The organism is Amycolatopsis orientalis (assembly GCF_000943515.2).
GTDB classification, from domain to species: Bacteria; Actinomycetota; Actinomycetes; order Mycobacteriales; family Pseudonocardiaceae; genus Amycolatopsis; species Amycolatopsis orientalis.
This window is the reverse complement of record NZ_CP016174.1, coordinates 6,227,907-6,341,207: the sequence shown is the minus strand read 5'-3', so window position 1 is coordinate 6,341,207 and position 113,301 is coordinate 6,227,907. Positions and strand designations below refer to the sequence as shown.

Sequence of the window (113,301 nt, the reverse complement as noted above, 5' to 3'; positions counted from 1 at the left end):
GCTCAAGAACGACAACGGGTTCGATCTGGGGACCGTCTCGCTGAAGACGGCGTTCGCCGCGTCGTGCAACACGACCTTCGGGCGGCTCGCCGGGCAGCTGCCCGCGGACGGCCTCGCGAAGGCGGCGAGCCAGTTCGGCCTCAACGCCGACTTCGAGATCCCGGGACTCGCCACCGAGACGGGGAAGGTGGAGCCGTCGAGCAGCGGTGACGAACAGGTCGAGGCCGGGATCGGGCAGGGAAAGGTCCAGGTCAGTCCGCTGGGCGCGGCGCTCATGGCCGCCACCGTCGCCGCGGGTAAACCGGTCGTGCCGAAGCTGTGGCAGGGGCTGGAGACCAAGGTCAACACCGGCTACCAGGCCCCGTCCGCCGGGGTGCTGAACCAGATCCGGTCGATGATGCGCGAGGTCTGCACGACCGGGACCGCGAAGGCGTTGAAGGGCAGCGGCGCCGTGTTCGGGAAGACCGGGACGGCGCAGTTCGGCTCCGGCGCCGACGCCAACGGCTGGTTCGTCGGCTACCGCGGCGACGTCGCTTTCGCGATCATGCTGGAAGGTTCCAACGACTCCAAGCCCGCCGTCCAGCTGGCGGCGAAGTTCCTGGCCGGCTGACGGTTCGGTCCGCGCCGAACCGTCGGTCTTCTACGGTGGGCGCATGGAAACGATCGCCCTGGCCGAGGTCGCGGCCGTGCTCGCCGATCCGAGCCGCGCGTCGATGTGCCTCGCGCTGCTCGACGGGCGTGCCTGGACGGTGACCGAACTGGCCCGCACGGCCGAAGTGGCCGCGTCGACGGCCAGCGAGCACGTGACGAAGCTGGCCGAGGCCGGGTTCGTCGCGCGGGTCAAGCAGGGGAGGCACAGCTACGTCCGGATCGCCGATCCCCGGGTGGCCGAGCTGATCGAGCATCTGGCGCAGCACGCCGGGCACCGGCCGGTGAAGGGGTTGCGCTCGTCGGTCCGGGCACGGCGGCTCGAATTCGCCCGGACCTGCTACGACCACCTCGCCGGGAAGGTCGGGGTCGCGGTGCGGGACGGGATGCTCGCCACCGGCCTGATCGGCGAGGCCGACGGCCTGACGCTGACCGGCAAGGGTCGCGAGGTACTCGGCGCGCTCGGGGTGGAGGTCGCCGAGGGCAGGCGTCCACTGCTGCGCGACTGTCTGGATTGGACGGTACGGCGTGAACATCTGGCAGGCCGGGTTCCGGCGGCGTTACTGTCTCACGGGGTGAGTGCGGGCTGGTTGTCCCGGGAGGGCAACCGCGCGGTGAAGGTCCTGCCCGCCGCGGAGAAGCCGTTCGCCGAACTGGGTGTCGATCTGCCGGCCCTGCGGAGTCCCTAATGGACGGTCTGTAACACAGTCCCCTCGGCCCGCCGTCGAGCGGTACACGAAGGAGTGATGGCCACCGCCTCACTATTCTGAAGCCCTCACGGCGGCCGGACGGGAGGGGACATGGAGCAGCTCCCGCTCATCCTGGGTACCGGCGGTGCCGTCCTGCTCGTCGCCGTGATCGCGGTCCGGGTGTCGATCCGGGTGGGCCTTCCCTCGCTGCTGCTCTATCTGGGGATGGGGGTCCTGCTCGGCGAAGCCGGGTTCGGCATCCAGTACGACAATCCCGAGCTGACCCAGTCGCTCGGCCTCGCCGCGCTGGTGATGATCCTTTCCGAAGGTGGCCTCACCACCCGCTGGACGGCCGTCAAACCCTCGCTGGGCATCGGAATCGCACTGTCCACTGTGGCCGTCGCGGTGAGCATCGCGGTCACCGGCGCCGCGCTGCACTGGCTGCTGGGCCTCGATTGGCGGATGGCGTTGCTGTGGGGCGCGGTACTCGCGTCGACCGACGCCGCCGCGGTCTTCTCGGTGCTGAGATCGGCGGGGATCGGGAAACGGCTCGTCGGTGCGCTGGAGATCGAGTCGGGGATCAACGACGCCCCGGCCTACATCGCCGTCGTCGTCCTGGCCGAGGGCGCGACCGTGGACTGGTCGCTGCCGCTGCTGGTGGTCTACGAACTCGCCGCCGGTCTGGTGATCGGACTGGCCTTCGGCTGGGGCGGCGCGCAGGCGCTGCGGCGGGCCGCGCTCCCGGCCACCGGCCTGTATCCGCTGGCCACGGTCGCGGTCTGCGTCGTGGCGTACTCGAGCGGGCAGCTCGCCCACGCGTCGGGCCTGCTCGCCACCTACGTCGCGGCGCTGGTGCTGGGCAACTCGAAGCTGCCGCACCGCTCGGACACGCTGTCCTTCGCCGAAGGGCTCGGCTGGCTCGCCCAGATCGGGCTGTTCGTGCTGCTGGGCCTGTTCGCCTCGCCGAGCAGGATCTTCGAGAGCCTGGTCCAGGGGCTGGTGGCGGGCGCCGTGGTGCTGCTGCTCGCCCGACCGTTGTCGGTGGTGCTGTCCGCGCTGCCGTTCAAGATCCCCTGGCGAGAACAGGTGTTCCTGTCCTGGGCCGGTTTGCGCGGGGCGGTGCCGATCGTGCTCGCGCTGATCCCGCTGTCGTCCGGGGTGCCCGGCGCGCAGGAACTGGTCGACGCGGTGTTCGTGCTGGTCATCGTGCTGACCCTGCTCCAAGGGGCGACGTTGACCCCGCTGGCCAGGGTGCTCGGGCTTGCCCAGCACGCCGAAGCGCACGAGATCGACGTCGACTCCGCGCCGCTCGACGAGATGGGCGCGGAGCTGCTGCAGGTCCGCATCAACGCCGGATCCAAGATGCACGGCGTCTACCTGGCCGAGCTGCGGCTCCCGGTGGGGGCGACGATCAGCCTGCTCGTCCGCGACGGCACCGGGTTCACGCCGAACAAGAACACCCGGCTCCAGGAACGCGACCAGTTACTAGTCGTGACCACCTCCGAAGTGCGTGACGCGGCCGAACGACGACTCCGCGCCGTCGACCGCGCCGGCCGCCTCGCCAGGTGGAAGGGCGAATCCGGCCAGTAGGTCACGGACCCGCACCAGCTGTTCGTCGATTGATCTCAGAAAATTCTTCCCCTTTGTACTCCTTTTGCATTACTTTCCCGGCAATCGACTCCATCGAATGGGTGAGTGTCACGGGTTAAGGAGTACGTAGGGTGACGAAACTGCTGGCGCGGTTCACTGGCCTGGGGGTCACCGCCGTTCTCGTCGGAGTGGTTCTGTCGGCGCCCGCGGCGGCCGCGGGCGCGTTTCCGGCGTTCGGCTTGCCGTTCGACACCGGCCAGTCGGTCTACTCGGCGGGGATCCACTCGGACAACGGGAACTCCGGTGTGAAGAACGCCATCGACTTCAGCCCGGCGGACAAGACCGTCCGCGCCCCGCTGGCCGGCACGGTCCGGATCCAGCACTGCGACGGCGGCGACTGGGTGACCATCGACCACGACGGCGGCTGGCGGACCGGGTACTACCACCTGGAGGGCATTTCGGTCACCGACGGCCAGCAGGTCGTCCCGGGCGACACCCTCGGCCGGACCGGCAACGCGCTGCCCTGTGGCGGCAGCAGCACCGGCGCCCACGTGCACTTCACCCTGTGGACCCTGCCCGCGGCCGCCGCGCAGGGTGGCGACTCGCGCGACTTCGGCGTCGGCGCGGGCAACTGGAACGGGATGTCCTACGACGAGGTCTCGACGAAGGTCGCCGAGGCGTACGGCGAGGCGGTCGACGGCAAGACCTTCGGGGGCTGGCAGTTCACCGCGGGCACCGAGCAGTACTCGGGGGCCGCGACCGAGATCTCCTCCCGCTCCGTCGTCCCCCTGCCCGGCCGCTTCCGCGCCTGACTCCGACCCCGCGTTCAGTCCTCTGGATGCGGTACTTGCGCGCGCAAGTACCGCATCCAGAGGACTGAACGCGGGGTTCTTCTCGCTTGCGGAGTACGTGAGCGGCGTCTCAACATGCGGACAAGGGGTGGCTTGATCGCCCGGGCATCCGCTAACTTCGTCCCTAGGTCACGAGTGTCAGCGTCAAGCCCCGGCTAGCTGACCGGCAACCCTCCTTCCGCGGTGGGGTGCCCCGGGTGAGGACCTGGCTCGTCGCGTGGTGCGACGGGCAAGCGCGGGATCCTCGTCGGGTCCCCTGGCCCGGAGGATGACGATGACCCTCGCTCTCGATCGTACGACCGCCGACACCGCCGCTGTCGCGGAAACCGTTGTGACGCAAGAAATCCCGACGGTGGCGTGCGCCGATCTGCGGGTTCCGCTCGTCACCGGCGGCGACATCGGGTACGCCAACCTCGACCACGCGGCGAGCGCTCCCTGTCTGGACAAGGTGCGCGACGCCGTCGACGAGTTCCTGCCCTGGTACGCCAGCGTGCACCGCGGCGCCGGATTCGCCTCGCAGGTCTCCACCAGGCTTTACGAGCGCACGCGCGGAATCCTGCGGAACTTCGTCGACGCGCGCTCGACCGACACCGTCGTGTTCACCCGCAACACCACCGATTCCTTCAACCTCCTCGCGCGCAGCCTGCCGAAGCACACGTCGGTCGTCGTGTTCGACACCGAGCACCACGCCGCACTGCTGCCGTGGAAGGGGCCGAACGTCCGGCGGCTCCGTACGCCTCGCACCCGTCTCGCCGCGGTGTCCGCTGTGGACGAAGCGCTCGCGGACTGCCCGCAGGGCCCCCGGCTGGTCGTCATCACCGGCGCCTCCAACGTGACCGGGGAACTGTTGCCGGTCAAGGAGATCGCCGCGGTCGCGCGACGGCACGGCGCCCGCATCGCCCTCGACGCCGCCCAGCTCGCCCCGCACCGCAAGATCTCCGTGCGCAAGCTGGACGTCGACTACATCGCGCTCTCGGGCCACAAGCTGTACGCGCCTTTCGGTGCCGGTGCGCTGATCGGCCGCGCCGACTGGCTGCGCGCCGCCCAGCCGTACCTCGCCGGTGGCGGCGCGACGAAGCTCGTCACCCGCGACTCCGAAGACCTCGGCGTCGTGTGGAACGCCGGTGCCGAGCGGCACGAAGCCGGTTCCCCCAACACCGTCGGCGTCTACGCCCTCGGTGTCGCCTGCGAAACGCTGGCCGGGCACTGGGACGCGATCGAGGCCCACGAAGACGAACTGCTGGCCCGGCTGCGGCGCGGTCTCGCCGGTGTCCCCGGGTTCGCCGAGTTGCGGTTGTTCGACGCGCCGGTCGACCGGGTCGGCACGCTGAGCTTCATCGTCGACGGCTTCGAGCCCGGCTGGCTCGCCGCCGTCCTCTCCGCGGAGTACGGCATCGGGGTGCGGGACGGCGCGTTCTGCGCGCACGTCGCGACCAAGCGGCTGATCTCCGCCGCCGGTTCGGCCGGCCAGCAGGCCGTCCGGGTCAGCCTCGGCCTCGGCAGCACCGCCGAGCACGTGGACCGGCTCGTGCTGGCACTGCGCCAGATCGTCGCCCGCGGCGCCCGCTGGCAGTACGAGAAGCCGGAAGGCCGCTGGGTGCCGGAGAACGATCCCCGGGAGCTTCCCCCGTTCTGCGCCTGACCCGCTACCCTCACCCCGCATGGGGAACGAGCGGCCGCGTTACTGGTTTCCGTTGGCATTGCTGGGGTTCGCCCAGCTGATCGTGGTGGCGCTGTCGTTCGGCCCGCCGTGGTCGGAGGGCTGGTTCGCCTACGCGCCCGCCACGGGCGGGCAGCAGTTCCTGACGCAGAACCTGTACGGCGTGTAAATGAGCCGTGGAAACGCGATCGCGTTGGACGCGTCGTTCTCCGGCGTCGGCCGCAACGACGGCTGGCTGTTCGCCGTACTCGCGGTCTACCTCGGCACTGTGCTCTTCTACGCGGTCAAGGCCAGGCGGGCGGGGGACGGCCCGCGGTGGTGGAAGGTCTTCGCGCTCGCCGTCGGCGGACTGGTCGGCATTCTGCTGGCGGATCTGGTCGGCTACTGGGAGTTCGACATGGACGGCGACGTGCGGAGCGCGGTGCTGCTGACGGCGGGCCTGCTCCTGCTCGCCTGGCTGGACCGAAGTGTGCTGCTGCTGGTCATGGCCGCGGCGTTCGTGCTCTGCGCGGTCGTGCTCGCCCAAGGACAGCTCGCGCTCCTGCTGTCGTCACTGGTCGTGCTCGCCGGGGCGTTCGCGGCGCTGCTGAGCAGGCCGAAGGCGGCCGCCGAGGGGGACTGAGCACGCTCCGTGGACAATGGGGGAGTGAGTACAGAGCCCGAGACCGCGCCACCGTCGCCGCCGTTGCCCAAGAAGCGCGTCGCCGTGGTGTTCGTCGTCGCCGCCGTGCTGTGGGGGATCGATCTCCTCACCAAGCAGATCGCCGTGTCCACGCTGGAGGGCAAGCAGCCGGTCGAGTTCCTCGGCGGGCTCGTGTACTTCCAGCTGGTGCGCAACCCCGGCGCCGCGTTCTCGATGGCGACCGGGCTGACCTGGGTGCTCGCGCTGGTCGCGGCCGCGGTCGTGGTCGCCATCATCTGGCTGTCGCGGCGGCTTCGCTCGACAGGCTGGGCGATCGGCCTCGGCCTGGTGCTGGCGGGCGCGCTCGGCAACCTGACCGACCGGATCTTCCGCGCGCCGGGCCCGCTGCAGGGGCACGTCGTCGACATGATCTCCGCGTTCGCGCCGAACGGGCAGGGCTGGGCGATCTTCAACGTCGCCGACTCCGCGATCTGCGTCGGCGGCGTACTCATCGTCATCCTTTCCCTGCTGGGCAAGGACTATGACGGAACATCCACAAAGGACAAGAAGAAGGCGGCCACGGAATGAGCGCGCGTATGCTGCCCGTCCCCGACGGGCTCGACGGAATGCGCGTCGACGCGGGGCTGGCGAAACTGCTGGGACTTTCCCGCACCGTCGTGGCGGAACTGGCCGAATCGGGCGAGATCCTGCTTGACGGCAGGCCGGCCGGGAAGTCGGACCGGCTCGCCGCAGGCGGGCTCCTCGAAGTGACGCTGCCCGATCCGGCGTCGCCGATCGAGGTCGTCGCGGAACCCGTCGACGGGATGAAGATCCTGCACGACGACGATGACATCGTGGTGATCTCGAAGCCGGTCGGCGTCGCCGTGCACCCGAGCCCCGGCTGGACCGGGCCGACCGTGGTCGGCGGGCTCGCCGCCGCCGGGCTGCGGATCGCGACCTCCGGCGCGGCCGAACGTCAGGGCGTCGTGCACCGGCTGGACGCCGGCACCACCGGCGTGATGGTCGTGGCCAAGAGTGAGCACGCGTACACCGTGCTGAAGCGGGCCTTCAAGGAACGCACCGTCGACAAGGGCTACCACGCCATCGTCCAGGGCCACCCGGATCCGACGCGCGGCACCATCGACGCGCCGATCGACCGGCACCCCCGGCACGACTACAAGTTCGCCGTCGTCCAGGGCGGGCGGCCCAGCGTCACGCACTACGAGGTCGTCGAGGCCTTCCGTGCCGCTTCGCTGGCCGAGATCAAGCTGGAGACCGGCCGCACGCACCAGATCCGCGTGCACTTCTCGGCGCTCAAGCATCCGTGCGTCGGTGACCTGACCTACGGCGCCGACCCGGTGCTGGCGCGCAAGCTCGGGCTGTCCCGGCAGTGGCTGCACGCGAAGACGCTCGGCTTCGCTCACCCGTCCGACGGGCGCTGGGTCTCGTTCGAGTCGGAGTACCCGGACGACCTCGCCAACGCGCTGCGCATCCTCCAGGACGAGAACTAGCCCGACTCGCGTTCAGCCCGCTAAACGCGCTAGTCGTCGATCGACCAGGTGAGGGTGCGCTCGTCCGGTTCCGGCCGGGGCGACCAGCGCACGGCGACCACGCGGGTGGCGTCCGGCAGCACGTAGACGGTGTGGCCGCCGAGGGTCTCGCCCGGCCGGACGCCGATCCTGTGCGGCGGACGCGAGGTCAGGGAGACCGGCGCCTTCGCGATCGGCTTGCCGTCCGCGGTGAGCAGTTCGAGGTAGTTGTCCGGCAGCGAGACGAACGGCGTGTTCCCGCGGTTGGTGATCTCGGTGTGCACCACGACCGACCGTTCACCGGCCTCCAGCGAGTAGCCCGCCGCGCTGAACAGGTAGTCCGCCGGATCCTGGACCTCGAGCAACTGGACGGCGAGTTGCTCGCCCTCCAGCCCCTGGGTCTCCATGACGTCGCCGGTCCGGCCCTTCTTCCCCTCCGGGACCTGCTGCGGCATGGCCTGCTGGTCGTCGCCGCGGGCCCACGACGACGTCTGCGGGACGCCCCAGGTGCTCATCACCGGGTCGGCGGGCGCCATCGGCGGCGCGAACTGCTGCTGCGGCGGGGCGAGCGGACGCTGGTGTGGCTGCTGAGGCGGGGCCATCGGCTGGCGCACCGGGGCCGACGGCGGGCCCGGGTAGCGGCCCGACAGCGTGCCGTGCACGTTGTACGCCCCCGACGGCGTGCCCTGGACGTTGTACGGACCGGAAGGCGTGCCTTGCACGTTGTACGGACCGGAAGGCGTGCCCTGCACGTTGTGCGGACCGGACCCCTGTGGCGGCGGACCGGGCGGACGCTGCTGCTGTTGCGGCGGGGCCTGCTGCGCCCACGACGGCGGCGAGCCGGCGATGGCGGCCCGGAGCCCGTTCGGATCGCTTTCCACGCCCACGAGCAGCGGCAACCCGCTGCCGGAGAGCGCGACCAGGCGGTAGGCGACCTCGCGCGGGTCCATGCCGACCTTGGCCGCCAGTTCGTGTACGGCCGCCTTGCCCATCTCCGCGAGGGCGGCGAGCAGGCGGGGATCCACGGGATCGGTCACGGCCACGTCCGGGAACGCTACCGCCTCGCCTCCGCCGCCGTGCGAAGGCCGTCCGTGTGCCGCGAAACCCGGCTTCGGTAGGACGTGCTCTCCATTAGGGTCGGGGACACCGCCTCCATCGACCCCTGGGGAAGAAACATGAGCGAAGTCTCCGCCCTCGCCGACGAGTTCGTCGAAGCCCTCTTCGACGCCGAGCCGGTCATGCCCGCTTTGCAGGGCTTCCGCCCGGAATCGACCGGGCTCACCGACCTGAGCGAAGCGGCGGGAGACGCCTTCCGCGCGAAGCTGGCCGATCTCGCCGGGCGGGCCGAGGCCCTCAGTACCGATGGCCTGAGCGCGGAGGAGAAGACCACCCGGGACGTCCTGATCGCGATGGCGCGGGCGAGGATCGCGCTGCTGGATTCGCGGTTCGTCGAGTTCACCGTCAGTGACCTGTTCATCTCACCCGCCGCCGAGGTGCTCACCGTGCTGCCGATGATGTCGGTCGGCACCGGCGCGCAGGCGGAGGCGCATCTCGGCCGGATCGCCGCGATCCCGGAGTACCTGCGGCAGGCCGCGCAGCGCCATCGCGACGGCGTGGCCCGCGGGCTGGTCCCGGTCGCCTACCTCGTCGACGCCACCGTCGCGTACCTCGACCGTCATCTCGCCGAGCCGTCGGCCGATCCGCTGCTGCGCCAGCCCGCCCCCGACGACGACTTCGAGACCCGCCGCGCCGAGCTGCTGCGCGACGTCGTCCGGCCCGCGATCGCCGAGTACCGCGAGGTGCTCGCCACCGAGATCGCGCCGCACGGCCGCCCCGAGGACAAGCCCGGCGTCTGCTGGCTGCCCGACGGCGAGCGCATCTACTCCCTGCTCGCCGAAATGCACACCACCACCGTCCGCACCCCGCGTGAGCTGCACCAGACCGGGCTCGACGTGATCGCGAACCTCGCCACCGAGTACCGCGAGTACGGCTCCCGCGTCTTCGGCACCACCGACCTCGCCGAGATCTTCACCAGGCTCCGCACCGACCCGGCACTGCGCTGGTCCAGCGCCGACGAGCTGCTCGACTCCGCCCGCGCGGCCATCACCAGGGCCGAAGCCGAGGCGCCGAAGTGGTTCGGCCGGATCCCGCCGCAGCCGTGGACGGTCGAGCCGGTGCCGGCCGAATCCGCGCCCGGCGCGCCCGCCGCGTACTACATGTGGCCCGCGGTGGACGGCTCCCGGCCCGGGATCTACTTCGCCAACACCCACAAGGCGGAGGAGCGGTTCCGGCACGCGGCCGAGGCGACGGCGTTCCACGAGGCCATTCCCGGTCACCACTTCCAGCTGAGCCTCGCGCAGGGACTGACCGAACTCCCGCTGCTGCGCCGTATCGGCGACTTCACCGCCTACGCCGAGGGCTGGGGCCTCTACACCGAGCGCCTGGCCGACGAGATGGGGCTGTATTCCGACGACGTCGCGAAACTCGGCATGCTGACCATGGATTCGATGCGTGCCGGACGGCTCGTGGTCGACACCGGCTTGCACGCGCTGGGCTGGAGCCGCCGCCAGGCCATCGACTTCCTCGCCGAGAACACGCCGATGGCGCAGGTCGAGATCGAGTCCGAAGTGGACCGTTACATCGCCTTCCCCGGCCAGGCGCTGTCGTACATGGTGGGGCGGCTGGAGATTCAGCGCATCCGCGAGGAGGCCGAGCTCACGCTGGGCAGCCGGTTCGACATCAAGGCCTTCCACGACGTCGTGCTCGGCGGCGGATCACTGCCGCTCTCGGTGCTGGACGGCGTCGTCCGCGACTGGGTCGCCGGCCACGGGGACACGCCCAACGGTCTCGCCGAAGAGCTGATGGAGCTCAAGTTCGAAGAGTTCCCGCTGTGGCGGTCCCTGCTCGGCCTTCCTTGCGACCACGGCGTCCTGCCCGATCCGAGCGCGGCGGCCGCGGCCGCGCAGCGCGCGTCGGCGGCCGACATCGCCGAGCGGGCCGAAGCCCTTGACCTGGCAGGGCTTTCCGAAGCCGAGTTGGTCACCCGCGAGGTCGTGATCCAGCAGGCGAAGGCGATGATCGACGTGGTCGACGCCCGCGCCGCCGAGTTCTCGGTCAGCGACGGGCTGGCCTCGCCCGCGTTGTTCATGCTCAACGAACTCGCGGTGCTGACGCTGAACGACGAGGAGCGGGTCCGGGGCTACCTGAAGCGGCTGGAGGGGCTGGGGTCCTACCTGGACGCCCTGATCGCGCGCCAGCGCGCGGCGGCGGCCGACGGCCTGGTCCCGCCCGATTTCCTCGTCGAAAGCGGGATCGCTTACGTGGAGCGGTATCTCGGTGACGAGGCGGGCGATCCGCTGGCGCTCACCGCGTCCGTCTCCGTGGAGGGCTACGAAACCGAACGGGACCGCTTGCTGGCCGAGGTGGTCCGCCCCGCCTACACCCGGTACCGCGACTTCCTCGCCACCGAGCTGCGTCCCGTGGCGAAGACCGCGGAAGAGCCGGGGTTGTGCGCGCTCCCCGGCGGGCAGGAGAAGTACGCCGCGCTGATCCGCGCCCACACCTCCACCGAGCGCACCGCGCAGGAGCTGCACGACACCGGGCTCGACATGATCGCGAAACTGGCCGACCAGTACCGCGAGCTGGGCGAGAAGATCTTCGGTACCAAGGATCTCGAGGAGATCTTCGAACGGCTCCGCACCGATCCGGCGCTGCGCTGGCGCGACGGCGACGAGCTGCTCGAAGCCGCCCGTGCCGCCATCGCCCGCGCCGAAGTCGTCGCCCCCCAATGGTTCTCGACCATCCCCGAGGAGCGCTGCCAGGTCGAGCCGGTCCCGCCCGCGGAGGCGCCCGGCGGAACGCTGGCGTACTACATCGAGGCGGCGCTCGACGGCTCGCGGCCGGGGACCTACTACGCGAACACCCACGAGGCCGAGCAGCGCCCCAAGCACACGAGCGAGGCGATCGCCTTCCACGAAGCCGTTCCGGGGCACCATTTCCAGATCTGCATCGCGCACAAGCTCAAGGGCCTGCCGATGCTGCGCGGGCACGCCGACGTCAACGCCTACGTCGAAGGCTGGGGGCTCTATTCGGAGCGCCTTGCCGACGAGATGGGCCTGTACTCCAGCGACCTGACCAGGTTCGGCATGCTCACCCAGGATTCGATGCGCGCCGGGCGCCTGGTCGTCGACACCGGGATGCACGCGCTCGGCTGGAGCCGTCAGCGGGCCGTCGACTTCCTGGCCGAGAACACGCCGATGGCCCGGGTCGAGATCGAGGCCGAGATCGACCGCTACGCCGCCGTCCCCGGGCAGGCGCTGTCGTACATGGTGGGCCGCCTGGAGATCGAGCGGATCCGCGCGGAGGCCGAGGCCGCGCTCGGCGACCGGTTCGACATCAAGGGCTTCCACGAGGTCGTGCTCGGCAACGGGATTTTGCCGCTGCGCGTACTGGACAACGTCGTGAAGGCGTGGGTGGCCGCACAGTGAGCCGGGACACAGGCGAAAGGCGGCGCCCCGGCGCATACTGTCGCTAAGCGAGCGCTCAGCAACTTACGAGGGAGATGCCGGATGAGGATCGGGACCGCGATCAACTACGCGGGTGGCTTCGCCGAGAGCGTGGCGGACATCGTCGAGCTGGAGAAGGCCGGACTGGACATCGTCTTCGTCCCCGAGGCCTACTCGTTCGACGCGGTCAGCCAGCTCGGCTACGTCGCCGCGAAGACCGAGCGGGTCCAGATCGCCTCCGGCATCTTCCAGATCTACACGCGCACGCCGACGCTGACCGCGATGACCGCCGCCGGGCTCGACTTCGTCTCCGACGGCCGGTTCACTCTGGGCATCGGCGCGTCGGGCCCGCAGGTCATCGAGGGTTTCCACGGGGTGAAGTACGACGCGCCGCTCGGCCGCACCCGCGAGATCATCGACATCTGCCGTCAGGTGTGGCGGCGGGAGAAGGTCGTCCATTCGGGCACGCACTACACGATCCCGCTGCCGCCCGAGCAGGGCACGGGCCTCGGCAAGCCGCTGAAGCTGATCAATCACCCGGTGCGTGAGCGGATCCCGATCCTGCTCGCCTCGATCGGCCCGAAGAACGTCGCGCTCACCGCCGAACTCGCCGAGGGCTGGGAGCCGATCTTCTTCCATCCCGAGAAGGCCGCCGAGGTCTGGGGCGAGTCGCTGGCCGAAGGCAAGGCGAAGCGCGACCCGTCGCTGGGGGAGCTGGACACCTTCGTCGGGACGGCGCTGGCGATCGGCGACGACGTCGACGGGCTGCTGGACCACCTGCGCGGCATGCTGGCGCTCTACATCGGCGGGATGGGTGCCCGCGGCAAGAACTTCTACAACAGCCTCGCGCAGCGCTACGGCTACGAGGCCGAAGCCAAGCTCATCCAGGACCTGTACCTGGACGGAAAGAAGGACGAGGCCGCCGCGGCGGTGCCGAAGGAGCTGATCAGGGCGATCTCGCTGGTCGGCCCCGAGGGTTACGTCAAGGAGCGGCTGGCCGCGTTCCGGGAGGCGGGCGCGACCACGCTGGTGGTCAATCCGCTGCTCCCCGGCCGCGACGCCCGGGTCGCCCAGGTGTCGAAGTTGCGCGAACTCGTCGGCTAGTCCGTTCGAAGTTTTCCGACGCACTGAGGGAGTCGAACCTCTCACCTGTATCGATGCGGTAGTGTCTACCTGCGTCTACGCGCTCCCGGCGTGGTCAAAAAGTGGCCTCGCGGTGGGAAGAGAACGTAAAGCGCGCCTGAACGGCCGGGAAATCGGCCATTATCAGGAGTGAAACCGGAAGCTCGGGGGAATACGTTCGCGACGAAGGTGAGGTGTCCTCGCGTGCGCGGAAAGAACGGGGAACCGACAGCCGCCGTCCTGGACGTCGGGTCGTTCAGTGCTCGGCTGGTGGTGCTCGCCAGGGGTGGGACGCCGCTCGAGCCGGTGCTGAGCCATCAAACTCGGCTGCGGCTCGACAGGGAACTGGACGACGACGGGAAACTGACCCGGCGGGGTATCGACGCGGTCGCGTCCGCCGTCGAGGCCGGGATGACGACGGCGGCCAAGCACGGCGTCGAGAACGTGTACCCGCTTGCGACATCCTCGATCCGCGATGCGGCCAACGTGAAGCAGGTCGTCGGTGACGTCGCCAAGGCCACCGGCGTCAAACTGCAGTTCCTCACCGGCCGCCGCGAGGCGGAACTGGCCTACGTCGGCGCGCGCCGATGGTACGGCGCTTCCGCCGGCGGGTTGCTGGTGCTCGACATCGGCGGCGGGACCGTCGAACTCGCCGCGGGAAAGGCGGAAGAGGCCGGGTTCGCGCATTCGCTGCCGCTCGGTGCGCGCTCGCTGACGCGCGACTGGATGTCCACCGAATGCCCGTCGCCCAAGGTCGTGCGGGCCATGCGGGAACACGTCCTCGACGAGGTCCGCGACGCGATGCAGGAGGTGCTTCCGGAGATCCGGGATCACCGCGCCGTCGGGTGCTCCAAGGTGTTGCGGCAACTCGCGCGGCTCGCCGGCGACCGGCCGTCCCGCTCCCGCGAACTGCACCTCGACGACCTCCGCGCGTGGATCCCGCGGCTCGCGAAGCTGCCCGCGAAACGCCGCGCCGAACTGCCGGGCATCTCGCGGCAACGCTCCCACCAGGCGCTGGCCGGCGCGATCGTCGCCGAGGCGCTGCTGACCCTTGCCGGTGGCCAGGTCGCCATCTGTCCCTGGTCGACCAGGGACGGCCTGCTGCTGAGCATGCTCGACGGCCTGGTCGGTCTTGACGGCAAACCGGCGAAAGCCGCCTGAAAACTGGCGTATCCGGGCGCGAGCGGGTACCCCGGACACATGAGGGAAAGCAAGAAGAACTTCGGGCAAGACGAAGAAGAAGACCTCGACGAGCTTCGCAAGACCCAGCCGAAGACCGACGTGCCGAGCGCGCCCAACCGTGACATCGGGCCCCACGGGACCGAGGACGTCGACGGGGTCCCTGGCAGCGGTGAGGCGCCGGTCGAACCGCCGGACTGAGCGCCCCGGCGTGTTATGAACGGGACTTTCATTGCAAAATTTGTAATGAAAGTCCCGTTCATAACACGGCCGGGTCGATCTCGCGGCGTCAAGTGTCCTTAGGTTGCCGCCGCGCCGGAGCGCGGCCCGCGGGCTGCACCGGCACCGGACCCGGATCGATCGCCGGGATCGGCAGCCGCACCGGCTCGGTCGTGACCGTGAACGTCTCGCCGTGGTGCGCCAGTTCCAGCGGCTCCCCGGTGATCACGTGATACGTCGCGCTCTCGTGGCCGATCTCGACCTGGAACCGGGTGCCCCGGAAGGTCAGCCGGAACGCGATCCGCCGGAGCTGTGGCGGCAGCCGCGGCGCGAAGGTCAGCCGCCCGCCGTGGTCGCGTAGCCCGCCGAACCCGGCGACGGTGCCCTGCCACGCACCCGCCAGCGAAGCCAGGTGCAGGCCGTTGCGGACGTTGTTGTGCACGTCGTGCAGGTCGGTGAGCGCCGCTTCGGCGAGGTAGTCGTAGGCGAGTTCCAGATGCCCGACTTCCGCCGCGATCACGGCCTGCGTGCCCGCCGACAGCGAGGAATCCCGTACCGTCCGTGCCTCGTAGTAGGCGAAATCGCGCGCCTTCTCCTCCGGGGTGAAGGAATCCCCGCACAGATGCAGCGCCAGCACCAGGTCCGCCTGCTTGACCACCTGCTTGCGGTACAGGTCGAAGTACGGGAAGTTCAGCAGCAGCGGGTAGAAATCCTGGTCGGTGGCCGCGAAATCCCAGTCCTCGTGCTCCAGGAACCCTTCGGACTGCGGATGGACGCCGAGTTCTTCGTCGTAGGGGATCAGCATCGACTCGGCCGCCTTGCGCCACGACGCGACCTCGTCCTCGCCGACCTCGAAGGTTTCGGCCACGTCCGCGTGCTGGCCGCAGATTTCGGCGGCGTAGAACAGGTTCCGCTGTGCCATGAGGTTCGTGTAGACGTTGTTGTCCGCCACCGCGGAGTACTCGTCCGGTCCGGTGACACCGTCGATCCGGAACCGGCCCCGCCGGTCGAAATGTCCCAGCGACAACCACATTCGTGCCGTTTCGAGGAGCAGTTCCGCGCCGCAGGTCCGCATGAACTCGTCGTCGCCGGTGGCGTTGAGGTAGCGCACGACGGCGTCGGAGATGTCCGCGCTGACGTGGAACGCCGCCGTGCCCGCCGGCCAGTACGCCGAACATTCCGCGCCGTTGATGGACCGCTAGGGGAACGCCGCGCCGCGCAATCCCAGCTGCGTCGCCCTTTCCCTCGCTTTGTCCAAAGTGGAGTGACGCCAGCGCAGGGCGTCGCGGGCGGCGTCCGGGATGCTGTAGGTGAGCACGGGCAGCACGAAGGTCTCGGTGTCCCAGAACGCGTGCCCGTCGTAACCGGGGCCGGTCAAACCCTTGCCCGCCAAGGCCCTCGTCTCACCGCGGGCTCCGGCCTGCAGGAGATGGAAGAGCGCGAACCGCACCGCCTGCTGCAGTTCCGGATCGCCCTCGACCTCGATGTCCGAGGTCTCCCAGAAGTCGTCGAGGAACTCCTTCTGCTCGGCGAGCAAGCCCTTCCAGCCGGTCTGCCGCGCGCCGGCGAGCGCGGCCTCGACCTGTGCGCGCACGGCGGGCAGCGAACGCTGCGCGGACCAGCCGTAGGCGAGGTACTTGGTGATCCGCAGCCGTCCGCCCTGCGGCACGTCGACGGCGATGGTGAGCCGCGCCAGGTCCTCTTCGGCCTGGATGTGCGTGCGGACGCCGTCGGAGACGTCGATCTTGTGGTCCATCGCCGCCGCCATCCGCAGCCCGGACCGGCGGGTCTGGTGCACGAGCACCGCGTGGTAGGCCTCCGCGTGCTGGAACTCCGCGACCAGCGGGGACTCCAGCGCCGCCGCGACGCGGGGATCGCGAGTGTCGGATTCGATCGGCTCGTTGGCCAGCAGATCCGACTGCACCACCAGCTGGAGTTCGTCGTCGAGCGGTTCGACCTCGTACCGGATCGCGGCGACGGCGCGCTGGGTGAAGGAAACCAGGCGTTCGGTCTTCACCCGCACCCGGCGCCCGGTCGGCGAGGACCACACGGTGTCACGGGCGAGTGTGCCCTTGCGGAAGTCGAGGACGCGGTCGTGGTCGGTCGCCTGGCCGTACCGCATGTCGAGCGGTTCGTCCTCGACCAGCAGCCGGATGATCTTGCCGTCGGTCACGTTGACGACGGTCTGGCCTTCTTCCGGGTAACCGTAACCGGTTTCCGCGTAGGGAAGGCCGTGCTCCTCGTAGAAGCCGTTCAGGTAGGTGCCCGGCAGGCCGCGGGGTTCGGCCTCCTCCAGGGTGCCGCGCAGGCCGAGGTGCCCGTTGGACAACGCGAACGCCGATTCCGTTCGCTGCAGGGCATCGACGTCCATCCCGCGCCAGCGCAGCTCCCATGGCGCGACCTCGTAGCCGCGGAAAAGCGGGTCGGTCACTTGTCCTCCAGCAGTTCGGCGAGGTCATCCACCACGACGTCGGCACCGTGCGCGAGCAGTTCGCCCGCCTGATGCGCGCGGTTCACCCCGACCACGTAACCGAATCGGCCTTCCTTCCCGGCCTGCACACCCGCGAGCGCGTCCTCGAACACGGCCGCGTGCTCCGGGGGGACGCCGAAGGCCTCGGCACCGGCGAGGAACGAATCAGGGGCGGGCTTGCCGCGTAGGCCCTTTTCGACGATCACGATCCCGTCGATCCGCGCTTCGACGAACCTGGTCAGGTCGGCGGCGTCGAGCACTTTCGCGCCGTTCGCCGACGAGGTGACCACGCCGATGCGCAGGCCAGCCGCCTTCGCCGCCTCCAGATAACGCACGGATCCTGGGTACGGCGTGACGCCTTCTTCGTCGATGATCTTCAAGACCAGCTGGTTCTTGCGGTTCCCGACGCCGTTGACGGTGGCGGCGTCGATGTCGTCGTCCGGACGGCCCTCGGGGAGTTCGATCCCGCGCGAGGTGAGGAAGGTGCGGACGCCGTCGGCCCTCGGCCTTCCGTCGACATAGGCCGCGTAGTCGGCGTCGGTGAACGGAGAGAACGCGTCACCGTCGCGAGCGCGCAGGAACTCGTCGAACGTGCGTTTCCACGCTTCGCGGTGCTGGGCGGCGGTTCCGGTCAGCACGCCGTCGAGGTCGAAGAGGCAGGCCGTGATGGTGTCGGGCAGACCGATCATGTCTGGCCACGCTACCCGCGCTCGCCGGTGCCCGCTCGGCTTTCGGGGTGCGGCCGCACCAGGTGGATCAGTTCGTGGACGGTCGCGTCGGCCAGGCTGTAGCGGACGATCCGCCCTTCGCGCCGCGCCGTCACCAGGCCGTGGGCGCGCAGGAGCCGCAACGCCTGGGAGACCGCGGTGTCGGTCATACCCGTCGCCGCGGCGAGATCGGTGACGCTGATCTCGCGTGCGTAGTGGATCGAGACGAGCAGCGCGAGCCGCGACGGATCCGCGACGAGCGAGAACCGTTGCGCCCATTCGGTGATCGCGTCGCGGTCGCCCATCCCGGCGACGGCGGCGTCCACCCGGTCCGGCTCGATGCTCACCCGCCGATGTTAGGCCGCGCGGACCACGAGTGCGACGTGCCGCGCGGCGCGGTCGAGCGGATCGGGCGATCGGCGGACCCGGCTGACCAGCAAGGCGCCTTCGAGATTCGTCATGATGGCGATGGCGACGTCTTCGGTGTCCTCGACACCGTGGCCGCCGAGCAGCTCCACCAGCAGCGCGTGCCAGGTGGCGAACGCTTCCTGGCACGCCTTGGTGATCGCGGGGGAGGCGTGCGCCATCTCCAGGGTGATCGTGGCGAGCGGGCAGCCGCCGCGGTAGTCGTCGGCGGCCAGTGCCTCGCCCGCCTTGCGATACCACCAGCTCACCGCGTCCTCGACGGTCTCGTTGCGCTCGAAAGCGCGTCTGACCGTCTTCGCCACGACGGCGGTGCCGAGTTCGATCGCGGCGACCGCGAGCTGCTCCTTGCCGCCGGGGAAATGGTGGTACGCCGAGCCCCACGGCGTCCCTGCCTCCTCCACCAGCCGCCGCCACGAGGTCGCCTGGTAGCCCTCGCGACGGAAGAGCCGCATCGCCGTCGAGATCATGCGCTCGCGCGTGGTGGCATCGGACACGTCCTCGAGCATAGCCCTTGACTAAGACGATCGTCCTGGACAAGTCTAGGACGATCGTCTTAGGAGGCAGCATGACCGTCGACGTCACCGGCCAGACCCGGCAGAAGACCGTGACCTGGCAGGATCCGCTGCCCACCGCCCGGCTCGGCCGGGAGCTGTCCGGGCGGGAGTACCTGACCGGGATCGCGGAAGGGCGGATCCCGCCGCCGCCGATCTCGGCACATTTCGGGATGCGCTGGGTCAGCGTGGCCGATGGTGACGTCGTACTCGCCGCGACGCCGGACGAGTCGCTCTACAACCCCATCGGCACGGTGCACGGCGGCGTCGCGGCGACCCTGCTGGACTCGGCGGTGGCGTGCGCGGTGCATTCGACCCTGCCCGCGGGGGTCGGCTACACCTCGGTCGAGCTGAAGGTGAACTTCCTGCGGGCCATTTCCGGCTCGGTGGGGGAGATTCGCGCCCACGGCTGGGTGGTCAAGGCCGGTTCGCGTGTGGCGTTCGCCGAGGGCGACATCCGCGACGCGGACGGCAAGGTGCTCGCGACCGCGTCGAGCACCTGCCTGATCATCGCGCCCTGACTCTCAGAACATCCCCTTCGGCACCTCCGCGGCGGGCGGCACCGGCTGCTTGACGTCCCAATGCTCCACGATGAGCCCGTTTTCGACGCGGACGATGTCGACGACGGCCACGCCGCGTTCGTCGCCCGCCGGGACCACGTGCAGGTGCACGACGGCGTGGTCGTCGTCGGCGATCACCCGTTTGATCGAGACGTCCGCGCCGATCATCGGCGAATTCTTCATCGCTTCCACGAAGGCGTCACGGCCGGAGGGGAAACCCGGGCTGTGGGTGACGAAATCCGGGTGCACGTTCGTTCCCGCGGCGGCGAAGTCCTTGTGCACGAACAAGTTCTCGAAGCAGTCGAGGACGATCTTCTTGGTCGTTGTCATGGGGCCATCGTTTCCCCCGGCCACCTCGCCGTCGATTACCTCGGAGGTAACGCGTCATACCGGCGGTCGGATCCGGCGGCCGCGGATCGCCTCTGTGTCGCCATAGCGGCCGATGATCCCGGCCAGCAACGCTTTCGCGTCCGCGACGCGTTCCGCGCCGAATTCCGTGATGAGTTCCTTTTCCAGCGCCGCTCGGTGCTTTCGTGCCGCCTCGACGGCCCGTTCGGCCGTTTCGGTCAGGTGCAGCAGCCGGGTCCGCGCGTCGGCGGGGTCCGGCTCGCGCCGCAGCAGTCCCCGGCGTTCCAGATCGGCGACCGCCTTCGACGCCGCCTGCTGGGTCACGCCCATCCGTTCGGCCAGCGTGGAGATCGACAGTGGTCCGGCGAGCACATGCTGGAACACGACGCCGTCGTTGAACCGGGTTCCGCCGAGTCCGTCGGCGGTCAGGCGCCGCTGGATCTCCCCGCTCATCGCCCAGCCGGCGAACAGCGAGACCAATGACAGGTCCAGACTCGACGGCGTAGGATGCACAACCATGGTTGTGGAATCTAGCACGCCGCCGCCGGAATTACTGGAGGAGTTCGTCCGCGTCGCGCATCGCGTCGTCTGGTGCACGCTCGCGACGGTCGACAGGCGAGAGCGGCCGAGGTCGAGAGTGGTGCACCCGATCTGGGAACAGCGGGACGGCGAACTCGTCGGGCACCTGTTCACCCGGCCGACGCCGCTGAAGAAGGCGCATCTCGCGCGGACGCCGTTCGTCTCGTGTTCGTACTGGGACCCGGCGCACGAGGTCGCCGTCGCGGAATGCGGTGCCGGTTACGCCGACGACGAGGAATCGCGGCGGCATCTGTGGCGGTTGGCCGAGGGAACACCGGAGCCGCTGGGCTTCGACCCGAGGATCATGGGCGGCGAAGATCCACTGGATCCGGACATCACCGTGCTGCGGCTGACGCCGTGGCGGATCAGTGCCGGCGGCAAGGCCTGGCGGCGGCCTGACCGCTAGGCCGCACCGACCTTCCGTTCGAAGACCAGACCCTCGGCGGCGCGCAGCCCGACGCTGATCGCGCCGGTCAGCACCCCGTCGTCGCCCAGTTCGCCCTGGGCGACGGAGGGGACGAGCGGGGTGAACGAACGCAGTGCGCGGTCGATCGGGTCGAGCAGGAGATCGGCCGCGGTGCCGATACCGCCGCCGAGCACGATCAGTTCGGGGTCGATCACCGCGGCCACCGACGCCACGGTGTAGGCCAGCCTGTCCGCTTCGGCTTCGACGGCGCGCAGGGCGAGTTCGTCGCCATCGCGGGCGAGACGGAACACCTCACGGGCAGATTTCGCCGTGCCCAGGCCGAGTTCACGGGCGCCGCGGACCACGGACTGCGCCGCCGTCGCTTCTTCGAGATGGCCGCGGACCGGAGGCGGGTCCTCGCCGTCGCCTCCCGCGTGCGACTGGCCGTACGGGAGGTAGCCGATTTCGCCCGCCGCGCCCGTCGCGCCGCGGAAGACCTCGCCGTTGACCATCACGCCCATGCCGACACCGGTGCCGATGGTGATGCAGCCGAACACGGACGCGCCGCGTGCGGCACCGCGTTCCCATTCGCCGACGGCGGTGAGGTTCGCGTCGTTCTCCACCATGAGGTCCGGGCCGAGGACGCCTTCGAGTTCATCGAGCAGGCCCGCCTTGCCCCAGCCGGGCAGGTTCGGCGCGTGCCGGAAGCAGCGTTTGGCCGGGTCGGCGACGCCGGGCGAGCCGAGGACGCGCACGACGATGTCCGCCTGGCTCAGTCCCGCTTCGCGGACCGTCGCGGCGGCGAGCGCGCCCACGGCGCTGACGAGCGCGGTGCCCGAACGCGAGGTGTTCCGTTCGTCACGGCGGGCGACGACGGTGTGGCCGAGGTCCGAAACGGCGACGCGGAGGTGCTCGCGTCCGATGTCGACACCGAGGACGTAGCCGGCCGTGGGATCCGCTTCGTAGAGGACGGCGGACCGGCCGGTGCCGGTCGAGGTGTGCCCGGTCGCCCTGGCGAGACCGGCCGCTTCGAGGGCCAGTAACGCTTGGCTCACCGTGGGTTTCGAAAGACCGGTGTCCTTGGCGACCTGCGGCCGGGTGGCGGGGCCGCTGCGGCGCAGGAGGTCCAGCACGGCGCGCTGATTGATCTTCCGCATCCCGGCGGGGGTGCCGACGGGCGGACTTTCTGCGCCAACCACGAGCTTCGCCTCCTGTCGAACCAAGGTGTTCCCACCAAAGTTATCCGGGTCCGGCCCGAAATGGGCAAGAAGGTTTACATTCGGTGGGTCCCGGTGACGATAAACGTGCCCGGGCCGCGAATCGCGCACGCCGCGCGCGAAAACCCGGTGATTCACCCGGTGTCCGGACGGAAGCTCCCAGTGACCGGGAGTGGTCTAGACCAAGTGGCTCCCCTGTGGATCAGGCGGCGTGGCGGCTCGCCGGTCGCCGGAATCCCCTGTGCTGGCGGGGGCGTTCGGGGGTTTCGCCGGTTTCGTGGTCCGTTTCCGTGCCGGCGAAGTCCGAAGTGTCGGCCGTCGTCGCCGGGCTGGGGCGGTTGCGCAGGCGGTGCTGGCGGTTGACCACGAACAGCAGGACCAGGCCCGCCACGACCAGGCCGTGGGTGAGCACCCGCCCGGCGGTGACCTGCCCCGCGACGAGGTCGCCCGCGGACAACGCCAGGAGCAGTGCGACGAACCCGGTCAGCGCCGGGAGCTGCCCCGCGGCCGCCTTGGTGCGCACGGCCGCCCAGCCGAGTCCGACGCCGACGGCGAGATTCCACGCGCTGCTCTCGTGCGAAAGGTGCCCGACCAGGGATTCCGCGCTGTGGCCCGCGGCGTGGTCCTCGACGCCCAGCAGCTGGGCGAAGGCGAGGGCGAGCTGGGCGATCGCGACCATCGCGAGCGCGATCCGGGCCGGCCAGCCGTCGCGGGGCGGGGCCGGGGTGCGTTCCAGGATGACGGCGGTGAGGTCCGGGACCGGCGGGGCGGGCCGCAGGAGGATCGTCCGGTGCAGCCGTTCGGCGCGGGCGAGCCAGGAACGGCAGGCGGGGCAGCCGGTCACATGCCGGTCGACCGCCTCGGGCGGGGCGGGTTCGGTTTCGCCGTCGAGCCGGGCCGACAGGGCCTCGCGGCAGGTCTCGCACTTCACGTCTCATTTGTCGGGCGCGGGCCTGCCCCGGTTCCCGGGGCGCTGCTACGTTTCTCGTATGGCCGGGCCGCGCAACCACGACGACGAGCGGGTGACCGCGCTCGCACTCGACGCCGCCCGCGGTGACCGGCGGGCGCTCGAGGACTGGGTGCGGGCCACCCAGGCCGACGTCTGGCGCTTCGTCGCGCACCTCGCCGACGTCGGCGCCGCCGACGATCTCACCCAGGAGACGTACCTGCGCGCGTTCGGCAGCCTGCGCCGGTTCGCCGGCCGGTCGTCGTCGCGGACCTGGCTGCTGTCCATCGCCCGGCGCGTGGTCGTCGACCGCATCCGGGCGGCTTCGGCGCGCCCGAAACTCGCCGACGTCGACTGGGAAGCCACCGCCGAACGTCGCGGTGCCCGTCAGGCGGAGGGTGTCGCGGGGTTCGAGGACCTGGTGGAGCTGCGGATGCTGCTCGACGGGCTCGACCCGGAACGCCGTGAGGTCCTCGTCCTCACCCAGGTGCTGGGGCTTTCGTACGCCGAGGCCGCCGAGATCTGCGGCTGCCCGGTCGGCACCGTGCGCTCGCGGATCGCCCGCGCCCGCGAAGACCTGCTCGAAGCCGGCCGGGAACGCGACTCCATCTAGCCTCCGGTGTGGCGCGGCACACAAAAGAGGTCTCTCGCTGTCACCTCGTCACACAGATGCGCCGACACGACTACTCCGCGTTGACTAGGCCGAATGCCACTGCCTAGCGTGTCGCCATCCAACCCCAGGCCGCGCGAGGGTCCCCGCCTTCTCCGCGCGCTCTCGAAGGGATCTTCCCGATGGCAAGTCCCACCACTGGAACCGCAGGCGAGGCTCCGGATTCCGGCGGCCTCGGCCGTCGCCGGTTCCTGAGCTTCCTCGTCGCCGCGCCCACCCTCACGATCGCGACGAAGCTCGGTATCGACGGCTTCGCCCCCGAAGAGGCCGAAGCCGTCATCCCGACCCTGCCCGGTCCGGCCGAGATCCTCGACCTCGGTGACGTCCTGATCCTCTCGAACGCCCCCACTGCCAACCTGCTCGTGCTCGAAGTCCGCGAAGACGGCCGCGTACGGCTGGAACTTCCGCGGACCGAGGTCGGCCAGGGCATCACGACGGCGAACGCGATGCTGGTCGCCGAGGAGCTGGACCTGCCGCTCGACCGCGTCGACGTCGTGCTCTCCGACGCCCGCTCCGAACTGCTGTTCAACCAGCTGACCGGCGGCTCCAACACGATGCGCTCGCTCTACACGCCGGTGCGGACCGCGGCCGCCGCCGCTCGTACCCGCCTGGTCGCGACGGCCGCGCGCGAATGGGGCGTCAACGCCGAACGTCTGTCCACAAGGGATGGTTCGGTGCTCGCGCCGGATGGACGGCGGATGAGCTACGGCGCGCTGTCCAAGCCCGCCGCCCGCGCCGATCTGGGCAAGCTCACGGTGACCCCGAAGGCGGAGTCCGAGCACAAGCTGGTCGGTACGCCGCAGTCGCGCAAGGACGCCCGCGCGATGGTCACCGGGCAGCTCAAGTACACCCTCGACCTGGACATCCCCGGTGCGAAACCGGTGATGGTCCGCCGTCCGCCGACCATCAACGGCACGGTCAAGAAGGTCAACAACGAGGCCGCCGTGCGCGCGATGCCCGGCATCATCGACATCGCCGTGATCCAGACCGGGGTCGCGGTGATGGCGGAGACCTTCGGTCAGGCGCTCGACGGCAAGAACGCGCTCGACGTCACCTGGAACGCCGGCACCGTCGACGGTGAGAACAACGCGACGATCAAAAAGAAGCTGCAGGCCGCCGCGCTGCCGTTCGCCGTACCGCCGCTGCTGACCCAGTACGTCGACGGCGAATTCGACTTCGCCTTCGCCAGCCACGCACCGCTGGAGACCAACTCCGCGGTCGCCGACGTCCGGGAGGACAGCGCGACCATCTGGTCCGGGATGAAGGTGCCGATCCTCGCGAAGCAGACCATCGCGCGGGAACTCGGCCTGCCGGAGAACAAGGTCACCGTGCACGTCCAGCAGGCGGGCGGTTCGTTCGGGCGCAGGCTCTTCTCCGACGGCGCGATCGAGGCCGCGCGTATCTCGAAGGCGATGAAGCGGCCGGTGCGGCTGATGTGGAGCCGGATCGACGACATGCGCCACGGCCGCGCCCGCGCCGCGAGCCACCACAAGATCCGCGCCACCTTCGCGCTCGGCCAGGTCCTCACCTTCGAGCACCGCGTCGCCAGCGTGGAGACCGACTGGGGCCACGGGCTCGGCGAGGTCCTCACCGCCTTCGCCGCGGAGCTGCCGGTCGGCGGCAACCTGAGCTTCGCGCAGACGGTGTTCCTCCTGACCGTGAAGTCGCCGTACAACTTCGGCGTCACCACTCAGCTGCTCAACGAGGTCCCGGTGGACTTCCACACCGGCGCCTGGCGGTCGGTGTACTCGTCGAGCACGCGCGGCGCGGAAGAGATCATGGTCGACGAGATCGCCGCGAAGCTCGGAAAGGATCCGGTGGCGTTCCGGCGCGAGTTCATCAAGAACGAGCGGCAGCGCGCCGTGCTGGACAAGGTCGCCGAACTCGGTGAGTGGGGCAAGAAGATGCCCAAAGGCTTCGCGCAGGGCGTCGCCGTGCACGGCGAGTACAAGTCCTACACGGCCTGCCTCGTCGAAATGGACGCCCGCGACCCGAAGAAACCGCGCGTCACCAAGGCGACCATCGCGGTGGACGTCGGCAAGCCGATCAACCCGCGCGGGATCGAGGCGCAGATGCTCGGCGGTCTGACCGACGGCATCTCCACGACGCTGACCGCCGGGCTGCACATCGACAAGGGGCTGCCGCTGGAGGGCAGCTACTCGCAGTTCCACTACGCGCGGCAGAAGAACTCGCCGATGGACGTCAAGGTGTTCGTGATGCCGGAGACGGGCGAGATCGGCGGGGCCGGCGAACTCGGCGTACCGGCGCCGGTCGGCGCGATCGCGAACGCCTATGCCCGGGCAACCGGGATCAAGCCGCGTAGCTTCCCGATCAACTTCCCCGTCGACTTCGAGCCCTTCCCTCGCTGACTTTCCTTCCCCGCCAAGGAGTTCCGATGCCCAACTACACCTTCACGGTGAACGGGAAGACCGTCACCGTCGACGCGCCCGCGGATCTGCCCATGCTGTGGGCGCTGCGGGACAAACTCGGCGTCCGCGGCCCGAAATACGGCTGCGGGATCAACGTCTGCAAGGCCTGCACCAGTCACCTCGACGGCGAGGCGTTCAACCCGTGCGTGACGCCGGTGTCCGACTGTGCGGGCAAGGAGGTCACGACGATCGAAGGCCTCGCCGACGGCGAGGATCTGCATCCGGTGCAGGAGGCCTGGCTGGAGCAGGACGTCGCGCAGTGCGGCTACTGTCAGCCCGGGCAGATCATGGCCGCGGTGGCGTTGCTGAAGAAGACGAAGAACCCGACGGATGCCGAGATCGACGCGATCCAGAACGTCTGCCGGTGCGGTACCTATTTCCGGATCCGCGAGGCCATCAAGAGCGCGGCGGCGAAGATGTGAAAACCCGCCGGTGCGGCGAAAAATCCGGGTTTTCGCCGCACCGGCGGCGCCTCGCGACTTCGACAGGCCACGTCCGGGGAAGTCGTGTTAGATGACGTCCCCAGGGACTCGACGAGGAGTCCCTGCCCCGGAGGACGTCCATGCACTATCGAACTGTGCTCCGCGAAGGCTCGCCCGCCGTCGTCGCCGAACTGGCCGTCGAGGTCGAGAAGCAGCTTCCCGGGCTCATCGACAGCACTGTCGAGCAGATCCGTGCCGAGATGCCGGTGTACCGCGACGCGCAGTTCGTCTCGCTCGCCGAACTGCGGACGTCGGTGCGGGACAACCTCGGGTACGTCATGCGGACCCTGCGCGGTACGGAGGAGCCCGACCTCGCGCAGGCGCGGGCGACCGGGCGGGCGCGGGCCCTGCAGGGCGCCCCGCTGCCGGAACTGTTGCGGGCGTACCGGATCGGGCTCACCGAGGTGTGGAACCGGTTCGTCGAACTGACCGCTTCGGAGGAGCATCAGGATCTTCGCGGGCTCGTCGCCGCGACGGCGGCGATCTGGGCGCTGATCGACGATTACGCCGAGGCGCTGACGACGAGCTATCGCGACACCACCGCCGAAGTCATGCTGGCGCACCAAAGCAGACGGTCCGCGTTGGTCGAAGCGCTGTTCGCCGGTGGCGCGGCCACCGAGGGGACGTTGTGGGACATCGCGCGGGTGCTCGAACTCGCGCTCGACGGGACGTATGTGGTGGTCGCCGCGGAAACCCCGCGCGTCGGGCACGAACCTTTGCCACAGATCGAAAACCGGCTCCGCGACCGGCATCACGCGTCCGCCTGGCGGCTCACCCCGGATCTGCAGGTCGGCGTCGTGTCGATGCGGGATCCGTCGGCTTCGCAGGTGATCATCGAGTTGCTGCGGGAGAATTCGAGTGGCCGCATCGGGGTCAGCCCGGTGTTCACCGGACTCGGGAACACCTCCCGCGCGCTGCACCTGGCGCGGGTCGCGCTCTCCAGCATGCTGCCGGGGACGACGGGAATGGTGCAGTTCAACGAATCCCCGCTCGCCGGTCTGGTCGCCAGCGCGCCGGAGGCGTCGGTGCAGCTCGCGCATCACGTGCTGCGGCCGATCCTGGACCTGCCCGGCGACGACCGCAACGTGCTGCTGCTGACGTTGCGGGCGTGGTTCGAATGCCAGGGCTCCACGAAACTGACGTCGGAGCGGATGTTCTGCCACCCCAACACGATCCGGCACCGCCTGAAGCGGATCACCGAGGAACTCGGCCGTTCGCTGACCGATCCGGCCGACATCGCCGAACTCGGCGCCGCCCTGCGCGCGCTCCACATGTTCCCGGACACTTCCCATCTGCCTTCGCCACGGGATCCGCTGCGCTAGGTTTCCTCCATGAACGAATTCGCCATCGGCGGAGACCTGACCGTGCACCGTCTCGGCTTCGGCGCCATGCACCTGCCGACCGAAAGCGGTCCCGCGCGCGAGAACGCGATCGCCGTCGCACGGCGCGCGGTCGAACTCGGCGTCACGCTGATCGACACCGCGCACCTGTACGGCGGTGGCGCCAACGAGGAACTGCTCGCCGAAGCGCTTCATCCATACCCGGAAGATCTGGTGGTCACCACCAAGGTCGGTGTCGTGCGGACCGGGGACGACTGGAAGTACGACGCCCGGCCGGAATCGCTGCGGGTGCAGGTCGACGACGGGCTGCGGCGGCTGCGTGTCGAGCGGATCGAGCTGCTGCAACTGCACCGCATCGACCCGGAGACCCCGCTGGCCGACCAACTCGGAGCGCTACGGGATTTGCGTGACGAGGGCAAGATCGGCCGGATCGGGCTGTCCGAAGTCACCGTGGACGAACTCGCGCGGGCGCGGGAGATCGTGGACATCGCGAGTGTGCAGAACCGGTACAGTCTCTTGGACCGCTCGTACGAAGCGGTGTTGGACGCGTGCGAGGCGGCCGGGATCGCTTTCCTGCCTTGGCGTCCCGTGCTCGGCGCCGCGTCAAAGGCCACCGCCGGGATCGCCGTGGTCGCCGCGGAGCTGGGGGTGACCACGGCGCAGGTCGGGCTCGCGTGGCTGCTCGCGCGGTCGCCGGTGATCCTGCCGATCCCGGGTACGACGAAGATCGCGCACCTGGAGGAGAACTTCGCCGCCGCGGAGATCAAGCTGACGGACGAGCATCTGCGGCGGCTGGGGACCTGAGCCGCGCCATGGCGACCACGCCCAGCAGCGGCCCGATCGCCAGGATCGGCGCCGCCGCCCGCCAGCCGACGATGTCGGCGAGTACCGGCAGGCCCTGGATGGTCAGCGCGCTGACCAGGAACCCGATCGCCGTCTGAGCGGTGAGCGCGGTGCCGACGTAGCGGGGATCCGCGGCTTCGCTCAACGCGGCGGAGAACTGGCCGGAGTCGGCGATCGCGGCGACACCCCAGACGAACAGCAAGGTGCCCAGCACCGCCGGATGAGCGTCGAAGGCGAACACCGAGAGCAGGCAGCACGCCCCGCTGACGGCCAGTGCCACGAGCGCGACGTCGATCCTCCCGAACCGGTCCGAGAGCGTGCCGCCGAGCAGACAGCCGATCGCTCCGCCGACACCGATGACGGTGAACGCGAGCAGGCTCACCGAGCCTTGAGACGCGGCCGCCGCGTAGGCGGGGATCCAGGTCCAGAACGCGTAAAGCTCCCACATGTGTCCGAAGTAGCCGAGCGCGATCAGCCGTTGCCGCCGGTCGCGCGCCATCGTGACGAGGTACGCCGGTTCCCAGGGCGGTGAGCGCCGGACGGCGGGGCCGACGCGGACGAAGAACGCGGCCAGCACCGCCGCGCCGAGGGCGAGAAGAGCGGCGACGACGAGCACCGTCCGCCAGTCCGGCAGGTTCCCGGCCAGCAGATGAGGTGACGCCGAGCCGAGCGCGAGCGCGGCCAGCAGCACGCCGAGTGCGAGACCGCGGCTGCCGGGGAACCACGAGACGACGATCTTCATCCCGACCGGGTAGACCCCGGCCAGCGCCATCCCGGTGCCGAACCGCAGCAGCACCGCGAGCCAGAACTGGTTACCGCACAACGGAAACATCAGTGTCAGCAGCGCACCAGTCGCGGCGCTCGCGGCGAGTAGCCGTTCAGGCCGCAGCCGGTCCGCGAGGTTGGCGACGGCCGAGACCAGCGCCCCCGCCGCGAAACCGACCTGCACCGAAGCGGTGAGGAGCACGGTGCCCTGCGTGGAGAGCGCCCATTCCGCACGCAGGGCGGGGACGACGCTCGACGCGGAGAACCACAGTCCCATGGCGAGGATCTGCGCGGCGGAGGTGAGCGCCAGCTGGCGCGGTGCGGAGCTGGGCACGACCGCAGGTATCGCACCTACGGGCGGACCGGCTCAAGACAGGACGACGGCGATCACCCGAAGGTGTGGTCGGACTTGACGGCCTCCACGAGCACTCGCCGCGAAGCACTTCAGGTGGTCGGCCAGGTGAGCGTGGTGGTCGACGTGGGTATCTTGCTCGGGTCGGAGCCGGCCAGCAGGATGTGGACGTCGGATTCGGCGGAGCCCGCCGGCTGCCGATAGCAGGCGTAGAGCACGGTGTGGACGGTCGCGCCGGAGGGTGCGTTCTCGCGCGCCCAGCGCAGTGCGTCATGGACATCGCATTCGGTGAGTTCGTATTCGACGGCGTCCCACGTGTCATGCCCGGTGCCGTCGGCGATGGCGCGCCAGAATTCGACCAGGTAGCTGGGCGCCTCGATGCTGACGACATTCCCGGATCCCGTGTATCCATCGGTCACCTTCATGGCGAGAGGATGTCATACCCCGCACGGAAGAGTTGCCGTCGGGCTGTCCACGACCGCGGCTTGGGGGATACCGCGTCAAACCGCGTTCACTGAAGCCCTGCCGAACCAGACCGTGTTCCCGGTGCCGTCGCAGTTGTCGTCCCGCCGATCACGGCGTACATCTGGCCGGTCAGGGAGATGGTGTCCATGATCTCGTCGCAGGTTATCTTCGGCTTGAAGTCAACGACTTTCTTGGCTCCTGAAGTGCGTAGGTAGGTGTTTCCGGTTTTGAGTTCGCAGTGTGGCGCGGGGATCGTGTTGCTGATGAGGCCCGTGAAGGTGACAGCGTGAGTGACTTCTGTAGTGGCAGTGGAACTCCCGGTGTGAGAAGGAGCGGGGCCAGAGCAAAAGCCGCGAGACTCATCGAGTGCGGTCGAATGATCACGCGAACCGACGTTACCGGGTGGATGGAGCCTGGCGAAGACATTCCGCTATAGATCGCGCGATGGCGTGACAACGATTTAACGACTTGCGAGATGTGTTCCGCGATATGGGAAATCGCCACATCGAGCCGATGATCACCCGAACGTGCGGCCGGCCTTGACGGCCTCCACGAGCACTCGCCGCGAATGCGCGACGAACTTCCCGTCGGTTTCGATGATCCGGTGGAGTTCCGCGAGTTTGTCGCGATGACCGTCCACAGTGAAGCCGGGGACGATCCAGATCACCTTCCGCAGGAAGTGCACGACAGCGGCGAGGTCGAAGAACTCCATCCGCAGTTTCGCCGGTTCGAGACGCCCGACCGTCAGCCCGACGGCTTCCGCCTCGACCCGCAGCACGTCGGGCGTCCAGTCGCCGTAGTCCTGTGGGCCGAGGAAGAACTCCTTCAGTTCCCGGACGGTCCCGGCACCGATCTGTTGCGAGAGAAAGGTTCCGCCCGGCCTCAGGACGCGCGCGATCTCCCGCCAGGGGTTCTCGATCGGATGACGGCTGCTCACCACGTCGAAGGATTCGTCGGGAAACGGCAATGGCGCGTCGTACGCCGCCTCGACCACCTCGCCGCCGAGGGGTGCGAGGGTCTTCCGGGCGACCTCGACGTTCGGCGGCCAGCCTTCGGTCGCGGCGAGGACCGGCGGCGGTTTCGGGATGCCGGCCAGCCCCTCGCCGCCGCCGGTCTGCAGGTCGAGACCGGCTTCCGCAGTCGCCATCCGCTCGCCGAGCAGGCGTGAATAGCCCCACGGCGGCCGTTCCTCCGTGGCCCGGCCTTCGAACCAGGAGAAGTCCCAGCCTTCGACCGGGACGGCCTCCCCTTCGGCGAGCAGCTCTTCGAACGTCATGTCCGCAGTCTCGGCGCTCCGGCCGGGTGGGGCAACGCGATTTCGGGTGGTAAGGCAAATATGGCGTGCCCCGGCGCGGGTCCGGACTGGCTGACGGAAGCCGGCCGCGACTCCAGGTGTCCACAAGAGACACCTTTCGGATACAGGTGTCCAACTTGAGCCGTTTGCGTGTCTTCGGGATGTGGTCGTGAGTGATAAGTAGCGTTCTAACGCTCTTTATCACTCACGACCCCCTTCAGGGCCTGCCATCAAGGTGACCTTCACAGCAGTGAGCCGATCACGCGTCCGTGGACCGCTTCCACAGGTTGATGTCGGCTTCGGTGGCGTAGCGGTCGATCTCGGCCAGTTCTTCGTTGGTGAAATGCAGGTTCTTCAGCGCGCCGACGTTGTCCTCCAGCTGCGCCACACTGCTCGCGCCGATCAGCACCGACGTCATCCGCGGATCGCGCAGGCCCCACGCGAGCGCGAGCTGCGCCAGCGTCTGCCCGCGCCGCCCGGCGATCTCGTTCAGCGCCCGGATCTTGCCGAGGGTGCTCTCGGTGATCGTGTCCGGGTTCAGCGATTTGCCTTGCGCGGCACGGGAATCCTTCGGGATCCCGTCGAGGTAGCGGCTGGTCAGCATGCCCTGCGCCAGCGGCGAGAACGCGATGCAGCCCGCACCCTCGGCTTCGAGAGTGTCGAGCAGCTTGTCGCCTTCGAGCCACCGGTTGAACATCGAGTACGACGGCTGGTGGATCAACAGCGGCGTACCCAGTTCCCGCAGGAGCCGCGCGGCTTCGGCGGTCTTCTCCGACGAGTACGACGAGATGCCGACGTACAGCGCGCGACCGGAGCGGACGGCGGTGTCCAAGGCGCCGACGGTCTCTTCGAGCGGTGTGTCCGGGTCGAAGCGGTGTGAGTAGAAGATGTCGACGTAGTCCAGGCCCATCCGGCCGAGCGATTGGTCCAAAGAGGACAGCAGGTACTTGCGTGAGCCCCATTCGCCGTACGGGCCGGGCCACATGTCGTAGCCCGCCTTGGTCGAGATGACGAGTTCGTCGCGGTACGGCTTGAAATCCGACGCCAGCAGCCTGCCGAAGTTCTCCTCGGCCGAGCCGTAGGGCGGGCCGTAGTTGTTGGCGAGGTCGAAATGGGTGATGCCCAGGTCGAACGCACGCCGCGCGATGGCCCGTTGCGTGCCCAGCGGTTTGTCGTGCCCGAAGTTGTGCCACAGGCCCAGCGAGATCGCGGGCAGCTTCAGGCCGCTGCGCCCGGTGCGGCGGTAGGGGATGCTCTCGTATCGGCCCTCGGCCGCGACATAGGTGCTCACGCGCCCGATGCTAGCTGTCCGGACGCGTGCGCGAAGAGCGCGGCGACCGAGCCGAGGTGATCTTTGAAGGCCGACGGCCGCTCGACCTCGAAGGGCGCGCCGATGGCGGCGAGGATCAGCACGGGCCAGTCGAAGGTGTCGACGTTCATCGTCAGACGGCAGCTCCGCTCGTCGATCGCTTCCAGCGCGCCGCCGAGGTACCGCACCGCCGCCTCGACCTGCGCTTTCGGCGCGTCGACCCGGACGACCAGGGTGTGCGTGGTCGGCCTGGCCTTGATCTGCGCTTCGACGAACTTGACCGCGTCCCCGCCCGGGATCTCCCTCGGCCGGTAGCGGGCTCCGGTGGTGCGCGGATCGCTGAGCCTGTCGACGCGGAAGGTGCGCCAGTCGACCCTGTCGAGGTCCCACGCCACCAGGTACCACCGGCGGCCGAGCGAGACGAGCCGGTGCGGTTCGACCAGCCGCGCGGACTCCTCGCCACCGCGTGCCGCGTAGTCGAACTTCAGCCGCTCGTCGTCCCGGCAGGCCTGCGCGATCACCGTCAGGCTGGCCGCGTTGACCCGCGGGCCCGTGACGGCCGCCGGTGTCGTGTACGCCTGGAGCGCGTCGACGCGTCTGCGCAGCCGTGGCGGCATCACCTGGACGACCTTCGTCAGCGCCCGGACCGACGTCTCCTCGATACCCTCGACCGAGCCGCTCGCCGCCGTCCGCAGGCCGACCGCGATCGCCACGGCCTCCTCGTCGTCCAGCAGCAGCGGCGGCATGACCGTGCCCGACCGCAGCTGGTAGCCGCCCGCGACGCCGCGGCTCGCGTTGACCGGATAGCCCAGTTCGCGGAGCCGTTCGACGTCGCGTCTCAGCGTCCGCTCGCTCACCTCGAGTTTGTCGCTCAGTTCGGTTCCCGACCAGAAGCGGTGTGTCTGCAGCAGGGACAGCAACCGCAGCATCCGCGCACTCGTATTCGCCATGAATCCAGATTCGCTCCGATTCCGGTCAGAAAGTGGCCGGAATTGACTTTAGCGTTGCTCCCATGACGATGACAGTGGACACCCCGAGCGTCGTGACCTCGGAAAACACCCTCGCGGAAACGCCGTACCGCTGGCGCTGGCCCGCCCTGTTCGTGATCCTGACCGGTTCGGTCATGGAGCTGCTCGACATGACGGTCACGAGCATCGCCGGGCCGGTCATGCGTGCCTCGCTCGGCGGTGGGACGGCGATGATCCAGTGGCTCGGCGTGGCCTACACCCTCGCGATGGTGTCCGGTCTGCTCACCGGCGGACGGCTCGGCGACATCTTCGGCCGCAAGCGCATGTTCCTGATCGGCGCGATCGGCTTCGTCGTCGGTTCGCTGTTCTGCGCGATCGCCGTGAGCCCCGAGATGATCATCACCGCACGGGTGGTGCAGGGCCTGTTCGGCGCCGCGATGGTCCCGCAGGGCCTCGGGATGATGAAGGAGATGTTCACCGGCAAGGAACTGCAGTCCGCGTTCGGCATGTTCGGCCCGGTCATGGGGCTGGCCGCGATCGGTGGCCCGATCCTCGCCGGCTGGCTGGTCGACGCCGACCTCTTCGGAACCGGCTGGCGGATGATCTTCCTGATCAACCTCCCGATCGGCGCGCTGGCCGTGCTCGCCGCGCTGAAGTTCCTGCCCGCGTCCCGGCCTGGCGGTTCGCTCACCCTCGACATCCCCGGCGCGCTGCTCGCCACGACCGGTGCGCTGCTGATCGTCTTCCCGCTGGTGCAGGGTCGCGAATACGGCTGGCCGCTGTGGACGTTCGCGATGATGGCCGCCTCGGTCGCGGTCTTCGCGGTCTTCGCCTGGTTCGAGAAGCGCAAGAGCCGTCGCGGCGGTGCCCCGCTGGTCGAACCGAGCCTGTTCCGCAAGCGCAGCTTCCTCGCCGGGATGGCGACCGGGACGATCTACTTCGCGGCGTTCTCCGGTTTCGGTCTCGTGTTCACCCTGTACCTGCAGCTCGGGCTCGGGTTCTCGCCGCTCAAGGCCGGTCTGACCGGCGTACCGATGTCGCTGGGGATGATCGCCGGGATGGGCCTGGTGCAGGTGGTGCGCCGGCACGGCCGCAAGGTGCTGCACACCGGCGCGCTGATCATGGCCGCGGGCGTGGCCGCCCTGCTGCTGCTCCTCGGCCCGGACACCGGTCCGTGGCTGATCGCCCCCGCGCTGCTGGTGGTCGGGCTCGGCTCCGGGCTGATCATGGGCCCGTACTTCGAGATCGCGCTGTCCGCGGTGGAACCGTCGGAGGCCGGATCGGCGTCGGGCGCGCTGACCTCGCTCCAGCAGGTCGGCGGCGCGCTGGGGATGGCGTTGCTCGGCACGGTGTTCTTCGACGCGGGCACCGCCGACCCGACGGACGCGGCCCAGCGGACGTTCTGGGTGGTCGTGGTGATGGTGATGCTCACCTTCGCGGTCGGGTTCCTGCTGCCGAAGCGGATCCGCGACGTAGAGTCGGCCGGGTAGGCGATCGAACTGGGAGGCCGCGTGGCTGGGACCGGGTACTTCACATCGGTGGAAGACGTGACGGCGAAGCTCGCCGAAACCGGGTACCTGGCTTCGGCCGCCGTCGCCACCACGGTGTTCCTCGCGGACGCCCTCGGCAAGCCGTTGCTGATCGAGGGCCCCGCGGGGGTCGGCAAGACCGAACTTGCCAAGGCGGTCGCGGAGGCGAGCGCCTCCCGGCTCGTGCGGCTGCAGTGCTACGAAGGCGTCGACGAGTCCCGCGCGCTGTACGAGTGGAACCACGCGAAGCAGCTTCTCCGGATCACCGCGGGCAAGGACGAGACATGGGACGAAGCCCGCAACGACATCTTCGGTGAGGAATTCCTGCTGGCCCGGCCGCTCCTGACGGCCATCAAAGGCGACGAGCCGACGGTCCTGCTCATCGACGAGACCGACAAGGCCGACGTCGAGATCGAGGGCCTGCTGCTGGAGGTCCTCGGCGACTTCCAGATCACCGTCCCGGAACTCGGCACGATCACCGCCGGGCGCAAGCCGTTCGTGGTGCTGACCTCGAACGCGACGCGGGAGCTTTCCGAGGCGCTGCGGCGGCGCTGCCTGTTCCTGCACATCGATTTCCCCGACGCGGCACTGGAACAGCGCATCGTGCGGCTCAAGGTGCCGGGTATCGACGACGCGCTCGCGGCGTCGGTGATCAAGGTGATCACCGCGCTGCGGGCGATGGAACTGCGGAAGGCGCCGTCGGTCGCGGAGACCATCGACTGGGCCAGGACCCTGCTGGCCCTCGGCGCCGACACGCTCGGCGAGGACGTCGTCCGCGCGAGCCTCGGCGTCATCCTCAAACATCAGGACGACGTCGTGAAGGCGGACGCGCGGCTGGAACTCGGCAAGGTCCTCGACTCGTGAGCGGCGTGCCGGGCAGGCTCGTCGAATTCGTGGAAGCGTTGCGGGAACACGGGATCCCGGCGGGTCCCAGTGAGACGGTCGACGCCGCAGCGGCACTCGAAGTGCTGGGCCTCGCCTCCCGTGAGCAGATGCGGGAGGGACTCGCGGCGGCGCTGGTCCGGCGCGGCGGGCAGCGCGCGGTGTTCGACGCGACCTTCGACATCTTCTTCCCGCTCGGCGTCGGCGCGCCGTCGCAGGACCCCGTCGACGACCTGGCCGCGTTGCGCGATCGCCTCGCCACCGCGCTGGCCGACAACGACCAAGCGGAACTGACGCAACTGGCCGGGCTCGCCGTCGACATGCTGGGGGAGTACGGCAGCGGCACGGCGGGGACCGGCGGCTGGTCGGCACACCAGACGCTGGAACGGCTCCAGCCGCAAACGCTCGTCGTCCGGGTGCTCGAAGCGATCCGAGCGGGAGCTTCGGACGAGTTCACCGACAGATTGGACCGTGACGACGTCCGCCGCCGGGTCGAAGGGTTCCGCGGCCTCGTCCGGACCGAGGCACGCCGCCGGGTGGCGGAAGTCCGTGGCCGGGAACGGGTTTCACGGCACGCCGTCCCGCCCGCCGCCGACCGCGTCGACTTCCTGCTCGCCAGCCGCGCGCAGCTCGCCGAACTCCGCCGCGTCGTGCAGCCCTTGTCGCGCAAGCTCGCCACCCGGCTGGCCGCCCGGCGCCGCCGTCACGCGCGCGGGCAGATCGACCTGCGCCGGACGCTGCGGCGTTCGCTGTCCACCGGCGGTGTCCCGATGCGGCCGTCGTACCGGCGGCACCGGCCGGGGAGGCCGGAAATCGTGCTGCTGTGCGACATGTCGGGTTCGGTGGCCGGCTTCGCCAACTTCACCATGCTGCTCGTGCAGGCGCTGCGCGATCAGTTCAGCAAGGTGCGGGTGTTCGCGTTCATCGACGCGTGCGACGAGATCACCCACCTCGTCGACACCGGCGCCGCGGATCCGGAGGATCTGGGCGCGCGCATCCTCGCCGACGCCGAGCTGACCAGGTGGGACGGGCACAGCGATTACGGGCACGCGCTGGGGGAATTCGCCGAGCGCTACGCGGATGCCGTGGGCCCCAAGACATCCATGCTCATCCTCGGCGACGCCAGGACCAACGGCGGCGACCCGAACCTCGACGCCGTGCGCGGAATCGCCGCCGCGGCGAGGCATACGTACTGGCTCAATCCCGAGCGGACCGCGCTGTGGTCCACCGGGGACTCCGAGGCGCACGCCTACGCGGAGGTCGTCGAAATGCACGAATGCCGGAACGTGCACCAGCTGACCCGGCTGGTGACCAGGTTGTTGCCTGCTTAGGGCTTGAGTGCAGCCTTCCCGTAGGCGTCGGCGTTGCTGAACACTTCCTGCCCGTACTGGGTGGAGTTGTTGTAGGTCAGCACCGCGCTCCACCAGCCGGCGGGCTTGCCGAGGTCGCCGCCCCGCGCGCACATGTACCGCGCCGTCGTCAGCGCGGCGTCGTCGATGTTCTGCGGATCCGGCGCGGCGCCGTCACCGTTCGCGCGGACGCCGTACCGCTTCCAGGTGGCGGGCAGGAACTGCATCGGCCCGACCGCGCGATCCCACTTCGGGTCGCCGTCGAGGGCGCCCTTGTCGGTGTCGACCACCGCGAGCACCCCGGGGGAGCCGTCGAGCGGGATGCCGATGATCGGCGGCGTCACGACGCCGTCCTCGCCGGCGCGGGAACCGTCGTGCCGGGCGTGCTGGGACTCCGTCCGGCCGATCCCGGCGATGGTCGCCCAGGTGATCTCGCAACGCGGAGTCGTCTTCGCGGTCTTCTCGGCGGCGTTCACGTAGGCACGAAGCGCGCGTGAAGGGATGTCCGTGTTCTCCGACACCTTCGCGATCCAGGCGTCCTTCGCGGCCTCCGCGGGCAGCGGTCCGGCGTCACCGGGGATCGCGGAACGCGGCGCGGGCTGAAGGGCGGGGACGACGAACTCCGGTTTGACCGGCACCGGCTCGCGGTCGCCGAGGCTGACCGCCACCCACACGACTCCGGCCATCAAGGCGCCCACCACCAGCAACGTGAGCATCACGCAGCCACGCGGGCCACGTTTCCGGGGCGGCGGTTGCCACTGGCCCACGAGGTCCAGGGTCGAAGGGGACGAAGCGGTCACCGGTTCCACGGTACGTGACGCTTGTGGAGAAGTTGTGAAGCCCGCCGCCCTCTCCGCGTTTCGTCCTCTGGATGCGGTAGTTGCACGCGCAACTACCGCATCCAGAGGACGAAACGCGGGGCTCGATGCCCGGAGCGCCCAGTTCACGCCGTTCACCCGGTTGACAGCGGTTCGGCCGGATGGTGACACTAGTCCGCGTTAGGAAGGTTTCTTAACGAGGGCTCGCCGCGCCCGGCTCCACGGAATGCATCGCAGCATCTGAAGGAGGCACAAAGTGGTACGCCCAAGATGGCGCGCGGCCCTGGTCACGGTCCTCGCGGCCGCCTCGCTCCCGCTCTCCGCCCAGTCCGCTCCCGCGGCTCCCGTCCAGTACGAAGCCGAGAACGCGCTGATCTCGCAAGGCGTGGTCGAAGCGAACCACGCGGGATTCACCGGCAGCGGTTTCGTCAACTACGACAACGTCACCGGCAGCTACGTCGAATACACCGTCACCGCCGCGCAGGCGGGCCAGCACACGCTGACCTTCCGCTACGCGAACGGGACCACGGCCAACCGTCCGCTCGACGTCACCGTCAACGGCACACTGGCCGTCGACGACCTCGCGTTCGCGGGCACCGGCGCGTGGACGACCTGGCGCACCGTCACCGCGACGGTGAATCTCGCCGCGGGCGCGAACAAGATCCGTACCACCGCCGTCACGGCGAACGGCGGGCCCAACGCCGACTCGCTGTCCGTCGACGGCGGCGGTGGCGGCCCGATCGCCGGGACCCCGGTGGAGATCAACGGAAAGCTCCACGTCTGCGGCGTCAAACTGTGCAATCAGTACGGCAGGCCCATCCAGCTGCGCGGGATGAGCACGCACGGGATCCAGTGGTACAGCCAATGCGTCAAGACCGCTTCGCTGGACGCGCTGGCCACCGACTGGAAGGCCGACATCCTGCGGGTCGCCATGTACATCCAGGAAGGCGGCTACGAGAGCAATCCGCGCAAGTACACCGACATGATGCACAACTACATCGAGGAAGCCACGAAACGCGGGATGTACGTCCTCGTCGACTGGCATCAGCTCGATCCGGGCGACCCCAACGCGAACCTGAGTCTCGCCAAGACGTTCTTCACCGAGATCGCCCAGCGGCACAAGGACAAGGTCAACATCATCTACGACGTCGCCAACGAGCCGAACAACGTCACGTGGGCACGGGTGAAGAGCTACGCCGAGCAGATCATCCCGGTGATCCGCGCGCAGGACCCGGACAGCGTCGTCTTCCTCGGCACCCACGGCTGGTCGACGTTCGGCATCTCCGACGGGCGCGACGAGACCGATATCCTGAACAACCCGGTCAACGCCACCAACATCATGTACACGTTCCACTTCTACGCGGCGTCGCATCAGGACGAGCACTACGACGCGCTGGCGCGGACCGCCGACCGGATCCCGGTGTTCATCACGGAATTCGGCACCCAGACCTACACGGGTGACGGCGGGAACGACTTCACCTACTCGCAGAAGTACCTCGACCTGCTGGCCGCCAAGAAGATCGGCTGGACCAACTGGAACTTCTCCGACGACTTCCGTTCCGGCGCGGTGTTCAAGACCGGGACCTGTGCCGGGAGTTCCTTCACCGGCACGTCGATGCTGAAGCCCGCCGGCGTCTGGGTGCGGGACCGCATCCGCACGCCGGACGACTTCCCGACCGGCTGATCCCCCTTGCGTTTCGTCCTCTGCTTGCGATCCTTGCGCGTGCAACTACCGCAAGCAGAGGACGAAACGCGTCAGGCGAGCCAGGCGTCGATGCCGGCGTGGATCGAACGCTTGAGGTCCGGGGGCGCGAAGGACGCGTCGACGGACGCCCTGGCGAGGCCGGCGAGCGCGAGATCGTCGTAGGCGAACGCCTCCCGGGTGCGCAGGAACTCGTCGGTCAGCGTGGTCCCGGTGACCGACGGGACGTCGGTGCTGAGGGTGACCACGAGTCCGGCGTCGACCAGCCGGGGGAGCGGGTGCTCCTCGAACGACGGCACGAGCCCGAGCGTCACGTTCGACGACGGGCAGACCTCCAGCGCGATACCGCGTTCCCGCACTTCGGCGACCAGGGCGACGTCCTCCAGGATCCGGATGCCGTGGCCGATCCGTTCGCTGTGCCCGAGGTCGAGAGCCTCGCGGATGCTGTCCGGGCCCGCGTCCTCCCCGGCGTGATGGATCAGGTGCAGCCCGGCCTCGTCGGCCTCGTCGCAGATCTGTGCGAAAGGCGCGAGCGGGTATTTCTCCTCGCCCGCCAGGCCGATGGCGATCACCCCGTCCGGGGCGTACCGGCGCGCGAGGTCGAGGGTGAGCCGGGCGCGGTCGACCGAGCGGCGGCGCGAGTGGTCCAGGATCACCCGGGTGACGAGCCCGTACTCGGCGGCGCCCGCCGAAAGTCCTTTGAGGACGGACGCGAGCGGCATGTCCGGCTCGCCGAGCCGTTCGCCGTGTGCCGCCGCCGTGAAGGTGACCTCGGCGTAGCGGACGCCGTCCGCGACCTGGTCCTCGCAGAACTCGCGCGCCACCCGTTCGAAGTCCTCCGGACGCCGCAGACAGGAGCGGAGCAGTCCGTTGTAGTCACCGAACGCGCGGAACCCGTCGAAAACGGGTTGTTCGGCCGGGACGGCGACGCCGTTGGCCTCGCCGAGGTCACGGAGCGTGTCCGGCCGGATGGTGCTTTCGAGATGGACGTGCAGATGGGCCTTGGGCAGCAGCGAAAGATCCCGCATGAGCCCGAACCTAGCGCCACCGGCCCCCTGGCGCGCCCCGTTTTCCGGGGCCTGACCGGCGTCGCCACCCGAAATGAGTGATTTGGCGCGCTACGGGGAACCCGATGACCACCACCGGTCGTTGAGCAGGACACCAGACGACCCCGAGGAAAGGGACCACAGTGCCTCTACTGCGGAAGTTGACCGCCCTGGCCGGCACCGCCGGGGCCGTGCGCGCCTACGTGCGGAAGAACCCTGAGAAGGTTTCCAAGGTCGTGAACAAGGCCGCGACCTTCGTCGACCACAAGACGAAGGGCAAGTACCACAGCCAGATCGACGGCGCGGTGCGCAAGGTCGACGGGATGACCGGACGGCCGCCCCGTCGCCCCTACGAGCACTGAGCCGCTCTGAACCAGCTTCTGAACTAGCTCTGAGCTGAAAGCGTCTCGAGGATCTGCTCGCCGTACTTGGCGAGCTTGTTCTCACCGACGCCGCTGACCGTACCCAGCTCCTGCAGCGTGGCGGGCCGTTTGGTGGCGATCTGGCGCAGGGTCGCGTCGTGGAAGATCACGTACGCGGGCACTCCCTGCTCCTTCGCCGCCGCGGCCCGCCACGAACGCAGCAGTTCGAACACCGGCGCCGCTTCGGCCGGCATGTCGGCGGCCGCGGCCTTCTTCGCGCTGGAGCGTGCCGCCGCCTTGGCCGCCCGCTCCGGCTCACGCCGCAGCTGGACCTTCCGCTGTCCGTTCAGGACCTCGGCGCTGCCCTCCGTGAGCACGAGCGAGCCGTAATCGCCCTCGACGGCGGCGAGGCCCTGCGCGAGCAGCTGCCGGACCACGGCCCGCCACTCCTGCTCCTTCAGTTCCGTGCCGATCCCGAAGACCTTCAGGGAATCGTGGCGGTGCTGGGTCACCTTCGGCGTCGACTTGCCGAGCAGGATGTCGATGATCTGCCCCGCGCCGAACTTCTGCCGCCGCTCGTTCTGCAGCCGGACGATGGTGGAGAGCAGCTTCTGCGCCGGGATCGTGCCGTCCCAGGTCTCCGGCGGTGCCAGGCAGGTGTCGCAGTTCCCGCACGGCTCGCTTCGCTGCCCGAAGTAGCTCAGCACCTGCACCCGGCGGCATTCGACCGTCTCGCACAGCGCGAGCATCGCGTTGAGGTGGGCACTCTGCTGCCGCTTGTGCGCCTCGGAGCCCTCCGACATGTCGATCATCTTGCGCTGCTGCACGACGTCCTGGAGGCCGTACGCCAGCCACGCCGTCGACGGCAGCCCGTCCCGGCCCGCGCGGCCTGTCTCCTGGTAGTAGCCCTCGACTGACTTCGGCAGGTCCAGATGCGCGACGAAACGCACGTCCGGCTTGTCGATGCCCATACCGAAGGCGATCGTCGCGACGACGATCAACCCGTCCTCGCGCAGGAACCGCGACTGATGCTTCGCCCTCGTCCGCGCGTCCAGGCCCGCGTGATAGGGCACCGCCGGGATCCCGTTCTCCACCAGGAAGTCCGCGGTCTTCTCCACCGAGTTCCGCGACAGGCAGTAGACGATCCCCGCGTCCCCCTTGTGCTCGGTGCGCAGCAGTTCCAGCAGCTGGCGCTGCGGCGAGTTCTTGCCGACGATCCGGTACTGGATGTTCGGCCGGTCGAAGCTCGCGACGAAGTGCCGCGCGTCCTCGAGGTTGAGCCGGGACGCGATCTCGGCGTGCGTCGTCTTCGTGGCGGTGGCGGTGAGCGCGATCCTCGGCACGTCCGGCCAGCGTTCGTGCACCGCGGACAGCATCAGGTAGTCGGGCCGGAAGTCGTGGCCCCACTGGGAGACGCAGTGCGCCTCGTCGATCGCGAACAGCGAGATCTTGCCGCGGTCGAGCAGCCGCACCGTCGATTCGACCGACAGCCGTTCCGGCGCCAGGTACAGCAGATCGAGATCACCGGAGAGGAACGCGGCTTCGACCCGGTTGCGCTCGGTGTAGTCCTGCGTCGAGTTGAGGAAACCCGCGCGCACGCCGAGGTTGCGCAGCGCGTCGACCTGGTCCTGCATCAACGCGATCAGCGGCGAGATCACCACCCCGACACCCGGCCGGACCAGCGCCGGGATCTGGTAGCACAGCGATTTCCCGCCGCCGGTGGGCATGAGGACGAGCGCGTCACCGCCTGCGATGACGTGTTCGACGATGGCCTGCTGGTCACCGCGGAAGCTGTCGTAGCCGAAGACGCGGTTCAGCGTTTCGACGGCTTCCGAGGTACCGATGTCGGGGGCTGCCACCCGGGGGATTCTAGGGGCGGGGTCCGACACGTTTTCCGGCGACATCGCGGCGGCCGCGCGCGATCTCGGTGGCGAGCGCCTCGAGCGGCCCCGTCCAGAACCGGCGGTACTGGTCGAGCCAGCCGTCGATCTCCTTGAGCGGGGCGGGATCCACCGAGTACAGCCGGCGCGCGCCTTCGGCCCGGACGGTGGTGAAACCGTTCTCGCGCAGGACACGCAGATGCTGCGAGACCGCGGGCTGCGAGATCCCGAACTCGGCGCGGACCACCGCGGTCACGTCGCCGGAACTCTGTTCCCCGTCCACCAGCAGTTCCAGGATCCGGCGGCGCACCGGATCCCCCAGGACGTCGAACGCGTGCATCCGGCAACTATCACGGTCCGGACTTATATAAGTCAAGGTTGTCAGGCTGTCCTCACCTCGTGGTGGCATCGTTTCCGGTGGACGGCGTGCGGGTAGTCCGCACCGGGAAACGTCGGAAGGGGAAGCGATGAAACTCGCCGAGGTGCTGGCCGACGGGTTCGGCCGGGTCCAGGAGGTCGTGCACGAAGCCGTCGAGGGTTTGAGCGCTGAGCAGCTGGCCGAGAGCCCGGGGCCGGGTGCGAACACGATCGCCTGGCTGGTCTGGCATCTGACCCGGGTCCAGGACGATCACGTCGCCGACCTCATGGACACTGAGCAGATCTGGACCTCGGCGGGCTGGCTGGACCGGTTCGAACTGCCGTTCCCGGCGGCCGACACCGGGTACGGGCACCGGCCCGAGGACGTCGACGCGGTGCGAGTCGACTCCGCCGATCTGCTGACCGGCTACTACGACGCGGTGCACGAGGCGACGACGGCTTGGGTCGCGGGTCTGGACGAAGCCGCTCTCGACCGTATCGTCGACGACGCGTGGGATCCGCCCGTCACCCTCGGGGTACGGCTGGTCAGCGTGCTTTCCGACGATCTCCAGCACGCCGGGCAGGCCGCGTTCGCCCGGGGACTCGTACTCCGCGCTACGTAGGGCAGGTGCCGCTCCACGACGGACGACGGGGGCCCGGCGCGCGGAAACACTGGTCGCATGAGTACTCCCACAGTGCGGCGACGGCCGAAGACGCTTACCCCGCGGTGGCGGAAACTCGCCCTCGTCGTGCACGTCGTCTCGTCCCTCGGCTGGCTCGGGATCACGCTGGTGAACGCGGTCCTGACCTTCACCTCCGTGTTCACCGACGATCCCCGGCGCCAGCACGCGGCCATCCTGATGATGGATCAGATCGGCGGTTCCCTGCTGCTGCCGGTGAGCCTGGTCGCCCTGGTCAGCGGGATCGTGCTCAGCGTCGGCACGAAATGGGGGCTGATCCGGTACCACTGGGTCGCGATCAAACTGGTGCTGACCCTGATCGCGACGGGGCTGACCCTGTTCTCGCTGCTGCCGGGTCTGCGGGAGCTTGCCGCGCTCACCGTGTCCACTGTGGACGGAGTATTCGTCGAGGCCGGACGGCGGCCGGACGGGTTCTACCCGATCATCGTGTCCACGACGATGTACCTGACCATGACCGTGCTGTCGGTGTACAAGCCGGGCGGGAAGACCCCGTACGGCCGGCGGGTGACCGCCGCGCGGGTCCGTGACCAGGTCGCGTCCTAGAACTCTTCGAGGGCCTCGTCGATCCGCTTCGCTTCGGAGCGCAGATCGTCCAGGGTGGCTTGGGCGGCGGTGGTCTCGCCATTCGCCGCCTCTTCTTCGAGTTCGGCGTCGGCGAGCCGCCGCCGGAGTTCGTTCGCCTTCTCCGTGCTCTTCTCGGCGCGGCGTTCGGCACGAGCGAGGTCCATTTCGGCCTGCTTGCAGGCTTTCGCGAGGTCGGCCGCCTCGCGCCGGAGCCGGTTGAACTCAGCCACTCGCTTGTGTTCGCGCTCGGCTTCCTCGCGGGCCTTCGCGATCCGCTCCTGCTCGGCCTTCGACGCGGCGGCGTCGGCGGCTTCCCGTTTCGCCTTCCGGCGATCGTCCAAATGCGACACGGTGGCGGGTTTTTCTCGCTCCGGTGCGGATTCCCGCTTCGGTCGCGGGAGGAATCCGCTCGTCAGCCACTGGTCGCCCGCACTGTCAGCGCTGGTGCTCAGGCGTCCGGCCAGTGCCAGCGCCGCCACCTCGGGATCGGCCACGATGGCTTCGAGGGTAGCCTCGACCTCGCGGGCCACCGGTTCGCTCAGGGAGCGTTCGGCCTGCAGGACCTGGTTCACCAGCTCCTGACGTCGCCGGGTGAGCTTGCGCAGGTCCGCACCGGCCAGCGCCGAATGCGCCTTCCGCAGGTCTTCGCCCAGCCGGGCCAGCTCCGCCAGCTCGGGGGAACCGGCCCGGCGGTTGAGGATCGTGGCCGCGAGCGTGGGTTTCCGGAGCGCGCGGATACGTTCGGCCAAGGCGGCGTTACCCGCAGCCTTGGCCTCTTTCGCCCGCTGGTTGCGCACCGCGACGAACTCCGCCGGATCACCGGCGTAGAGCTCGTCCGCGACCTCGTCGAAGTCCATCGTCCTCCGCGGATCCGGTGCTCAGCTGTCGGTCAGGCTCGGGATCAGGTGGCCGTGCTCGCGTTTGGCCTCCAGGTACGCGCGAGCCGCGTCACTGACCGGTACGATCGACGGCTCGCGTTTGACGATGATCCCACGGGATTCCAGTGCCTTCACCTTTTCGGGATTGTTGGTCAGCAGCTTGACCCTGCTCAGGCCCAGGCTTTCCAGCAGATCGGCGGCGGCGGCGTAGTCGCGGGAGTCGTCGGGGAGGTGCAGCGCACGGTAACTGGTGAAGGTGTCCGCCTGGTTCAGCTGGCTGTACACATACCCGCGTGCCTTGGCGAGCAGTCCGGAGCCGCGACCCTCCTGGTCGAGATAGATGATCACGCCGGAGCCTTCGGCGGTGATCAGTTCCTTCGCCTGCTGTACCTGGTCGTGGCAGTCGCAGTCGACCGAGCCGAGGATCTCGGAGTAGACGCAGCGCGAATGGATCCGCACCAGACAGTCGTCCACCGGTTCGCCGTAGATCGCGGCCACCGGGGGATTGCCGGTGGCCAGCGCGTCGTCGAGGACGCGGACACGGAAGGCGCCCTCGTTCCGGCGAAGCGAATGTTCGACGAAAAGCTGTTCAGTCATGGTCTTGCTCCGGGGCGACCTTGAGAACGCGGTCGACCTGCTGGGCGACCGGCATGGAGTCGGCGACGCCGCCGAAGGATTGCGCTGCGGTCATCGCGGCGGTCGCCCATTCGAGGTCGGACCGGTCGATCTTCCTGTCCTTCATCAGAAGACGGTGGATCAGGGCGGCACTGAACGCTTCGCGCGCGCCCGGGGTGTCCCGCAAGGCCGTCGGGAAGCGGGCGATGTCCGCCCGCGTGTGCTCGGACCGCACCATGCAGCCGAACTCCTCGGTGATGCAGACCCCGTGCACGCCGAGCATGAGCAGGCTCGACGCCAGTGATTCCATGGTGATCTCGTCGGTCGCCCCCGACAGCAGCTCACGGAGCTCCCACTGGGTACCGACCAGGTAGTCGATGTCGGCGAAGTGCTCGTACAGGAACTGAGGGCTGGCGATCGGCGGCGAGGGCCGGACCACGATCAGCGGTTTCTTCTCCAGCGTGCCCACCACGCGCAGCACCTCGCGGGTGGCCGCCATGGGCTGCTCGAAGGTGATCACGACGGCGTCCGACGATTCGAGCACGCCGCGCAGGGAATGGGTGTGGAAGTCGGCCGGGTCGAGCCGGATCTCGCCTTCGTTCATCCACGGCAGCAGGACCGCGCCGCCGTTGCGGGTCATGAACACCCCGACCACCGGGGTCTTGGCGTTCGGCACCACCTTGACCAGGTTCAGCCGGAGCCCCTCGGAAGCCATGTAGTCCAGCAACATCTGCCCGGGCTGGTCGTCGCCGACCGCGGTGACCATGTGCACGTCCATGCCGAGACGCGCGTTCGCCACCGCGTGGTTGAGGCCCTTCCCGCCGGGATGGGTCTCGTAGGAGATCAGCGGGGTCGACGATCCGGGGGAGGGGATGTGGTCGACGACGTAGATGTGGTCGACCACGGCCGAGCCGATCACGCTCACGGTCGCGGCGCGGGTCGCCGGGTCCGTCGTGGTGCTGGGTTCGGGGAGGGCGACGTCGAGAACGGAACTGCTGACACAGAGTTCGGCCAGCTTGGCGATGGCGGAGCTTTCCAAAGTGGATCGGAGCGCGCGCACGGTCAAATGCCGCTCCGGAAGACTCACGCCGAGTAGCCGGTGAATCGGTTCCCACAGCTCCACGAGACGTTCACGGCGCTCGCCGACATCGGCCGCGTACAGGGTCTCGATCTCGGGCTCGTCGGGGAACCGTTGCGCGAGCAGACCGAGGGAAAGTGCCATGTCGACGATCACGAGGTCTTCGGTCGGGAGCTGACCGGCGATCCGCCGCACCGCTTCCAGTGCGGCCTCGGGGGCGGTCTTGTCCGTGGTGTTCACGATCTGCCGGACCACCGGGAGATCCAGGATCGGCCGGACCCCGACCTCGGTGGAGCGCAACCTTTCGGCGCTCAATCCGGTGCGCGTGCGCAGCCTCACCAGAGCACTGCGGACACCGTCCACGCCGGGCACCGGACCACTCATCGGAATAGATTACTCCGTTCGCATCGGCAGTTGCCATCGCGCTGGGCCTGTTCCGTGGCTATTGCCGCCACGTTACTCCTTGTAGCTACTGCGCGGGGAGCATACCGCCGCGCCCTGGTGGACCGGTCGCGACTCCCTGCGCGGGTCATTCACTCATTCGAACCAGTGTGACCTGGGGATGGGCTGGGTATCTCTCAAGTTCGTATCTGCCAACTGCCTATATCGATTGGCAATTGACGCTTGTTACCGGCAACTGCCACACTGGGCTTGCCTTCAAAGTCGGGGAGGTCGTCATGAAGCGTTCGCAAGCCGCACCACCGATCTTGTTGATCCTCGCCGCGCTGGTGACGTCGCTGGTCAGCGCTTGCGGACACCGGGCGGGAGCGGCCGGGGGCGACGGCGATCGGATCGTCATCCTCGCCTCGGCGACCTCGAACGAACCTCGCCCGTCGCTGCCCTCGGCGATCGAACGCCTGCTCGCGGAGGCCGCGAACAGCCGGGACGCCACGGACGGGAAGAACGGCAAGGGCGCCCTCGCCATCGTGACCACGGCCGACGGCGACACCGCGCGGACGTGGCCGCTGACCCCGCGCCGGGCCAACGGCGCCGTCGAGCACGGGTTGCAGCGCGAAAACCTGATCGAGGGCAACGTCCGGCGGGTCACCGAGGCCGTCGCCGGGCTGGCCGCCACCGAGCCCGGCCTCGATCTCCTGGCGGGTATCGACAACGCCGTCCGCGGTACCGGCCCCGGCACGCTGGTCGTGCTCAGCAGCGGGTTGTCGACCGCGGGCGGTTTCGACCTGCGGCGCACCGGATGGCAGCTCGAACCGGGCGCGCTGGCCGCCGAACTGAAGTCACGCGGTCTCCTGCCGCGACTCGACGGCCGCCGGTTCGTGATGACCGGGATCGGTGCCACCGCGGGCCTTCAGGCGCCGCTCTCCTTGCCGACCAGGGAACGGCTTGTCGCGTATTGGCGCGAGATCTGCCGTGCGGCGGGCGCCGCCGAATGTGTCATCGACGACGCGAGGCCCGACCACCGGCCGCCGAACGGGAACGTGCCCACTCCGGAGGTCCCGGTACCCGGGATCGTCTCGGTCAGCGGGCCGGACGGGACGACGAAGACGACGTTGTCCAACGACGTCCTCGGTTTCGCCGGGGACTCGGCCGCTCTTTCCCCTGCGGCACAAGGGGTTCTGACGGAGTTGGCGTCGCGGATCGGTGCGAAACGGGACGGCCGGACCGCGGCGAAGGTGGTCGTCCGCGGGTTCACGGCGGATCCGCCGGGCTCGACCGAACAGGGCAGGGCCGAACTGTCCGCCGCGCGGGCGAACGCGGTGGCCGGCGCGCTGCGGGCGGCCGGGGTGGACGGTCCGATCGAAGCGAGTGGAGGGGGGACCGCGCCAGGGATGACGGCGATGTCCGGTGGCGTCTTCGACGAGGGTGCCGCCGTGAAGATGCGCCGGGTCGACATCACGTACTGAGAAAAGAGGGAGGCACCGTCATGGACGGCTTGGACCGGATCACGCCCCATCTGCCCCTGCCACGGGCGGCGGCGGAGGAGTACCACGACGACTACCAGCGGGCGGCCGCCGGGACCCGGGGAAGGCTGGGCGCGCGGATCACGGAGCTGAAGCTCGCCGCCGACCGTGTCCTGCGCACCCCGGTGATCGGGCCCCGCGGACAGTTCATGACCGTGCACGAGGCCAAGCACCGCGCGGAGATGCTGACCGAGCAGATCGACACCGACGAGCTGCGCGGCAGCCTGCGGCACTACCGGGTGTCGCGGTCGGCGAAGGTGCTCACCCTCTTCGGCCTGGTGGTCGTCGACTTCCCGGTGATGCTCTGGCTGGCGAGTTCGGTGTTCAACGTCGACTGGACGAATCCGCTCGGCCTGCAGCTGGTGATCAGCTTCGTGATCTCGGTGCTGGCCACCGGCGGCGCGGCGACGGCGCTGTATCACCTCGGCCACAACCAGCGGGAGAACAAGGACGACCGGCGACGGCTCACCTGGCGCACGCTGTCCCGCGGCTCGAAGCTGAGCATGCTGGCCGCGGTGACGCTCGTGGGGCTGATCGCGGCGGTGATGTTCGTCCGGGTCTACACCGAAGGCGAGCTGAGCGGGCTCGACAGTCTCGCCTTCCTGCTGGCGGTCCTCGTCGCCTTCGTGATGCTCATTTCGGCCGCGCTGGTGTTCTGGACGGCGTTCCGCGACGGTTCACTCGAACAGGATGATCTCCGGTGCTACAGCGCGATGATCATGCGCTGCGAATCGTTGCGCCGCGAGTACGAGGTCCGCATCGGCGAACTGACGGCGCAGCTGCAGCGGCTCGAAGGCGAGTATCCGTTCCGCGCCACGGTCGACACGACCTAGCGCCACGCGGGGCCGCCGTAGCGGATCGGGCCGCGCGGTGGCACCCGCCGGACCGGTGAATTCGGATTACCCGGAGCCGGTCGGACCAAACGAAGATCGGCACTTTGGAGGTGGCGCGCCCCCGGCCGCGGAACGACGATGAGCACGAGGGATCCCGGATCCCGGGGGAAGTCATCTGCCGCTGGAGGTCCGAATGTCCGTCACCGAACGCGTTCCCGTTACCCCGCAAGAGAATTTCCTCGGTTCCGGGCCCTATCCGGAGCATCGGTGGCGGGTGGTCCTCTGGTCCGTCCTCGCCGGTTTCGCGCTGACGGTGATCTGGTCCGCGCCCTTTGTGGACAGTGTGATCGGCGACAGCGTGGCCAACACCCTCCTGGGGCACAACGCCAAGGAGACTCCCATCGGCGGTGTGCTCGCCGGGACGTTCTTCGCGTTCGTTTCGGGACTCGCCGGAACCTTCACCGCGTGCAACATCGCCGCCTTCGGCGCCGTCGCCCCGCTCGTCGGAGGCGAAACCGCCGGACGGCCGAAGTTCGTCAACACGCTGAAGCCGCTCGGCTGGATCGCGGCGGGCATGCTGACCGTTTCCGTGGTGTACGGCGTCATCGTCGCGCTCGTCGGCACGCGGATGCCCCAGTTCTCGACCGCGTCCTCACCGGGCGGGCTCACCCCGCGCAACATCCAGTCGATGATCGTCTACGGCGTGATCGGGATCGTGTTCATCGTGCTGGGCCTCGCTTCCGTCGGCATCGTGCGCAATCCGATCGCCGGTCTCGCGCGCCGTTTCCCGCCCGCCCCGCTCGTCCTGATGGGCGCGCTCATCGGCGGGTTCCTCATCGGCCGTCCGTTCCCCCTGTTCCGGATCATGTTCCGCAGTGCGGCCGAAAGCCACAATGTCTTCTACGGCGCCGCCGCGTTCGCCCTGCAGTCGGTCGGCAACATCCTGGTGATGGCGCTGTTGTTCCTCTTGCTCACGCATGGCACGGGCGGGCGGCTGCAGCGGTGGATGCTCGCGAAGCCGGCCAGGATCGCCGTGGTGACCGGCGCCGCGCTGCTCGTCGCCGGCACCTTCACGTTGCTGTACTGGGATCTCCGGGTGCTGGGCCGCACCGGCGTCATCTGGTATCCGACCATCAAGTGGTGAAGATCCGCTCCAGTACCTGCTCGACCGAATGCCGTAGACACCTCGCCGCGTCTTCCCGGCCGGCGAGGTGTTTCAGCAGGCCTTGCTGGAACAGGCCGTCGAAGAGCGCGTACACCGTCGACGGAGCGAGATCCAGCGGACGGCCCCGCAGTTCCGCGTACCGGGAGACGATCCGCCAGATCATCCGTTCGAGTGTCTCGTCGATGGCGAGCACGTCGGCTCGGAACACCTTTTCGAACAGGCTCTGGTTACGGAGGTCATACCAGAGCCGGTGCAGCGGGGCGTCTTCGCACAACGTGGCGGCCATCGCGGCACCGAAGGCCAGCTTCAGTTCGTCCGCCGTTTTCGCGGTTTCGGCTATCCGGTCGTACCGGGTGACGCATTCGGTCTTGTACTGCTTGACGCAATAGGTGATCAGCTCGACCTTGTCACGGAAGTAATAGTGCAGTACCCCATGGGAGAACTCGGAGTTCTGCGCGATCTCCCGCAGACTCGTCCTGGCATAGCCCAGTTCCGACAACGTGACCAGCGCGGACCTCGCCAGCTGGGCCCGTCGTTGGTCGAACCTGTCCACCTGTCGGGTTTGGTCACCGCTGCGGTCCGCCACGTCGGTCACAGTTCCCGGGTCCCGTCGCCTCGAGTGCCCGCCCGCCGCCGGCACGTCGTGGGATTCTAGCCCCGGAAAGGTTTTTCTTGCGTACGACAGAATTTATTCGAGCCACTCGGTGATGAAATGGTCGCTTTCGTGGATGTGGACGGCTTCGTAGACTTCCGGTCCGATCACGGCGAACTTGTGCGGGGTGTCCGCGGGCACGACCAGGACGTCGCCCGCCGAACCTTCGCGTTCGGCGGCTCCGATGGTGAACCTGGCCCTGCCGTGGATGATGACGAACGTTTCGCCGTACGGATGCTTGTGCAGCCTCGGTCCGGAACCGTCGACGTCGGTCCGCTCGCGGATGATCGAGATCCCGGAGCCGATGTCGCGGCCTTCGACGTTTTCCAGGGTTTCGGTACTCATCCGGCCACCTTAACCCCGGCGCCGGGGTCAGAAGGGCGGTTCCGGGCTCCCGGCCGCCACCGGTGTTCGCTCCCACGCGCCGTCCGACGGGGTGCCGCCCGAGCTCCGGCCCGCCTTGTTCACCTTCGCCGTGGCATAGCGCAGTGACGGGCCGATCTCGTCGACGTCGAGTTCCACCACCGTCCGTTTCTCGCCTTCCTTCGTTTCGAACGAGCGCTGCTTCAGCCTGCCCTGCACGATCACCCTGGTGCCCCGGGTGAGTGATTCGGTCAGGTTCTCCGCGGCCTGTTTCCACAGCGTGCAGCGCAGGAACAGCGGATCGCCGTCACGCCATTCCCCGCTCTCGCGATCCAGCACGCGCGGTGTCGACGCGACGGTGAAGTTCGCGACCGCCGCACCGGACGGGGTGAACCTCAACTCAGGGTCGGTCGTCAGGTTGCCGATCACCGTGAGCACCGTTTCTCCGGCCATGGGACTTCCTCCTCGCTTCCGCGCGCGGGCCCCGGACGGGCCCGCTGTCGCCTGGGAAGAGGAGACCACCGGGGTACGACAGTTTCGGACACCCCGCGGCGCTCGGAGGTCATGAAAGGGAGGTTCAAGCCGCAAAGTGCCGTGAAGTTCCCTCTCACGACTCCTGTGCGCCCGAGACGCTCTCGCCGAGCCGGGAGAGCCCTTCGTCCAGCCGATCGGGGCCGACCAGCCCGTAACCGATCACCAGCCCGCCTCGCGTTCCTCCATACGTGGCCAGGCTTTCGACGGCCACCCCGGCACGAGCCGCCGCCGCGATCGCACCGTCCACAGTGACCGTCGCGTGTGGAGCGACCGGCGCGCACAGATGAAGTCCGGCACTGGAAGGAACGATTTCCAGCACATCACGCAGCTCGTCGCGGACGAAGGCCAGGATCCGGTCGCGCCGCACCGCGTACTCCCGGGTGGCCTTGCGCACGTGGCGGGCCAACAGGCCTTCGTCGATGAAACTCGCCATCGCCGACTGGGTCACGAGGTCACCGTGCCAGTCCATCAGTTGTTTCGCCTGCCGCAAGGCCGGTCGCAGCGAAGCGGGAGCGACCAGGAAACCGAGACGCAGCAAGGGGAGCAGAGTCTTCGAGAACGAGCCGACGTAGAGCACCCGGCCGTGGTGGTCCAGGCTTTGGAGTGGCTCGAGCGGGCGATCCGAGAACCGGTACTCGCTGTCGTAATCGTCCTCGACGATCACCGCGTCGTTCCGCTCAGCCCACGCCAGCAACGCCGTCCTCCTGGCGAGGGACATCGCCGTGCCGAGCGGGAACTGGTGCGACGGTGTCGTATAGATCAGACGGATACCCCTGGGGAGCGCGGTGACGTCGAGTCCCTCGGCATCCACGGGCACCTTCACGACCCGGGCGCCGAGCGAGGCGAACAGTCGCGCGGCGGGCGGATAGCCGGGGTCTTCGACGGCGACAGATGTACCGGGTTCGATCAGGACCCGGCCGATCAGGTCGAGGGCCTGCTGCGCCCCTTGCGTGACCAGGACGTCCTCGCCGCTCGCCCGCACCGACCGCGCGGCGCCGATGTGCCGGGCGATCGCCACCCGCAGCGTTTCGAGCCCGGCCGGATCGGCGTAGCCCGACCGCGGCGGCAGCGAGGGCCGCAGCGCCTGGCTCACCAGCCGTCGCCAGGTCCGCAGCGGGAACAGGGCCGGATCCGGGACGCCGACGCGGAAGTCGAAGGCGGGCACGGACCGGTCGGCGCCGAGTGGGGGCGGGAGCGAACGCCAGCGCGCGGCGGGCCGGACCCCGGCACCCGCGGGGGCGGCACGATCCGCCCTCGCCACGGGATCGGCGCTGACGAACGTCCCCCGCCCGACGTGCCCGTTGAGGAAGCCCTCCGCGGTGAGTCGCTCGTACGCGACCGCGACGGTGTTGCGCGAGACGTCGAGTTCGCGGGCCAGTTCCCTGGTCGGCGGCAGGCGTTCCCCGGCGCGCAGGCGCCCGTCGAGGATGCCGTCACGGAGCTGCCGGTAGATCCGCGCCGCCAGGTCGGTGTGCCCGTCGAGGCTGATGTGGAACGGCACGCCGCGAGCCTACATTGGCCCAATCGAACTGTCGCGGAATGGAGCTGGGATGTGGCCAATGCGCTGCCTAACTTGAGACCATGGAGTCCACGAAACGACTGGCACTGGCCCAGCTGATCAGCTCCGTCGGCGACGGCGCCTACTACGTCAGCTCAGCCCTGTACTTCACGCTGATCGTCGGGTTGTCGCCCGCGCAGGTCGGCCTCGGGCTCACCGTGGGCTGGGCGATCGGCTCGGTGGCCGGGGTGGCGCTGGGGCATTTGGCCGACCGGCGCGGGCCGAGGGGGACCGCCGTACTGCTGGGACTGGGGACGGCGGCGTCGGTCACCGCGTTCCTCTTCGTCGGTTCGGCCGTCGCCTTCGTGATCGCGGCCTGTGTCTACGCCTGTTTCCAGAGCGGACTCGGCGCGGCGCGGCAGGCGCTGCTCGCCGGGCTGGTCGACCCGGCCGGGCGCACGACGTTCCGCGCCCGGCTGCAGGCGATGTCCAACGCGGGGATCGCGACCGGCGCGGCCCTCGGCGGGATCGCGCTGGCCATCGGTACGCGCGAGGCCTTCCTGACCGTCTTCGTCATCGACGCGCTCAGTTTCGTCGCGGCGGCACTCATCCTCCGCGGGGTGCCTTCGGTAGCGCCGGCGCCCGTGCGGACCGGCGAGCCGTCCGTGGCGGTGCTCCGCGATCGTCCGTACGCGCTACTGGCCCTGCTCAACATGATCATGTTGCTGTACATGCCGCTGTTCAGTCTCGTCCTGCCGCTGTGGATCTCGACCCGCACGGCGGCCCCGAGCTGGCTGGTCTCGGCGATGCTGGTGCTGAACACCGCCAGCGTCGTGGTGTTCCAGGTCCGGGTGGCACGGGGGGTGACCGGTCTGCGCAGCGCCTCCCGCTACGCCCGGTACGCCGGAGCGCTGCTTTTCGTCTCCTGTCTCGTCTTCTCGCTCTCCGCCATGAGCAGTTCGGCATGGACGGCGGCGCTGGTCCTGCTCGCGGGGGCCGCGTTGCAGGTGGTGGGGGAGATGGCCCAGGCGGCGGGCTCATGGGAGATCGGCTTCGGTCTCGCCCCCGAGGGCAGGCAGGGCCAGTACCAAGGACTTTTCGGGGCCGGGACGGCCATCGCCCGGATGCTCGGCCCGGTGCTGCTGACCAGCCTGATCCTGGTCGGCGGGGCACTGGGCTGGGTCGTGCTGGGCGGGCTGTTCCTGCTGGCAGGCGCGCTCATCGGCCCCGTCGTCCGCTGGGCCGAACGGACCAGGCCCGGTCAGTCCTCCAGTGACTGCCGGAAATGGGAGGCGAGGTCGAGTACCGCGGCCTCTTCCGGGGTGTACCAGGCGAAGGCGTCGTGTTCGTCGGGATTGAGCACGACGTCGCCCGGTTCGTCCTCGGCGAGCGCGTAGACCGTGGCGTGGATCCGCATCGGCCTGCCTTCGACGTCGTCCCAGCTGTGGGCACCGCGTTCGCCGGTGATCCGCACGGTCAGTCCGGTCTCCTCAGCGAACTCGCGGACCGCGGTGGCCGGTGGCGGCTCGCCCGGCTCGACGGTCCCTCCCGGCAGTTCCCAGTGGCCCCCGAGGAAGGAGCCCGGCCGTCGCCGGAGGAACAGGATCTTCCCGCCGCGGATGAGCCTGCCGTAGGCCAAGTACTTGTCCGTCACCAGCGCATCTTCCCGTATCCGGAGGACTTTTCCGATCGAGGACCGAACCTGTCCGCAATGGCTCGTAGCGTAAGCGTCATGAACAACACGGAGATCCGCCCCTTCCGCCTCGACATCCCCCAGGAGCAGCTGGACGAACTGCACGCGAAGCTGGACAGCGTGCGCTGGCCCGCCCCGCTCCCCGGCGACGGCTGGGACACCGGGGTGCCGGTGGCCTGGCTGCGCGGACTCGCCGAATACTGGCGCGACGGCTACGACTGGCGCGCCGCCGAACGCGAGATCAACGGTTTTCCGCAGTACACCACGGAAATCGACGGCCAGAAGATCCATTTCCTGCACGTCCGCTCACCCGAAGCCGACGCGACACCGCTGATCCTCACGCACGGCTGGCCGGGTTCGGTGGTGGAATTCCTCGATGTCATCGGCCCGCTCACGGACCCGAAGGCGCACGGCGGAGATCCCCAGGACGCGTTCCATCTGGTGATCCCGTCGCTGCCGGGGTTCGGTTTCTCGGGTCCCGTCTCGGATTCCGGCTGGACGATGCCGAGGATCGGCCGTGCCTGGGCGGAGCTGATGCGCCGGCTCGGTTACGAACGCTACGGCGTGCAGGGCGGCGACCTCGGTGCTTCCGTGTCGCCGGAGGTCGGCCGCGCCGAGCCGGACAAGGTGATCGGGGTGCACGTCAACGGCGGCCTGACGCCGATGCCGCCGATGTCGTTGTCCGATGATGAACTCGCGTCGCTCACCGACATCGAGCGTGATCGCATCCAGCGGATCGCGGCCTTCATGCGGGAAGAGTTCGGGTACATCGCGATCCAGTCGACGCGGCCGCAGACCCTCGGCTACGGGCTCGTGGACTCGCCGGTGGCCCAGCTGGCCTGGATCATGGACAAGTTCCGCGAGTGGACGCATCCGCGCCCGACGCTGCCGGAAGAGATCATCGACCGCGACCGGTTGCTGACCAACGTCATGTTCACTTGGCTCACCGGCACGGCGGCTTCGTCCGCGTACGTCGGTTACGCGCAGGCGGAAACGTGGGGAGCCGTCGAGAAGAACTCAGGGGTGCCCACGGCAGCGCTGATCTTCGCGCACGACGTCGGGATCCGGCGGTATTCGGAGGCCGCGCACACGATCGTGCGGTGGACCGACGTCGACCGTGGCGGGCACTTCGCGGCATTGGAAGAGCCCGAGATCCTGGTCGCCGACGTGCGGGAGTTCTTCCGGTCCCTCAAATGACGAGGACGGCCGCTTCCCCGAGGAAGCGGCCATAATCGTCCACTTCGGACTCGAGTCCGGCGATGGCGGACCGCGAAAGCGCGGCGAAGGGTTCCACGACGACCTTCGTCCGCTTCGCGGTTCGCTTGACGTGCCAGGTCCCGGCGATCCGGTCGTCCACCAGTACGGTGGGCGCGATCATCCCGCCGCCGGAGTTGACGCGTTTCGCGTGTGCCGGGTCGAGAAACAGATCGCGGTCGGCGTAGCCCAGCAGGTACGGGTCGAAAGCGCCGAGCAGGCGAGGGGGACAGCGGGGAGCGGAGAGATCGGTCTCCCGGAGTGCGAAGCCGATACCGGCGGGCACGAGATCCAGTACTTCGAAGGCCTTGCGGCAGAGACCGAGCGGGAGCCCGGACCAGGTGGCGAAGTCCTCGGCCGTCGCGATGCCATACGCGGTCAGATAGCGGTGGGCCAGTTCCGCGTGCGGGTCGGGCGGATCGTTTTCCTCGGTGGTCCACTCGTCGAGGAGAACGTACGTCGGCTCCGCCCCGTTGTCCTCGCCTCGGCAGATCAAACCGCGATTGGCCGCGTACGCCAGCAGATGAGGCGGCGCCTGTGACGTCGTGTCGAGCACGATCCCGGCGGCCGCCAAGCCTTTCAGGATCTCTTGCCGGGTGAGTGCCCTGCCGGGCAAGAGATCCTGGAGGTGGTTCAGCGCGCGTTCGCAGAGTTCGTCGGTCAGGTCCAGTTGTCTGCGCCGTCCCTGGCCCGCCTGGGCGTTGCGTGGGCCGAACAGCCGGTTCAACCAGCGGAGATCCGCTGTCGGCACCAGATGGAGCGTCTTGCGCATCAGCCAGGTGCGGGCCACCTCACGGGAAGTGTCGACGTCCTGCGAGGTCAAGCCCCGGCCGCGAGCACGGACCGCGAGCCTCGCCGCGGGGCTCGACTGCGCCTGGATCGCGGCGACCGCCCTGGTCACGGAGAGCACGTCCGGGGCGGGGGCGGAGAGCAGCTGGGCGCGGGCGCGGATCGCCCGGATGTCGTCGTCGGACAGCGTCACCCGTTGACGATCTCATGGGCGTTCACCGGTTCCGTGTGCACGACCGCTTCCGCGAGCCGCGGCAGGACCTGGCGCAGCCGCTGTTCGACTTCGTGGGCCAGGTGGTGCGCCTCCGTGACGGTCAGCCCCGGCTCGACCGAAACCGCCAGCTCCGCGCGCTGGCTGTGCCCGATCCAGCGCATCCGCAGATCCCGAGTGCCGAGTACGCCGGGGACTTCGGCCGCCGCGCGTTCGGCACGATCGACGTCGGCCGGGTCGACGGCGTCCATCAGGCGGCGGAAGACCTCCTTGGCGGCGTCGCGCAGGACGAACAGGATCGCGACCGTGATGGCGAGGCCGATGATCGGGTCGGCCTGCGGGAACCCGAACGCGACGCCGGCGGCCCCGAGCACCACCGCGAGCGAAGTGAACCCGTCCGTCCGCGCGTGCAGCCCGTCGGCGACCAGCGCGGCGGACCCGATCTCACGGCCGACCGTGATCCGGTACCTGGCCACGAGTTCGTTACCCGCGAAGCCGATGACCCCCGCCGCGGCGACCACCCACAGATGCTGGACCGGCCGCGGGTCCAGCAGCCGCTCGATCGACTCGTACCCGGCGAGGAAGGCCGACGCCGCGATCAGCAGGACGACGAGCACCCCGGCGAGGTCTTCGGCGCGCCCGAGTCCGTAGGTGTAGCGGCGGGTGGCGGCTCGACGGCCGAGCATGAAGGCGATCCCGAGCGGGACCGCGGTCAGCGCGTCGGCGAAGTTGTGGATCGTGTCGCCGAGCAACGCCACCGAACCGGTGACCAGCACCAGCGCCAGCTGCGCGACGGCGGTGACGAACAGGGCGGCGAACGACCAGATCAGCGTGCGGACGCCGCGTTTGCTGGTCTCCAGCGCGGTGTCGACGCGGTCGGCGCTGTCGTGGCTGTGCGGGGTCAGGAGATGGCGGAGACGGCTTTTTCCCTGCCGGTGGCCGTGACTGTGTCCATGGCCGTGCCCATGCCCATGTCCGGTCATCGCCCACCTCCCTGTCATGCTACCTGCGCAGTCATGCAGGTACGCAGGCAGAAGGATAACCGGTACCCTGCGGGTATGCACGAGTCGGTCCCGGATTTCGAGATGCCCACCGAGGAACAGGTCCACCTGGCCGCGGAGACCTTCCGGCTGCTCGCCGACCCGACGCGGATCAAGGTGCTCTGGGCGCTCCTGCAGGGCGAGTCCTCGGTCGCCTGTCTCGCGGACCTGGCGGGTGCGGCGCCGACCGCGGTCAGCCAGCATCTCGCGAAACTGCGGCTCGCCGGGCTGGTCAAGGGGCGCCGCGAGGGAACATTCGTCTATTACTCCGCGGCCAACGACCACGTCCGCGGGCTGCTCGCGCAGGCGTTGTTCCACGCCGATCACATCGATCGCGACATCCCCGCGCTGCACACCGCGGCGAAACCCCACCGTCCGGTGGCCCGCTGAATCCGGCTACGGTGGAGCCGTGACCCAGTCCTCGTACCCGGCCGCCCTCCGGTGGCTGTTGTTGTGCGTGGTGGCACTGGGTCTGGTCGGGATGCATCACGTCACCGCCGAGTCCGGCCACGGCGCCGGGCACGGGACCGCCGCGGTCGCGATGGCGGATCCCTGCTGTCAGGACGTTCCCGCGCACCACGACAACGGTGACCACAGTGGACTGCACCTGTGTCTCGCGGTACTCGCCGCGGCCGTGCTCCTGATCGTCACCTGGCTGCTCGTCCGAAATGGACGGACCGGGACGACCCGGCTGTCGTGGGAGACCGGCGGTTCGGCCCCGGGCCGTGATCCTCCGCGCTGGAGACCGGTTCCGGAACGGCTGGCCTTTCTCTGCGTGTCTCGGGTGTGACAGGCGGGTACGTCCCGCCCAACCCTGAATCCGACCTGAGGAAGAACCATGACCAGCAAGAAACTGGTCGGGGCGGCTCTCGCTGCCCTGGCCTCCTTCAGTGTGCTCGCCGGATGCGCGAGTTCCGACACCGCTTCCAGCGGGCACACCCTGTCCTCGATGAACGCCCCCGCTCCGCGGCAGGGTGACCACAACCAGGCCGACATCACCTTCGCGCAAGGGATGATCCCGCACCACGAACAGGCGATCGCGATGGCGAAACTAGTCGACGGGCGCACGCGCGACGCGAAGGTCGCCGATCTCGCCGCGCGGATCCAAAAGGCGCAGGACCCGGAGATCCGGCAGCTGACCGCTCTGCTGAAGGGCTGGGGAGTGGCGCCGTCCGGTGATCACTCCGAGCACGGCTCGATGCCCGAGGAAGACCTCGCGAAACTCGGGCAGGCCAAGGACGCCGCCTTCGACCGGCAGTGGCTGGAGATGATGGTCAAGCATCACGAGGGTGCGCTCGCGATGGCGAAGACCGTGCTGCAACAGGGAAGCAATGCCGAGGTGAAAGCCTTGGCGCAGAAGGTGATCGACGGCCAGCAGGCCGAGATCACGGAGATGCGGGCGTTGCTCGGCTGAGTCCGGGGATCGCGCGGGCCGAGGTCGTCCGGCTCGCGCGATCTTCCGGGGCCGAATTGGTGGTGGGCGGAGCGTTTTGGCGCCATCCGAGCGTTGCCGGAAAACGGCGATGGCCTTTCTTGCATGGTCAAAGGTGGCGTGACCGAGTCCTGCGTCGCGAGGGCGCATCCGGGTGACTCAGCAGCGCCACCATGTACTTCGAGGGTCCGGGCCGGGGCGTGGCTCGCTGCGGTTGGTGAGGGACCCCTCGCTGAGGCAGGCGCATCCTAGAACTGTCCACGAGGGACACCTGTTCATGACTTGATGCCTGAGTGTGCGGTTTCGAGTGGGGTCGTGAGTGACAAGTAGCGTTCTAATTGAGTGGTAAGGCAAACATGTCGTGTCTCAGGACAGGCCCGGACTGGCCGACGGAAGCAGGGGCATGACCAGGGATGTCCACAAAGGACATTGTTCCGGTCATGATGTCTGACTTGAGCGGTTTGCGCGGTCTCGCGAGGTGGTCGTGAGTGGCAAATAGCGTTCTAACCCTCATTGCCACTCACGACCCCCTTCGAGACCGTACATATAGGCATCAATCGGACATCGATTCACTGAGGACTGTCCCTTATGGACAGTCACGGGATGCGCCCAGCCTCCTGGGGAAGCCCTTGCCTGTCGCCAGGCGATGAAGGCATCCTTCGCTACTGTGAGGGTAGTAAGGGGTCTTCACGGCAGTGAGCCGATCACGTCATATTTGCCTTACCCCTCAATAACCCTCATTGCCACTCACGACCCCGCGCGAAACTGTGCATATAGGCATCAATCGGACATCGGACCGTGTCAAGCTATCCCTTGTGGACAGTCGCCGGGCTGGTGGGATGGGACCATTCGCGACCGCTGTCGACAAAGCGAGGCCGGTGCGGAGCCGTTGCCGAAAAACGGAGACGCCCAAGCCCGCAACCCAGAGCAGCGACCGAAGCCCCTTAAGCCCGAGTGCCCACCACCGACATCCCCAGCACCAGTTCGCTCGCGGGGTCACAGCCGAGCAGATCCTCCACCAGCTCGTCGCGAAGCGCCGCGGTGAACGTGACGTTCAACCCGAGCGCGGTCGCCAGCAGGTAGACGGTCTGGCTGAGGTGCCCGACGTCCATCAGCAGGACCCGGTACGTCCGGCTCACCGGGTACTTCCACTGGTTCCGTTCGATCACGCTGGTGTAGATCAGCAGCGCGCCGGCGTTCCTGGTCCACTCCTGGTCGCCGGCGAGCGCGACGAGTTCGTCGTCGTCGATTTTGCCGTCCAGGGGGATGAGCCCGTGCCGGAAGCCGTCGTAGTGGTAGATCCCGCGATCCAGGTCCTCGACGTTCCGCGCGTAGACGTACACCTCGGTCGGATGCCGCGCGCCGCCCGATGGGCTCGTCTTGAAGACGTTGCCGGTGGCCGGGATGTCGGCATGCGTTTCCGGTCTGGTCGGCCGGGCCGCGGTGAGGAGTGCGCTCAGGTCGCGCAGCGGTACGGGGTCTTCGCCGAACTCGCGTGTACTCCTGCGCTTGCTCAGCGCCTCGCCGAGCCCGATCGCGTTCAGTGGCTCCGGTGAAGGTTCGGGCAGTGGTATCGCGCCGGACTCGCCCGAAGGCCTCACCGGAGAAGGCGGAGGGCTGGCCTTCGCCTTCTCCAGCAAGGTTTTCGCGGTTGTTTCGCTGGTCGTGAACTCGGTGTCACGCAAGGATCGCGTGCCGAAGTGGAACGCCCGCGCGGACGTTCCCCAAGGCCCCCAATCCCGAAGGATCTCTTCTTCCCTCCGCTGGCGGGAAGACCCTTTGATCACCAGCACGTCGTACCGGATCATCGCTCGCGCGATACGGACGAGTCTTTCCCCCGTCTCGGGATTTTCGTCCGCGCCACGCACCGATTCCGGTTCTCGCCAAGAACTGAACCATCGCAGTACTCGTTCGGTTCCTTCGGCGAGTTTGAGCTGGCGATGGCCGAGGTGATCGTCCCAGATCACGTCACCGTCGGACCAATAGAGCGTCCCGCAAGTGGAAACCCTTACCAGCATCGAATGTCTTGCGCCCCAGTCCCCAGTTAAGTGAATACGTTACGAATACGCCCGGTCATTCAGTGTCGCGAGCGGAAAGGAGGCCCGCCGTGCGGCGGCGGCTCGAACCCGCCCCAAGTGCTCTGCGCCTTGTACTCCGCTTCGAGTTCCAGCAAGAACTCGTCTTCTTCGTCGTCGTGCATGCCGCCGATCCTCTCCGTGAGCGGTTGGTCCGGTCAAGTGAATTTACCGACACCAACAGAGTACCGGAGCAGTACGACAAATTACGCCGAGTGATCACTCAGGCGCTGTTTGAGTTCGCGTACATCGGCGGAGTCCGAAATGCCGAGATCCGTGTACAGCCGCAAAGCGAAGCGGCGATGACGGTCCGCTTTCGATCGCTCACCGAGAAGATCGAACGCGGTCGCCATCTCCTTGTGGGCGATGGGCAGCATGCTGCGATTCCCGGTCGAGTCGAGCACTTCCATCGCGGTGGTGAACTGGGTGACCGCGAGGGCGGCGTCGCCGAGTTCGCGCGAATTGATACCGAGGGCCAGAAAGCATTCGGCCTCGAGATCGGGTGATTCGTTCTCGTGAGCCAGTCGCAGTGCCTGGTCGAGTTCCTCGGCGGCCTCGGGATAGCGCCTGTTCTCGGTGTGGATCAGCCCGATCCGGTGCCTCGCGCGGGCTTCGATGAGCACGCTGCCATGGGCATGGGCGGTTTGGCGGACCCAGCCGAGGTGCTCGATCGCCTCGTCCGACTCGCCCTTCAGCCAGTGGGTGACGCCCGAATTGCCCCTGGCCCGGCATTGCATCCGCACGTCGCCGGTGGTCGACGCCAGTTCGAACACCTCGTTGAACAGCCGGTTCGCCTCGGTGAATTCGTTGAGCCGCCACAGGGTGAGCGCGTACATGTGCAAAGCCTGGTACTCGAGGACCACGCTCCCGGTGACCCGGGCGGCGGAGAGGGCGAGGGTCTCGAGTTCTCTGGCCTGGCGGTAATAGCCGCGGTTGTCGAAGTAGCGCCAGACCGACGAGCAGAAGGGCACGAGGTCCGAATAGTGCTGGTGGTTGTTCATCGCCACGGCCACCGGTAGGACGTTCTGCCATTGGGCGTCCATCCAGTGCGCTGCCTGGTCGTAGTCGACGAAGGTCTGCGTGAACTCGCTCTTCGGCACTTCGAGGCCGCCACCCGATTCCTCTTCGGAATCCGGGTCGATGAATTCCATCGCGGCTGCGACGGTGGAGCGGTAGTAGTCGAACAGCCGTCGCATCATCGCTTCGCGCTGGTGTTCCGGCTCCTCCGCGAGCAGCAGTTCGCGGCCGTAACTACGGAGAAGGTCGTGCATCTCGTACCGGTCCATCGAGGGTTGGCGCAAAAGATTCACGTCGACCAGGCGCTCGGCCAGACGGCGGGCTTCACCGAGGTCCACTTCCGCCAAGGCCGCCGTCGAATGGAGATCGAACGCGGCGCCGGGATGATGGCTCAAACGTCGGAAGACCCGACGTTCGGTTTCGGACAGGTTCAGATAGGACACCCGGAACGCGCCCGCGACGTCGCGTTCCCCGGCGGTGAGTTCGCTGAACCTGTTCCGTTCGTCGCGCAATTGCCTGGCGACGAAGTCGAGCGTCCAGGACGCCCTCGCCCGCAGCCTGCTCGCCGTCACGGCGAGCGCGAGCGGGAGGTCGCCGCACAGGCTCGCGACCTGGTCGACCGCGTCGGGCGATTCCCGCCTGAGCCGGGAGGGCCCGACGATCCGGCCGAGCAGGTCCACCGCGTCCGCGCGGCTGAACGGTTCCAGGGAGAGCAGTTCGGCGCCGTCGAGATCGGCGAGCCGGGTCCGGCTGGTGATCAGCACACAACAGCTGGCCGCGCCGGGCAGCAGCGGGCTGACCTGTGTCGCGCTGATGGCGTTGTCCAGCACCAGGAGGACGCGCTTGCCTGCCAGGCAACTGCGGAACAGGGCCGCGCGCTGGCCGGTCCCGGCGGGGATGTCCGAACCCTGGATGCCGAGTGAGCGCAGCAGCGCTTCGAGCGCCACGGCCGGGTCGACCGGATCGCCCGCCGGCGAGAATCCTTCGAGGTTCACGAAGAGCTGCCCGTCGGGGAACAGCGGCGCGAGCCGGTGCGCGGCGTGGACGGCCAGCGCGGTCTTGCCGACCCCGGGCATCCCGTCGATCGCGATCAGTCTCGGCCCCGTCAGTGTGTCGTCCCGGCCGATTTCGAGGACCGTCTGCAGCTCCTCGGCGCGACCGCCGAACGCGGGGAGATCCGCGGGAAGCTGCGCGGGCCGGGGGAAGAGCGCCTTCTGTGCGTCCGCGTCCTCGCGCCGCCCACCGGTGTCCGCCCCGGCCCGGAGCCCGCCGACGCCGTACCGGACGAGGGCGCTGTCCTCCATCAGCTCCGGGTCGGTGCGCAGGATCTGCTGGTGGAGCGTGCTCAGTTCGGTACCCGGGTCGACGCCGAGTTCCTCGGCCAGCGCGATCCTGCTCCGGTCGAACGCGCGGAGCGCGTCCGCGCCGCGGCCCGCCCGGTAGAGCGCCAGCATGGTCAAGCGCTGCAGGGTCTCGCGGGTGGGATGCCAGGCGGCGAGGTCGAAGGCCTGGCGGGCCGCCGCGTCGGTCTCGCCGAGCCGGAGCCTGGCGCCGATCAGGAGTTCGCCCGCGGCGAGCCGTTCTTCGTCGAGCCGGCGCGCCGTCTGCTCGATGGCTTCGCCTTCGAGACCGTCGAAGGCCGGGCCGCGCCAGAGCGCGAGCGCGTCCGCGAGCTTGGCCGCCGCCTGGGAGAGCAGCCCGGCGGCCAGGAGTTCGGCGCCCTCGCGATAGCCCGCTTCGAAGCGGACCGAGTCGAGCGAGGCGCTGCTGATGACGATGCGGTAGGCGGAGCCGGTGGTGACCACGGCGGACCGCGCCACGCCGAGATCGTGCCGCAGCCGCGCGATCGCGTTGCTGACCTGGCGGATCGCGGTCTTCGGCGGATTGTCCGGCCACATCGTGCCGATCAGGTACGACGCCGGGACGAGCCTGCCCGCGTTGATCAGCAGGCAGGCGAGCAGGCGTTGTTCACGGCGTCCGCCGAGCCGGACGGGGACGCCGTCGACCTCGGCTTCGAGCGGGCCGAGGACGGAGAAACTGAGCTGAGCTGCAGGACCGGTATGCGTCGGATCGCCGCCGTTGGAGGGCGATCCCGCCGATTCAGGTAACGGACCGGCGGTCATATGCCACTATGTCGTCCGAGACCGTGAGCGTGCTCACGCACTACCTCCCAGTCCGCTCGCCCGGTGACCGGCACCCTAGCCCACCGCGGCGGCCTCAGCCAGGTCGGCGCGGGGTCGCCATCCGGCATTCGGCCTAACGGGCGGGCGTGTGCCTGCCTTGGAACCGGTCCTGATTCTACTCCCGGTGATCCCTGAACTGCGCGGATGCCCGCCGGTGGAGAGCCGATGTAATTCCGATGCAGGGCCTTGGAAAGCTGAAGACATCAGCTGACGGGTTCGGCGCGACGGGGCAGCGTGCCGAATCGAATGCAGGGGCTCCGCGGCGGTTGGCCTTTCTACTGGGGGTGGCCAACCGCCCTGGGAGCCCTTTTCCGTCACAGGTCCTCTCGCGTTCAACCTCTGACCAGGTGTGATCGGCCGCCGTCGCGGGTACCCAGGCGAGGGAGGAGAGGAGTACGCCCATGCGCCCGGTCTGGAGCGGTTCGCTTTCACTCGGCCTGGTGACGGTGCCGGTCCGGTTGTACAGCGCTGTCGAAGACCACACGGTGCACTTCCGCCAGTTCCAGCGCGGGACCGAGGACCGCATCCGGTACCGGCGGGTGAACGAACGCACCGGCAAGGAAGTCGACTACGACGACATCGTCAAGGGCTACGAGCTCGACAGCGGTGAGTACGTGGTCGTCGAACCCGAGGAACTCGACGAGATCGCCCCCGGCCGGTCGAAGTCGCTCGACATCGAGAGCTTCGTCGAGCTGGACGCCATCGATCCGATGTTCTTCGACAAGACGTACTGGCTAGCGCCGGCCAAAGCGGAGTTCGAACGGCCGTACGCGTTGCTGCTCGAAGCGATGCGCTCGTCGGGCCGGGCCGGGATCGCGAAGTTCGTCATGCGCGGCCGCGAGTACCTCGCCCTGGTCCGCTCGGGGGACGGCGTCATGGTGCTCAACACCCTCCATTTCGCCGCCGACCTGCGCGATCCCGCCGAGCAGCTGCCGGACCTGCCGGGCAAGGCGCAGGCGCGCGGCAAGGAACTCGACATGGCCCTCAACCTCATCGACGCGATGAGCGACGACTGGCGGCCCGACGAGTACCACGACACCTACACCGATCGCGTGCGGAAGCTGATCGCGGCCAAGAAGAAGGGCGAGACCATCACGCCCGCGACCGAGCCCGGTGAGCCGACCAAGGTCGTCGACCTGTTCGAGGCGCTTTCGAAGAGCGTCGAGAGCGGGAAGGCCAAGAAGCGCTCCGGCTCCGGCGCCAAGGCGGGCACGGCCAAGAAGTCCCCGGCCAAGAAGTCCCCGGCTGCGAAAGACCTGTCCTCGCTGTCGAAGGCGGATCTGGAGAAGCTGGCGCGGGAGCGGGACATCAAGGGACGGTCGAAGATGACGCGCGCCGGGCTGGAGAAGGCGCTCAAGGCCTCGTGACCTGGACGCCCGCCGCGGCCAGTTCGCCCGCGATGGCCTCGATCAGCAGCCGGACGTCCTCGGCCGCGGTCGCGTGCAGTCCCTCCGAAACGATCAGGACGTCGGACGTCGTGGCGGAGACCGCGGAGTGCCCGCTCTGCCGGTTCGTCCAGCGCCGCGCGTGGGCTTGGCCGTCCTCGTCGGCGAAGATCACCTCACCCGGGTTCGGGTGCTCGACGGTGCCCGCGAAGGTCACGTACTTCTCGTCGCCCCGGGCGTGGCGGACCACGAGCGAGCCGCTGATCTTCGCGACGTCGAGTACCGCGACCGGGATGGCGTACGCGACCGAGACCGCGTTGCAGAGGTCGATCACCGGATGGATGCGGGGAAGCGTGCCCTCCTTCCGCAGCCTGCGCAGCAGGGATTCCGACGCACACCGGTACTGGGTCGGTTTCAGGCCCATCTTGGCGAACGCCCGGCGCCAGGCCTGGATCTCGGGGAACTCCGATTCCGGGCCGTCCGCGAGCCGTCGCGTCGCCCGGGCGAGGAACTTCTCGAGGTCGACCGGCATCGCGGGGGTGATTCCGGTGGCCGAGAGGGTGCCGACGGCCAGGCCGGGGTGCTCGGCGCGGACCGCGGGATCGTGCTGGAGTCGCATACGAGACCTGTCTACTGGGTGGTGAACGCGAGTTTGGCGCCGAGCGCGGCGAAGGAACCGGCGAAGATCCGCCGCATCCAGGCGAGCACGCGCGGCCGGGAGATGACGTGGTGTCGCACGCCGGCGGCGAGGACGCCGTAGACGCTGAACACCACGAACGTCGCCAGCATGAACACCCCGCTCAGCAGCAGCATCCGGGGGATCGAACCGGGCTCGCCCGCCGGGACGAACTGGGGCAGGAACGCGAAGAAGAACAGCGTCAGCTTCGGATTCAGGACGTTGATCAGCACGCCCGAGGTGATCGTCCGCAGCGCCGACCTGGGTTCGGGATCGCCCTCCACGACGATCGCCTCCCGGTCCCTCAGCGTCGCCCACGCCATGTAGAGAAGGTAGGCCACGCCGAGGTATTTGATGATTTCGAACGCCACCGCGCTCGCGTGCAGCAGGGCCGCGAGGCCGGTGATCGCGGCGACCATATGGGGGACGATGCCGAGGGTGCAGGCTGTCGCGGCGAGGACGCTCGCGCGTCTCCCCCGGGCCAGTCCGGCGGACAGGGTGTAGACCACGCCGGTGCCGGGCGTGGCGACCACGACCAGCGTGGTGATCAGGAAGGCGATGCTCACGCCGATCACTGTGCGCGGTCTTTGGTCTGATGAACAGAGCCAAAGACGCCTGACCACACTGGACCAAAATCGCCACGGGAGCGGGCGCCGAGGCGGTGTGAGCCCGTCACCGGATGGAGTGGCATGATGCACGCTCGCACGTCGACGAGGAAGGCCAAGGTTTGAGCGCGCGCACCTCGCAGATGGACGACCTCCGGCTGGTGGCACAACCGAACGCCCTGTTGTGCTCCGAGCTCTTCGTCCGTCTCATCCTCTCGGATTGGTCCTTGCGGCCGTTGCTCGATCAGGCGAAGACCGCCGCCGCCCGCTTGGTGGGCGCGCTCGTCGACGCGGCCGATCCGAAGGAACCGCCGTTCTTCACGCTGAGACTGCGGCTGCGGTCGGACGTCCTGGCCATCGAGGTCGACCACGAACTGGACGGTCTTCCCACGCCGACACCGGCGCCGGGGGAGCGGACCGGGGTGGCGCCGAGCGAGACCGGCGGAGTCACCACCTGGTGCGAGCTGCCGCTGCCCGGCGGCCTGTCCGCGGGGCAGGTGCGGCTGCCGCGCCGCGGCGACCGCCGGACGCTGGTGGACGAGCCCGTCTCCGGTGAGCCCGTCGGCGCCGATCCCGAGGTTCTCGAACGACTTTTGTCCCGGCTGAGCGGCTGGTCCGGCTGATCCTCGTGAAAGGATCCGAGGATGGGCTCGAAGCGCGTCACCACACCGATTCTGGAGATCGAGTACGAACACACCGGTGACGCGCACGCGTCGCCGGTGATCTTGCTTCACGGGTTCCCTTACGACGTGCGGGCCTACGACGAGGTCGCGCCGGTCCTCGCGGCGGGCGGCGCCTCGGTGTACGTCCCCTTTCTCCGCGGGTTCGGTGGGACGCGGTTCCTCGACGACGCGACGCCCCGCTCCGGGCAGCAGGCCGCGCTCGCACAGGACCTGCTCGACTTCATGGACGCGCTGGGGCTCGAAAACGCCGTCGTCGCCGGATACGACTGGGGCGGCCGCGCGGCGTGCATCGCGGCCGCGCTGTGGCCGGAACGCGTGCGCGGGCTGGTCTCGGTGGACGGCTACAACGTCCAGAATCTCGCCTATGCCGGGGAACCGGCGCCGCCAGAGTGGGAACGCACCTACTGGTACCAGTATTACTTTCATTCCGAGCGAGGCCGCCGCGGGCTCGCGGAGAACCGCGACGAGCTGTGCGCCCTGCTGTGGCGCACCTGGTCGCCGACCTGGGCAGAAGCCGACGCGGCCTTCCCGGCCAGCGCCCCCAGCCTGCACAATCCGGACTTCGTCGACGTCGTCATCCACTCCTATCGCCACCGGTTCGGTCTGGCGGAAGGGGATCCCCGGTATCAGGCGCTCGAAGACCTGATCGCAAAGGAACCGGTCATCACGGTCCCGACGGTCGTGCTGGAAAGCGGGGACGACGGCGTCGGCGGGCCCAGCGCGGAGGGCGACCGCGAGTACTTCACGGGCGCGTACGAGCACCGTGTCCTGCCGGGTGTCGGCCACAACGTTCCTCAGGAGGCCCCGGAGGCGTTCGCCGCCGCCGTCGCCTCTCTGCTCTAGGGCAAGACGGCTGCCGACGTCGTGAGAGTGATCACCCGTCCGTGTGCGTGACGAATCTTGATCAAGGGTTGTCCTTCCCGTGTACGGCGCACGATCCGGGCGCCACGGACGGAGGAGGACCCGATGTCGTTGGGCGACAAGATCAGCAACAAGGCGGAAGAGTTCGGCGGTAAGGCCAAGGAGGCCGCCGGCGACGCCACCGGCAACGAGGAACTGCGCGCGGAGGGCCAGGCCGATCAGGCGAAGGCCGGTCTCAAGGGCGCTGTCGAGAACGTGAAGGACGCCGTCGGTGACGCGGCGGACAAGATCCGCGACACCTTCAAGAAGTAGTCGTCGTTTCCGGGCCGGGGCAGCGGATTTCCGCGCCCCGGCCCGTTCTTTCAGCCGTGCAGGAGTACCGGCAGGCCGGTGAGCCGGGTGCCCTGGATGCCGCCGAGGAACGTCTGCCGGAGTTCGGCATGGGGGACGGCCAGCCGGGCTCGGGGGAATTCCGCGCGCAGGACCGTCGCCACCGCCCGCAGTTCGAGGTGCGCGAGCTGGGCGCCGACGCAGAAATGCGGGCCCGCGCCGAAGGTCAGATCCGGCCCGGGGTCGCGGCCGGGATCGGTGTTGATGCCCTGGATGTCGACGAGCACGGGGGATCGAGCAGGCAGCGGGATCCCGGCGAGGTCGACCTCGGTGGAGGTGAACCGCCAGAGCGTGAACGGTGCGGGCGGATGGTCTCGCAGGGTTTCGCGGACGAGGTCGTCCTCGGCCGCGGTGTCAGCGTCGAGCAGCCGCGCGACCAGGAAGCCGATCGACGCGTCGGTGGTCAGTTGTCCGGCGAAGATCAACGCGAACAGGTGATACCTCAGGTCGTCTTCGGTCGTCTCGGGCGGGACCCGGTCGCGTAGTTCCGTCGCGAGCCCGTGCCGATCCGGCGTCAGCCCGGCCGCCGCGAGGTTCGCGATCGCGGCGATGGCCTTGCCCTGCGCACCCGGGTCCGGACTGGACATCCGGCGGCAGGCGTCGACGGCGGCGTCGAGCAGGTCGAGCGGGATGTCGAGCAGATCGAGCAGCACGGTGAGCGGGAACCGGGTGGAGAAGCCGTCCATCAGGTCGACGGTTCCCTCGCCGAGATCCGTCAGCAGCTCTCGCGCGATTTCGTGGATCCGGCCGGATCGTGCCTGGATCCGCTTGGCACTCAGGAGCGGGGCGTGCGCCCGTCGCAGCCGGGCGTGGTCCGGCCCGTCCAAGGTGGTGAGGGACGGCTGTGCGGCGGCCGTCTGCTCGAGTCCGGCGCGAACGGGATCCCAGGTTTCCGGTGCCATAGCGGGGTCTTTGACGATGCCGGGATGGGAGAGGACTTCACGGGCCAGCTTCTCCTCGGTCACGATCCACGCGCTTCCGCCCGCCGGCGTGGCCACTTCGACGAGGGGCCCGGCGGCGCGCAGCGCCGGGCGAACGGGATCAGGCTCGGAGATACCGCGGGTCGTCGCGGCGAACGGGTCGGGGACCAAGAGAACTCCTTCATGAGAAAGTAGCTTCACAGTGAAGGTATATTTGCGGCCGGTAGGTTGTCAAAGCACGTCGAAGAGCCGAGGAGGACACCGCCGATGGAGGATGAGGTCGCGGCACGGAGCGCGTCGCTGCTGGACGACCTCCGGAACTTCGGGGCGAACTACACCGAGTTCACCCGGCGTTTCGCGGACTGGCTCGGCCTGCACGCCACTGACGCCGCCGCGCTGGTGGAGATCCTCTACGCCGAAGACACCGGCTCGCCGCTCTCCCCGGCCAGGCTCGGGCAACGCATTTCGCTGACCTCCGGCGCGACCACGAACCTGGTGAACCGGCTGGAGGGTCTCGGCTATGTGGTGCGGACCCGGGAGAGCGCCGACCGGCGGATAGTGACCCTGCGCAGCGGCCCCGACATCCAGGAGCCCGCGCGACAGTTCTTCGGCCCGTTCAGCGCGGGACTCGCGGCGCTGGTGGCGAAGTACCCGGCGGAGGAGATCGAACGCTTCCAGGCCTTTCTGCGACACCTGCGATCCACAATGGACGAGGTCCTGACGCGCCCGCATCCAGAGGACTGAACGCGTTCTGAAGACGACCAGTCCGCGGCCGTCCCGGCACCGAATCCCTTCCAGACGTCCAGGCACCGCGTAGCCGGGCGTCGGGTGAGGTGGAGGCGGCTTGATGGTCGAGGGTGTGCGGACGAGTCTGCGCGAAACCGGTGGCACCGGAGCGGTGCCTGCCGAAACGAGCCTGATGCAACGGGTCGCGGCCGGTGACGAACAAGCGTTCGCCGACCTGTACGACGTCGTGGCGGGGCCGGTCTGGGGAGTGGTGAACAGGGTTGTCCGCAACGGCACGTTCGCCGAGGAGGTGACCCAGGAGGTCCTGGTGGAGGTGTGGCGGACGGCGGCCCGGTTCAAACCGGGCAAGGGGAGCACGCTGGCCTGGGTGCTCACCATCGCGCACCGGCGGGCCGTGGACCGGGTGCGCTCGCATCAGGCGGCGCTCGACCGCGACGACCGCGCGGGCAGACTCGATTTCCGGCGCCCGTTCGACGAGGTCGCCGAGTCGACGATCAGCAAGCTGGAACAGCAGCGGGTGCGCCAGTGCCTGTCCGCGCTCACCGAGCTGCAACGGGAATCGGTCGTGCTGGCTTATTACAACGGATACACCTATCCGGAGGTCGCGGAAGTGCTCAAAACCGCGCCGGGCACGGTGAAGACCCGCATTCGCGACGGTCTGATCCGGCTTCGCGACTGTCTGGGGGTGGGGCAATGACGCTGGAACCGCATACGCTGACCGGCGCTTACGCCGTGGACGCCGTCACGGAGGAGGAGGCCGCGGCGTTCAAGCGGCACCTGCGCGGCTGTCCCGCTTGCGGCCAAGAGGTCCGGGAACTGCGGGAGACCGCGGCACGCCTGGGCGCGGCCCTCGCCGCCGCGCCGCCGCCGGGGCTGCGGGAAGCGACGCTGACGGAGGCCGCCCGGACCCGCCAATGGCCGCCGCTGGTCGCGGTCGTCCGGCGCGCCCGGTCGTCGAAGCAGCCGCCCGTGCGGATCGCCCTGTGGGGCGCTGCGGCGGCCGCCGTCGGGGCGCTGGTGTTCGGCCTGGTCACCACGAACACCGGGCCGGAGTCCGATCCGGCTCAGCAGCAGCTCGCCTCGGTGAACTCGGTGCTGACCGCTCCCGACGCGTCGACGGTGAAGGCCGCCGCGCCCGGTACGACCACGGTGGTGACCTCGCGGAGCAGACAGAAGGTCGTCGTCCTCGCGGGTGATCTGCCGCCTCTGGCAGCCGGTAAGGCGTACCAGGTCTGGCTCATCGGGGCGAGCGGCGTGCATTCCGCCGGGCTGCTCGTCTCGGACGGTCCACATCGGACCCGGCCGATCCTCGCGGACCTGCCGGGAGCGATCGACCGGGTCGGGATCACCGCCGAACCCGCCGGAGGTTCGCGGACCCCGTCCACCCCGGCGGTAGCGATGATCCCCCTGGCTTAGGCCGTGCCCGGTAAGTCTCGTTCGCGGTCTTCGCGCCCAGGCGGCCCCTGACGGCACGGGCGGACGCGGCCGAGTACGACCCGGTACGAGGCCGATCCGCCCGCACCGCCAGGAACCACCTGGATCACGAAGCCCTTCGAACAGACTTACCGGACACGGCCTAAAGACCGGTGAGCCGCCCGCAGGACTGCCACAGTTCCCGGCGCTGCGCGGCGGTTTCCCGGGTCTTGCCGAGGTAGTGCGTCGGGCGCGGGACGCGGTCGTGCCAGAACATCCCGTTGTACCGTCCCGGTTCTTCGGCGGCCGCGAGCCAGATGAAGGTGTCGGCCCCCTGCTCGGCGTCGCGCAGGATCGGCCGGGTCAGCTTGCGGAAGGTCGGCAGCGAGGTGGCGACGCCGGGGGTGTCGGCCCAGCCCGGATGGGCGCTGTGCACGACGACGCCGGAGCCGTCGAGTTCGTCGGCCCAGAGTTCGGCGAGCACCACCTGCATACGTTTGGTGCGCGCGTACCCGGCCGCCGGTTTGTAGTCGTCCCGCTGGTATTGGAGATCGTCGGTGCGCAGCGGCTGGCCGTACATGCCACCGGAGCTGACCCAGATCACCCGTGCGCCGTCGGCGAACTTCGGGCGCAAGGACGCGGTCAGCAGATGCGGGCCGAGTACGTGCGTGGCCAGCATGACTTCGTTGCCCTCGGCCGTTTCCGTCCGCTCGGCGGGCATCACGCCCGCGTTGTGCACGAGGATGTCGACCTCGCCGTCGAGGTCTTTCGCGTAGTCGCGCACGGAGGAGAGCAGACTGACGTCGCAGTGGTCGACGAGGATCCGCGCGCCGGGCGCGGCACGTTCGATCTCGGCGCGGGCGGCGTCGGCGTCGCCGCGGACCGCGATCCGGACGGTCGCGCCCAGTCTCGCCAGCCCGATGGCGGTCGCCTTGCCCAGACCGGCCTTCGCGCCGGTCACCACGGCGACCTTGCCCGCGAGCGCGTCCGGCGCCGGGTCCCCGGGCCACCATCGCCGTCGCAAGAAGTGCCCGACACTGCTGTAGCCGAGCAGAGTCCGGTCGAGCACGGTGTCGGCTGCCCTGGTCACGGCTGACATGCGGGACTCCTCTGGATCGGGTGGGGGTGCCTGGACCGGCTTCCCGATCCAGGCACCCCGGAAACCTCGCTACTGGATGCGGGGGCCTGCCTTGGCGGAGAAGCGGAACTCGATGGTCGTCGGAAGTTCGGCGAGGTCCAGCGCCTGGCGGAGCCGGGGCAGCCCTTCCTGGGTGACACGCTCGCGGATGGCGGCCAGATCGCCGTCCTGTTCGGCGCTCAGCACCACGGCCAGCACCGGCGCGTCCTGGGTGCCGCCCAAGGTGGCGTGCGCGGCGTGGACGCCGGGATACGTCGCGACCTCCGCCGCGAACGGCTCGACGGCGGTGCTCGCGGAGAGCGCGGTCTGTCCGGTCTCCTGCTCGAAACGCCAGGTGTGAGACTTGGGTTTGCGGACGGGTTGCGCGATGAGCCAGCGCAGCGTCAGCAGCCCGACGACCACCGCGCCCCCGGCGACGGCGTACCAGGCCCAGCCGGGTGGCATCGCCGTGCCGGGAACGAGCGCGGTGCCGGGGTCGAGCAGCGGGATTCTGCCGAAATGGGTGCCGACGGCGAACACGCCACCGGCGAGCAGCACGATCCCCGTCAGCATGAGCAGGGTGCGGTTCAGCCGGGCGGGACGGTTGAGGTCGGTCATGACACGCTCCTGGTGGCCTTGACCCGGACCCGTACGGCCGGGACGGTGGCGGGGCCGATCTGGGCGAGGCGGCGCTCGATGGCGGCGCGGACGGCGTCGGCGAGTCCGGCGGTGTTCGTCCGGCCGGTGGTCACCACCGAGACGATCCTGCGCCGGGTGACCTTCAGCTTCGCCCCCGAAACGCCGTCCACAGTGGACGCGGCGGTGCGCAGTGTCGACCGGTAGCCGCGCCGGGAGGCGCCGGAGTCCGGGTCGCCTTCGAGCGGCAGCACGGTCGGCTTGCCGGGGACGATCGCGCTCAAGAGCAGGAGCAGGCCGATCAGCGCGATACCACCGCCGGCGAGCGCGGTGACGGTGTCACTCCATCGGGCACCGTGCAGCGCGGACGCGACGGCGTCGTAGCTGACCCACGGCTTTTCCCCGAGGATCGTCTGGACCGCGACGACGGCGGCCAGTACACATCCGGCGAGCACCACGAGGGCGACGAGCACCGCCGGGACAGTGCGGCGGGGGCGCCGTTTCATCGGACCCTCCTCGTTTCGGTTTCCGCGGAACGCAGGGCCGTGACGGTGATGTCGACCCGGGTGACGTCCAGGCCCGAGAGTTCGCCGACGCGGTGGATCAGATGCTTCCGCGCGGTCTCGGTGGTGGCGCGCACCGAAAGCGGGTACTTCACCGAGAGCCGGACGTCCAAGGTGGCCGTGGTGCCGGTGACGCGCGCGCTCACCTTGGCATCCTGGTCGAGGTCTTCACCACCGACCGCGATCCCGAGCACCCGGGAGGCCGCGCCGCCGACGCCGTCGAGTTCGGTGATCGCCCGCGCGGCGATCCGCTCGACGGCGCCACCGGCCACGGTCAGCACGCCGCGCCCCTCCGTTTCCGGCGCGGCGGCGGTCATGGTCGTCATGGCGGTCAGCCCCTGTCGCGGCCGGCCAGGGCCGAAAGGTCGAGTTTGCCGTCGAGGAACCGGCCGACCAGCAGGCCGAGGACGGCCAGCACGAGCACGACGAGGAAGGCGCCGAAGCCGCCGAACGCGCCGGCCACGCCGAGCACGAGACCGGTCAGCAGGCCGAGATGGGTGGCGTTCATGAACGTTCTCCTTGCGGTAGGGCGCGGACCGGCGCCGGTGGTCACTGGACTCGGCCGGACTCGGCGTTCTCGTCGGTGTCGTCGTCACCCGGGATGTGCACGTCGGAGACGTTGATGTTGACCTCGACGACCTCGAGTCCGGTCATCTGCTCGACGGCGCCGATCACGTTGCGGCGCACCGATTTGGCGAGATCCGCGATCGCGACGCCGTATTCGACGACGATCTGCAGGTCGACCGCGGCCTGGCGCTCGCCGACCTCGACGGACACGCCCTGTCCGGCGGACGCGGTGGCGCCCGGGATGCGCTCGCGCAGCGCGTTGAAGGCCCGCGCGGCGCCGCCGCCGAGCGCGTGGACGCCGGTGATCTCCCGGGTCGCGAGGCCCGCGACCTTCTGCACGACGGTGTCGGCGATCGTGGTCACGCCCTGCGTCGTGACGAGAGCGCTGTTCTCGGCGGGGGAGGCGGAGTTCGAGTTCGGCTTGGCGGTGGTGGCGGTGTTCGTCATCGTTGTCTCCTGGGATTCGGATTCCGTTGCCTGTGGCGGAAGTTCGCGGGTTATCCGGTCTGCTTCCACACTCCATAGACCCAGCCCTGCCAAGATCGTCACGACCCGATCGTGTGGTCTGGATCTCACCGTGCGTGGGTATCTCTCCGGGACGGTTCTCGCGGTTCGCGTGACCGCAGGGCCTCTGGCCTTCGCCTCGAATCTCTGTTAGGAAAGGTTCCTAACTAATGGGAGGCGACATGCGCGGACGCGGTCTGGCGGCGGCGACGGTTCTGGTGGTCCTGTGCGGTGGCTCGGCCGCCGTCGCGCAGACGACGACGGCGGAGTCCGGGGCGCGGGTGGCGCGCAACATCATCTACATCCAGGGCGACGGCCTCGGCCTCGGTCAGCGCGACCTCCTTCGGCTCGCGCTCAGGGGCAAAAGCGGCGAACTGGCGATGGACGGCCTCGCGGTCACCGGCCTCGTGCGGACGGCCTCGGCCGACCCGGACGAGATCGTCACGGACTCGGCCGCGGCGGCCACCGCCCTCGCGACCGGGCACAAGACCCGCAACGGCGCCGTCGGAATGGACGTCCACGGCCGCCCGGTGGAAACGATCCTCGAACGGGCGAAGCGGGCGGGGAAGTCGACCGGCCTGGTCACCACCGCGCAGGTGACGGGCGCTTCGCCCGCCGCGTTCGCGGCGCACGTGCCGAGCAGGGATTCGCAGAGCGACATCGCGAAGCAGTACATCGAGAACAGCCGTCCGGACGTCCTGCTCGGCGGCGGTGAGGATTGGTGGTACCCCAAGGGGAATCCCGGTCTCTGGCCGGACAAGCCGGGGGAGGAGAGCCGCAGCCCGTACGGCGACCTGGTCGACCGCGCGCGGCGAACGGGCTACACCTACGTGCGGGACGGCGACGAACTGCGGAACACGCGGGCGAACCGCATCCTCGGCCTGTTCGCGAACGAGGACATGGTCGACTACGGCCCGGACGGCGTCGGCAAGTACGCGCCGCGGGTGCCACTCCAGCAGATGGCACGCAAGGCACTGGACACACTGTCGAAGAATCCGCGCGGCTTCTTCCTGTTCCTGGAGGAAGAGGGCACCGACGGGATGTCGCACGAGAACAACGCGCACGGCGTGATCGACGCCGGCCGCGCGCTCGACGCCACGATCGCCGAGGTCATGCGCTTCGTCCGGGCGCACCCCGACACACTGGTGATCATCGGCGGCGACCACGAGACCGGCGGATTGAGCATCGAGAACTACGACGCCTCCGACACCGAACCCGACCAGGACGGCCCGTTCGACGTACCGGGCTCGAAGCTCCAGTTCAGCGTGGACTGGACGACCCACGACCACACCGGCGCCGACACCCCCGTCACCGCCGAAGGCCCCGGCTCCGCCCGCCTGGGCGGCACGGTCGACAACACCGACGTCTACCGGGTGATGCGGGTGGCAAGCGGCCTGTGAACCGGAAAGGGCCACCTCCGTCGACGGAGGTGACCCTTTCCGGAGGTTTCGTCAGCCGCCGATGCTCTCGACGACGGCCTCGGCCACCGCCTTCATCGTCGTCCGGCGGTCCATCGCGGTGCGCTGTATCCAGCGGAAGGCGTCCGGCTCGGTGAGCCCCTGGCGGCTCATCAGCAGCCCCTTGGCCCGGTCGATGACCTTGCGGGTCTCCAGCCGGTCGGTCAGGCCCGCGACCTCGGACTCGAGCGCCTGGAGCTCGGCGAACCGGCTCACGGCCAGCTCGATGGCAGGCACCAGGTCGCGCTTGGCGAAGGGCTTGACCAGATACGCCATCGTCCCGGCGTCCCTGGCCCGCTCCACGAGGTCGCGCTGGCTGAACGCGGTGAGGATGACGACCGGCGCGATCCGGTCGCCGGTGATCTTGGATGCGGCCTCGATACCGTCGAGCTTGGGCATCTTGACGTCGAGAATCACCAGGTCAGGCTTCAATTCGGTAGCCAGGTTGATGGCCTGTTCGCCATCCCCCGCCTCACCGACGACCTCGTAACCCTCTTCGCGGAGCATCTCGACGAGGTCCAAACGGATGAGGGCCTCGTCTTCGGCCACGAGCACCCGCCGCTGGGGTGCGGCGACGGCACCATTGGCCTCGGCAGCCTGCTCGGTCACCGGGGTCCTCCTGAAGGTCGTCGGGCAGTTCGGCTCGCGGTCTGGCCGCGAACCTGAAGCCTACCGGGAACGATCCAGTCGGCGAGATGGCGTTCACCACGTCAGACGGTCGTCACACTCCCGGGCCCGGCGAACGGGGCGCGTCCGGGATCCCGTAAAGTTCACCCGGCACCGCCCCCGTAGCCCAACTGGCAGAGGCAACGGATTCAAAACCCGTCCAGTGTGAGTTCGAATCTCACCGGGGGCACTCAGAACGACCAGCGAGAACCGGCCCCTCACCAGGGAAAACCAGGTGAGGGGCCGGTGTCGTGTTGTCCGGTTGCGTCCGGCTGAAACCGGCGTCCTACGGGTGGCCACCCCCAATACGCCCCCAAATTTCGCAGCACGCGGGCCTCGGGTGGCGTCACTGGTCCTCGTCCATGTCCTCCGTCCAGCCCAGGGCCTGCTCGATCCGTTGATGCGCGGCGGATTCCAGGCCAGCGATCGCTTTGGCGTAGATCTGGTGCAGCACCGCCACGGAATGCCCGGCCCACTCGGCGCACTGGGTGGATGGAACGCCGCCCGCCAGCCACGTGGACACGCAGGCGTGCCGCAGGTCGTACGGCCGCCTGCCCAGTGGGGAGCTGTATTCGGCCTCGGTGAGCACCGCCCGCCGTGCGACCGGGGTGTCGGTCAGGTGGTTGAGGGTGACATGCCAGACCCTCGCCATCGTCCGCTGCGCGTCACCGCACTCCGCGGTCGCGGTGAAGATCCGCGCCGGGAACGGCGTCAGCAAGTCGAGATAAGTGGCCGGGCCGGTTCGGGCACAACCGGGCGGCGCCGGCCAGATCCGCCTCCCGCCAGTCCGACCACATGATCCGGGAACATGGCGGTCCAACGACGTGCAGAGCCCGTGGCACTGCGCGGAAGTGGATGCGGTCAACCAAGCGCTGCACGCGGGAGCGGCCCTGGGCAACCTAGAAGTCTTCACCGTCAACGCGAACGGTCAGGCGTTCCCACGGTGCCCGAACTGCCAGATCACCATCCGCACTGCCGACAATTCGGACGCCTGCACGAACTGCGGAACCCACCGCCCCCGCTACCCCCGGTACGGAGTCCGGTTCGTAGCCAGCGGATGAGATCAGCCCACCAAGTTGCCCGGCGCGGCTCTACATGGAAACGTCAGCTCATGCGGCGAAGCGCACGTTGGGCGGTCCCCCGCCTCGTGTCCCTTGTGGACGGTCATCGGGATGTGCTTGAGCGTTTTGAGTCGTTCTTTTCAGGGGAAAGGCGGAGCCCGGTCACTCGAGGCGCGCGCTGTCCGCGATCCTGGTGAGGTCCTCTTCGGCAGGTGAGTCCGGCATCTGCAGGTCACCCCACACCACGACCAGCAGCGTCCCCTGCGCGGTGGGCAAGGCGACCACCCGGTAGGTGGTCGACGGCGGGTCGCAGTCGTCCCTGCCGTGCGGGGTGACCGTGCCCTGCACCTGCGCCCCGCCGTCCGGGCGGCGTCCGACAGGGCCGGAAGTCACCTGACCGCCGCTGCGGAAAGCCCGCGTTCCCCGATACATCAACGCGTCCGCCGCGGCCGCCATCGGATCGGTGGTACGCGCCCGGTCGAGGTACAGCTGGCCGAGGATGGCTTTCGGATTCGCTGCGCAGTAGCCCGGTTTGTACCGCGCGCCTCGGGTGCGAACGTCCGGGATGAAGGTTCCATCGACCGGCAGCCAGGTGGGTGGCACCTCGACGAACACGCCCAGCCCGAGCTCCAGCGTCTTCCAGCCGGGCGCCGGCGGGGTTCGGGAGGTACTGCTCTCGGTGATAGGCCAGGATGAGGCAGCGCTGTCGTCCTTGCTGTTCAGGAACACCAGCAGCCCGGCCACCAGACCGGCGATCACCACCAGCGCGCCGACGGTGATCCCGGCGATCATCCCCGTGCGACGCCGTTTCGGCGAAGGCGCCGGGTAACCGGGCTGGGACGGGAAATCCGGAAACCACTGCTGCTGCCCCTGTCGCTCCACGAGCGCAGGCTAGCCCTCCGGCACGCGGTTCCGGCGCCGCTGTCCGCATCCTGCCAGCGTCTTGTCATGCCGACGAGGGTGTAGCTGGACTATCGAAGGAGTGCGGAGTCGCCGAAGCCCCTGTCACGCATCTTCTCGTGCGAGAAGACGACCATGATCTCGTCGCCTCCGACGAACACGCGCTGCGACTCCGGCGGCTCCGGCATGGCGGCGGCAAACCACACTGCTCCCGCGGCGAAGTCGACACGCACAGCCATCGGCACGTCCACAGATGTCGCGGCTCGCCGGCCCGGCCCGGCCCCAGTTCCAGTCGTTCCCACTAAGCCGAGGTCCCGCATAGCGGCGTCCGCAGGTATTGGTCCCACGGGCTGCTGTAGCCGACATCGGGCCTGATGCGCTCCGGGCCCTCGTCACCCGATCCGAGGTGGTGTTCGATCCGGCCGTCGAGGACTTCGACCCCGTAGCTGTAGAAGGTGATGGTCGAGAGCCCCGCGTCGGTGCTGAGTCTGGCGAACCTTTTGTCCATTGTAGACATGCCGGGTGGGAGCGCTGTGTCGGGCGACGGCGTCGGGAATCGGGGACAGACCGGCCGCCGCGCGGACGTGGACGAGTCTGCGCACGCGGTCGAATCGTGATATTGCGAGCTGTGCTCTCGCGATCGAATCGTGATATTGCGAGCTGTGCTCTCGCGATCGCGAGTGCTTCGATGAGCGCGATGGTCGCGGCTTGCTTGATCAGCTGCCGCCACAGTGGGGCGTCGAAATTCTCCCGCCCCCCTCGATCGACAGCGCCGAAAGCCCCGAGAACACAGCACCCACCAGCTTCGCCATCTCAGAGCCGCTCGTTTGACAGATCCGCTCTACCACACATCTGGACAGCCGCAAGCATCGGCGGCGGTGGGGCGTGGAGGTGGTCGGGAAGCTCGATCACCGACGACCAGCACGTGGTGCTCGATACCGGCGGTGTCGATGATGCGATGACGGCCGCAGAACGCCGTGCCGTCGTGAACCGCCGCGGCCAGCGTCCCGGCGACCGTGTCCCGGTCCTCGGGGTGTTTGTGCGACAGCAGCAGCTTCGTCGTGGGCTGGACGGTTCCGGGATCCGGTTCGGCTTGACGCGGGCGTTGGCCGAGGCCCATGTCCCGGGCAGGCGGTTGTTCTGCGGTAGTCGCCATTCCAGCGATCGGGGCCGGCCTCGGCCGCGGGCCATATCCGCCGTGAGGTGCCCTCTTATCCGCCGCATACGATACTTTCACCGCACGCCAGACTCGGAATCGACGACCGAACCACGGGAACTCGTTCGCCCTTATCGCCAATCTGGCGCATCGGCCGGCGAGATGGAATCGGTCTCGCCGTGTGCGGATCGGTCGGGGTTCAGCCACTGTCGCCGATCGTTGACCAGCCGCTCCTGTCCCGCCCTGTCGTTCTCCGGCCGGGTCGAGATGATGCCTCACTCCGATGGCCGACGGCGACGCCGCAGCCGGTTTTCATCCCAGGCGCACCGCACGTCAGGTCTTCCGTCTCAGTCGCTTGAAGGCATCGGCACGGTTTCGACGGTGAGCGCGTCGCTGCCGGGTCCGGTCAACCCGGCGATTTCCAAGATCCGCAGTGGCATGGACCCTTCCGTTGTCAACACTGTCAACGTCGTGTTCTGTCCTGACGCGAGTGCCGCGGCGTCGAGCAAGAGGGCGATACCGCAGCTACTGAGGTAGCGCACGCCGGTCAGATCGACCGTGAGTTCTGGCGCGTCGGCGGTTTCGATCCTGTGGAGCAGAGCCGGTCTCGCTGTGGCGGTGGTCGTCAGGTCGAGGTCGCCTGTGAGGCGCAGGATCGGTTCGCCGGGCGTTCCGTCCACCGACGCGTTCATGGATGGTTCGCCGGTCAGGACGGGTGGTGCCGCATCGGCTGCCGATGTCGTTTGCGGGGCGATCCGGAACCGGACTGTGGTGCCGTGCTCGTCCTGGTCGATGGTGGCATTTTCGGCCAACGCTTTGATGAGCCGGATTCCGCGACCGCGGTGTCCGTTATCGGCCGGTTCGGGCCGCCAGATGCCGCGATCGGATACGACGACCTCGACGTCGCCTGTCGCGGTCCTGGTCACCGAGTAGGTGACCGGGCCCGCGGCCTGCGGGTAGGCGTGCTCGATGGAGTTCGCGACGGCCTCGACGAGGGCGAGGTTCAGGTCTTGATACAAGCCGGCGGGGATCCCTGCGAGCTCTGACCACTCGATGACCTCCGCACGCAGCTCCCGGAGGATACCGGGTTCCGCGGTTCGCTCGCGTCGCAGCGGCTGCGGGATCAGCCGGAGCCCGAGCACCGCCACGTCGTCTTCTTGGCCGGTGTCGAGCAGGCTGTCGATGATCGCGGCGACCAGCGGGTCCGGGGACAAGGACTGGTTGTCCGCCAAGGCTTTGCACAGCCGTCGCAAACCCTCGTCGATGTGCTCGTCGCGCCGTTCGACCAAACCGTCGGTATAGAGCAGCACCGAGGTTCCGGGTTTCAGGGTCGCGGTTTCCTCTCGGTAGCGTGCGCGTCGCGGCCCGCCCAGCACGCTGCCTCCGCCGGGTAGCAGTGTCGCGGTGGAGCCGCCGACGACCACCGGCGGCGGGTGTCCGGCGAGGGCCCAGCGCAATTCACCGGTTTCCCAGTCGAGGGTCAGGCACGCACAGGTGGTGCCCGGAGCTCCCTCGGTGCGGGCGGCGAAGGCGTCGAGGCGTTGCAGCGCCGCGGCGGGCCCATGTCCGTCGAGGAGGCTGACGGCCAGTGCGCTGCGCAGCTGCCCCATGACCGCCGCGGCCTGCGGTCCCTTCCCGACGACATCGCCGACCGAGAGCGCCACGACAGAGCCACGCAATGCGATCAACTCATACCAGTCTCCGCCTGTTTGCGCGTGGGCGGCGACGGGCAGATAGCGTGCCGCGGCGGCGATCCGGGGCAGTGCCGGGAGTTCGCGGGGCAGCAGGCTCTGCTGAAGGGTTTCCGCGATGTCGTGTTCGCGTTGCAGCAAGAGTTCGCGCTCGGCTTCACGGCGGCGTCGTTCGGTGACGTCACGGCCGATCGCCTGCACACCGGACGGGGTGGCCTGGATACTCAGTTCGAGGGCGATGGTGGTTCCGTCCGCCCGGCGGAAGTGGTGCACATCGCTGGTCTCCCAGACCTTCCCCAGATCCGCGACGAATTCTCGCCACCGGTCGCTTCCGTCGTTCTCGAGCAGGTCGGTGATCGGGGTGCCGATGAGCTCATCACGGGAGTAGCCGAGCAGTTCGCAGGCCGCCGGGTTGATCTCGTCGAATCCGAGGTCTCGGTCGAGCATCCAGATCGCGTCCGTGGCCCGTTCCACGAGTAGCCGGTGGCGCTGTTCGCTGTCTCGCAGCGCCCGACCGGCGTGTGTGCGCTGGATGGATTCCCAGCAGCGGTTCACGATCAATTCCACCAGGCCGATTTCGGAATCCGTCCAGTGGCGGACGGTCGCCTGGTGGACGGCCATCGCGGCGACGAACCGGCCGCCGCGCAGCAGCGGCACACAGATGACGGCCCGGATGCCGGTCACCTGATAGGCGTTCAGGTCCGATGCTTCGAGGCGGTCGTCTTCGGAACTGTCGGCGACGACCCACGGCAGACCGGCGCGCATCGCGCGCATGCAACCCTTTCCGAACTCCGACATCGCGAACCGGCCGGGCAACGGCGGAAGACCGGTGGCATGGTCGCCGCTCATCAGGAAGTGGTCCTCGTCGTCTTCGGCCTCGGCGTAGGCACAGCGATCGGCGCCCAGGTAGTCGCCGAGGCGCTGGGCCGCGTACGCCATGACCTGTTCGGCGTCCTCCAGTTCCTGGAGTCCTCGCTCGAATTCGGCGAGGAACTGCTGCCGCTCGGCCTCCGGCTCCCTCCCGGACACATCGAGCAAGACACCGCTGACGACGCCACCGGGCAGCACTCGCCCCAGCTCCTGAAGCCAGACAACCCGTCCGTCCGCAGCGATCGCGCGGTAGGTGAGGTCGTAGTCCTGCCGGTTCCAGCCGTGGGCACGCAGGCTGAGGTAGCGCTCGCGATCCTGCGGGTGCACCAAGGACATCGCGAAAGCCGGATCGGCCAGCCAGGAGGCGGGAGGATACCCGAGCAGGCGCCGGCATCCGTCGGATACGAAGGAGTAGGCACCACTGCGGACGTCTGCCTGCCATACGACGACCGGCAACCGACCGACCACGTCCAGGAGGTCCGGTCCACCGTCGCCGGAACCCGGCGGCGGGTCTTGCGTTTCCATGAGCACAAACCTCCAGCTGCGAACACGAGGCGCCGACCGGAGAGCAGACCGTCTCGGAAACCATGAACGTGGAAAGAATCCTAAGCGGTCTTGTCCCGGATCGCGCTTTCACACGACCACTTCAGACAACGGGAACCCCTTCACCGTCCGGGTTCCGGGATTGTCGGTGACCTCCACATGGCACGCGACGGCTGTGGCCCTGCCGGACGAGTGGAATCCGTGGGGACAGATGGCGTACGAGTGACTGGTCACGGTTGCGCTTGCAAACCCCGGTGAAGGGGCGAAGGGGCGGGCATCTCACATTGTGCGGTCTACGTTGACGCCCGCTATCTACTCGCGGCTGCCGCAACGCGGACGACGGGAACGTCGCTTAGGTCCAGTGCCGATGTGGACTACGAGTGCCGAACACGACACAGGAAAGCCATTCGCGGAGCGCGGCAGATGGATTGGATCTGGCCGACGGTGACGCGCTCGACGCCGTAGTGCACTATCGCCAAAGACCATGAGGTCCTCTACGTCTTGCGGAACCACAGCAGTACGGACGTGGCCACGAGCGCACCGGCCATTCTGGAATGAACGAATCTGGACGGGACGAAGATCAAGACCGCCGATGCCGACGATGCCGCGGTGCGCGGTCCCCGTCGCGCCGTCCGCTTCGTACCTGCGGACGGCGAGTGGTACGGCCGCGTGTTCTGGCGTCGCGTATTGATCGAGGCGTCATTGCCGCCTCGTTTGGGGCACCATGAGCGTGTGCGTGAGCTGATCTATGTTTCCGAGGCCAAACTCCAGCAGCTGTTGCCTGCCCTGCCTGGCGGGGCAGGTCGATTTCGAGACGTGGACGCCGAGTTGAAGACCCCGTTGGGAGGAGTGAAGATCGGGAAGGCCGCTAAGCCGTCCGAGCCCAGCCTCGCAGCGGCGGTTGCCGCTTTGGAATCCTCGTCACGGGCACCGAAGTGGTTCGCAGATCCTGCGGTGCGGCCAGGACAGTGGGTGCACTTCGAGGCTCCCTTGAGCTACGGCGTGACAAGAAACGGGGCGTCGGTGTTCTTCATAGATCCGAACGTGCCGACTGTCAGCTACCCCACTGGCAGCAGTTTGCGGCTGTTGCTGCACGGCACGGCGACCCACCTGCTTGGCTTCCCGAACATGCATACATACGATGTCGCGTCCAACTCCCGTTGGAGAGTCGACACCCTGTTCGAGCTTGTGCGCGAGCAGCGTGAGAACGGGCAACAGCTCGACGACAGTGCAGCGTTCGACACGGGACGTCCGGTCGAAGAGAACCGTTCGGACCGCAACGAGCTACGAACGGTGACGTCGCTCGCCGCCTCTCTGGGCACCGACTACACCGCGGCGTGGATGGCAGGCTATGCACGTGTCACCGCCGTTTTCCCCAGCCAGCGGCTGGAGAATGGTCGAGCTGCCGCCGTGCTGGCAGCCACGCCGTTGTATGTGGAGTATGTCGACCCTCCTGGTGATGCTCTCGCCACGCCCTGACACTTCATCGACGCTGTCACGGCTTTCGGTAGTGGTCGCAGCCGGCAGGGAAACTCGAGACAGACTTCCGCGATGTGGTCGAGGACCTCGTCAGCCGCATGCGCGATTTCGATGCTGTCCGGCTGGTCGAAGTAGCCCGTCTCGCGTTCTTACCTTGGGGAGGGCCAGCAGGTTGTCTCGCCGGACGCGACGGCCGGGATCTCGGGCGATTCCGGCGGCGACCAGAAGATGAGCCACTTCGTGTTCGGCTCGAAGGAAGATCTCGAGAACCTGCTGTCCTTGTCCCAGCTGCGGGCGATGTTGGCGACTAGCGCTCGGAAGTCTCCGCTTCCGACGCGCTGACCGTGCTCCGGGCCTGCCGCAAGCTCCAACAGGACAAGATGAACTCCCGCGTGCCGGCCGTCGGTATCGACGAACTCGTCTCCGCCACCGGCCTGCCGGAGAAGCGTGTCCTGGGATCTCTACGCCGCTGCGGTTGTCCATTCGCTGGCCGGCTAGAGGATGATCAGGTTAGGGCGTGTAGCTGCCCAGCCGGAGCCGGCCGGTGGGAGATGCGGGGACGGTTCTGCTCCCCGCACCTCTCATCCAGGGCACCGTACACAACACGATCGCAGAATGCCGCCCGCTGAGCCGTTCTGGAATCGAGCGTCGGGCTGGGTTTTCTCGCGAGACCCATCACGCCTGACGGCTTGACGCCAAGTTCCGACTGGAGAAGGCTTCCAACCTCCGTCGCCGGCTTGGCGGGATGCAGCTTGACGTAACCCTTCGCCGCGTGGCGTACTGGAAATTTCCGGCTTGCCTTCTCGTGGACACAGGAGGAAGAGCGGTGCGTGTTCTGCTGATCAAACCGTCGGTTCGCGGCTTCCGCGTCGAAATCGAGCGGCACGTTCCGATCGGCCCGGCGTATCTCGCGGCCTGTCTCCGCGACCACGGTCACGAGGTGAGCTTGTTCGACGCGCTGTCGTTCACCGAGGACAACCATGTCGTCGATCCAGCCGACTACACGGAGGCGGACAGGCTGAAGCTCGACCGCCATCCGCGGTGGCGGTATCTGGTGCATTGGGGTGCGAGCCAGGACCGGTTGGCCAAGGCGATCGAGCAGGCCGCCCCACAGGTAGTCGGAATCTCCTGCATGTTCACGCCCTATTACGAATCCGCGTACGAGGCCGCCCGGCTGGTGCGGGAAATCGCTCCGGACGCGCTGGTGATCTTCGGTGGGCAGCATCCGACTGTGGCCCATCACCATGCTCTGGCCGAGCCCGCCTTCGACATCCTGGTGCGTGGTGAGGGGGAGCACACGCTGCCGCGTGTTCTCGACGCGTTCGTGGCCGGATCACCGCTCACCGGGATCCCTGGGCTCGTGTTCCGCTGCGATCCGCGGTTCTGTGGCTGCGATCGTCACGGTGGCGGTGCGCACGTCACACCGGCGGCCGCGCAGGTTCCCGATCTCGACGCGCTGCCGCTGCCCGCGACCGACCTGCTCGACTTCGACCGCTATGCGAGGTCGACGACGCTGATCACCAGCCGAGGCTGCCCGTTCTCGTGCACCTTCTGCACTGTGCACGCCACGGTCGGCAAGGCGTTCCGATACCGCTCACCCCAGAACGTGGTCGAGGAGATCCGCCATTATGTGCTCGAGTACGGGGTGCGGGTATTCCGTATCGAAGACGACAACTTCACGTTCGACATAGACCGGGTGCGGGAGTTGTGCGGCGCGATCCGCGCCAGCGGCTTGGATGTGGAACTGCACCTCGCCAACGGGATAACCGTCGTCAAGCTTTCGCATGACCTGGTCCGGGACATGGCAGGCGCGGGACTCCGGAGCCTGTTTCTCGGCTTGGAGACCACCGAGCCGGCCCGGCTTCGTAAGCTCCGCAAGGGGTTCACTTCGGTGGACAAGGTCCGCACCGGCGCGGACTGGTTCCTTGAGGAGGGCGTCGAGGTCGGCGCCTCGCTCATCGTGGGCCTCCTCGGCCAGGATTTGGATCAGGCGGCCCAGGACGCCTGCCGGCTCGCGTCGGCCGGGATCAGATTCGGCCCCAATCCCTTCTACCCGATTCCCGGCTCCACCGACTACGAGAATTGCCTGCGACTCGGCATCGTCAGTCATGATATCGAACTGGGCCTGTTCGAGGGATTCAACTTCGCCATCGGCAGCGACTTGCTCTCGCCCGAGGAAATGTATTGGGCCTGGGTGTACGCCAACGCGCTTTCCTTCTGGCCCGGGTATGTGTTCGACCGCCGCGACGACGGAGCTGGTCTGTCACTCGACCGGGCGCTCGTGGAGCTGTCGGCGTGGCAAGCGGCGCATCCTCCGCGTGCGGACCGGTTCGAAGTCCTCGCTGAGCCGGGGAAAGCGAGCGGGAACGTGGTGTGGCTGACCGAGTCCGGCTGTTTCTGCCGCCTGCAGCAAGTCCGCGAGCTCACGCTGGGCGGCGGACCGGTCGATTTCTGCACCCTCAGCGGGGACATCGTCGCCGCGGGAGTCGCGATGCGCGTGGGGCGGCCGGTGTCCGCACGTCAGGTTTCGTCAGCGGTCCACACGACGGGGACGCCGTGCGCGTTCGAAATCACGGAGGGTGCGGTAGGCGCGGACGCCGCCGTCCACCGCGCCTACCTGCGCGCGTTGTCCGCGTCTGGAAAAGCGCCTGTCGCGGTCTGAGGGCGCCACAGTGCGACGGCGTCACGACCGAACTTTCGGAGCAGCGCCGGCGTGGCGTTGACCAGTTCGTCGCGATCGGCGACCGCACGGAAACGGGGCGAATCTTGGAGCACATGAAATGACCAGCTCCACACCTCGCTCCAGCCCAAGCGCCGGCCAAGCTGGGCCAGCTGAATCGGATCGCGGTAGTGGATCGGCAGCACCTTCTCGGCCAGCCTGCCCTGCGCCGCCTCGTCGAACCGCGCCTGGTCGACGTCGAGCGACTCGACGCCACCGCCGGTGACGCGGTCGAGCGTGAACCGTTCAGCGCCGACAGGTGCGCGGGTATAGGTCAGCACGAGGACGCCGTCCGGTGCCGTGAGTTCCCTCAGCCGATTCAGCAGCGGAACCAGCTCGGTGGTCGGGATGTGCTGGATGATGTGACTGCACAGCACGAGATCGAACGGACCTTCCGTCACTTCGTCCACAGTGGACACCCGAGTCTCGATTCCGGCCGAGTCGCCAAGGGCGGCCGCCATCTCGGTCGCTCTGGCCAGCCGCGCGGCGTCGGGATCGATGGCGACGATCGTACCGGCCAGCCGCGCGAGCCAGGACAACATGCGGCCAGGCCCGCACCCCACATCGAGTGCGGCCACCGTTTCCCGAGGGCCCAGTAACTTCGCCAACCGGTTCGCGGCACGAGCCATGGCGCGCTCGTCGCTTCGTGCCCAGTACCCGGGATACGGTTCTGCCTCGTCGATGAACCGCAGCGTGATGCGGTCGTCCACGTCGGGGTAGGTGTACACCGCCGGCCTTCTGTCGTCAGTCGGTCTTCTGCAAGGCGTCGATCTTCTCCTGCAGCTCTTTGGCTTCCGAGCGTTCCAGCTGGACGAAGATCTTGTGCCCGCGGCCCCAGGCGTTCACGGCCTCGGCGTGGTCGTTGGCGGAGAGCGCCGCGTCACCCAGATGCGCCACGGCAGTCGCCTCCTCGAACGCCATACCGACTTGATGGAAGAGCTCGACCGCCTCCCGGTGGTACTTCATCGCCTCGACGGGCCGGCCGAGGTGCCGGTAGGCGTCCCCGATGTGGTCGAGGGTGAACGCGATGCTGTGGCGCTGTCCCATTTCCTTGAGCAGGGCGAGAGCTTCTACGCAGCACGTGAGGTTCTGCTCGTAGTCGCCGACGAGGCCGTACAGCCATCCCACGGTATTGAGGGCTTCGGCTTGCCCGAACCGGCTGTGGTTACGCCGGTGCAGGGCGAGGGCGTTCTTTCCCATTTCCAGCCCCTCCACATAACGGCCCTGCCTGCCCAGCATCCAGCACATCGAGTGGTACGCGTGCGCCTCGTACACCTCCTCTCCCAGCTCGTGGAAGATCTCCCGGGCTTGCCCGGCCAGCTCGAGTGCCGCGGGGGTGCGCTCGCGCTGGGCGTAGGCGTGCCCAAGGTTGCAGGTCATCCGGGCGGCCGCCTCGCGGTCACCCAGCCGGTTCGCCGCCTCGATCGCCTTTTCCGTGTTCGCGGTCCAGTCGCGCCAGTGCAGTTGGCGGTCCATGAAAGTGGACATCGACCAGGTGAGCTGCCACGTGTAGCGGTCGAGGCGCTCCTCGATCGTGTACTCGACCGCCGCGATCAGGTTGAGGTACTCGGTGGTCAACCACGCCATCGCCTCGTCGTAGTCGGTGAAGCGCCGTGGTTCCACCGGTGTGTCGGGGACAGCCGGCGTGATCGGCTCCCGGTGCGGGTACAGCTGCCGGTCCGCGGCGAACGCCGAATGCAGGTAGAAGTCCAGCATCCGGGTCACCGCTGCCTTGCCGGCGCCGGTGTCCTCCTCGGCCAGGGCGCGGTCCAGCGCGTAGACCCGCAGCAGGTCGTGGAACTGGTAGCGGCCGGGCTCGAGCTCCTCGATCAGGTGAGCGTTACCCAGCTCCCTGATCAGCGCCTTGACCCGTGCGGCGGGGAGCCCGGCCAGCGCGGCTGCCGCCGGTGTGCTGACGTCCAGCCCGGGGTGCAGGCCGATCAACCGGAACAACCTGGCCGCCTCGGGCGTGAGCGCGCGGTAGGACCACGAGAAGACCGCCTGCACGTTCACCTCGACCTCGCCCAGATCGAGCTCGGCCAATCGTGCCCGGCGGTCGCGCAGCTCGGCGACGACGTCGGCGAGGCGCAGTTTGGCGCTACCCGCGGCCCGGGAGGCGACGATACTGAGCGCGAGCGGCAGCCGCGCACACAATTCGATCAGCTCGGCCGCCGCCGCCGGCTCGGCCTCGACGCGGTCGTTGCCGATCCGCGATGCCAGCAGCGTCCGCGCCTCCTCCAGTGACAGCAGCCCCAGCACCAGCCGCCGGGCGCCTTCGCGCGCGATGAGGCCCTCCAGCCGGCTGCGGCTCGTCACGATCACCATGCAGGACGTGCCACCGGGCAGCAGAGGCCGGACCTGCGCGCTGTCACGGCAGTTGTCGAGAACGATGAGCATGCGCCGCTGGGCCACGATGCTGCGGTACAGCGCGGCCTGTGCGTCGAGGCTCGCCGGGATGCGGGAGGGCGGGATCTCGAAGGCGTCGAGGAACCCGCGAACGGCGACCGCGGGTTCCATCGGCTCGCTCGTGGGGTCGAAACCGGCCAGGTTCACGTACAACTGCCCGTCCGGAAAGCGATCGCTGTACTTGCGCGCCCAGTACAGGGCCAGCGTGGTCTTTCCGATACCGGCGGATCCCTCGACGGCGGACACCACGACCATGCCCGCCCCGATGGTCTCGTCCAGCGCCGCGGTGAGCTTTTCGAGCTCCGCGCGGCGGCCCACGAAGGCGGGAATGAACGTGGGTACCTGTCGCGGTACCACCGCGTTCCGCTCGGGCACCGTGATGTTCACGCCGCCTTCGACGGTGTGTGCCTGGACGACGATGCCCTCGACGTTGCCGGAAACGACGTTACCGTGGGCCATGCCATCGCCGGTCGTGCCGACGTGCTGCTCGGTGTCGCTCATGGTCGTACCCAGCGCGCCCTCAGAGGGAGATTCCTCCGTGCACGTCCCGGGCCTGCACGACTTTTCCGGACACGGTGCCCGAGACGCTGTTGGCGACCCCGCCGGACTCGGCGTGTTGCGCGCCAGTGGAGAGTTTCCACTCCTCGCGCAATTTCTGCGCGAACTCCGGGTCCCCGGCCTCCGCTTCGGCCAGTTTGTCGCGCAGTTTCCCCACCGCCGGGGAATCCTCCGCGGTGCCCTCCGCGGCTTCGAGGACCGCTGTCGCCTCCGGGTCGTCGGCGAACTTCGCCTTGACCAGGTTGTACAGACCCACGACCGTCCGGCCGGCGAGTGCGGCGGCGATGGAGATCAGGACCGGCTCCGGCATCAGACTGCGCTCCCACCGTTGGACATCCGCTGACGACTCGCCACGCTACCAAGTCCGTGACCATTCCGGCCGTCATGACGTTTTCGGTAGCCGTACCGTGACGATATCGATTTTCCCTCTCCGAGGGATTCCTGGTCAGAATGCAACACCGTCCGATTGCACCTGCCAGGACCATTCGAGGGGCAAGTCAAAAGTGGCAAGTTCGTGAAGGACTTCTTCGCCGGCGCGGCAGCTGTGCCTGGTGGTGCGGCTGTGACACCAGTGAGCTACATCCGGAACGTGAGCAAACTTCATTAGAGGACTGAACGCGGGATAACGGCGCCACCGGAGTCGATATCGATCTTTAGGGCCGCGCCGGTTCGAGCCGACTCCTCCGCGGCGAATACCACACGGGCCGCGAGCACGGCTTCGTCCAGCGTCGTCCCCGCGGACTCTCCTCTGGAAAGCGCCGCACAGTAGTCCTCCACCTCTGCACGGTAGAGGTTGATGAGGTCGAACGACCGCGTCACCACGCTCGTTCCCTTGGTGTGGACGACTGAGGTGGCCGCTGTTTCGCCGAACATTCCTCTCGCCTCGATCAGCCCGTCCGACAGCGTGATCACAAGGTCGTTCGCGCCGGGATGGCCCGATTGAGACGCGACGACGGTCACCGGCAAACCGCCACAGGACATGAGCAATGTCGTGGTATCCATCGTCGCGGCACTCTTTATCGAGTGGCCGGTCGCGGCCACCCAGTCGGGACGTCCGAACAAGGCGAGGGCGAGATCGATGCCGTGCACGCCGCAGTCGGCCAACGCGCTGCCGCCCAATGCGGGGTCCAGCTTCCAGGCGGCATTGCTCGCCTCGTGGTTGAGCTGGAAGCACCACTGGAGGGACGCCGCCACCGGCCGACCGAGTTCCCCGCCGCGCAACAACGAGCGGACATGATCCACAGCCGCCTGGTGTCTCACCTGGTGCGCCAGCATGAAGGGAACCCGTGGTCGAGTGCCCGGCGTCAGCAGGGTATCGAGATCGGCGGGGTTCGAAACCAAGGGCTTCTCGCAGATGATGGGTTTACCGAGTCTGCCGGCGAGCGCGATGTGCGCAAGGTGCAGGAAAGGAGGAGAGCCGATGTAGACGATGTCGTAGTGCGGCGCGTTCTCCGCGAATTCCTCCTCCGAGGTCACGAGCCTCGCGTTCGGCGCATGCCTGCCGGCAAGCCTCAACCGGCCGGGGTCGCGACCGTGCACGACGGACACCTGGCACACCTTCGAATTCCGCAACGCCGGAATCGTCCGCTTGAGTGCCGTGCCCGTGCCGGAGAGAATACCCAGCCGCCAGCCACCGGGTGGCGGCTCCGGCCGGTCAGTCATGGTGTTCCTGCTGGATGCGGCCGTGCTTCCGGCCCGTGTCGTCTTCAAGCCGGATCACGTCGTCCAACTCGGGCGTGGACACCTCGATGAGCACAATGTCGGCCGTGGCTTCGATACGGTGAACCTGGCCGGGTACGACCCGGACGATATCTCCCGGTGCGAGAGGGTAGGCGGCTCGCGGAGCGTTCGGTGTTTCGGCGAAAATCAGCCGTCCTTCCCCGCGTAATACCAGGTTCGCCTCTTCCTTCTCCTCATGGTATTGAAGACTCGTTCGGTTCCCCTTGCGCACGACGATCATCTTGAAACCGAAAGGGCTGCCTTCCGGAACGAGCCAGCGCTCCTCGCCCCACGGCTTGGCCACTCGTTTCGCCTGAGTCAGCCGCCCGAACGGCGGACGACTCGGCGCACTTTCGACGATGTCGTCCGGAAGACCGAGCATGGCCGCGAACTCATCCACGATGGCCTCCCCGCAGACCCAGTCGTGCCACGTATCGGTCGAGGTGGGCGTCCAGCGTGGCCGAGATGGCCGCGTCGACACCGCCCGCGCCCGGGTCCACCTGTTCCAGTCTGCTCTTCAGCTCGCGGAACTCCTCAGTGGCGAATACGTAGTGCCCGGCCGCCGTGGCCCGTTCGATGTCGGTGCCTTCGCCATCGGGAAACCACTTCACCCACGCCTTCGAGTTGAACGCCAGGTCGAGGAAGAAGTCCTCCTCCGCTCGCAGCTCCTTTTCCTTGAGCCAGCCAAGAATGGCCCGGGTTTCCGCGACGCCGACCTCGGGTGCGATGTTGATGGCGTCCACGCCGGCTGACACAAGCCCGTCCAGCTGCTCGGGATGGAGATAGTCGGCATTGTGGGCCTTCAGCGCCGTTCCCCGCTCCCGGCACAGTTCCACGATCGCGCGGACCGCGTCGACCTGACGGCCACATCCTCGAAACGCTCCTTGGTTGGTGGTCCCCACCACCTTCGTGCCGGTCTGGCCCACCACGAAGGCCGGCCGGGGAAGTGACAGTCGCTCAAGCTCATCCATGATCCGTAACAGCTTGTCCGCGAAGTCACGAGGATCGTCGATAGTCGCGTCCTGGCGCTCCAATCCCACCTCGAACGCAACATCGCGGCCGTCTCTTCGCGCGGATTCGTCGCATTCGCCGCACAACGCGACCAGACGGCTGAGTGCCGTGTCGAAATCCGCCGGCGCACTCCCTTCCTTCGAAGCGTCGACATGCAGAAGGTCCATGCCCGCACGGATATCGCACCGGAAGGATTCCAGGCTGGACGCCATCGCTTCCTTCTCATCCAAGCCTTCGTCGACGTCGGATTGGCGCTGCCAAGGACCACCGTGGTCCCGGCAGAGCAGAATCCGGCGATCGGGATCGATCGATCTCACGAAATCGGTGTACGCCTCGGTCGTCCAGTTCTCCACATAGCCGCCGCCGAGGGCTTCCGCGTCGATTTGCCCTCGGCTCGCCACGAGCATGAGGCGCACACGGTGACGGTAGGCCGCTCGCACCACGGCACACACCGCGTGCCGTGAAGTAGGCCCGATGCCAAGGCGTGCGCGCGGCTTCGCCGGTTGTACGGTGTTCGCCACGGTGGTCCTCCTGGGTCGTCGGACTGTCTCCTAGCCGTCCAAGATCCGGTCCAGCCACGCGCGCGAGCTTTCGCGCCCAAGGGCGGCCAAACACGCGTCACGGTGTTCAGTGGTCTGATCGGCGCCTCGTGACAGCGCGGTCTCCATCAGGTCCATTGTGGACAGGACGTCGAACGGATCCACCGCGACCGCGGCCGGTGCGAGCTGGTCGAAGGAGCCGGCGTTGCGGGACAAGAGCAGAGGCGCCTCCGGGTTCACCGCCAGAGCCTCCTTGGCCACCATGTTCAAGCCGTCGAAAGTAGGGTTCACCAGCGTGACGTCCGCCATCGACAAGGCGGCCAACGCTCGGGTCCGGTGGTGGTCCGAGCTGTTCGGATAAATCATGGACACGGCTTCCGCTCCGCCACCGAAGCGTTCGTTGATCCGGTCCTGTGCCGCGCGGCACAGCGTCTCGTATTCGGTATGCCGGGAGGTGGGAAAGCGCGGGGAACTGACGATCGCGCAGAACCAGTATTCGTCGGCGACGTTCCGCGACCGCTCCAGCAGGAGCTCGTAGGCCCGGAAGCCGCGGACGACGTTCTTCCACAGGTCCAGCCGGTCGACCCGGACCAGGATCCGCCGGTCACCGGCGCGAGTCGCCAACGATTCACGCCATTGGTGCGCGAGCGGGCTGTCCGCCAGGTCCCGGACGGTGCTCGCGTCTATCGGGCCGGGAGCGACCGTGATCCGTGTGAGGTGATCTTCGAAGGCGGCCGTGTCACCCGTTATCACCACACCGGGCAGATGTTCGAGGCAGCAACTCTTGAAATTCTCGGCCCACCGCCTGCTGTGGAACCCGACGAAGTCGCACTTGAGAAGGCTGCCGAGGATGGCATCGCGGACCTCCTTCGGCAGCAGACCGAAATATCCCGGATCACACCAAGGAATATGATGAAAATAGGCCAACGTGCTGTTTCGCCGGGTGGTGGCGGCCTCGAACCGGGCCGGCACGAGCATCAGATGAAAGTCGTGCACAAGCACGACCTCCCCTTCGGAGTCGCTGTGGCGTGCCGCGAGTTCCAGCCCGAACAGTTCGTTGACCTCGTTGTAGGCTCGCCAATTGTTCCGCGTCTTCGAGTCGAACGACGGCTCGACCGAAGTGTCGTAAAGATAGTGAAACAGCCACAGGAACAGCTCGATCGCCGACCTCCGGCTGCCGGCCGCGGTCTTTTGATCGGGAAGGACGACCGGGACCCAGGCTGCCCGGTCGTCTCCTCGTCGTTCGTTCGCATCCCCGCGGCGGTCGGCCGGTCCGGCGGAGAAGAGCCAAGCGCCGCCCACCTCGTCGAGCAGCGACGTGAGTATCGGCACGAGCCCGCCCGGCGGCGGGCCGTTGGTGCCGTTGGGCGAACCCGGCAAAGGCAGGCTCGGCGCGCTATTACTACAGGTGAGCAAACGCATGCGCCGGACTCCTTTGGACACCAGTCTCGAGGTTCGCTCCATCCTCGAACTTACGAGATCGACACCCGCTCGTCAACCGGCGGCGTCGGGCCGGTTTCCCTTGCGCTATGCGATAATCAGACGAAATTCTCGGACACAAGATCTACCTGCGCGGCACCGTCAATGCGGCCATTTCCGGCTGCGAAAGTGGTTTTCGTAACCCAGTCCGGCCTGTGCTGCGTGGTGTCGTGCCTTATGCAGGAAGGGTGAGCCCGGACTGGATCGCGTAGACGACGAGCTGCGCCCTGTCACGGGCGTGGAGTTTCACCATGGCTCGGCTGATGTGGGTCCGGATCGTTTCGTTGCTGATGACGAGTTGCCGGGCGATCTCGTGATCTGGGGGTCGCACCCCCTCGCGGTCCGGCCCTCAGGTGGACAGGAAGCGTATCTTCGAAAGGCGGCTTCGACGGTGTGCAGTACGAGATCGATCTCTCCGCGGATCCCGAACGACGTCTACGCGCCGAACAAGTCACCGCGACGTTGAGGTCCGCAGGGAAGTTGCGCTGTTCGCCGGTCACGTCAGAGCCGCGGTTCCCGTTTACTGCTCCCATAGGTGCGCACACTGCGTCTCGGCGGAGAGGAGCGGCGTGATCGGGGAGGTGCGGGCTGTCCGGCCGGGGATCGCGCGGACGACGGCAGCCCTGGTGTTGCTTGCTTCGGTGGTCGCTTGTGCCGTACCCCGCGCCACGCCGGCGGATCCGGGTGGCAGCTCGGTCGCCGGAACGGCACCCGCGGTTCCCGTGGCCGAGGCGCGGAAGCTGCTGGGGACGTTGCAGGTCGCGGTCCGCGGGACTCTGGACGGGTATGACCGGGACACGAAGTTCCCGCACTGGAAGACCATGTCCGGCAGCTGCAACGTCCGGGAGGAAGTGCTCAAACGCGCGGGCGTCGACGTCGAGGTCAATGAGGATTGCGCTCCGGTGTCGGGCTCGTGGCGTAGCGCTTACGACGGTGAGACGTGGCAGAAACCCTCCGATGTCGACGTGGACCACTTGGTGCCGTTGGCTCATGCGTGGGTCAGCGGCGCGAAGTCGTGGGACCAGGCCCGTCGGGAGCAGTTCGCCAACGACCTGACCCGTCCGCAGCTGCTGGTGGTGACCGACAACGTCAACCAGGAGAAGGGCGACAAGGCGCCGGACCAGTGGAAGCCTCCACAGGTGTCGTTCTGGTGCGGTTACGCGACCGACTGGATCGTGGTCAAAGCCGGATACGGCCTGTCGATCACTGTGCCGGAACGGACCGCGTTGTCGAGCATGCTCGACCATTGCCGATGACACGGACGTCGCCTACCGCGCGAACGGCATGTCGCGCACGGGAAGCGGCTGCGAGGCCACATCTCCGGTCAGGCGACCGGGATGCGCTCCGACTCCCTGAGCTGGCGTCGGGAGGAGATGCCGAGCTTGCGGAAGATGTTGCGCAGGTGCGCGTCGACCGTGCGGGGGCTGAGGAACAGCCGTGCCGCCACTTCCTTCGAGGTCGCTCCGGTCGCGACGAGCCGGGCGATGAGTGTTTCTTGAGCGGTGAGCGCCTCGGACGTGTCAGCGGTCTTTCTTCGTGCCACCTCACCGGTCGCCCGCAACTCGTTGGCGGCGCGCAAGGCGAATGCCTCCATGCCCATGTCCGCCAACGATTCGTGCGCGATGCGTAGCTGTTCGCGGGCGTCTTTGCGGCGGCTCTCGCGGCGTAGCCACTCGCCGTAAAGCAGGCGCGCCCGCGCTCGATACGGAGCCGGTAGGCCGGCCAGTTCCACCGCTTGGCGATAATCGTCCTCCGCGCCGGTCACCAGCGCTCTCGACCAGGCTGTGACGCCCAGCGCCCATGGGGTACCGCTCGCGTCGGCGCGAGCGGTGAGGTTTTCCAGGGCTTCGGCGGCTGCGTCGAGCTCGCCGCAGCGGACGGCGGCTTCGATGAGTTCCGGCAACGCGATACCCGCGAGATAGAGATCGCCCGGTGCGGTCGCTCGCCGGGCCGCGGCGAGAGCGGCCGGGTAGTCCGCGCAGGCGTTGTACAGCACCGCGGCGGCCCAGTGCGCGTTCGCGACCAGGTGGCCATTTCCACGGGTGTCGGCGTCGCGCAGCGTGCTGCTGATCAGCCGAAGTGTTTCGACGCGCCTGCCGCGCAACGCGGTGGCGTGCACTCTCGCGTAGACCATCGGCGGATCGTCGAACGCGTCCGCGATCGCTTCCTCCTCGGCCACCGCGGTCATGGCGGTGCCGAGATCACCAGCGTGCGTGGCGGCGACCGCCTGCTGCGCGAGGGCGAGGCGCAGGACCCACGGCGAACCGGTGTCGCGGCCGGTGCTCAGCAGCCATTCGGTGATCTCGAGGTGCGCTTCGATGTCCCAGAGCTCGCCGGCGATCATCATGGCGAGGGCGGGTCTGCGCGTCCACAACGCGCTCTCCGTGAGCACCCGGCGCAACATCGGGCCGGCGGCCCGATGGCCCTCGGTGTTCAACAGGATCAAGGCGTCCAGAACGTCCGGAGCCGTAACCGGCGGAGCGTGTCGCGCCTCGGCGATCACGGTGTCCATCACGCCGCTCGCCCGGCCGACGACGAGGCTCATCTCCAGAGCGTCCAGGAAGCTGTCGCGTGACCACGCCAGGTCCACGGCCGACAGACGGTGAGCGGCTCGCAGCATCAAGGTCGGGCCGTCGCCGTCATTGCGGATGAACGCGATCCGGCCGCGCAAGATCTCCGTGCGGGCGAGCCGCGCATCGTCTGCCACGTCGACGGTCGTGAGCAGTTCCGCCGCCGCGTCGGCCGCGCCCGCGTCGAGCTTCGCCTGTACGGCGGCGAGCGTGCGCTCGGTGCGCAGGCCCGGGTCCGACGAGAGCGCGGCGGCTCGTTCCAGGAAAGCCGCGCAAGCCGCGACACCACCTCTGGCGCGGGCGCGCGCCGCGGCGGTATCCAGCTCGGCGGCGATGTCGTCGTCCAGGCCGGTCGCGGCCTCGGCTCGGTGCCACGCCCTGCGGTCGGGGTCGGTCACCGGATCGGTCACCGCCGCCAGGGCCCGGTGTGCGGTGCGGCGCTCATCGGCGGACGCCGCCCGGTAGACGGCGGACCTGGCCAAGGGATGGCAGAACCGTACGCGGGTGGAGAAGGTCACCAGGTCGGCGGCGTCGACGTTGGTCCTGATGCCCAGGCGCGCGACCGCGGCCCACAACAGGCCCGGGTCGCCGGTCGGGTCGGCGCTCGCGACGGTCAGCAGCTGCCGGGCCTGCGCCGGAAGCCGGTCCAATTTGGCCCGGAAGCCGGCCTCGATCCGCTGCGTCACCGAGGTCGCCTCCGGCAGACCGAAGCCACCCGCGTCCGGCAGTTCCCGCAACGCCAGCGGGTTTCCCTGTGCCTCGGCCAGGATTCGTTCCCGCACCTGGTCGTCGATCGCGGTGGTGAGCAACGCACGGGCATCGGTGTCGGAGAGGCCGGTAATGGTCAATCCGGGCAGCTCGTCCAGGCCGTGCCGGGCGGCGAAGACGATCGCCACCGGTTCGGCGGCGACGCGTCGCGCCAGGAACGACAACGCCTTCGTCGACGCCGTGTCGAGCCAGTGTGCGTCGTCCACAACGCACAGCAGTGGCTGGGCACGTGCCGCGGTGGCGAGCAGTTCCAGCGTCGCCAGTCCTACCCGGAACATGTCCGGCTCGCCGTCGGTCATACCGAACGCGACTCGCAACGCCTCGCGGTGACGTGCGTCGAGGTCGTCGAGATGCTCGAGCACCGGGACGCACAGCTGATGCAGGGTCGCGAACGGCAGTTCGGTTTCGAACTCCGACCCCGACGCCTCGACCGTCCGGAAACCGGACGCCTCCCGGATGTGGTCCAGCAGCGTGGTCTTGCCGATACCGGCGTCGCCACGCAGCACGAGGACACCGCCGTGGCCATCGGCTGCCGCGTGGAGCAAGCCGTCCAGGCAGCGGATCTCCTCGTGCCTGCCGACCAGCGGACCAGTGCGCATGCACCGGACTATAACCACCTAGGCGGACCATCTAGGTGGTTCTCGCCGACGCGACCGCCCGTAAGTCCCGGCCAGTGTGGACGCGTGACCACGACACGAACCGAGCCTCCGCTACTCGCACGGGCGACCGTTCTCGGCGCCGCGACACTCACCATCATGGCCGCCGCGATCATCGCGCCGAGCCTGCCCGCGATGAGCCGGGCGTTCGACGCGGACGTCCTGGTACGCCTGGCACTGACCATCACCTCGCTGGCCATCGCGGTCAGCGCGCCGCTGGCCGGCGCCTTCGCCGACAGAACCGGCCGCCGTCCGCTCCTGATCACGGCACTGCTGCTCTACGCGGTGAGCGGCACGGCCGGCTTCTTCATCACCGACCTGACCGTGTTGCTGATCAGCCGCGCGCTGCTCGGGCTCGCCGTCGGCGGCATCATGACGGCGGTCAGCACGGTGATCACGGACTGGTTCGACGGCCCGCGCCGGGCGGCGTTCCTCGGGCTGCAGCAGGCGTTCGCGAGCCTTGGCGGTGTGGTGTTCCTGCCACTCGCGGGGGTGCTGGCCGGGATCGACTGGCGAGCGCCGTTCTGGCTCTACTCGGTCGCCGTGGTCATCGCGCTGGCCGCCTTGGCAGGCTTGCGTGACGAGCCGCGAGTGAAGATCCAGGGCGGTGCGTTCCGGCCGCCCGCGAAGGCACTGGGTATCTACGCCGTGGCACTCGTCGCGACCCTCGTGTTCTTCATGGCGCCGACACAGCTGCCGTTCCTGCTCGCCGAACTGAGCGTCGGTCCTGGCGTCACGGGCGTCGTGATCGCGGGCAGCACCCTGACCAGTGTCCTCGGCGCGCTCGTCTTTCCCCGGCTGCGATGGGGACCGCGCACCATCACGGCGTCGAGCATCGCGTTGCTCGGCGTCGGCTGGCTGCTCGCCGGCACCGGCACGGTCGCCGGGATCGTGGCGGGGCTGCTGGTCGGCGGTATCGGCGTCGGCGTCGTCGTGCCCCACCTCAACGTCCAGCTCTCCGGGATGGCCGCCCCGCAGCACCGCGGCCGGATCCTCAGCGGCCTCGTGGCGGGGATCTTCCTCGGCCAGTTCCTCTCGCCGCTCGTCGTCGCCCCTCTCGTCCAGGCTGCCGGAATCGCCGGTGCTTTCGTCTGGACCGGGGTGTTCACCACCGTGGGCGCACTCGGCGCCCTCGTCACGAAGGAGAAGAAATGATCTACCACGGCAATCGGTTCACTCTCCGCGCGGACGCCTCGCCCGAACAGGTCGAGGAGGCGTTGGAGAGCCTGCGCAACCAGGGGCGCGTGATCCCGTCGGTCAAGTCGTTCGTCGTCGGCCGGGACTTCGGCGGCGAGTACGAGTGGGGCGCGGTGTTCGTCATCGAGGATCTCGAAGGCTACTGGCAGTACCTCATCCACCCGGCCCACCGCAACACCGACCGGGTGGGCCTGCCGGTCGTCGACAAGTTCATGTCGTACGACATCACCGACGACGCGGACCCCGAGATGGGTGCCAAGATCGCGGCACTGCACCAGAAGCGCTACGACGGCGACCCCGAGCTGACCCAGCTCGTGTCCGACCTCGGTGAGTACAGCGGCAGCGCTGCGCCCGGAAAGCACTGACCATCCGATGAGCGCTTCACCGTACAAACGGCGCCGATGCGGGATTGTGAGTGGTGCCGACGGTTATTGACAGGTAAGGCAAATATGGCGCGGTTTCGGGATGGGTCGTGAGTGATAAGTGTCGTTCTAACGCTCTTTGTCACTCACGACCCCCTCCGGAACCGGGAACTTCACAGCTGCGAGCCGATCACGCCATGTTCGGCTTATCTCTCAAAAGAACCGGGTGGATTCATGCGGTTCTCGCAACATGGTCCTTTTAGGACGGTAGGAGGGTGAGTCGTTCGGCCGGGGTCACCCGGTCGGCGGCCTGAGCGGAGAGTGCGATCCCGGCCGAAGCGAGACCGCGTGTTCTGAAACCAGGTCAGCCAGAACAGGGACGAGACGCTAGCCTCACTTCCGTGAACCGGTTCGCCGCCGAGTTGCGCCGCCTGCGCCGGGCCAACGACCTCTCGCTGTCCGCGCTGTCGACGTTGACGCACTACAGCAAAAGCTATCTGAGCAACGTCGAGAACGAGCGCAAGCCGCCGTCCGCCGACCTGGCGCGCAGGCTTGACGAGGTGCTCGGCGCCCGGGGGACCCTGCTCGAGCTGGCGGATGTCGCGTCCGAGTCGGCCTGCCCCTATCGCGGGCTGGTCGCGTTCGAGCCGGAGCACGCGCGCTGGTTCTTCGGCCGCGAGCGGCTCACCGCCGAACTCGTCGCGAGGCTGGCGAGTTCGCCGGACGGCATGCCGCTCGCGGTCTTCGGCGCGTCCGGCGCAGGGAAGTCGTCGCTGTTGAAGGCGGGGCTGGTGCCCTCGATCGCGCGAGGTGCGCTGCCCGCCGCCGGTTCGGCGAGCTGGCCGGTACTGCTGCTCACCCCGACCGCGCGGCCTGCGCAGGCGCTGGCCCAAGGCGTCGCCAAAACGCTCGGCGCGTCCGAAGCGGACCTGCGTGAGGCGATCGACCAAGGCACGTTCGGCCAAGCACTGCGGGTGGCGCTCGGCACCGGCGGGACCCGGCTGGTGCTGGTCGTCGACCAGTTCGAGGAGATCTTCACGCTCTGCGAGTCCGAAACCGAACGCGAGTCGGTCATCAAGGCACTGTGCGGCGCGGACACGCCGACCGTGCTGGGTGTCCGCGCCGACTTCTACCCGCATTGCCTGGCGTACCCCGAATTGCTGGCGATCGTCACGCGCAATCAGTTCGCCGTCGGCGCGATGACTCGCGAAGAAGTCGTCGACACGATCACCCGTCCGGCTGAAAAGGCCAAACTCACCGTCGAACCGGGCCTGGTCGAACTGCTGCTGCGAGACCTCGGCATCACCGAAGCGGGTTATGAGCCGGGTGCGTTGCCGCTGCTGTCCCACGCGCTGCTCACCACCTGGCAGCAACGCGACGGGGACCGGCTGACCGTCGCGGGCTACGAACTGACCGGTGGCATCAACCGAGCCGTCGCGGAAACCGCCGAGCGCGTCTATACGCAGCTCGACGAAACGGCGAGAGAAGTCGCCCGGCGACTGCTGCTCCGCCTGGTCCGGGTAGGCGACGAAGGCTGGGACACCCGCCGCCGCGCCGACCGCGAGTCACTGCTCGAACAGGACGCCGCGCTGGTCGCGATGGAGGCGTTCGCGGCGGCCAGGCTGCTCGTGCTCGACCGCACGACGGTGGAGATCACCCACGAGGCGTTGCTGCGGGCCTGGCCCCGGCTGCGTGGCTGGCTCGACGCCGACCGGGCGGGATTGCGCGTGCGCCAGCGGCTCACCGAGGCCGCCGAGACGTGGGACCAGCACGAACGCGCGACCTCACTCGCTTACCGGGGCACCGTGCTGGCGGGCGCGCGGAGCTGGGCGAGCGCGCACCGCGACGAGGTCACCGCCCTGGAGCGCGACTTCCTGGCAGCGAGTGAGCGTGAAGAGCACAAGGGTGTCCGCAGGCTGCGCCGATTGGTCGTCGCGCTTTCGGTCTTCGTCGTGCTGACCACGATCGCCGGTGGTGTCGCCATCGTCCAGCGGCAGCAGGCGTTGACCGAGCGGGACCAGGCGACGTCACGTCAGGCGGGAGAGCGCGCCGCCGCGCTGCTGGCCACCGATCCGTCGTTGGCCGGGCAGCTGGCGCTGGCCGCGTACCGGATCGCCGACACCGCCGCCGCACGCGGCGCGCTGCTGAGCACGTTCGCCGATCCGTACCCGACCCGGCTGCACGGCGGCGGCGACCAGCTCGACACACTCGCCCTGCGGGCGGACGGGAACCTGCTGGTCACCGGCGGGGGCGACGGCCTGATCCAGCTGTGGGACGGCGAACACGCCGAGCCGACCTCGACCCTGCCGAACGCCGGACGGGTCGCCGGCCTGGCGATCAGTCCCGACGGCCGCTTGCTGGCGACGGCCGCGTCCGGCGGCGTCTCGCTCTGGGACGTCGCCGACCCAGCCCGTCCTGAACGGCTCGCGCCGCTGCAACCGGGCGCGCGGGCCGTCCGGTTCAGCCCCGACGGGAAGACGCTGGTCACCGCCGCGACCGCGGAGCAGCCGACCAGGCTTTGGAACGTGAGCGATCCCCGGCACCCGGCCGAGTCGACCGCGCTGCGCGGGCACGACGGCGAGGTCAACACGGTCGAGTTCAGCCAGACGGCGCCCTTGCTCGTCACCGGCGGCGAGGACGGGCAGGTCATCGCCTGGGACACGCGTGACTCGCGGCCGCAGGTGATCGCGAAGCTCGGCAGCCCGGTCAGCGGGCTCACGCTCAGCCGTGACGGGCGGACGCTCGCGCTGGCCGACGAAACGCATTCGCTCTGGCTCTGCGCGGTCGACGGAACACAGATCGGCGCCCCTGCTTCCTTCCCCGGCCCCGACGCGCTGGTCCGGGGTATGGCGTTCACCCGCGACGGCACCAGGCTCGCGGTCGGCGCGAACGACGGCGTCATCCGGTTCATGGATGTCGCTTCACGCCGAGAACTCTCCCGCCTGACGCAGCCGAACCGGGTGCGCGCGCTCGCGTTCAGCGAGGACGACAGCGTGCTCGCCACCGCGAGCAGCGCGGGCCGCTCGTACCTGTGGCACCTCCCGGTGTCGAACCGCGCAGGGCACGACAGTCCACTTCAGACTGTTTCCCTCGACGCGGGCTCCGGCCTCGTCGCCACCACGGCCCGGCAGGACGCGCGCGTGCTGCTCTGGCGGACGGACTGGTCGGGGCTGGCGCCGATGTCGACGCTGTCCGGTCACGCCGAAGACGTCGAGCGTACGGTGTTCGGCCCGGGCGCCCGGCTGCTCGCCACCTCCTCTCGAGACCGGACCGTCCGGCTCTGGGATCTCGCCGACCCGACGCGCCCCGTGGCGCTCGGCGTGCTTCGCGGCTTCGTGGACACGGCCACCGCCGTGGCCTGGTCGCCGGACGGCCGCACACTCGCCACCGGTGACGACAACGGCGACCTCATGCTGTGGGATGTCACCGATCCACGCTCACCCGTCAAGCTGGCCACCCTCACCGACAATTTCCGCGACGTCAACGCGGTGGCCTTCAGCGCCGACGGCAAGCAGCTGGCTTCGGGGAACAGTGACCGGACCGTCCGGCTGTGGGACTTGGCCGACCGCGCCAAGCCGCGGCAGGTGGCGAAGCTGTCCGGATTCACCGAAGCCGTCATGGGCGTCGCGTTCAGCTCGGACGCGGGCAGGCTCGCCGCCGCGAGCCTCGATCACACCGCGCGGCTGTGGAACCTGGCCGACCGCTCGGAACCGGCCACGATCGCCGGGCACGCCGGGCCGCTGGGGTACGTCGCCTTCAGCCCGGACGATCGCACTCTGGTGACGACCAGCACCGACCGCGACACCCGGCTCTGGGATGTCACAGACCCACGTCACCCGGCGCTCACCGCCACCCTCCAGAGCCCGCGCGCGGCCGTGACCAACCTCGTCTTCCTTCCGGACGGCAGGCGGATCGCGGCCGAGACCGGCGAGCACGTCATCCGGTTCTGGAACACCGACATCGAGGTCGCGGCGCGGCGGATCTGCGAGCTGTCCGGCACCCCGATCACACGCCAGGAGTGGGCCGAGCAGTTCGGCGACTACGCGTACTCCCCGCCGTGCGCCTGACGATTCCCGCTGGTCACAACGTGTATCCCGAAATCCGGGCGGCAAGGGATACGGCATACCCCTGCCCGTGCGCGCGCCCGGCCGCGAAGCTCGGTCCAGAGCCGAGGAACGGGGTGGGAACATGGCGACGACCGTCGTGGTGGCCGACGACCGTCAGCACGCCAGAGCAGCCTTGCGCGAGGCGCTCTCCGGTGAGATCAGGGTTCTCGCCGAAGTGACGAGCGGGCCGGACGCGGCGAGGGAGACAGCCCGCTTGCGTCCGGACGTCTTGCTCATCAACGCCAGGCTGGGTTCGCTGCCTGGAGTCGCGGGCACGTCGGTACTCGTGTTCACCGAGGTCGGCAACGACGTCTCGGTGCTGAGGGCGATGCGCTCCGGCGCGCTGGGCTATCTGCTGGAAACCGCGCCGCCTTCGCAAATCGTGCGCGCCGTCCACTCCGTCGCCGCCGGAGCCGCCTACTTCGACGCCAAGATCGCGGACTACGTCACCGCGGCGCTCGGCGACCCGGACTCGGTGCGGAACCCGCTCCCGCAGCTCACCGGCAGGCAGCACGAGGTGCTGGAGCTGCTCGCCGCCGGCCTGCCCAACCCGGCGATCGCGCGGCAGCTCGGAATCAGCTCGAAGACCGTGCGCAACCACGTGTCGGTCATCTTGACCAAGCTCGGCGTCAAGGACCGTTCGCTCGCCGCGGACCTGGCCCGCAAAGCCCTCTGCCTCACGGACGTACCGTGAACCCGCAGGCCTGGACCCGGTCGCCGTCGCTGGCGACCACCGACGCGGCGAGGCTCGTCGCGGTCTGCTGCTCGGTGCGGAACCGATAGCTTCGGGCGAGAAGAACTTCGGCGGTACCGGGTGCCTGCACCCAGACCGAGTACCGCTGACCGGGAACATCGACCTCGACTCGCACGCGATAGGTCACACCAGCGGCATAGCGGACCGATGAGGCCGGGTAGCCGGATCCGTCGCGGGCGTCGATGGTGCCGTTTGCCCCGAACCGGACGATGGCTGCCAGCCCGCTCCACCGGGTGGTCGCCGCCGGTGCCAGCCCGACCGCGCCGTCGGCCGTCGCCGTCTGCGGGGTCACCTCCCAGCTTGCGCCGAACGTGCCCGAGCGAGCAGGGAAAGGCTTCGACACGAACACGCCACCGCCCGGCGAAGCCTGGCAGTTCTCGTTCGTGGTGAAGCCGAGCACACCGGCCTGGGTCGTGCGCGGTCCGGTTCCCGGCGTGACCTCGACGATCACGCCGTCCGCGTCGGCCCTGGTCGTGACCGCGAAGGAGGTGTCCGGCGCCAGTCCGGTGATGACGTTGCGCGTGGTCCCCGCCGGGAGGCGGTACCGGATCGGGGTGGTGGGCGTATCCCCGATCGGGTTCAGCACGGCGGAAGTGCCATCGGGCGAGGCGAGTAAGGCGCCCTGTACGGCGCCCTCGAGCACGGACACCCGGCTCGCCTGCGCGGTGCCGCCCGCGTCGACAACCGTGAGCCACTGGTTGCTCGCGGCGGCGGCCGACGGCTTCACGTCGATGCGCGAGACGTCGCTGCCCCCGAAAACGGTGGGCGTGACCTGCTCCTGATGCCCGGCGGGCAGCACCGTGCTGACCGAGCCGCCACCCGCGATGTCGTAGCGGCTGACACCGGGCGCAGGGTCGGCGACGCGGGTCGGCGCACCGGCGAAGTGGAACCGCATCCACTGGCCCACCGCGGGATCGGCCGTCGCCGTGCGGTCGTGGACGACGAACAGGTTCGGCCGCAGATAAACGACTTCGCGTGTCCATGACGAGATGGCCGGCGCGGCGGAGCCCCTCGGGTACATGTCTTCCAGCCGGCTCGCCCGCATGAACACGTAGTCCTGCGCGGCGTCGAAGGCGCTCAGCCGCGTGCGGGCGCCGTCGGCACGCGTCTTCGTGCCTTGACCGGTCGGCGTCGGTGAGGCCGTGTAGAACACGTTGTAGAGACCTCTGGTCGACGCGGAGCCGAAATTGTCGTTGTAGACGAAGTCGTCGGGCGCCGCACTGCCACGGAAGAGCTGACCGGTGGCGTTGACCAGGAACGGCTGGTTTCCCCGCGCGACCGCCAGGCTGCCCGAGTCGAACAGCTCCTCCGAAGAGTCCGGATTGTTGGTGTAGGGCCCGGCTTTGAGTGAACCCATCGTCGCGTTCGTGTCCCATGACGAACGGACCGAAGCCATCTCCATGCCACGCGCGTACGAGGCGAGCGGTCCGGTCCGGTAGTCGGCCTCCGGCGCGTTCGGGTCCCAGAACAGGAACTCGCTCCACAATCCGTCGGGTGACGTGCCGGGGTTGGCCGCACGCACCTCACGAGCGAACCGGTGGAACGCGGGCGCCTGCGGATCACCCCAGACCGGCAGCATCCCGGCCAGCTGCGTGATGACCGGAACCGGCGCGGCGGCGGGCTCCGGCCGCACGCGCATGGTGCCCCGGTCGTCGACACGCCGCAGGCTCGGCCAGACGTTGTTCAGGTACCAGGTCGCCGCACCGGAGGCGAACTCGAACGGCGCGGAGCCGTGCACCAGATCGATCCCCTTGGCGGTCTTGGCCGCCACCACCGGCAGCAGCATGTTGAACGTCGCGAGTGGACCGTACTGCTGCCCCTCGGGCCAGCCCCCGCCCGCCAGGTTCGCCGTGTAGTACGGCTGAACGAACCGCTCATGCACCCGGCCGGTGAAATCCGCCCACTGCGCGGGCGCACGCGGATCATCACCCTCGGTCGCCAGCGCGGCCAACGCTTTCGTGGCGTAGTAACCGGCGAAGTAGTTGCCCTGCGGATGATTGCGGCCGAACCCGCCACTCTCGAAGGCGTCGATCCAGCGATCGAGCGCGGTGTACACCCTCGTGCGCTCACTCGGTGACATGGCTTCGTAGAGCCAATCGAAACCGAGCGCCATCCCGACACCGAAGAACCGGATGCCGTAGCCGGCGTTCCGCAGCGGATCCGGCGCGTGCGGATCCCCGGCGGGCGCGCTCATGTGCACGAGGACGTCGACCCCTTTGGCGCCATACGCCTGCGCTCGCGCCGGATCAGCCGTCTGCGCGACGCGATAGCACAGGCCGATGTTCGCGATGGCCGCGAAGTACCCGTCGCCCTGATAGCCCTCGCCGATCCCGTTGTCGCCGGGATAGTCGTTGCCATCAGGCCATTCCACCGGCCCGTAGCCGTCACATTTCTGGCGCACCGCGAGCCAGGCGGGATCGTTCGCCTGCGCCCGCTGCCTCAGCTGGCCGAGCTTCACCGCGTCGAGCAGCAGGCGTGGATGCGCGGCGACCTCGGCATACGCGACCGGGACCACTCCCATGGCCAGCAGCAGTGAAACCGCGAGCGCGGCCCAGCAACGTCTCATCATCACGCCTCACAGGTCGATCGACAGGCCACATGACGATTTCGCGGCGGCTCCGCGGCGCCAAGGTCCAGAAGTCCAGCCGAACGGGCAGGCGTTCGCTGCCTCGGGCGCCGCCCGTAGAGGCGCGACTTGGGCTGACCAAGACCGTCATCGTGCGCGTGCCCATTTTTCGCCGATGACGGGATGGAACCTTGATCGGCGGACGACTCAACGCCGTCACGCGGTGCGCGCGGCCGCAGGTGCGCGTCGTCTCGGGGTTCCCCGCCGTGGACGCGTGGATGGCCGTCGAGATCGGCTGAGCGTGCGGCGCCGTAGGCCGGGGTTGACATGCTAGTTGTTTCAGTCGAGACTGAAACAACTAGCAATGAGTCCCATGGAGAGGTTGGGGAGATGGTCCTGCGACCCGAGCGGGTGATGTTCAACAGCCTTGGTACCCGGTGTGCCGGTGACCTGTACCTGCCGGAGGTGGAGACCCCGGTTCCTGGCTTGGTGCTGGGGCACAGCGGGGTGATGGTCAAGGAGGCGCTGGCCGTGTTCGCGCCGTATTTCGTACGTGCCGGTTTCGCGGTGCTGGCCATCGACTACCGCACGGTCGGCTCCAGTGAGGGGGAGCCTCGGGGACAGGACCACCCCCAGCGGCAGGTCGAGGACTTCCGCAGCGCGATCTCCTGCCTGCAGAGCCGACCGGAGGTGGACGCCGCACGGGTCGGGCTGTGGGGAGTCAGCGTCGGCGGCTCGGTCGCGGTGCAGGCCGCGGTGCTCGACCGGCGCGTGAAGTGTGTCGTGGTGCAGAGCCCCAGCGTGTGGAACGGGTGGCGGTACCTGGAACGCCTGCTCGGCCGCGCCGGTGTGCACGCGCTGCGCGACCGGCTGGACGACGACTGGCAGCGCCGCTACGAGGGCGGGGACAGCGCCCGGGTCCCGCACCTGAGCCTGGACGGGGAGACCGTGCGAGACACGCCGGACCTGGCCGCGGAGATGTTCCCCAGCTACCGCAACGAGAAAACACTCGACTCCACCGAGCACCTGCTCACCTTCGCCCCGGAAGACCTGATCCAGCGGCTGGCGCCCACCCCGCTGCTGATGGTCGCCAACGGGGGGGGGGACCCGTACCACATGCTCGAGGAGGCACAGAGCGCGTTCGCCAAGGCCGGCGAGCCGAAACGGCTCGAGGTGCTGCCCTACGACGTCCTCGGCCTCTACACCGGTCCGGGCCTCGACGAGGCGATGGCGCTGGCCGTGGACTGGTTCGATCGCTACCTGCGCAAGACCCGGCTCGCCACCGTCACCCCGACGCCCACCCACGAGTCGGTGGCCGCCATGACACAGTGACGGCCCGACAAAGTCAGCCGAGGAGGAGCGCTGTGTCCAGTCAGGACAACCAGGACGAGATGCTGCGGTGGGTCGAGCGGGTGGCCACGTTCTGTGTGGAGGAATGGGCGCTCCCGCCGATCACCGGGCGCATCCTCGGCCTGCTGATGATCTGCGAGCCGCCCGAGCGCTCCGCCGGCCAGATCGCCGAGACGATCCAGGCCAGCCGCGCCTCACTGACCTCGAACATGCGATTCCTCACCGCCATCGGGCTTATCCGCAAGGTTCGCGTGCCGGGTGACCGCACCGCGTACTACCGCATCGAAGACGACGCTTGGCACAAGGTGATCCAACGCAAGCTCGACAGCCTCGCCGCGTTCGGCGACATCGCCGAACAAGGCCTCGCCCTCGCCGGCGGCGAAGGGGCCCGCGTCGAACGCATCCGCACCGCCCAGCGGTCCCTGACCTGGCTGCGCGACATCGCCGCCCGCAATCCCCTGAAAACCTGAAGGACACATCCGTCATGCAACGCCAGCGCCTCACCCTGGACCCGATCCAGGAGACCGCCCTGCTGACCCTTTACGCCAGGGCCCTGGACAGCAAACTGCCCCACCCGATCCTCGGCGACACCCGCTCCGCCGACCTCACCGAGAAAATCGACTACGACTTCGCCAAACTCAAAGTCAAACCCAGCCTCATCTGCGGCACCGCGCTTCGTGCGAAGAAACTGGACCAGGCGGTCGTCAACTTCCTCGCCGGGCATCCCGACGCCATCGTGCTCGACCTGGGCTGCGGGCTCGACACACGGGTGTTCCGCTGCGACCCACCCACGGGCGTCGACTGGTACGACATCGACTTCCCCGAGATCATCAGCCTGCGCCCCCGGTTCCTTCCGGAACGGTCCCGGCTCCTCGGCGCCGACCTCACCACACTCGGCTGGCTCGATGCGCTGCCCAGGGACCGGCCCGCCATGATCGTCGCCGAAGGCCTGCTGCCCTTCATGCCCGGCGACACCTTCCAGCAGATGACGCGCGCATTGACCACACACTTCCCCGCCGGCGAACTCGCTCTCAACGGCTACACCCGCTTCGCCGCATGGGCAATGAAATACCACCCGACCATCAAAACCCTCGGCATCACCGCCGCCCAAGGCTTCGACAACCCACACGAACCCGAAACCTGGGGCGCCGCCCTCGCCCTGACCGACGAGCAACTCCTCACCCGCGCCCCGGAAGTCGCCTACTTCCCCCAACCCCTCCGCGCACTCACCCGCCTCATGAGCCTGAACACAGGCCTGTCCCGTCAAGGAACCCGCACACTCCGCTACCGATTCTGATCAACCAACGGCACCCGGCCAACACCATCAGCACACCCTGCCCGCCCTCTCATACCGCTGAGTGGTCGTTCAGAAACGCGGCTGCGGCCCAACGAACCGCACAGTAACCCGTTCCATTTCTGCGCTGGTGTTCGTTGGTCCCAAGACTGGCGACATGGTGGTCCCTCGGCCTTGGCATCGACAGATCGAAA

The 113,301-nt window shown here is 68.7% G+C and carries 107 protein-coding genes, 1 tRNA gene, 3 pseudogenes and 1 riboswitch (1 of these 112 cut by a window edge); of the genes and pseudogenes, 54 read left to right on the top strand and 57 right to left on the bottom strand.

All coding sequences use genetic code 11. From position 1 onward, the window contains the following. The 9 genes from SD37_RS27355 to SD37_RS27320 all read left to right on the top strand — a co-directional run. Nucleotides 1–610, top strand: partial view of a penicillin-binding transpeptidase domain-containing protein gene (locus tag SD37_RS27355; protein ID WP_044849991.1) — the final stretch only. 995 nt of this gene lie to the left of the window's left edge; 610 of the gene's 1,605 nt are visible here — the last part of the coding sequence; the start codon falls outside the window, past its left edge; its stop codon occupies nt 608–610. 43 nt (nt 611–653) lie between these two features. Next, the gene (locus tag SD37_RS27350) at nt 654–1,337 is read left to right on the top strand and encodes an ArsR/SmtB family transcription factor (RefSeq protein WP_044849990.1); all 684 of its coding nucleotides are present in this window, start codon (nt 654–656) and stop codon (nt 1,335–1,337) included. A 111-nt stretch (nt 1,338–1,448) separates the two neighbouring features. Next, the gene (locus tag SD37_RS27345) at nt 1,449–2,927 is read left to right on the top strand and encodes a potassium/proton antiporter (RefSeq protein WP_044849989.1); all 1,479 of its coding nucleotides are present in this window, start codon (nt 1,449–1,451) and stop codon (nt 2,925–2,927) included. Nucleotides 2,928–3,058: 131 nt separating this feature from the next. Beyond that, nucleotides 3,059–3,739, top strand: a complete 681-nt coding sequence (locus SD37_RS27340) for a M23 family metallopeptidase (protein ID WP_044849988.1) — start codon at nt 3,059–3,061, stop codon at nt 3,737–3,739. A 166-nt stretch (nt 3,740–3,905) separates the two neighbouring features. After that, nucleotides 3,906–4,020: riboswitch (SAM riboswitch) on the top strand. A gap of 32 nt (nt 4,021–4,052) precedes the next feature. Next, entirely contained in the window at nt 4,053–5,420 is a 1,368-nt protein-coding gene (locus SD37_RS27335; protein ID WP_044849987.1) for an aminotransferase class V-fold PLP-dependent enzyme, read from the top strand. Nucleotides 5,421–5,439: 19 nt separating this feature from the next. After that, nucleotides 5,440–5,607 (top strand): hypothetical protein, encoded by a 168-nt coding sequence (locus SD37_RS43915; RefSeq protein WP_236725131.1) that lies wholly within the window; start codon nt 5,440–5,442, stop codon nt 5,605–5,607. Next, nucleotides 5,608–6,060 (top strand): hypothetical protein, encoded by a 453-nt coding sequence (locus SD37_RS27330; RefSeq protein WP_236725130.1) that lies wholly within the window; start codon nt 5,608–5,610, stop codon nt 6,058–6,060. Nucleotides 6,061–6,084: 24 nt separating this feature from the next. Further along, nucleotides 6,085–6,648, top strand: a complete 564-nt coding sequence (gene lspA, locus SD37_RS27325; protein WP_037321701.1) for a signal peptidase II — start codon at nt 6,085–6,087, stop codon at nt 6,646–6,648. After that, the gene (locus SD37_RS27320) at nt 6,645–7,571 is read left to right on the top strand and encodes an RluA family pseudouridine synthase (RefSeq protein ID WP_044849986.1); all 927 of its coding nucleotides are present in this window, start codon (nt 6,645–6,647) and stop codon (nt 7,569–7,571) included. The genes lspA and SD37_RS27320 overlap by 4 nt, the downstream gene beginning before the upstream one ends. A gap of 29 nt (nt 7,572–7,600) precedes the next feature. Here SD37_RS27320 and SD37_RS27315 read toward each other — a convergent pair whose 3' ends face one another. Continuing rightward, complete coding sequence (locus tag SD37_RS27315) at nt 7,601–8,632, bottom strand: AsnC family protein (RefSeq protein WP_065912997.1); 1,032 nt, start codon at nt 8,630–8,632, stop codon at nt 7,601–7,603. 132 nt (nt 8,633–8,764) lie between these two features. Here SD37_RS27315 and SD37_RS27310 point away from each other — a divergent pair, with 132 nt between their 5' ends. From SD37_RS27310 to SD37_RS27295, 4 genes are all read left to right on the top strand, one after another. Beyond that, complete coding sequence (locus SD37_RS27310; RefSeq protein WP_044849984.1) at nt 8,765–12,076, top strand: DUF885 domain-containing protein; 3,312 nt, start codon at nt 8,765–8,767, stop codon at nt 12,074–12,076. 81 nt (nt 12,077–12,157) lie between these two features. Continuing rightward, nucleotides 12,158–13,198 carry an LLM class F420-dependent oxidoreductase gene (locus SD37_RS27305; RefSeq protein WP_044849983.1) on the top strand — a complete coding sequence of 347 codons (1,041 nt, stop codon included), beginning with the start codon at nt 12,158–12,160 and terminating at the stop codon, nt 13,196–13,198. A gap of 222 nt (nt 13,199–13,420) precedes the next feature. Further along, a complete protein-coding gene (locus tag SD37_RS27300; RefSeq protein WP_044849982.1) occupies nt 13,421–14,377 on the top strand; it encodes a Ppx/GppA phosphatase family protein in 957 nt (318 codons plus the stop codon). A gap of 39 nt (nt 14,378–14,416) precedes the next feature. After that, the gene (locus SD37_RS27295; RefSeq protein ID WP_044849981.1) at nt 14,417–14,596 is read left to right on the top strand and encodes a hypothetical protein; all 180 of its coding nucleotides are present in this window, start codon (nt 14,417–14,419) and stop codon (nt 14,594–14,596) included. A gap of 88 nt (nt 14,597–14,684) precedes the next feature. Here SD37_RS27295 and SD37_RS27290 read toward each other — a convergent pair. From SD37_RS27290 to SD37_RS27275, 4 genes and pseudogenes are all read right to left on the bottom strand, one after another. Further along, nucleotides 14,685–16,985: pseudogene (locus SD37_RS27290) on the bottom strand (glycoside hydrolase family 65 protein). A 56-nt stretch (nt 16,986–17,041) separates the two neighbouring features. Then, a complete protein-coding gene (locus SD37_RS27285; protein WP_044849980.1) occupies nt 17,042–17,773 on the bottom strand; it encodes an HAD family hydrolase in 732 nt (243 codons plus the stop codon). A gap of 11 nt (nt 17,774–17,784) precedes the next feature. Further along, nucleotides 17,785–18,096, bottom strand: coding sequence for an ArsR/SmtB family transcription factor (locus SD37_RS27280; protein WP_044850159.1), 312 nt, complete (start codon nt 18,094–18,096; stop codon nt 17,785–17,787). 51 nt (nt 18,097–18,147) lie between these two features. Beyond that, entirely contained in the window at nt 18,148–18,711 is a 564-nt protein-coding gene (locus tag SD37_RS27275; protein ID WP_236725129.1) for a TetR/AcrR family transcriptional regulator, read from the bottom strand. A 71-nt stretch (nt 18,712–18,782) separates the two neighbouring features. Between SD37_RS27275 and SD37_RS27270 the strand changes: the two genes are divergently transcribed. Continuing rightward, entirely contained in the window at nt 18,783–19,289 is a 507-nt protein-coding gene (locus SD37_RS27270) for a PaaI family thioesterase (protein WP_037321634.1), read from the top strand. Between the two features lie 3 nt (nt 19,290–19,292). Here SD37_RS27270 and SD37_RS27265 read toward each other — a convergent pair whose 3' ends face one another. After that, on the bottom strand, nt 19,293–19,658 hold the full coding sequence (locus tag SD37_RS27265; protein ID WP_044849978.1) for a nuclear transport factor 2 family protein: 366 nt from the start codon (nt 19,656–19,658) through the stop codon (nt 19,293–19,295). Nucleotides 19,659–19,712: 54 nt separating this feature from the next. Beyond that, entirely contained in the window at nt 19,713–20,195 is a 483-nt protein-coding gene (locus SD37_RS27260; protein WP_044849977.1) for a MarR family winged helix-turn-helix transcriptional regulator, read from the bottom strand. Between SD37_RS27260 and SD37_RS27255 the strand changes: the two genes are divergently transcribed. Next, nucleotides 20,194–20,661: a pyridoxamine 5'-phosphate oxidase family protein gene (locus tag SD37_RS27255; RefSeq protein WP_044849976.1), complete on the top strand. Its 468-nt coding sequence runs from the start codon at nt 20,194–20,196 to the stop codon at nt 20,659–20,661. The genes SD37_RS27260 and SD37_RS27255 overlap by 2 nt on opposite strands. Here the strand turns inward: SD37_RS27255 and SD37_RS27250 are convergent. Next, nucleotides 20,658–21,860 (bottom strand): ROK family transcriptional regulator, encoded by a 1,203-nt coding sequence (locus tag SD37_RS27250; RefSeq protein WP_044849975.1) that lies wholly within the window; start codon nt 21,858–21,860, stop codon nt 20,658–20,660. The two genes, SD37_RS27255 and SD37_RS27250, sit on opposite strands and share 4 nt — an antisense overlap. Before the next feature lie 220 nt (nt 21,861–22,080). Then, entirely contained in the window at nt 22,081–22,809 is a 729-nt protein-coding gene (locus tag SD37_RS27245; protein WP_044849974.1) for a zf-HC2 domain-containing protein, read from the bottom strand. A gap of 58 nt (nt 22,810–22,867) precedes the next feature. Between SD37_RS27245 and sigC the strand changes: the two genes are divergently transcribed. From sigC to SD37_RS27220, 5 genes are all read left to right on the top strand, one after another. After that, nucleotides 22,868–23,437: an RNA polymerase sigma factor SigC gene (gene sigC / locus SD37_RS27240; RefSeq protein WP_044849973.1), complete on the top strand. Its 570-nt coding sequence runs from the start codon at nt 22,868–22,870 to the stop codon at nt 23,435–23,437. Between the two features lie 179 nt (nt 23,438–23,616). After that, a complete protein-coding gene (locus tag SD37_RS27235) occupies nt 23,617–25,863 on the top strand; it encodes a xanthine dehydrogenase family protein molybdopterin-binding subunit (protein WP_044849972.1) in 2,247 nt (748 codons plus the stop codon). Between the two features lie 26 nt (nt 25,864–25,889). Then, nucleotides 25,890–26,345 carry a (2Fe-2S)-binding protein gene (locus tag SD37_RS27230; RefSeq protein ID WP_044849971.1) on the top strand — a complete coding sequence of 152 codons (456 nt, stop codon included), beginning with the start codon at nt 25,890–25,892 and terminating at the stop codon, nt 26,343–26,345. Between the two features lie 140 nt (nt 26,346–26,485). Then, nucleotides 26,486–27,727, top strand: coding sequence for a PucR family transcriptional regulator (locus SD37_RS27225; protein ID WP_044849970.1), 1,242 nt, complete (start codon nt 26,486–26,488; stop codon nt 27,725–27,727). Between the two features lie 9 nt (nt 27,728–27,736). Next, a complete protein-coding gene (locus SD37_RS27220; RefSeq protein WP_044849969.1) occupies nt 27,737–28,549 on the top strand; it encodes an aldo/keto reductase in 813 nt (270 codons plus the stop codon). Here the strand turns inward: SD37_RS27220 and SD37_RS27215 are convergent. The 5 genes from SD37_RS27215 to SD37_RS27195 form a co-directional block, all read right to left on the bottom strand. Continuing rightward, the gene (locus tag SD37_RS27215) at nt 28,509–29,687 is read right to left on the bottom strand and encodes an MFS transporter (protein WP_083255098.1); all 1,179 of its coding nucleotides are present in this window, start codon (nt 29,685–29,687) and stop codon (nt 28,509–28,511) included. The two genes, SD37_RS27220 and SD37_RS27215, sit on opposite strands and share 41 nt — an antisense overlap. A gap of 110 nt (nt 29,688–29,797) precedes the next feature. After that, nucleotides 29,798–30,130: a hypothetical protein gene (locus tag SD37_RS27210; RefSeq protein ID WP_044849968.1), complete on the bottom strand. Its 333-nt coding sequence runs from the start codon at nt 30,128–30,130 to the stop codon at nt 29,798–29,800. A 557-nt stretch (nt 30,131–30,687) separates the two neighbouring features. Beyond that, complete coding sequence (locus tag SD37_RS27205; RefSeq protein ID WP_065912996.1) at nt 30,688–31,446, bottom strand: class I SAM-dependent methyltransferase; 759 nt, start codon at nt 31,444–31,446, stop codon at nt 30,688–30,690. A 277-nt stretch (nt 31,447–31,723) separates the two neighbouring features. After that, nucleotides 31,724–32,755 carry an L-glyceraldehyde 3-phosphate reductase gene (gene mgrA / locus SD37_RS27200; RefSeq protein WP_044849966.1) on the bottom strand — a complete coding sequence of 344 codons (1,032 nt, stop codon included), beginning with the start codon at nt 32,753–32,755 and terminating at the stop codon, nt 31,724–31,726. Then, the gene (locus tag SD37_RS27195) at nt 32,752–33,723 is read right to left on the bottom strand and encodes a helix-turn-helix transcriptional regulator (RefSeq protein WP_236725128.1); all 972 of its coding nucleotides are present in this window, start codon (nt 33,721–33,723) and stop codon (nt 32,752–32,754) included. The genes mgrA and SD37_RS27195 overlap by 4 nt, the downstream gene beginning before the upstream one ends. Before the next feature lie 62 nt (nt 33,724–33,785). On the opposite strand from SD37_RS27195, the gene SD37_RS27190 reads away from it, so the two are divergent. Genes SD37_RS27190 through SD37_RS27180 form a run of 3 tightly spaced genes read left to right on the top strand, consistent with a single transcriptional unit; the run spans nt 33,786 to nt 37,483 of the window. Beyond that, a complete protein-coding gene (locus SD37_RS27190; RefSeq protein ID WP_044849964.1) occupies nt 33,786–35,231 on the top strand; it encodes an MFS transporter in 1,446 nt (481 codons plus the stop codon). Nucleotides 35,232–35,252: 21 nt separating this feature from the next. Next, nucleotides 35,253–36,134 carry an AAA family ATPase gene (locus SD37_RS27185; RefSeq protein WP_044849963.1) on the top strand — a complete coding sequence of 294 codons (882 nt, stop codon included), beginning with the start codon at nt 35,253–35,255 and terminating at the stop codon, nt 36,132–36,134. Beyond that, on the top strand, nt 36,131–37,483 hold the full coding sequence (locus SD37_RS27180; RefSeq protein ID WP_044849962.1) for a vWA domain-containing protein: 1,353 nt from the start codon (nt 36,131–36,133) through the stop codon (nt 37,481–37,483). The genes SD37_RS27185 and SD37_RS27180 overlap by 4 nt, the downstream gene beginning before the upstream one ends. Here SD37_RS27180 and SD37_RS27175 read toward each other — a convergent pair. Then, nucleotides 37,480–38,301 carry a lytic transglycosylase domain-containing protein gene (locus tag SD37_RS27175; protein ID WP_236725127.1) on the bottom strand — a complete coding sequence of 274 codons (822 nt, stop codon included), beginning with the start codon at nt 38,299–38,301 and terminating at the stop codon, nt 37,480–37,482. The two genes, SD37_RS27180 and SD37_RS27175, sit on opposite strands and share 4 nt — an antisense overlap. A gap of 274 nt (nt 38,302–38,575) precedes the next feature. Between SD37_RS27175 and SD37_RS27170 the strand changes: the two genes are divergently transcribed. Beyond that, nucleotides 38,576–40,003, top strand: a complete 1,428-nt coding sequence (locus SD37_RS27170; RefSeq protein WP_044849960.1) for a cellulase family glycosylhydrolase — start codon at nt 38,576–38,578, stop codon at nt 40,001–40,003. A 71-nt stretch (nt 40,004–40,074) separates the two neighbouring features. On the opposite strand, the gene add is transcribed toward SD37_RS27170, so the two are convergent. Then, complete coding sequence (gene add, locus SD37_RS27165; RefSeq protein WP_044849959.1) at nt 40,075–41,049, bottom strand: adenosine deaminase; 975 nt, start codon at nt 41,047–41,049, stop codon at nt 40,075–40,077. Nucleotides 41,050–41,210: 161 nt separating this feature from the next. On the opposite strand from add, the gene SD37_RS27160 reads away from it, so the two are divergent. Then, on the top strand, nt 41,211–41,429 hold the full coding sequence (locus SD37_RS27160; RefSeq protein ID WP_016335889.1) for an antitoxin: 219 nt from the start codon (nt 41,211–41,213) through the stop codon (nt 41,427–41,429). Nucleotides 41,430–41,452: 23 nt separating this feature from the next. Here SD37_RS27160 and recQ read toward each other — a convergent pair whose 3' ends face one another. Both recQ and SD37_RS27150 read right to left on the bottom strand, forming a co-directional pair. After that, entirely contained in the window at nt 41,453–43,288 is a 1,836-nt protein-coding gene (recQ, locus tag SD37_RS27155) for a DNA helicase RecQ (protein WP_044849958.1), read from the bottom strand. A 10-nt stretch (nt 43,289–43,298) separates the two neighbouring features. Continuing rightward, entirely contained in the window at nt 43,299–43,649 is a 351-nt protein-coding gene (locus SD37_RS27150) for an ArsR/SmtB family transcription factor (protein WP_044849957.1), read from the bottom strand. Nucleotides 43,650–43,776: 127 nt separating this feature from the next. Here SD37_RS27150 and SD37_RS27145 point away from each other — a divergent pair, with 127 nt between their 5' ends. Continuing rightward, nucleotides 43,777–44,289, top strand: coding sequence for a mycothiol transferase (locus SD37_RS27145; RefSeq protein WP_044849956.1), 513 nt, complete (start codon nt 43,777–43,779; stop codon nt 44,287–44,289). Nucleotides 44,290–44,346: 57 nt separating this feature from the next. Continuing rightward, nucleotides 44,347–44,910 carry a hypothetical protein gene (locus tag SD37_RS27140; protein WP_044849955.1) on the top strand — a complete coding sequence of 188 codons (564 nt, stop codon included), beginning with the start codon at nt 44,347–44,349 and terminating at the stop codon, nt 44,908–44,910. On the opposite strand, the gene SD37_RS27135 is transcribed toward SD37_RS27140, so the two are convergent. From SD37_RS27135 to SD37_RS27125, 3 genes are read right to left on the bottom strand one after another with little or no spacing between them, the layout of a single operon-like run. Beyond that, on the bottom strand, nt 44,907–45,788 hold the full coding sequence (locus SD37_RS27135; RefSeq protein WP_044849954.1) for a hypothetical protein: 882 nt from the start codon (nt 45,786–45,788) through the stop codon (nt 44,907–44,909). The two genes, SD37_RS27140 and SD37_RS27135, sit on opposite strands and share 4 nt — an antisense overlap. A gap of 21 nt (nt 45,789–45,809) precedes the next feature. Beyond that, on the bottom strand, nt 45,810–46,406 hold the full coding sequence (locus SD37_RS27130; protein WP_044849953.1) for a GTP cyclohydrolase II: 597 nt from the start codon (nt 46,404–46,406) through the stop codon (nt 45,810–45,812). Then, nucleotides 46,399–47,886, bottom strand: a complete 1,488-nt coding sequence (locus tag SD37_RS27125; protein ID WP_044849952.1) for a PfkB family carbohydrate kinase — start codon at nt 47,884–47,886, stop codon at nt 46,399–46,401. The genes SD37_RS27130 and SD37_RS27125 overlap by 8 nt, the downstream gene beginning before the upstream one ends. Nucleotides 47,887–48,179: 293 nt before the next feature. On the opposite strand from SD37_RS27125, the gene SD37_RS27120 reads away from it, so the two are divergent. From SD37_RS27120 to SD37_RS27110, 3 genes are all read left to right on the top strand, one after another. Further along, nucleotides 48,180–49,367 (top strand): OmpA family protein, encoded by a 1,188-nt coding sequence (locus SD37_RS27120; RefSeq protein WP_083255096.1) that lies wholly within the window; start codon nt 48,180–48,182, stop codon nt 49,365–49,367. Nucleotides 49,368–49,387: 20 nt separating this feature from the next. Next, complete coding sequence (locus tag SD37_RS27115) at nt 49,388–50,257, top strand: hypothetical protein (protein ID WP_044849951.1); 870 nt, start codon at nt 49,388–49,390, stop codon at nt 50,255–50,257. A 193-nt stretch (nt 50,258–50,450) separates the two neighbouring features. Continuing rightward, complete coding sequence (locus tag SD37_RS27110) at nt 50,451–51,401, top strand: hypothetical protein (protein WP_044849950.1); 951 nt, start codon at nt 50,451–50,453, stop codon at nt 51,399–51,401. Here the strand turns inward: SD37_RS27110 and SD37_RS27105 are convergent. From SD37_RS27105 to pdxR, 4 genes are all read right to left on the bottom strand, one after another. After that, complete coding sequence (locus tag SD37_RS27105; RefSeq protein ID WP_044849949.1) at nt 51,391–52,017, bottom strand: TetR/AcrR family transcriptional regulator; 627 nt, start codon at nt 52,015–52,017, stop codon at nt 51,391–51,393. The genes SD37_RS27110 and SD37_RS27105 overlap by 11 nt on opposite strands. Nucleotides 52,018–52,110: 93 nt before the next feature. Continuing rightward, the gene (locus SD37_RS27100; RefSeq protein ID WP_044849948.1) at nt 52,111–52,419 is read right to left on the bottom strand and encodes a cupin domain-containing protein; all 309 of its coding nucleotides are present in this window, start codon (nt 52,417–52,419) and stop codon (nt 52,111–52,113) included. Between the two features lie 27 nt (nt 52,420–52,446). Beyond that, entirely contained in the window at nt 52,447–52,890 is a 444-nt protein-coding gene (locus SD37_RS27095) for a single-stranded DNA-binding protein (protein ID WP_044849947.1), read from the bottom strand. Between the two features lie 154 nt (nt 52,891–53,044). Beyond that, complete coding sequence (gene pdxR / locus SD37_RS27090) at nt 53,045–54,472, bottom strand: MocR-like pyridoxine biosynthesis transcription factor PdxR (protein ID WP_044849946.1); 1,428 nt, start codon at nt 54,470–54,472, stop codon at nt 53,045–53,047. An 80-nt stretch (nt 54,473–54,552) separates the two neighbouring features. On the opposite strand from pdxR, the gene SD37_RS27085 reads away from it, so the two are divergent. Then, on the top strand, nt 54,553–55,866 hold the full coding sequence (locus SD37_RS27085) for an MFS transporter (RefSeq protein WP_472239323.1): 1,314 nt from the start codon (nt 54,553–54,555) through the stop codon (nt 55,864–55,866). Here SD37_RS27085 and SD37_RS27080 read toward each other — a convergent pair. Further along, nucleotides 55,797–56,123: pseudogene (locus SD37_RS27080) on the bottom strand (NUDIX hydrolase); the annotation flags it as partial. The gene SD37_RS27085 and the pseudogene SD37_RS27080 overlap by 70 nt on opposite strands. 78 nt (nt 56,124–56,201) lie before the next feature. Here SD37_RS27080 and SD37_RS27075 point away from each other — a divergent pair. Beyond that, nucleotides 56,202–57,359 (top strand): epoxide hydrolase family protein, encoded by a 1,158-nt coding sequence (locus tag SD37_RS27075; protein ID WP_044849944.1) that lies wholly within the window; start codon nt 56,202–56,204, stop codon nt 57,357–57,359. Here the strand turns inward: SD37_RS27075 and SD37_RS27070 are convergent. Together SD37_RS27070 and SD37_RS27065 are read right to left on the bottom strand one after the other, a co-directional pair. After that, the gene (locus SD37_RS27070) at nt 57,352–58,398 is read right to left on the bottom strand and encodes a winged helix DNA-binding domain-containing protein (RefSeq protein WP_044849943.1); all 1,047 of its coding nucleotides are present in this window, start codon (nt 58,396–58,398) and stop codon (nt 57,352–57,354) included. The genes SD37_RS27075 and SD37_RS27070 overlap by 8 nt on opposite strands. Beyond that, nucleotides 58,395–59,399, bottom strand: coding sequence for a cation diffusion facilitator family transporter (locus SD37_RS27065; protein WP_044849942.1), 1,005 nt, complete (start codon nt 59,397–59,399; stop codon nt 58,395–58,397). Before SD37_RS27065 ends, SD37_RS27070 begins: the two co-directional genes overlap by 4 nt. Before the next feature lie 75 nt (nt 59,400–59,474). On the opposite strand from SD37_RS27065, the gene SD37_RS27060 reads away from it, so the two are divergent. Genes SD37_RS27060 through SD37_RS27050 form a run of 3 tightly spaced genes read left to right on the top strand, consistent with a single transcriptional unit; the run spans nt 59,475 to nt 60,870 of the window. After that, nucleotides 59,475–59,846 (top strand): ArsR/SmtB family transcription factor, encoded by a 372-nt coding sequence (locus SD37_RS27060; protein ID WP_044849941.1) that lies wholly within the window; start codon nt 59,475–59,477, stop codon nt 59,844–59,846. A 19-nt stretch (nt 59,847–59,865) separates the two neighbouring features. After that, entirely contained in the window at nt 59,866–60,246 is a 381-nt protein-coding gene (locus SD37_RS27055) for a DUF6153 family protein (RefSeq protein ID WP_044849940.1), read from the top strand. 48 nt (nt 60,247–60,294) lie between these two features. After that, on the top strand, nt 60,295–60,870 hold the full coding sequence (locus tag SD37_RS27050; protein ID WP_044849939.1) for a DUF305 domain-containing protein: 576 nt from the start codon (nt 60,295–60,297) through the stop codon (nt 60,868–60,870). A gap of 962 nt (nt 60,871–61,832) precedes the next feature. Here the strand turns inward: SD37_RS27050 and SD37_RS27045 are convergent. From SD37_RS27045 to SD37_RS27040, 3 genes are all read right to left on the bottom strand, one after another. Next, nucleotides 61,833–62,906 carry a SagB/ThcOx family dehydrogenase gene (locus SD37_RS27045; RefSeq protein WP_044849938.1) on the bottom strand — a complete coding sequence of 358 codons (1,074 nt, stop codon included), beginning with the start codon at nt 62,904–62,906 and terminating at the stop codon, nt 61,833–61,835. Between the two features lie 59 nt (nt 62,907–62,965). Next, the gene (locus SD37_RS44130; RefSeq protein WP_256376517.1) at nt 62,966–63,088 is read right to left on the bottom strand and encodes a hypothetical protein; all 123 of its coding nucleotides are present in this window, start codon (nt 63,086–63,088) and stop codon (nt 62,966–62,968) included. A gap of 81 nt (nt 63,089–63,169) precedes the next feature. Next, nucleotides 63,170–66,103 (bottom strand): AfsR/SARP family transcriptional regulator, encoded by a 2,934-nt coding sequence (locus tag SD37_RS27040; RefSeq protein ID WP_044849937.1) that lies wholly within the window; start codon nt 66,101–66,103, stop codon nt 63,170–63,172. 461 nt (nt 66,104–66,564) lie between these two features. Here SD37_RS27040 and ku point away from each other — a divergent pair, with 461 nt between their 5' ends. Then, on the top strand, nt 66,565–67,530 hold the full coding sequence (ku, locus tag SD37_RS27035; RefSeq protein WP_044849936.1) for a non-homologous end joining protein Ku: 966 nt from the start codon (nt 66,565–66,567) through the stop codon (nt 67,528–67,530). Here the strand turns inward: ku and SD37_RS27030 are convergent. Beyond that, nucleotides 67,517–68,167 carry a B3/B4 domain-containing protein gene (locus tag SD37_RS27030; RefSeq protein WP_044849935.1) on the bottom strand — a complete coding sequence of 217 codons (651 nt, stop codon included), beginning with the start codon at nt 68,165–68,167 and terminating at the stop codon, nt 67,517–67,519. The two genes, ku and SD37_RS27030, sit on opposite strands and share 14 nt — an antisense overlap. A gap of 11 nt (nt 68,168–68,178) precedes the next feature. Continuing rightward, a complete protein-coding gene (locus SD37_RS27025) occupies nt 68,179–68,790 on the bottom strand; it encodes a LysE family translocator (RefSeq protein WP_044850155.1) in 612 nt (203 codons plus the stop codon). A gap of 161 nt (nt 68,791–68,951) precedes the next feature. Between SD37_RS27025 and SD37_RS27020 the strand changes: the two genes are divergently transcribed. The 3 genes from SD37_RS27020 to SD37_RS27010 all read left to right on the top strand — a co-directional run bounded on the left by SD37_RS27020 (nt 68,952) and on the right by SD37_RS27010 (nt 70,685). After that, nucleotides 68,952–69,452 (top strand): hypothetical protein, encoded by a 501-nt coding sequence (locus SD37_RS27020; RefSeq protein ID WP_037321534.1) that lies wholly within the window; start codon nt 68,952–68,954, stop codon nt 69,450–69,452. 21 nt (nt 69,453–69,473) lie between these two features. Further along, nucleotides 69,474–70,355 (top strand): alpha/beta fold hydrolase, encoded by an 882-nt coding sequence (locus SD37_RS27015; RefSeq protein WP_044849934.1) that lies wholly within the window; start codon nt 69,474–69,476, stop codon nt 70,353–70,355. A gap of 123 nt (nt 70,356–70,478) precedes the next feature. Beyond that, nucleotides 70,479–70,685 carry a CsbD family protein gene (locus SD37_RS27010; protein WP_044849933.1) on the top strand — a complete coding sequence of 69 codons (207 nt, stop codon included), beginning with the start codon at nt 70,479–70,481 and terminating at the stop codon, nt 70,683–70,685. Between the two features lie 50 nt (nt 70,686–70,735). Here SD37_RS27010 and SD37_RS27005 read toward each other — a convergent pair whose 3' ends face one another. After that, nucleotides 70,736–71,854 carry a cytochrome P450 family protein gene (locus tag SD37_RS27005; protein ID WP_044849932.1) on the bottom strand — a complete coding sequence of 373 codons (1,119 nt, stop codon included), beginning with the start codon at nt 71,852–71,854 and terminating at the stop codon, nt 70,736–70,738. 96 nt (nt 71,855–71,950) lie between these two features. Here SD37_RS27005 and SD37_RS27000 point away from each other — a divergent pair, with 96 nt between their 5' ends. From SD37_RS27000 to SD37_RS26990, 3 genes are all read left to right on the top strand, one after another. Further along, entirely contained in the window at nt 71,951–72,427 is a 477-nt protein-coding gene (locus tag SD37_RS27000; protein WP_044849931.1) for a MarR family winged helix-turn-helix transcriptional regulator, read from the top strand. A 103-nt stretch (nt 72,428–72,530) separates the two neighbouring features. Continuing rightward, entirely contained in the window at nt 72,531–73,127 is a 597-nt protein-coding gene (gene sigK, locus SD37_RS26995) for an ECF RNA polymerase sigma factor SigK (protein WP_044849930.1), read from the top strand. Beyond that, a complete protein-coding gene (locus SD37_RS26990; protein ID WP_044849929.1) occupies nt 73,124–73,846 on the top strand; it encodes an anti-sigma factor in 723 nt (240 codons plus the stop codon). The genes sigK and SD37_RS26990 overlap by 4 nt, the downstream gene beginning before the upstream one ends. A gap of 160 nt (nt 73,847–74,006) precedes the next feature. Here the strand turns inward: SD37_RS26990 and SD37_RS26985 are convergent, their stop codons facing one another. The 6 genes from SD37_RS26985 to SD37_RS26965 form a co-directional block, all read right to left on the bottom strand. Next, on the bottom strand, nt 74,007–74,942 hold the full coding sequence (locus SD37_RS26985; RefSeq protein WP_044849928.1) for an SDR family NAD(P)-dependent oxidoreductase: 936 nt from the start codon (nt 74,940–74,942) through the stop codon (nt 74,007–74,009). 69 nt (nt 74,943–75,011) lie between these two features. Then, nucleotides 75,012–75,578 carry an Asp23/Gls24 family envelope stress response protein gene (locus SD37_RS26980; protein ID WP_044849927.1) on the bottom strand — a complete coding sequence of 189 codons (567 nt, stop codon included), beginning with the start codon at nt 75,576–75,578 and terminating at the stop codon, nt 75,012–75,014. Next, nucleotides 75,575–76,102 carry a DUF6286 domain-containing protein gene (locus SD37_RS26975; RefSeq protein ID WP_044849926.1) on the bottom strand — a complete coding sequence of 176 codons (528 nt, stop codon included), beginning with the start codon at nt 76,100–76,102 and terminating at the stop codon, nt 75,575–75,577. The genes SD37_RS26980 and SD37_RS26975 overlap by 4 nt, the downstream gene beginning before the upstream one ends. Further along, nucleotides 76,099–76,485, bottom strand: a complete 387-nt coding sequence (locus tag SD37_RS26970) for an Asp23/Gls24 family envelope stress response protein (protein WP_044849925.1) — start codon at nt 76,483–76,485, stop codon at nt 76,099–76,101. The genes SD37_RS26975 and SD37_RS26970 overlap by 4 nt, the downstream gene beginning before the upstream one ends. A gap of 5 nt (nt 76,486–76,490) precedes the next feature. Next, complete coding sequence (locus SD37_RS43255; protein WP_005154991.1) at nt 76,491–76,667, bottom strand: hypothetical protein; 177 nt, start codon at nt 76,665–76,667, stop codon at nt 76,491–76,493. Between the two features lie 41 nt (nt 76,668–76,708). Continuing rightward, nucleotides 76,709–77,173, bottom strand: coding sequence for an Asp23/Gls24 family envelope stress response protein (locus SD37_RS26965; protein WP_044849924.1), 465 nt, complete (start codon nt 77,171–77,173; stop codon nt 76,709–76,711). Between the two features lie 239 nt (nt 77,174–77,412). Between SD37_RS26965 and SD37_RS26960 the strand changes: the two genes are divergently transcribed. Continuing rightward, on the top strand, nt 77,413–78,630 hold the full coding sequence (locus SD37_RS26960) for an alkaline phosphatase (protein ID WP_044850154.1): 1,218 nt from the start codon (nt 77,413–77,415) through the stop codon (nt 78,628–78,630). A gap of 51 nt (nt 78,631–78,681) precedes the next feature. Here SD37_RS26960 and SD37_RS26955 read toward each other — a convergent pair whose 3' ends face one another. Further along, nucleotides 78,682–79,296 (bottom strand): ANTAR domain-containing response regulator, encoded by a 615-nt coding sequence (locus SD37_RS26955; RefSeq protein WP_037321496.1) that lies wholly within the window; start codon nt 79,294–79,296, stop codon nt 78,682–78,684. A gap of 173 nt (nt 79,297–79,469) precedes the next feature. Between SD37_RS26955 and SD37_RS26950 the strand changes: the two genes are divergently transcribed. Next, nucleotides 79,470–79,543 (top strand) — tRNA-Leu (locus SD37_RS26950). 156 nt (nt 79,544–79,699) lie between these two features. Here the strand turns inward: SD37_RS26950 and SD37_RS26945 are convergent. From SD37_RS26945 to SD37_RS26925, 6 genes are all read right to left on the bottom strand, one after another. After that, nucleotides 79,700–80,071 (bottom strand): site-specific integrase, encoded by a 372-nt coding sequence (locus SD37_RS26945; RefSeq protein WP_418189788.1) that lies wholly within the window; start codon nt 80,069–80,071, stop codon nt 79,700–79,702. A 505-nt stretch (nt 80,072–80,576) separates the two neighbouring features. Beyond that, nucleotides 80,577–81,296: a DUF8017 domain-containing protein gene (locus SD37_RS26940; RefSeq protein WP_145926744.1), complete on the bottom strand. Its 720-nt coding sequence runs from the start codon at nt 81,294–81,296 to the stop codon at nt 80,577–80,579. Between the two features lie 89 nt (nt 81,297–81,385). After that, entirely contained in the window at nt 81,386–81,553 is a 168-nt protein-coding gene (locus SD37_RS43250) for a hypothetical protein (protein WP_167369665.1), read from the bottom strand. A 62-nt stretch (nt 81,554–81,615) separates the two neighbouring features. Continuing rightward, a complete protein-coding gene (locus SD37_RS26935; RefSeq protein WP_044849922.1) occupies nt 81,616–81,822 on the bottom strand; it encodes a hypothetical protein in 207 nt (68 codons plus the stop codon). 333 nt (nt 81,823–82,155) lie between these two features. Further along, nucleotides 82,156–82,470: a PAS domain-containing protein gene (locus tag SD37_RS26930; RefSeq protein WP_145926743.1), complete on the bottom strand. Its 315-nt coding sequence runs from the start codon at nt 82,468–82,470 to the stop codon at nt 82,156–82,158. A gap of 347 nt (nt 82,471–82,817) precedes the next feature. Further along, nucleotides 82,818–85,556 carry a SpoIIE family protein phosphatase gene (locus tag SD37_RS26925; protein ID WP_044849920.1) on the bottom strand — a complete coding sequence of 913 codons (2,739 nt, stop codon included), beginning with the start codon at nt 85,554–85,556 and terminating at the stop codon, nt 82,818–82,820. Nucleotides 85,557–86,306: 750 nt separating this feature from the next. Between SD37_RS26925 and SD37_RS26920 the strand changes: the two genes are divergently transcribed. Next, nucleotides 86,307–87,053, top strand: coding sequence for an SAVMC3_10250 family protein (locus tag SD37_RS26920; protein ID WP_145926742.1), 747 nt, complete (start codon nt 86,307–86,309; stop codon nt 87,051–87,053). 826 nt (nt 87,054–87,879) lie between these two features. Continuing rightward, nucleotides 87,880–89,715, top strand: a complete 1,836-nt coding sequence (locus SD37_RS26915; protein ID WP_044849918.1) for a B12-binding domain-containing radical SAM protein — start codon at nt 87,880–87,882, stop codon at nt 89,713–89,715. Here SD37_RS26915 and SD37_RS26910 read toward each other — a convergent pair. The 8 genes and pseudogenes from SD37_RS26910 to SD37_RS42145 form a co-directional block, all read right to left on the bottom strand. Continuing rightward, nucleotides 89,667–90,500, bottom strand: coding sequence for a class I SAM-dependent methyltransferase (locus SD37_RS26910; protein WP_044849917.1), 834 nt, complete (start codon nt 90,498–90,500; stop codon nt 89,667–89,669). The two genes, SD37_RS26915 and SD37_RS26910, sit on opposite strands and share 49 nt — an antisense overlap. 16 nt (nt 90,501–90,516) lie before the next feature. After that, nucleotides 90,517–92,679, bottom strand: coding sequence for an ATP-binding protein (locus SD37_RS26905; protein ID WP_052674816.1), 2,163 nt, complete (start codon nt 92,677–92,679; stop codon nt 90,517–90,519). 19 nt (nt 92,680–92,698) lie between these two features. Continuing rightward, nucleotides 92,699–93,046 carry a hypothetical protein gene (locus tag SD37_RS26900; protein ID WP_044849916.1) on the bottom strand — a complete coding sequence of 116 codons (348 nt, stop codon included), beginning with the start codon at nt 93,044–93,046 and terminating at the stop codon, nt 92,699–92,701. 293 nt (nt 93,047–93,339) lie between these two features. After that, complete coding sequence (locus tag SD37_RS26895) at nt 93,340–94,398, bottom strand: Gfo/Idh/MocA family protein (protein ID WP_065912995.1); 1,059 nt, start codon at nt 94,396–94,398, stop codon at nt 93,340–93,342. After that, a complete protein-coding gene (locus SD37_RS26890) occupies nt 94,391–94,855 on the bottom strand; it encodes a cupin domain-containing protein (protein WP_052674815.1) in 465 nt (154 codons plus the stop codon). The genes SD37_RS26895 and SD37_RS26890 overlap by 8 nt, the downstream gene beginning before the upstream one ends. Beyond that, entirely contained in the window at nt 94,848–95,882 is a 1,035-nt protein-coding gene (locus SD37_RS26885; RefSeq protein WP_145926741.1) for a tagatose-6-phosphate kinase, read from the bottom strand. Before SD37_RS26885 ends, SD37_RS26890 begins: the two co-directional genes overlap by 8 nt. Nucleotides 95,883–96,017: 135 nt before the next feature. Further along, a complete protein-coding gene (locus tag SD37_RS26880; RefSeq protein WP_167369664.1) occupies nt 96,018–97,427 on the bottom strand; it encodes a trehalose-6-phosphate synthase in 1,410 nt (469 codons plus the stop codon). 232 nt (nt 97,428–97,659) lie between these two features. Further along, nucleotides 97,660–97,797 (bottom strand): annotated as a pseudogene (locus tag SD37_RS42145) (response regulator transcription factor); the annotation flags it as partial. 256 nt (nt 97,798–98,053) lie between these two features. On the opposite strand from SD37_RS42145, the gene SD37_RS26875 reads away from it, so the two are divergent. After that, nucleotides 98,054–98,740, top strand: a complete 687-nt coding sequence (locus tag SD37_RS26875) for a GmrSD restriction endonuclease domain-containing protein (RefSeq protein WP_083255092.1) — start codon at nt 98,054–98,056, stop codon at nt 98,738–98,740. 68 nt (nt 98,741–98,808) lie between these two features. Here the strand turns inward: SD37_RS26875 and SD37_RS26870 are convergent, their stop codons facing one another. Further along, nucleotides 98,809–101,421 carry an ATP-binding protein gene (locus SD37_RS26870; protein WP_044849912.1) on the bottom strand — a complete coding sequence of 871 codons (2,613 nt, stop codon included), beginning with the start codon at nt 101,419–101,421 and terminating at the stop codon, nt 98,809–98,811. Nucleotides 101,422–101,505: 84 nt separating this feature from the next. Here SD37_RS26870 and SD37_RS26865 point away from each other — a divergent pair, with 84 nt between their 5' ends. The 4 genes from SD37_RS26865 (at nt 101,506) to SD37_RS26850 (ending at nt 107,837) form a co-directional block, all read left to right on the top strand. Beyond that, nucleotides 101,506–102,633 carry an MFS transporter gene (locus tag SD37_RS26865; RefSeq protein WP_044849911.1) on the top strand — a complete coding sequence of 376 codons (1,128 nt, stop codon included), beginning with the start codon at nt 101,506–101,508 and terminating at the stop codon, nt 102,631–102,633. Beyond that, entirely contained in the window at nt 102,630–103,040 is a 411-nt protein-coding gene (locus SD37_RS26860) for a Dabb family protein (RefSeq protein WP_044849910.1), read from the top strand. The genes SD37_RS26865 and SD37_RS26860 overlap by 4 nt, the downstream gene beginning before the upstream one ends. Nucleotides 103,041–103,438: 398 nt before the next feature. Further along, nucleotides 103,439–107,104, top strand: a complete 3,666-nt coding sequence (locus SD37_RS26855) for an nSTAND1 domain-containing NTPase (RefSeq protein ID WP_065912994.1) — start codon at nt 103,439–103,441, stop codon at nt 107,102–107,104. Nucleotides 107,105–107,225: 121 nt separating this feature from the next. Beyond that, a complete protein-coding gene (locus SD37_RS26850) occupies nt 107,226–107,837 on the top strand; it encodes a LuxR C-terminal-related transcriptional regulator (protein ID WP_044849909.1) in 612 nt (203 codons plus the stop codon). Here SD37_RS26850 and SD37_RS26845 read toward each other — a convergent pair. Then, nucleotides 107,821–110,466, bottom strand: a complete 2,646-nt coding sequence (locus tag SD37_RS26845) for a hypothetical protein (RefSeq protein ID WP_052674812.1) — start codon at nt 110,464–110,466, stop codon at nt 107,821–107,823. The genes SD37_RS26850 and SD37_RS26845 overlap by 17 nt on opposite strands. Before the next feature lie 387 nt (nt 110,467–110,853). On the opposite strand from SD37_RS26845, the gene SD37_RS26840 reads away from it, so the two are divergent. The 3 genes from SD37_RS26840 to SD37_RS26830 are packed head-to-tail and all read left to right on the top strand — an operon-like array spanning nt 110,854 to nt 113,110. After that, on the top strand, nt 110,854–111,795 hold the full coding sequence (locus SD37_RS26840; protein WP_065912993.1) for an alpha/beta hydrolase: 942 nt from the start codon (nt 110,854–110,856) through the stop codon (nt 111,793–111,795). Between the two features lie 32 nt (nt 111,796–111,827). Next, complete coding sequence (locus tag SD37_RS26835) at nt 111,828–112,283, top strand: GbsR/MarR family transcriptional regulator (RefSeq protein WP_044849907.1); 456 nt, start codon at nt 111,828–111,830, stop codon at nt 112,281–112,283. A gap of 14 nt (nt 112,284–112,297) precedes the next feature. After that, nucleotides 112,298–113,110 carry a class I SAM-dependent methyltransferase gene (locus tag SD37_RS26830; RefSeq protein WP_044849906.1) on the top strand — a complete coding sequence of 271 codons (813 nt, stop codon included), beginning with the start codon at nt 112,298–112,300 and terminating at the stop codon, nt 113,108–113,110. Nucleotides 113,111–113,301 lie beyond the last annotated feature (191 nt).

What these genes read in the sequence shown, in the direction of transcription:
- ku (WP_044849936.1), top strand. Translation starts at nt 66,565, where the DNA reads ATGCGCCCGGTCTGGAGCGGTTCGCTTTCACTCGGCCTGGTGACGGTG.
- SD37_RS27145 (WP_044849956.1), top strand. Translation starts at nt 43,777, where the DNA reads ATGAAACTCGCCGAGGTGCTGGCCGACGGGTTCGGCCGGGTCCAGGAG.
- SD37_RS27000 (WP_044849931.1), top strand. Translation starts at nt 71,951, where the DNA reads ATGGAGGATGAGGTCGCGGCACGGAGCGCGTCGCTGCTGGACGACCTC.
- SD37_RS26935 (WP_044849922.1), bottom strand. Translation starts at nt 81,822, where the DNA reads ATGGACAAAAGGTTCGCCAGACTCAGCACCGACGCGGGGCTCTCGACC.
- SD37_RS26870 (WP_044849912.1), bottom strand. Translation starts at nt 101,421, where the DNA reads ATGCGCACTGGTCCGCTGGTCGGCAGGCACGAGGAGATCCGCTGCCTG.
- SD37_RS26930 (WP_145926743.1), bottom strand. Translation starts at nt 82,470, where the DNA reads ATGGCGACTACCGCAGAACAACCGCCTGCCCGGGACATGGGCCTCGGC.
- add (WP_044849959.1), bottom strand. Translation starts at nt 41,049, where the DNA reads ATGCGGGATCTTTCGCTGCTGCCCAAGGCCCATCTGCACGTCCATCTC.
- SD37_RS27125 (WP_044849952.1), bottom strand. Translation starts at nt 47,886, where the DNA reads ATGAGTGGTCCGGTGCCCGGCGTGGACGGTGTCCGCAGTGCTCTGGTG.
- SD37_RS27135 (WP_044849954.1), bottom strand. Translation starts at nt 45,788, where the DNA reads ATGGACTTCGACGAGGTCGCGGACGAGCTCTACGCCGGTGATCCGGCG.
- SD37_RS27260 (WP_044849977.1), bottom strand. Translation starts at nt 20,195, where the DNA reads ATGGTTGTGCATCCTACGCCGTCGAGTCTGGACCTGTCATTGGTCTCG.
- SD37_RS27030 (WP_044849935.1), bottom strand. Translation starts at nt 68,167, where the DNA reads ATGCGACTCCAGCACGATCCCGCGGTCCGCGCCGAGCACCCCGGCCTG.
- SD37_RS27140 (WP_044849955.1), top strand. Translation starts at nt 44,347, where the DNA reads ATGAGTACTCCCACAGTGCGGCGACGGCCGAAGACGCTTACCCCGCGG.
- SD37_RS27040 (WP_044849937.1), bottom strand. Translation starts at nt 66,103, where the DNA reads ATGACCGCCGGTCCGTTACCTGAATCGGCGGGATCGCCCTCCAACGGC.
- SD37_RS26980 (WP_044849927.1), bottom strand. Translation starts at nt 75,578, where the DNA reads ATGACCGACCTCAACCGTCCCGCCCGGCTGAACCGCACCCTGCTCATG.
- SD37_RS27345 (WP_044849989.1), top strand. Translation starts at nt 1,449, where the DNA reads ATGGAGCAGCTCCCGCTCATCCTGGGTACCGGCGGTGCCGTCCTGCTC.
- SD37_RS27120 (WP_083255096.1), top strand. Translation starts at nt 48,180, where the DNA reads ATGAAGCGTTCGCAAGCCGCACCACCGATCTTGTTGATCCTCGCCGCG.
- SD37_RS43250 (WP_167369665.1), bottom strand. Translation starts at nt 81,553, where the DNA reads ATGGCTGTGCGTGTCGACTTCGCCGCGGGAGCAGTGTGGTTTGCCGCC.
- SD37_RS27195 (WP_236725128.1), bottom strand. Translation starts at nt 33,723, where the DNA reads ATGGCGAATACGAGTGCGCGGATGCTGCGGTTGCTGTCCCTGCTGCAG.
- SD37_RS27010 (WP_044849933.1), top strand. Translation starts at nt 70,479, where the DNA reads ATGTCGTTGGGCGACAAGATCAGCAACAAGGCGGAAGAGTTCGGCGGT.
- SD37_RS27065 (WP_044849942.1), bottom strand. Translation starts at nt 59,399, where the DNA reads ATGACCGGACATGGGCATGGGCACGGCCATGGACACAGTCACGGCCAC.
- SD37_RS27130 (WP_044849953.1), bottom strand. Translation starts at nt 46,406, where the DNA reads ATGACTGAACAGCTTTTCGTCGAACATTCGCTTCGCCGGAACGAGGGC.
- SD37_RS27050 (WP_044849939.1), top strand. Translation starts at nt 60,295, where the DNA reads ATGACCAGCAAGAAACTGGTCGGGGCGGCTCTCGCTGCCCTGGCCTCC.
- SD37_RS27220 (WP_044849969.1), top strand. Translation starts at nt 27,737, where the DNA reads ATGAACGAATTCGCCATCGGCGGAGACCTGACCGTGCACCGTCTCGGC.
- SD37_RS43915 (WP_236725131.1), top strand. Translation starts at nt 5,440, where the DNA reads ATGGGGAACGAGCGGCCGCGTTACTGGTTTCCGTTGGCATTGCTGGGG.
- SD37_RS26965 (WP_044849924.1), bottom strand. Translation starts at nt 77,173, where the DNA reads ATGACGAACACCGCCACCACCGCCAAGCCGAACTCGAACTCCGCCTCC.
- SD37_RS27100 (WP_044849948.1), bottom strand. Translation starts at nt 52,419, where the DNA reads ATGAGTACCGAAACCCTGGAAAACGTCGAAGGCCGCGACATCGGCTCC.
- SD37_RS27305 (WP_044849983.1), top strand. Translation starts at nt 12,158, where the DNA reads ATGAGGATCGGGACCGCGATCAACTACGCGGGTGGCTTCGCCGAGAGC.
- SD37_RS27225 (WP_044849970.1), top strand. Translation starts at nt 26,486, where the DNA reads ATGCACTATCGAACTGTGCTCCGCGAAGGCTCGCCCGCCGTCGTCGCC.
- SD37_RS26840 (WP_065912993.1), top strand. Translation starts at nt 110,854, where the DNA reads ATGGTCCTGCGACCCGAGCGGGTGATGTTCAACAGCCTTGGTACCCGG.
- SD37_RS27095 (WP_044849947.1), bottom strand. Translation starts at nt 52,890, where the DNA reads ATGGCCGGAGAAACGGTGCTCACGGTGATCGGCAACCTGACGACCGAC.
- SD37_RS27205 (WP_065912996.1), bottom strand. Translation starts at nt 31,446, where the DNA reads ATGACGTTCGAAGAGCTGCTCGCCGAAGGGGAGGCCGTCCCGGTCGAA.
- SD37_RS27060 (WP_044849941.1), top strand. Translation starts at nt 59,475, where the DNA reads ATGCACGAGTCGGTCCCGGATTTCGAGATGCCCACCGAGGAACAGGTC.
- SD37_RS27350 (WP_044849990.1), top strand. Translation starts at nt 654, where the DNA reads ATGGAAACGATCGCCCTGGCCGAGGTCGCGGCCGTGCTCGCCGATCCG.
- SD37_RS26970 (WP_044849925.1), bottom strand. Translation starts at nt 76,485, where the DNA reads ATGACGACCATGACCGCCGCCGCGCCGGAAACGGAGGGGCGCGGCGTG.
- SD37_RS26845 (WP_052674812.1), bottom strand. Translation starts at nt 110,466, where the DNA reads ATGATGAGACGTTGCTGGGCCGCGCTCGCGGTTTCACTGCTGCTGGCC.
- SD37_RS44130 (WP_256376517.1), bottom strand. Translation starts at nt 63,088, where the DNA reads ATGCACGACGACGAAGAAGACGAGTTCTTGCTGGAACTCGAAGCGGAG.
- SD37_RS27255 (WP_044849976.1), top strand. Translation starts at nt 20,194, where the DNA reads ATGGTTGTGGAATCTAGCACGCCGCCGCCGGAATTACTGGAGGAGTTC.
- SD37_RS27330 (WP_236725130.1), top strand. Translation starts at nt 5,608, where the DNA reads ATGAGCCGTGGAAACGCGATCGCGTTGGACGCGTCGTTCTCCGGCGTC.
- SD37_RS27085 (WP_472239323.1), top strand. Translation starts at nt 54,553, where the DNA reads ATGGAGTCCACGAAACGACTGGCACTGGCCCAGCTGATCAGCTCCGTC.
- SD37_RS27045 (WP_044849938.1), bottom strand. Translation starts at nt 62,906, where the DNA reads ATGCTGGTAAGGGTTTCCACTTGCGGGACGCTCTATTGGTCCGACGGT.
- SD37_RS27285 (WP_044849980.1), bottom strand. Translation starts at nt 17,773, where the DNA reads ATGATCGGTCTGCCCGACACCATCACGGCCTGCCTCTTCGACCTCGAC.
- SD37_RS27295 (WP_044849981.1), top strand. Translation starts at nt 14,417, where the DNA reads ATGAGGGAAAGCAAGAAGAACTTCGGGCAAGACGAAGAAGAAGACCTC.
- SD37_RS27110 (WP_044849950.1), top strand. Translation starts at nt 50,451, where the DNA reads ATGTCCGTCACCGAACGCGTTCCCGTTACCCCGCAAGAGAATTTCCTC.
- SD37_RS26850 (WP_044849909.1), top strand. Translation starts at nt 107,226, where the DNA reads ATGGCGACGACCGTCGTGGTGGCCGACGACCGTCAGCACGCCAGAGCA.
- SD37_RS26925 (WP_044849920.1), bottom strand. Translation starts at nt 85,556, where the DNA reads ATGGAAACGCAAGACCCGCCGCCGGGTTCCGGCGACGGTGGACCGGAC.
- SD37_RS27015 (WP_044849934.1), top strand. Translation starts at nt 69,474, where the DNA reads ATGGGCTCGAAGCGCGTCACCACACCGATTCTGGAGATCGAGTACGAA.
- SD37_RS27210 (WP_044849968.1), bottom strand. Translation starts at nt 30,130, where the DNA reads ATGAAGGTGACCGATGGATACACGGGATCCGGGAATGTCGTCAGCATC.
- SD37_RS26990 (WP_044849929.1), top strand. Translation starts at nt 73,124, where the DNA reads ATGACGCTGGAACCGCATACGCTGACCGGCGCTTACGCCGTGGACGCC.
- sigK (WP_044849930.1), top strand. Translation starts at nt 72,531, where the DNA reads ATGGTCGAGGGTGTGCGGACGAGTCTGCGCGAAACCGGTGGCACCGGA.
- SD37_RS43255 (WP_005154991.1), bottom strand. Translation starts at nt 76,667, where the DNA reads ATGAACGCCACCCATCTCGGCCTGCTGACCGGTCTCGTGCTCGGCGTG.
- SD37_RS26985 (WP_044849928.1), bottom strand. Translation starts at nt 74,942, where the DNA reads ATGTCAGCCGTGACCAGGGCAGCCGACACCGTGCTCGACCGGACTCTG.
- SD37_RS26975 (WP_044849926.1), bottom strand. Translation starts at nt 76,102, where the DNA reads ATGAAACGGCGCCCCCGCCGCACTGTCCCGGCGGTGCTCGTCGCCCTC.
- SD37_RS27230 (WP_044849971.1), top strand. Translation starts at nt 25,890, where the DNA reads ATGCCCAACTACACCTTCACGGTGAACGGGAAGACCGTCACCGTCGAC.
- SD37_RS26830 (WP_044849906.1), top strand. Translation starts at nt 112,298, where the DNA reads ATGCAACGCCAGCGCCTCACCCTGGACCCGATCCAGGAGACCGCCCTG.
- SD37_RS26905 (WP_052674816.1), bottom strand. Translation starts at nt 92,679, where the DNA reads ATGAGCGACACCGAGCAGCACGTCGGCACGACCGGCGATGGCATGGCC.
- SD37_RS27320 (WP_044849986.1), top strand. Translation starts at nt 6,645, where the DNA reads ATGAGCGCGCGTATGCTGCCCGTCCCCGACGGGCTCGACGGAATGCGC.
- SD37_RS27280 (WP_044850159.1), bottom strand. Translation starts at nt 18,096, where the DNA reads ATGGGCGACCGCGACGCGATCACCGAATGGGCGCAACGGTTCTCGCTC.
- SD37_RS27310 (WP_044849984.1), top strand. Translation starts at nt 8,765, where the DNA reads ATGAGCGAAGTCTCCGCCCTCGCCGACGAGTTCGTCGAAGCCCTCTTC.
- SD37_RS27235 (WP_044849972.1), top strand. Translation starts at nt 23,617, where the DNA reads ATGGCAAGTCCCACCACTGGAACCGCAGGCGAGGCTCCGGATTCCGGC.
- SD37_RS26860 (WP_044849910.1), top strand. Translation starts at nt 102,630, where the DNA reads ATGATCTACCACGGCAATCGGTTCACTCTCCGCGCGGACGCCTCGCCC.
- SD37_RS27335 (WP_044849987.1), top strand. Translation starts at nt 4,053, where the DNA reads ATGACCCTCGCTCTCGATCGTACGACCGCCGACACCGCCGCTGTCGCG.
- SD37_RS26880 (WP_167369664.1), bottom strand. Translation starts at nt 97,427, where the DNA reads ATGCGTTTGCTCACCTGTAGTAATAGCGCGCCGAGCCTGCCTTTGCCG.
- SD37_RS26900 (WP_044849916.1), bottom strand. Translation starts at nt 93,046, where the DNA reads ATGCCGGAGCCGGTCCTGATCTCCATCGCCGCCGCACTCGCCGGCCGG.
- sigC (WP_044849973.1), top strand. Translation starts at nt 22,868, where the DNA reads ATGGCCGGGCCGCGCAACCACGACGACGAGCGGGTGACCGCGCTCGCA.
- SD37_RS27150 (WP_044849957.1), bottom strand. Translation starts at nt 43,649, where the DNA reads ATGCACGCGTTCGACGTCCTGGGGGATCCGGTGCGCCGCCGGATCCTG.
- SD37_RS27190 (WP_044849964.1), top strand. Translation starts at nt 33,786, where the DNA reads ATGACGATGACAGTGGACACCCCGAGCGTCGTGACCTCGGAAAACACC.
- SD37_RS27075 (WP_044849944.1), top strand. Translation starts at nt 56,202, where the DNA reads ATGAACAACACGGAGATCCGCCCCTTCCGCCTCGACATCCCCCAGGAG.
- SD37_RS27115 (WP_044849951.1), top strand. Translation starts at nt 49,388, where the DNA reads ATGGACGGCTTGGACCGGATCACGCCCCATCTGCCCCTGCCACGGGCG.
- SD37_RS27265 (WP_044849978.1), bottom strand. Translation starts at nt 19,658, where the DNA reads ATGACAACGACCAAGAAGATCGTCCTCGACTGCTTCGAGAACTTGTTC.
- SD37_RS26960 (WP_044850154.1), top strand. Translation starts at nt 77,413, where the DNA reads ATGCGCGGACGCGGTCTGGCGGCGGCGACGGTTCTGGTGGTCCTGTGC.
- SD37_RS27270 (WP_037321634.1), top strand. Translation starts at nt 18,783, where the DNA reads ATGACCGTCGACGTCACCGGCCAGACCCGGCAGAAGACCGTGACCTGG.
- SD37_RS26895 (WP_065912995.1), bottom strand. Translation starts at nt 94,398, where the DNA reads ATGACTGACCGGCCGGAGCCGCCACCCGGTGGCTGGCGGCTGGGTATT.